The 108,368-nt window shown below is 64.0% G+C and carries 116 protein-coding genes and 1 tRNA gene (1 of these 117 running past the window's edge); 47 read left to right on the top strand and 70 right to left on the bottom strand.

Annotation, left to right across the window (positions count from 1 at the left end):
* Positions 1-477: 477 nt before the first annotated feature.
* Entirely contained in the window at positions 478-897 is a 420-nt protein-coding gene (locus AC13HB_RS11385; protein ID WP_482949880.1) for a VOC family protein, read from the bottom strand.
* A 118-nt stretch (positions 898-1,015) separates the two neighbouring features.
* Here AC13HB_RS11385 and hslU point away from each other — a divergent pair, with 118 nt between their 5' ends.
* The gene (hslU, locus tag AC13HB_RS11390; protein ID WP_482949881.1) at positions 1,016-2,323 is read left to right on the top strand and encodes an ATP-dependent protease ATPase subunit HslU; all 1,308 of its coding nucleotides are present in this window, start codon (positions 1,016-1,018) and stop codon (positions 2,321-2,323) included.
* A 27-nt stretch (positions 2,324-2,350) separates the two neighbouring features.
* Here the strand turns inward: hslU and AC13HB_RS11395 are convergent, their stop codons facing one another.
* From AC13HB_RS11395 to AC13HB_RS11405, 3 genes are all read right to left on the bottom strand, one after another.
* Complete coding sequence (locus AC13HB_RS11395; RefSeq protein ID WP_482949882.1) at positions 2,351-2,887, bottom strand: Smr/MutS family protein; 537 nt, start codon at positions 2,885-2,887, stop codon at positions 2,351-2,353.
* A gap of 67 nt (positions 2,888-2,954) precedes the next feature.
* Positions 2,955-4,211, bottom strand: coding sequence for a murein transglycosylase A (gene mltA, locus AC13HB_RS11400; RefSeq protein ID WP_482949883.1), 1,257 nt, complete (start codon positions 4,209-4,211; stop codon positions 2,955-2,957).
* Positions 4,195-4,821, bottom strand: a complete 627-nt coding sequence (locus tag AC13HB_RS11405; protein ID WP_482949884.1) for a Tim44/TimA family putative adaptor protein — start codon at positions 4,819-4,821, stop codon at positions 4,195-4,197. Before AC13HB_RS11405 ends, mltA begins: the two co-directional genes overlap by 17 nt.
* A 190-nt stretch (positions 4,822-5,011) precedes the next feature.
* On the opposite strand from AC13HB_RS11405, the gene secB reads away from it, so the two are divergent.
* Positions 5,012-5,533, top strand: coding sequence for a protein-export chaperone SecB (gene secB, locus AC13HB_RS11410; RefSeq protein ID WP_482949885.1), 522 nt, complete (start codon positions 5,012-5,014; stop codon positions 5,531-5,533).
* 11 nt (positions 5,534-5,544) lie between these two features.
* On the opposite strand, the gene dnaQ is transcribed toward secB, so the two are convergent.
* Genes dnaQ through AC13HB_RS11435 form a run of 5 tightly spaced genes read right to left on the bottom strand, consistent with a single transcriptional unit; the run spans position 5,545 to position 9,154 of the window.
* Positions 5,545-6,258, bottom strand: coding sequence for a DNA polymerase III subunit epsilon (gene dnaQ / locus AC13HB_RS11415; protein WP_482949886.1), 714 nt, complete (start codon positions 6,256-6,258; stop codon positions 5,545-5,547).
* A 16-nt stretch (positions 6,259-6,274) separates the two neighbouring features.
* Positions 6,275-6,883: a dephospho-CoA kinase gene (gene coaE / locus AC13HB_RS11420; protein WP_482949887.1), complete on the bottom strand. Its 609-nt coding sequence runs from the start codon at positions 6,881-6,883 to the stop codon at positions 6,275-6,277.
* On the bottom strand, positions 6,880-7,728 hold the full coding sequence (gene aroE, locus AC13HB_RS11425) for a shikimate dehydrogenase (RefSeq protein ID WP_482949888.1): 849 nt from the start codon (positions 7,726-7,728) through the stop codon (positions 6,880-6,882). Before aroE ends, coaE begins: the two co-directional genes overlap by 4 nt.
* Positions 7,725-8,315: a Maf family protein gene (locus AC13HB_RS11430; RefSeq protein ID WP_482949889.1), complete on the bottom strand. Its 591-nt coding sequence runs from the start codon at positions 8,313-8,315 to the stop codon at positions 7,725-7,727. Before AC13HB_RS11430 ends, aroE begins: the two co-directional genes overlap by 4 nt.
* Positions 8,312-9,154 (bottom strand): pyruvate, water dikinase regulatory protein, encoded by an 843-nt coding sequence (locus AC13HB_RS11435; RefSeq protein WP_482949890.1) that lies wholly within the window; start codon positions 9,152-9,154, stop codon positions 8,312-8,314. The genes AC13HB_RS11430 and AC13HB_RS11435 overlap by 4 nt, the downstream gene beginning before the upstream one ends.
* 445 nt (positions 9,155-9,599) lie before the next feature.
* Here AC13HB_RS11435 and hemE point away from each other — a divergent pair, with 445 nt between their 5' ends.
* From hemE to rho, 4 genes are all read left to right on the top strand, one after another.
* On the top strand, positions 9,600-10,637 hold the full coding sequence (gene hemE, locus AC13HB_RS11440; protein ID WP_482949891.1) for a uroporphyrinogen decarboxylase: 1,038 nt from the start codon (positions 9,600-9,602) through the stop codon (positions 10,635-10,637).
* A 15-nt stretch (positions 10,638-10,652) separates the two neighbouring features.
* The gene (hemH, locus tag AC13HB_RS11445; RefSeq protein WP_482949892.1) at positions 10,653-11,687 is read left to right on the top strand and encodes a ferrochelatase; all 1,035 of its coding nucleotides are present in this window, start codon (positions 10,653-10,655) and stop codon (positions 11,685-11,687) included.
* A gap of 13 nt (positions 11,688-11,700) precedes the next feature.
* Positions 11,701-12,156 carry a CopD family protein gene (locus AC13HB_RS11450; RefSeq protein WP_482949893.1) on the top strand — a complete coding sequence of 152 codons (456 nt, stop codon included), beginning with the start codon at positions 11,701-11,703 and terminating at the stop codon, positions 12,154-12,156.
* A 234-nt stretch (positions 12,157-12,390) separates the two neighbouring features.
* Complete coding sequence (rho, locus tag AC13HB_RS11455; protein ID WP_482949894.1) at positions 12,391-13,695, top strand: transcription termination factor Rho; 1,305 nt, start codon at positions 12,391-12,393, stop codon at positions 13,693-13,695.
* On the opposite strand, the gene AC13HB_RS11460 is transcribed toward rho, so the two are convergent.
* The 3 genes from AC13HB_RS11460 to AC13HB_RS11470 all read right to left on the bottom strand — a co-directional run bounded on the left by AC13HB_RS11460 (position 13,692) and on the right by AC13HB_RS11470 (position 15,261).
* The gene (locus AC13HB_RS11460; protein ID WP_482949895.1) at positions 13,692-14,591 is read right to left on the bottom strand and encodes a glycerophosphodiester phosphodiesterase family protein; all 900 of its coding nucleotides are present in this window, start codon (positions 14,589-14,591) and stop codon (positions 13,692-13,694) included. The genes rho and AC13HB_RS11460 overlap by 4 nt on opposite strands.
* Before the next feature lie 69 nt (positions 14,592-14,660).
* Positions 14,661-15,014, bottom strand: a complete 354-nt coding sequence (locus AC13HB_RS11465; RefSeq protein ID WP_482949896.1) for a hypothetical protein — start codon at positions 15,012-15,014, stop codon at positions 14,661-14,663.
* A 1-nt stretch (position 15,015) separates the two neighbouring features.
* The gene (locus AC13HB_RS11470) at positions 15,016-15,261 is read right to left on the bottom strand and encodes a hypothetical protein (RefSeq protein ID WP_482949897.1); all 246 of its coding nucleotides are present in this window, start codon (positions 15,259-15,261) and stop codon (positions 15,016-15,018) included.
* Between the two features lie 121 nt (positions 15,262-15,382).
* On the opposite strand from AC13HB_RS11470, the gene AC13HB_RS11475 reads away from it, so the two are divergent.
* Positions 15,383-16,015, top strand: a complete 633-nt coding sequence (locus tag AC13HB_RS11475; protein ID WP_482949898.1) for a glutathione S-transferase family protein — start codon at positions 15,383-15,385, stop codon at positions 16,013-16,015.
* On the opposite strand, the gene AC13HB_RS11480 is transcribed toward AC13HB_RS11475, so the two are convergent.
* On the bottom strand, positions 16,012-16,716 hold the full coding sequence (locus AC13HB_RS11480; RefSeq protein WP_482949899.1) for a dienelactone hydrolase family protein: 705 nt from the start codon (positions 16,714-16,716) through the stop codon (positions 16,012-16,014). The genes AC13HB_RS11475 and AC13HB_RS11480 overlap by 4 nt on opposite strands.
* A gap of 51 nt (positions 16,717-16,767) precedes the next feature.
* Here AC13HB_RS11480 and AC13HB_RS11485 point away from each other — a divergent pair, with 51 nt between their 5' ends.
* The 6 genes from AC13HB_RS11485 (at position 16,768) to AC13HB_RS11510 (ending at position 22,703) form a co-directional block, all read left to right on the top strand.
* Complete coding sequence (locus AC13HB_RS11485; RefSeq protein ID WP_482949900.1) at positions 16,768-17,016, top strand: DUF6489 family protein; 249 nt, start codon at positions 16,768-16,770, stop codon at positions 17,014-17,016.
* 4 nt (positions 17,017-17,020) lie between these two features.
* The gene (gene mnmE / locus AC13HB_RS11490) at positions 17,021-18,337 is read left to right on the top strand and encodes a tRNA uridine-5-carboxymethylaminomethyl(34) synthesis GTPase MnmE (protein ID WP_482949901.1); all 1,317 of its coding nucleotides are present in this window, start codon (positions 17,021-17,023) and stop codon (positions 18,335-18,337) included.
* Between the two features lie 137 nt (positions 18,338-18,474).
* Positions 18,475-20,334 (top strand): tRNA uridine-5-carboxymethylaminomethyl(34) synthesis enzyme MnmG, encoded by a 1,860-nt coding sequence (gene mnmG, locus AC13HB_RS11495; protein ID WP_482949902.1) that lies wholly within the window; start codon positions 18,475-18,477, stop codon positions 20,332-20,334.
* A complete protein-coding gene (gene rsmG / locus AC13HB_RS11500) occupies positions 20,334-20,957 on the top strand; it encodes a 16S rRNA (guanine(527)-N(7))-methyltransferase RsmG (RefSeq protein WP_482949903.1) in 624 nt (207 codons plus the stop codon). Before mnmG ends, rsmG begins: the two co-directional genes overlap by 1 nt.
* Positions 20,947-21,792, top strand: a complete 846-nt coding sequence (locus AC13HB_RS11505) for a ParA family protein (RefSeq protein ID WP_482949904.1) — start codon at positions 20,947-20,949, stop codon at positions 21,790-21,792. Before rsmG ends, AC13HB_RS11505 begins: the two co-directional genes overlap by 11 nt.
* Positions 21,789-22,703 carry a ParB/RepB/Spo0J family partition protein gene (locus AC13HB_RS11510; RefSeq protein ID WP_482949905.1) on the top strand — a complete coding sequence of 305 codons (915 nt, stop codon included), beginning with the start codon at positions 21,789-21,791 and terminating at the stop codon, positions 22,701-22,703. The genes AC13HB_RS11505 and AC13HB_RS11510 overlap by 4 nt, the downstream gene beginning before the upstream one ends.
* On the opposite strand, the gene holA is transcribed toward AC13HB_RS11510, so the two are convergent.
* From holA to AC13HB_RS11530, 4 genes are read right to left on the bottom strand one after another with little or no spacing between them, the layout of a single operon-like run.
* Complete coding sequence (gene holA / locus AC13HB_RS11515) at positions 22,704-23,759, bottom strand: DNA polymerase III subunit delta (RefSeq protein WP_482949906.1); 1,056 nt, start codon at positions 23,757-23,759, stop codon at positions 22,704-22,706. It abuts the gene before it with no gap.
* Positions 23,753-24,253 (bottom strand): LPS assembly lipoprotein LptE, encoded by a 501-nt coding sequence (lptE, locus tag AC13HB_RS11520; RefSeq protein WP_482949907.1) that lies wholly within the window; start codon positions 24,251-24,253, stop codon positions 23,753-23,755. The genes holA and lptE overlap by 7 nt, the downstream gene beginning before the upstream one ends.
* 4 nt (positions 24,254-24,257) lie before the next feature.
* A complete protein-coding gene (leuS, locus tag AC13HB_RS11525) occupies positions 24,258-26,855 on the bottom strand; it encodes a leucine--tRNA ligase (protein ID WP_482949908.1) in 2,598 nt (865 codons plus the stop codon).
* A gap of 45 nt (positions 26,856-26,900) precedes the next feature.
* Positions 26,901-27,401 (bottom strand): DUF3576 domain-containing protein, encoded by a 501-nt coding sequence (locus AC13HB_RS11530; protein ID WP_482949909.1) that lies wholly within the window; start codon positions 27,399-27,401, stop codon positions 26,901-26,903.
* A gap of 265 nt (positions 27,402-27,666) precedes the next feature.
* Between AC13HB_RS11530 and AC13HB_RS11535 the strand changes: the two genes are divergently transcribed.
* Together AC13HB_RS11535 and AC13HB_RS11540 are read left to right on the top strand one after the other, a co-directional pair.
* A complete protein-coding gene (locus AC13HB_RS11535; RefSeq protein ID WP_482949910.1) occupies positions 27,667-28,932 on the top strand; it encodes a porin in 1,266 nt (421 codons plus the stop codon).
* A 104-nt stretch (positions 28,933-29,036) separates the two neighbouring features.
* Positions 29,037-29,474 carry an NtrZ family periplasmic regulatory protein gene (locus AC13HB_RS11540; RefSeq protein ID WP_482949911.1) on the top strand — a complete coding sequence of 146 codons (438 nt, stop codon included), beginning with the start codon at positions 29,037-29,039 and terminating at the stop codon, positions 29,472-29,474.
* Here AC13HB_RS11540 and AC13HB_RS11545 read toward each other — a convergent pair.
* Positions 29,446-30,081, bottom strand: coding sequence for a thiamine phosphate synthase (locus AC13HB_RS11545; protein ID WP_482949912.1), 636 nt, complete (start codon positions 30,079-30,081; stop codon positions 29,446-29,448). The two genes, AC13HB_RS11540 and AC13HB_RS11545, sit on opposite strands and share 29 nt — an antisense overlap.
* Here AC13HB_RS11545 and AC13HB_RS11550 point away from each other — a divergent pair.
* Positions 30,080-30,757 (top strand): YggS family pyridoxal phosphate-dependent enzyme, encoded by a 678-nt coding sequence (locus tag AC13HB_RS11550; RefSeq protein WP_482949913.1) that lies wholly within the window; start codon positions 30,080-30,082, stop codon positions 30,755-30,757. The genes AC13HB_RS11545 and AC13HB_RS11550 overlap by 2 nt on opposite strands.
* Positions 30,758-30,765: 8 nt before the next feature.
* Here the strand turns inward: AC13HB_RS11550 and AC13HB_RS11555 are convergent, their stop codons facing one another.
* The gene (locus AC13HB_RS11555) at positions 30,766-31,266 is read right to left on the bottom strand and encodes a L,D-transpeptidase family protein (RefSeq protein ID WP_482949914.1); all 501 of its coding nucleotides are present in this window, start codon (positions 31,264-31,266) and stop codon (positions 30,766-30,768) included.
* 273 nt (positions 31,267-31,539) lie between these two features.
* Between AC13HB_RS11555 and AC13HB_RS11560 the strand changes: the two genes are divergently transcribed.
* Both AC13HB_RS11560 and AC13HB_RS11565 read left to right on the top strand, forming a co-directional pair.
* Positions 31,540-32,226: a response regulator transcription factor gene (locus tag AC13HB_RS11560; RefSeq protein WP_482949915.1), complete on the top strand. Its 687-nt coding sequence runs from the start codon at positions 31,540-31,542 to the stop codon at positions 32,224-32,226.
* Positions 32,227-32,245: 19 nt separating this feature from the next.
* The gene (locus AC13HB_RS11565) at positions 32,246-32,866 is read left to right on the top strand and encodes a DUF922 domain-containing protein (protein ID WP_482949916.1); all 621 of its coding nucleotides are present in this window, start codon (positions 32,246-32,248) and stop codon (positions 32,864-32,866) included.
* On the opposite strand, the gene xth is transcribed toward AC13HB_RS11565, so the two are convergent.
* From xth to AC13HB_RS11585, 4 genes are all read right to left on the bottom strand, one after another.
* Positions 32,863-33,672, bottom strand: coding sequence for an exodeoxyribonuclease III (xth, locus tag AC13HB_RS11570; protein WP_482949917.1), 810 nt, complete (start codon positions 33,670-33,672; stop codon positions 32,863-32,865). The genes AC13HB_RS11565 and xth overlap by 4 nt on opposite strands.
* 16 nt (positions 33,673-33,688) lie before the next feature.
* Entirely contained in the window at positions 33,689-34,297 is a 609-nt protein-coding gene (locus AC13HB_RS11575; RefSeq protein ID WP_482949918.1) for a hypothetical protein, read from the bottom strand.
* Positions 34,298-34,616: 319 nt separating this feature from the next.
* Positions 34,617-35,288 carry a LolA family protein gene (locus AC13HB_RS11580; RefSeq protein WP_482949919.1) on the bottom strand — a complete coding sequence of 224 codons (672 nt, stop codon included), beginning with the start codon at positions 35,286-35,288 and terminating at the stop codon, positions 34,617-34,619.
* A 72-nt stretch (positions 35,289-35,360) separates the two neighbouring features.
* A complete protein-coding gene (locus AC13HB_RS11585; protein WP_482949920.1) occupies positions 35,361-37,781 on the bottom strand; it encodes a DNA translocase FtsK in 2,421 nt (806 codons plus the stop codon).
* Between the two features lie 107 nt (positions 37,782-37,888).
* On the opposite strand from AC13HB_RS11585, the gene AC13HB_RS11590 reads away from it, so the two are divergent.
* Entirely contained in the window at positions 37,889-39,163 is a 1,275-nt protein-coding gene (locus tag AC13HB_RS11590; RefSeq protein ID WP_482949921.1) for a UbiH/UbiF/VisC/COQ6 family ubiquinone biosynthesis hydroxylase, read from the top strand.
* An 18-nt stretch (positions 39,164-39,181) separates the two neighbouring features.
* Here the strand turns inward: AC13HB_RS11590 and AC13HB_RS11595 are convergent, their stop codons facing one another.
* The 5 genes from AC13HB_RS11595 to AC13HB_RS11615 form a co-directional block, all read right to left on the bottom strand.
* On the bottom strand, positions 39,182-39,706 hold the full coding sequence (locus tag AC13HB_RS11595) for a DsrE family protein (protein ID WP_482949922.1): 525 nt from the start codon (positions 39,704-39,706) through the stop codon (positions 39,182-39,184).
* A gap of 78 nt (positions 39,707-39,784) precedes the next feature.
* Positions 39,785-40,087, bottom strand: coding sequence for a gamma-butyrobetaine hydroxylase family protein (locus AC13HB_RS11600; protein ID WP_482949923.1), 303 nt, complete (start codon positions 40,085-40,087; stop codon positions 39,785-39,787).
* Between the two features lie 2 nt (positions 40,088-40,089).
* Positions 40,090-40,287 (bottom strand): Trm112 family protein, encoded by a 198-nt coding sequence (locus AC13HB_RS11605; protein WP_482949924.1) that lies wholly within the window; start codon positions 40,285-40,287, stop codon positions 40,090-40,092.
* Between the two features lie 7 nt (positions 40,288-40,294).
* On the bottom strand, positions 40,295-41,209 hold the full coding sequence (gene trxA, locus AC13HB_RS11610) for a thioredoxin (RefSeq protein ID WP_482949925.1): 915 nt from the start codon (positions 41,207-41,209) through the stop codon (positions 40,295-40,297).
* Between the two features lie 61 nt (positions 41,210-41,270).
* Positions 41,271-41,792: a prolyl-tRNA synthetase associated domain-containing protein gene (locus tag AC13HB_RS11615; RefSeq protein WP_482949926.1), complete on the bottom strand. Its 522-nt coding sequence runs from the start codon at positions 41,790-41,792 to the stop codon at positions 41,271-41,273.
* A 121-nt stretch (positions 41,793-41,913) separates the two neighbouring features.
* Between AC13HB_RS11615 and AC13HB_RS11620 the strand changes: the two genes are divergently transcribed.
* Positions 41,914-41,988, top strand: a tRNA-Gly gene (locus AC13HB_RS11620).
* A 137-nt stretch (positions 41,989-42,125) separates the two neighbouring features.
* Here AC13HB_RS11620 and AC13HB_RS11625 read toward each other — a convergent pair.
* Together AC13HB_RS11625 and AC13HB_RS11630 are read right to left on the bottom strand one after the other, a co-directional pair.
* The gene (locus AC13HB_RS11625; RefSeq protein ID WP_482949927.1) at positions 42,126-42,512 is read right to left on the bottom strand and encodes a helix-turn-helix domain-containing protein; all 387 of its coding nucleotides are present in this window, start codon (positions 42,510-42,512) and stop codon (positions 42,126-42,128) included.
* Positions 42,513-42,519: 7 nt separating this feature from the next.
* Positions 42,520-43,506 (bottom strand): LysR family transcriptional regulator, encoded by a 987-nt coding sequence (locus AC13HB_RS11630; protein WP_482949928.1) that lies wholly within the window; start codon positions 43,504-43,506, stop codon positions 42,520-42,522.
* 81 nt (positions 43,507-43,587) lie between these two features.
* Here AC13HB_RS11630 and AC13HB_RS11635 point away from each other — a divergent pair, with 81 nt between their 5' ends.
* From AC13HB_RS11635 to AC13HB_RS11650, 4 genes are all read left to right on the top strand, one after another.
* Positions 43,588-44,226 (top strand): hypothetical protein, encoded by a 639-nt coding sequence (locus AC13HB_RS11635; protein ID WP_482949929.1) that lies wholly within the window; start codon positions 43,588-43,590, stop codon positions 44,224-44,226.
* 8 nt (positions 44,227-44,234) lie between these two features.
* A complete protein-coding gene (locus tag AC13HB_RS11640; RefSeq protein ID WP_482949930.1) occupies positions 44,235-44,825 on the top strand; it encodes a GNAT family N-acetyltransferase in 591 nt (196 codons plus the stop codon).
* Positions 44,822-45,373: an isochorismatase family protein gene (locus AC13HB_RS11645; protein ID WP_482949931.1), complete on the top strand. Its 552-nt coding sequence runs from the start codon at positions 44,822-44,824 to the stop codon at positions 45,371-45,373. Before AC13HB_RS11640 ends, AC13HB_RS11645 begins: the two co-directional genes overlap by 4 nt.
* 459 nt (positions 45,374-45,832) lie before the next feature.
* Positions 45,833-50,758 carry an NAD-glutamate dehydrogenase gene (locus tag AC13HB_RS11650; RefSeq protein ID WP_482949932.1) on the top strand — a complete coding sequence of 1,642 codons (4,926 nt, stop codon included), beginning with the start codon at positions 45,833-45,835 and terminating at the stop codon, positions 50,756-50,758.
* Here the strand turns inward: AC13HB_RS11650 and AC13HB_RS11655 are convergent.
* The 7 genes from AC13HB_RS11655 to htpX form a co-directional block, all read right to left on the bottom strand.
* A complete protein-coding gene (locus AC13HB_RS11655; protein ID WP_482949933.1) occupies positions 50,755-51,627 on the bottom strand; it encodes a dienelactone hydrolase family protein in 873 nt (290 codons plus the stop codon). The genes AC13HB_RS11650 and AC13HB_RS11655 overlap by 4 nt on opposite strands.
* A gap of 66 nt (positions 51,628-51,693) precedes the next feature.
* Positions 51,694-53,289, bottom strand: coding sequence for a bifunctional phosphoribosylaminoimidazolecarboxamide formyltransferase/IMP cyclohydrolase (purH, locus tag AC13HB_RS11660; RefSeq protein ID WP_482949934.1), 1,596 nt, complete (start codon positions 53,287-53,289; stop codon positions 51,694-51,696).
* Between the two features lie 61 nt (positions 53,290-53,350).
* The gene (locus AC13HB_RS11665; protein WP_482949935.1) at positions 53,351-55,252 is read right to left on the bottom strand and encodes a polysaccharide biosynthesis protein; all 1,902 of its coding nucleotides are present in this window, start codon (positions 55,250-55,252) and stop codon (positions 53,351-53,353) included.
* Positions 55,249-57,012, bottom strand: a complete 1,764-nt coding sequence (locus tag AC13HB_RS11670; RefSeq protein ID WP_482949936.1) for a heparinase II/III family protein — start codon at positions 57,010-57,012, stop codon at positions 55,249-55,251. The genes AC13HB_RS11665 and AC13HB_RS11670 overlap by 4 nt, the downstream gene beginning before the upstream one ends.
* A gap of 5 nt (positions 57,013-57,017) precedes the next feature.
* Positions 57,018-57,677 (bottom strand): ribulose-phosphate 3-epimerase, encoded by a 660-nt coding sequence (gene rpe / locus AC13HB_RS11675; RefSeq protein WP_482949937.1) that lies wholly within the window; start codon positions 57,675-57,677, stop codon positions 57,018-57,020.
* A 71-nt stretch (positions 57,678-57,748) separates the two neighbouring features.
* Positions 57,749-59,047 carry an RsmB/NOP family class I SAM-dependent RNA methyltransferase gene (locus tag AC13HB_RS11680; protein ID WP_482949938.1) on the bottom strand — a complete coding sequence of 433 codons (1,299 nt, stop codon included), beginning with the start codon at positions 59,045-59,047 and terminating at the stop codon, positions 57,749-57,751.
* A gap of 68 nt (positions 59,048-59,115) precedes the next feature.
* Complete coding sequence (gene htpX, locus AC13HB_RS11685; RefSeq protein ID WP_482949939.1) at positions 59,116-60,012, bottom strand: zinc metalloprotease HtpX; 897 nt, start codon at positions 60,010-60,012, stop codon at positions 59,116-59,118.
* 57 nt (positions 60,013-60,069) lie between these two features.
* On the opposite strand from htpX, the gene AC13HB_RS11690 reads away from it, so the two are divergent.
* Both AC13HB_RS11690 and AC13HB_RS11695 read left to right on the top strand, forming a co-directional pair.
* Positions 60,070-60,270: a DUF1674 domain-containing protein gene (locus AC13HB_RS11690; protein WP_482949940.1), complete on the top strand. Its 201-nt coding sequence runs from the start codon at positions 60,070-60,072 to the stop codon at positions 60,268-60,270.
* A 103-nt stretch (positions 60,271-60,373) separates the two neighbouring features.
* Complete coding sequence (locus tag AC13HB_RS11695) at positions 60,374-60,796, top strand: hypothetical protein (protein WP_482949941.1); 423 nt, start codon at positions 60,374-60,376, stop codon at positions 60,794-60,796.
* A gap of 22 nt (positions 60,797-60,818) precedes the next feature.
* On the opposite strand, the gene pyrF is transcribed toward AC13HB_RS11695, so the two are convergent.
* The 3 genes from pyrF to glsA all read right to left on the bottom strand — a co-directional run bounded on the left by pyrF (position 60,819) and on the right by glsA (position 63,729).
* On the bottom strand, positions 60,819-61,517 hold the full coding sequence (gene pyrF, locus AC13HB_RS11700) for an orotidine-5'-phosphate decarboxylase (RefSeq protein ID WP_482949942.1): 699 nt from the start codon (positions 61,515-61,517) through the stop codon (positions 60,819-60,821).
* 33 nt (positions 61,518-61,550) lie between these two features.
* Positions 61,551-62,384, bottom strand: a complete 834-nt coding sequence (locus AC13HB_RS11705) for an SDR family NAD(P)-dependent oxidoreductase (protein ID WP_482949943.1) — start codon at positions 62,382-62,384, stop codon at positions 61,551-61,553.
* Between the two features lie 76 nt (positions 62,385-62,460).
* The gene (glsA, locus tag AC13HB_RS11710) at positions 62,461-63,729 is read right to left on the bottom strand and encodes a glutaminase A (RefSeq protein WP_482949944.1); all 1,269 of its coding nucleotides are present in this window, start codon (positions 63,727-63,729) and stop codon (positions 62,461-62,463) included.
* Positions 63,730-63,863: 134 nt separating this feature from the next.
* On the opposite strand from glsA, the gene AC13HB_RS11715 reads away from it, so the two are divergent.
* The 4 genes from AC13HB_RS11715 (at position 63,864) to AC13HB_RS11730 (ending at position 67,589) form a co-directional block, all read left to right on the top strand.
* Positions 63,864-65,096: an argininosuccinate synthase gene (locus AC13HB_RS11715; RefSeq protein ID WP_482949945.1), complete on the top strand. Its 1,233-nt coding sequence runs from the start codon at positions 63,864-63,866 to the stop codon at positions 65,094-65,096.
* Positions 65,097-65,286: 190 nt separating this feature from the next.
* Entirely contained in the window at positions 65,287-66,429 is a 1,143-nt protein-coding gene (locus AC13HB_RS11720) for a sensor histidine kinase (RefSeq protein WP_482949946.1), read from the top strand.
* A 24-nt stretch (positions 66,430-66,453) separates the two neighbouring features.
* Positions 66,454-67,101 (top strand): histidine phosphatase family protein, encoded by a 648-nt coding sequence (locus tag AC13HB_RS11725; protein ID WP_482949947.1) that lies wholly within the window; start codon positions 66,454-66,456, stop codon positions 67,099-67,101.
* Positions 67,101-67,589 (top strand): low molecular weight protein-tyrosine-phosphatase, encoded by a 489-nt coding sequence (locus AC13HB_RS11730; RefSeq protein WP_482949948.1) that lies wholly within the window; start codon positions 67,101-67,103, stop codon positions 67,587-67,589. Before AC13HB_RS11725 ends, AC13HB_RS11730 begins: the two co-directional genes overlap by 1 nt.
* Here AC13HB_RS11730 and thpR read toward each other — a convergent pair.
* A complete protein-coding gene (thpR, locus tag AC13HB_RS11735) occupies positions 67,574-68,113 on the bottom strand; it encodes an RNA 2',3'-cyclic phosphodiesterase (protein WP_482949949.1) in 540 nt (179 codons plus the stop codon). The two genes, AC13HB_RS11730 and thpR, sit on opposite strands and share 16 nt — an antisense overlap.
* 182 nt (positions 68,114-68,295) lie before the next feature.
* On the opposite strand from thpR, the gene AC13HB_RS11740 reads away from it, so the two are divergent.
* Entirely contained in the window at positions 68,296-69,060 is a 765-nt protein-coding gene (locus AC13HB_RS11740; protein WP_482949950.1) for a Bax inhibitor-1/YccA family protein, read from the top strand.
* Positions 69,061-69,141: 81 nt separating this feature from the next.
* On the opposite strand, the gene AC13HB_RS11745 is transcribed toward AC13HB_RS11740, so the two are convergent.
* Positions 69,142-69,432: a DUF2794 domain-containing protein gene (locus AC13HB_RS11745; RefSeq protein ID WP_482950071.1), complete on the bottom strand. Its 291-nt coding sequence runs from the start codon at positions 69,430-69,432 to the stop codon at positions 69,142-69,144.
* 358 nt (positions 69,433-69,790) lie between these two features.
* On the opposite strand from AC13HB_RS11745, the gene AC13HB_RS11750 reads away from it, so the two are divergent.
* From AC13HB_RS11750 to AC13HB_RS11775, 6 genes are all read left to right on the top strand, one after another.
* The gene (locus tag AC13HB_RS11750) at positions 69,791-70,531 is read left to right on the top strand and encodes an ABC transporter ATP-binding protein (protein WP_482949951.1); all 741 of its coding nucleotides are present in this window, start codon (positions 69,791-69,793) and stop codon (positions 70,529-70,531) included.
* Positions 70,528-71,268, top strand: coding sequence for an ABC-2 transporter permease (locus AC13HB_RS11755; RefSeq protein WP_482949952.1), 741 nt, complete (start codon positions 70,528-70,530; stop codon positions 71,266-71,268). The genes AC13HB_RS11750 and AC13HB_RS11755 overlap by 4 nt, the downstream gene beginning before the upstream one ends.
* On the top strand, positions 71,265-73,109 hold the full coding sequence (locus AC13HB_RS11760) for a Gldg family protein (RefSeq protein ID WP_482949953.1): 1,845 nt from the start codon (positions 71,265-71,267) through the stop codon (positions 73,107-73,109). Before AC13HB_RS11755 ends, AC13HB_RS11760 begins: the two co-directional genes overlap by 4 nt.
* A complete protein-coding gene (locus AC13HB_RS11765) occupies positions 73,106-74,152 on the top strand; it encodes a DUF4340 domain-containing protein (RefSeq protein ID WP_482949954.1) in 1,047 nt (348 codons plus the stop codon). Before AC13HB_RS11760 ends, AC13HB_RS11765 begins: the two co-directional genes overlap by 4 nt.
* A complete protein-coding gene (locus AC13HB_RS11770; RefSeq protein ID WP_482949955.1) occupies positions 74,142-74,516 on the top strand; it encodes a VOC family protein in 375 nt (124 codons plus the stop codon). Before AC13HB_RS11765 ends, AC13HB_RS11770 begins: the two co-directional genes overlap by 11 nt.
* Positions 74,517-74,639: 123 nt before the next feature.
* On the top strand, positions 74,640-75,344 hold the full coding sequence (locus AC13HB_RS11775) for a DJ-1/PfpI family protein (protein WP_482949956.1): 705 nt from the start codon (positions 74,640-74,642) through the stop codon (positions 75,342-75,344).
* Between the two features lie 6 nt (positions 75,345-75,350).
* Here AC13HB_RS11775 and AC13HB_RS11780 read toward each other — a convergent pair whose 3' ends face one another.
* Positions 75,351-75,818, bottom strand: coding sequence for an MmcB family DNA repair protein (locus AC13HB_RS11780; RefSeq protein ID WP_482949957.1), 468 nt, complete (start codon positions 75,816-75,818; stop codon positions 75,351-75,353).
* Between the two features lie 67 nt (positions 75,819-75,885).
* Positions 75,886-77,919 (bottom strand): DUF3857 domain-containing transglutaminase family protein, encoded by a 2,034-nt coding sequence (locus AC13HB_RS11785; protein WP_482949958.1) that lies wholly within the window; start codon positions 77,917-77,919, stop codon positions 75,886-75,888.
* A gap of 109 nt (positions 77,920-78,028) precedes the next feature.
* On the opposite strand from AC13HB_RS11785, the gene AC13HB_RS11790 reads away from it, so the two are divergent.
* Positions 78,029-78,439 carry a metallopeptidase family protein gene (locus AC13HB_RS11790; RefSeq protein WP_482949959.1) on the top strand — a complete coding sequence of 137 codons (411 nt, stop codon included), beginning with the start codon at positions 78,029-78,031 and terminating at the stop codon, positions 78,437-78,439.
* Positions 78,440-78,446: 7 nt separating this feature from the next.
* Here AC13HB_RS11790 and AC13HB_RS11795 read toward each other — a convergent pair whose 3' ends face one another.
* The 14 genes from AC13HB_RS11795 to AC13HB_RS11860 form a co-directional block, all read right to left on the bottom strand.
* Positions 78,447-80,057, bottom strand: a complete 1,611-nt coding sequence (locus tag AC13HB_RS11795) for a tetratricopeptide repeat-containing sulfotransferase family protein (protein WP_482949960.1) — start codon at positions 80,055-80,057, stop codon at positions 78,447-78,449.
* A 32-nt stretch (positions 80,058-80,089) separates the two neighbouring features.
* A complete protein-coding gene (locus tag AC13HB_RS11800; RefSeq protein ID WP_482949961.1) occupies positions 80,090-80,794 on the bottom strand; it encodes an NAD-dependent deacylase in 705 nt (234 codons plus the stop codon).
* Between the two features lie 115 nt (positions 80,795-80,909).
* Positions 80,910-81,308 carry a 50S ribosomal protein L19 gene (gene rplS, locus AC13HB_RS11805; RefSeq protein ID WP_482949962.1) on the bottom strand — a complete coding sequence of 133 codons (399 nt, stop codon included), beginning with the start codon at positions 81,306-81,308 and terminating at the stop codon, positions 80,910-80,912.
* Positions 81,305-82,045, bottom strand: coding sequence for a tRNA (guanosine(37)-N1)-methyltransferase TrmD (trmD, locus tag AC13HB_RS11810; protein ID WP_482949963.1), 741 nt, complete (start codon positions 82,043-82,045; stop codon positions 81,305-81,307). Before trmD ends, rplS begins: the two co-directional genes overlap by 4 nt.
* Before the next feature lie 51 nt (positions 82,046-82,096).
* On the bottom strand, positions 82,097-82,669 hold the full coding sequence (locus AC13HB_RS11815) for an energy transducer TonB (protein WP_482949964.1): 573 nt from the start codon (positions 82,667-82,669) through the stop codon (positions 82,097-82,099).
* 62 nt (positions 82,670-82,731) lie between these two features.
* The gene (rimM, locus tag AC13HB_RS11820; RefSeq protein WP_482949965.1) at positions 82,732-83,277 is read right to left on the bottom strand and encodes a ribosome maturation factor RimM; all 546 of its coding nucleotides are present in this window, start codon (positions 83,275-83,277) and stop codon (positions 82,732-82,734) included.
* A 64-nt stretch (positions 83,278-83,341) separates the two neighbouring features.
* A complete protein-coding gene (gene rpsP, locus AC13HB_RS11825) occupies positions 83,342-83,800 on the bottom strand; it encodes a 30S ribosomal protein S16 (protein WP_482949966.1) in 459 nt (152 codons plus the stop codon).
* Between the two features lie 37 nt (positions 83,801-83,837).
* The gene (gene ffh, locus AC13HB_RS11830; protein WP_482949967.1) at positions 83,838-85,385 is read right to left on the bottom strand and encodes a signal recognition particle protein; all 1,548 of its coding nucleotides are present in this window, start codon (positions 85,383-85,385) and stop codon (positions 83,838-83,840) included.
* A gap of 322 nt (positions 85,386-85,707) precedes the next feature.
* A complete protein-coding gene (locus AC13HB_RS11835; RefSeq protein ID WP_482949968.1) occupies positions 85,708-85,917 on the bottom strand; it encodes a hypothetical protein in 210 nt (69 codons plus the stop codon).
* A gap of 186 nt (positions 85,918-86,103) precedes the next feature.
* Positions 86,104-86,415: a hypothetical protein gene (locus AC13HB_RS11840; RefSeq protein WP_482949969.1), complete on the bottom strand. Its 312-nt coding sequence runs from the start codon at positions 86,413-86,415 to the stop codon at positions 86,104-86,106.
* 132 nt (positions 86,416-86,547) lie between these two features.
* Positions 86,548-87,822, bottom strand: coding sequence for a dicarboxylate/amino acid:cation symporter (locus AC13HB_RS11845; RefSeq protein WP_482949970.1), 1,275 nt, complete (start codon positions 87,820-87,822; stop codon positions 86,548-86,550).
* A gap of 97 nt (positions 87,823-87,919) precedes the next feature.
* The gene (locus AC13HB_RS11850; protein WP_482949971.1) at positions 87,920-88,216 is read right to left on the bottom strand and encodes a hypothetical protein; all 297 of its coding nucleotides are present in this window, start codon (positions 88,214-88,216) and stop codon (positions 87,920-87,922) included.
* Positions 88,217-88,364: 148 nt separating this feature from the next.
* A complete protein-coding gene (gene ahpD, locus AC13HB_RS11855; protein WP_482949972.1) occupies positions 88,365-88,886 on the bottom strand; it encodes an alkylhydroperoxidase, AhpD family in 522 nt (173 codons plus the stop codon).
* A gap of 149 nt (positions 88,887-89,035) precedes the next feature.
* Positions 89,036-89,587, bottom strand: coding sequence for a peroxiredoxin (locus AC13HB_RS11860; RefSeq protein WP_482949973.1), 552 nt, complete (start codon positions 89,585-89,587; stop codon positions 89,036-89,038).
* A 124-nt stretch (positions 89,588-89,711) separates the two neighbouring features.
* Here AC13HB_RS11860 and AC13HB_RS11865 point away from each other — a divergent pair, with 124 nt between their 5' ends.
* Together AC13HB_RS11865 and AC13HB_RS11870 are read left to right on the top strand one after the other, a co-directional pair.
* Positions 89,712-90,662, top strand: coding sequence for a hydrogen peroxide-inducible genes activator (locus tag AC13HB_RS11865; protein ID WP_482949974.1), 951 nt, complete (start codon positions 89,712-89,714; stop codon positions 90,660-90,662).
* A gap of 94 nt (positions 90,663-90,756) precedes the next feature.
* Entirely contained in the window at positions 90,757-91,281 is a 525-nt protein-coding gene (locus AC13HB_RS11870; RefSeq protein ID WP_482949975.1) for a GbsR/MarR family transcriptional regulator, read from the top strand.
* Between the two features lie 37 nt (positions 91,282-91,318).
* Here the strand turns inward: AC13HB_RS11870 and arsC are convergent, their stop codons facing one another.
* Complete coding sequence (gene arsC, locus AC13HB_RS11875; RefSeq protein WP_482949976.1) at positions 91,319-91,672, bottom strand: arsenate reductase (glutaredoxin); 354 nt, start codon at positions 91,670-91,672, stop codon at positions 91,319-91,321.
* Positions 91,673-91,778: 106 nt separating this feature from the next.
* Entirely contained in the window at positions 91,779-92,627 is an 849-nt protein-coding gene (locus AC13HB_RS11880; RefSeq protein WP_482949977.1) for an HpcH/HpaI aldolase/citrate lyase family protein, read from the bottom strand.
* A gap of 50 nt (positions 92,628-92,677) precedes the next feature.
* On the opposite strand from AC13HB_RS11880, the gene AC13HB_RS11885 reads away from it, so the two are divergent.
* Together AC13HB_RS11885 and AC13HB_RS11890 are read left to right on the top strand one after the other, a co-directional pair.
* Positions 92,678-93,544, top strand: coding sequence for a PfkB family carbohydrate kinase (locus AC13HB_RS11885; RefSeq protein WP_482949978.1), 867 nt, complete (start codon positions 92,678-92,680; stop codon positions 93,542-93,544).
* A 49-nt stretch (positions 93,545-93,593) separates the two neighbouring features.
* Positions 93,594-94,736, top strand: coding sequence for a serine hydrolase domain-containing protein (locus tag AC13HB_RS11890; protein ID WP_482949979.1), 1,143 nt, complete (start codon positions 93,594-93,596; stop codon positions 94,734-94,736).
* 84 nt (positions 94,737-94,820) lie between these two features.
* On the opposite strand, the gene AC13HB_RS11895 is transcribed toward AC13HB_RS11890, so the two are convergent.
* The 6 genes from AC13HB_RS11895 to AC13HB_RS11920 form a co-directional block, all read right to left on the bottom strand.
* Positions 94,821-95,210, bottom strand: a complete 390-nt coding sequence (locus AC13HB_RS11895; RefSeq protein ID WP_482949980.1) for a DUF4870 family protein — start codon at positions 95,208-95,210, stop codon at positions 94,821-94,823.
* 110 nt (positions 95,211-95,320) lie between these two features.
* Positions 95,321-95,716 (bottom strand): hypothetical protein, encoded by a 396-nt coding sequence (locus AC13HB_RS11900; protein ID WP_482949981.1) that lies wholly within the window; start codon positions 95,714-95,716, stop codon positions 95,321-95,323.
* A gap of 56 nt (positions 95,717-95,772) precedes the next feature.
* Positions 95,773-96,741 (bottom strand): alpha/beta fold hydrolase, encoded by a 969-nt coding sequence (locus tag AC13HB_RS11905; protein WP_482949982.1) that lies wholly within the window; start codon positions 96,739-96,741, stop codon positions 95,773-95,775.
* 193 nt (positions 96,742-96,934) lie between these two features.
* Positions 96,935-97,846, bottom strand: coding sequence for an EamA family transporter RarD (gene rarD / locus AC13HB_RS11910; RefSeq protein ID WP_482949983.1), 912 nt, complete (start codon positions 97,844-97,846; stop codon positions 96,935-96,937).
* Between the two features lie 104 nt (positions 97,847-97,950).
* On the bottom strand, positions 97,951-98,970 hold the full coding sequence (locus tag AC13HB_RS11915; RefSeq protein WP_482949984.1) for an aspartate-semialdehyde dehydrogenase: 1,020 nt from the start codon (positions 98,968-98,970) through the stop codon (positions 97,951-97,953).
* Positions 98,971-99,089: 119 nt separating this feature from the next.
* Entirely contained in the window at positions 99,090-99,392 is a 303-nt protein-coding gene (locus tag AC13HB_RS11920; RefSeq protein ID WP_482949985.1) for a hypothetical protein, read from the bottom strand.
* A gap of 341 nt (positions 99,393-99,733) precedes the next feature.
* Between AC13HB_RS11920 and AC13HB_RS11925 the strand changes: the two genes are divergently transcribed.
* Positions 99,734-99,946, top strand: a complete 213-nt coding sequence (locus AC13HB_RS11925) for a cold-shock protein (RefSeq protein ID WP_482949986.1) — start codon at positions 99,734-99,736, stop codon at positions 99,944-99,946.
* Positions 99,947-100,021: 75 nt separating this feature from the next.
* On the opposite strand, the gene AC13HB_RS11930 is transcribed toward AC13HB_RS11925, so the two are convergent.
* Positions 100,022-101,026, bottom strand: a complete 1,005-nt coding sequence (locus tag AC13HB_RS11930) for a glycerophosphodiester phosphodiesterase family protein (RefSeq protein WP_482949987.1) — start codon at positions 101,024-101,026, stop codon at positions 100,022-100,024.
* A 63-nt stretch (positions 101,027-101,089) separates the two neighbouring features.
* Between AC13HB_RS11930 and AC13HB_RS11935 the strand changes: the two genes are divergently transcribed.
* The gene (locus AC13HB_RS11935; protein ID WP_482949988.1) at positions 101,090-101,632 is read left to right on the top strand and encodes a hypothetical protein; all 543 of its coding nucleotides are present in this window, start codon (positions 101,090-101,092) and stop codon (positions 101,630-101,632) included.
* Positions 101,633-101,635: 3 nt separating this feature from the next.
* Here the strand turns inward: AC13HB_RS11935 and AC13HB_RS11940 are convergent, their stop codons facing one another.
* Positions 101,636-101,872, bottom strand: coding sequence for a hypothetical protein (locus AC13HB_RS11940; RefSeq protein ID WP_482949989.1), 237 nt, complete (start codon positions 101,870-101,872; stop codon positions 101,636-101,638).
* 83 nt (positions 101,873-101,955) lie between these two features.
* Between AC13HB_RS11940 and AC13HB_RS11945 the strand changes: the two genes are divergently transcribed.
* Positions 101,956-103,875: a cation:proton antiporter gene (locus tag AC13HB_RS11945; protein WP_482949990.1), complete on the top strand. Its 1,920-nt coding sequence runs from the start codon at positions 101,956-101,958 to the stop codon at positions 103,873-103,875.
* Here AC13HB_RS11945 and AC13HB_RS11950 read toward each other — a convergent pair.
* Positions 103,866-104,057 (bottom strand): hypothetical protein, encoded by a 192-nt coding sequence (locus AC13HB_RS11950; protein WP_482949991.1) that lies wholly within the window; start codon positions 104,055-104,057, stop codon positions 103,866-103,868. The genes AC13HB_RS11945 and AC13HB_RS11950 overlap by 10 nt on opposite strands.
* A 130-nt stretch (positions 104,058-104,187) precedes the next feature.
* Here AC13HB_RS11950 and AC13HB_RS11955 point away from each other — a divergent pair, with 130 nt between their 5' ends.
* Both AC13HB_RS11955 and AC13HB_RS11960 read left to right on the top strand, forming a co-directional pair.
* A complete protein-coding gene (locus AC13HB_RS11955; RefSeq protein WP_482949992.1) occupies positions 104,188-106,209 on the top strand; it encodes a transglycosylase domain-containing protein in 2,022 nt (673 codons plus the stop codon).
* A gap of 107 nt (positions 106,210-106,316) precedes the next feature.
* The gene (locus AC13HB_RS11960; RefSeq protein ID WP_482949993.1) at positions 106,317-107,912 is read left to right on the top strand and encodes a hypothetical protein; all 1,596 of its coding nucleotides are present in this window, start codon (positions 106,317-106,319) and stop codon (positions 107,910-107,912) included.
* 31 nt (positions 107,913-107,943) lie between these two features.
* Here the strand turns inward: AC13HB_RS11960 and AC13HB_RS11965 are convergent, their stop codons facing one another.
* Positions 107,944-108,368, bottom strand: the 3' end of a protein-coding gene (locus AC13HB_RS11965; RefSeq protein WP_482949994.1) for a polyhydroxyalkanoate depolymerase. It continues 847 nt past the right edge of the window; only the last 425 of its 1,272 coding nucleotides appear in the window; the start codon falls outside the window, past its right edge; it ends in the stop codon at positions 107,944-107,946.

A 108,368-nucleotide genomic window follows, 5' to 3' on the forward strand; every position in this document is an offset into this window, starting at 1 on the left:
GGGGGTGTGGGGAGTACGGAGCCTGCCCGTCCCTGCTGACTGACCAAAGCAGGGCCCGGTGGTGGCCATCGGTAAGGAGAGGCAGCAAAAGCGCTGACTGTCTGTCCAGACCGGTTTCGAGAGGGAGCCCGTGAGGGCTCCAGTAAATCTCCGTGTGCAGGATGTCCCTGATGTCACTCACACTTACACATACCCACCGGCATCAGCCGGCATCCTGCACCCCTCATACCGCCAGGCCGCAAGGTCGTGGCGCCAGACGCATTTCGTCCTCCCCCTCCGGGGGAGGTGCCCCGCAGGGGCGGAGGGGGATGGTCCAGGACGAGGCGCCGAACCGCGACCGCGCGCCAGGCGGTCAGCCCGCCCTATCGGAGGCGTCCGCAAAGCGGACTGCCGTGAGATCGAACAGAGTTCCCCCTTCGACCCGATGCTGCGCATCGGCCCACTTCCCCCGCGAGCGGGGGAAGACGAAAGAGACGTCTACCTCGCGAAGATCTGAGCCTCGTCCCGGAAGGTTTTGAATTCCAGCGCATTGCCGGCCGGGTCGCGGACGAAGAAGGTGCCCTGCTCGCCCGGCTGTCCCTCGAAGCGCACATAGGGCTCGATGATGAATTCGGTGCCGGCCGCCTTGAGGCGTTCGGCCAGGGCTTCCCAGTCGGACCAGTCCAGCAGTAGGCCGAAATGGCGGACGGGGACCTGCTTTCCGTCGACCGCACCGGCCTTCACGGCCTGGCACTCCTGCGGCGCTAGATGGGCGACGATCTGGTGCTCATGGAAATCGAAATCGACCCAGTTCTCGGTGGATCGGCCTTCGGCGCAGCCGATCAGATCGCCGTAGAAACGGCGCGCCGCAGCCAGATCGTCGACGGGAAAGGCGAGGTGAAAACGGGGTCGGGCCATGGCGAATGTCTCTGCTCTTCGGGCTGGGACTGAAACAATGACGGGTCCGGGGCTGGTCTTGCCCCCTCACCCTGCTTACATCATGGCCCGTTGCAATCAATCCGGCCCGACAATTCCCATGACAGACTTCTCTCCGCGCGAAACCGTCTCCGAGCTCGACCGCTTCATCGTCGGGCAATCCGACGCCAAGAAGGCGGTCGCCATCGCCCTGCGCAATCGCTGGCGCCGGCGTCAGCTGGACGATGCGCTCGCCGATGAGGTCACGCCGAAAAATATCCTCATGATCGGACCGACCGGCGTCGGCAAGACCGAGATATCGCGCCGCCTGGCCAAGCTGGCGGGCGCGCCCTTCATCAAGATCGAGGCGACGAAATTCACCGAGGTCGGTTATGTCGGCCGCGATGTCGACCAGATCGCCCGCGACCTGGTGGAAGTCGCCATCAATATCGTGCGTGAGAAAAAGCGCGAGGACGTGAAAGCCAAGGCCCACGCCGAAGCCGAGAACCGGGTGCTCGAAGCCCTGGTCGGACCGGGTGCCAGCGAGGCCACGCGGGACAGTTTCCGCAAACGCCTGCGCGCCGGCGAGCTGGACGACAAGGATGTCGAGATCCAGATGGCAGAGACCGGCTCGCCCATGCAGATGCTGGATATTCCCGGCATGCCTTCGGGCGGCGCGGGTGTGATCAATCTCGGCGATATCTTCGGCAAGGGCTTCGGACAAAAGACCAAGACCGTCCGCATGAAGGTGAAGGACGCCTATGAGCCGCTGATCACCGAAGAAGCCGACAAGCTGCTCGACGATGCGCAGATCACGCAGGACGCGATCAAGCTGGCCGAGAATGAGGGCATCGTTTTCCTCGACGAGATCGACAAGATCGCCGCCCGCTCCGATGCGCGCGGCGCCGATGTCAGTCGCGAAGGCGTCCAGCGCGACCTGTTGCCGCTGATCGAAGGCACGACCGTCGCCACCAAGCATGGCGCGGTGAAGACCGACCATATTCTCTTTATCGCTTCGGGTGCCTTCCACGTGGCCAAACCCTCGGACATGCTGCCGGAGCTCCAGGGCCGCCTGCCGATCCGCGTCGAGCTCTCGGCTCTGACCGAAGCGGATTTCAAGCGAATCCTGACCGAGCCGGAAGCCAATCTGATCCGCCAGTACACCGAGCTCATGGCCACGGAAGGCGTCACTCTGACCTTTACGGACGATGCGGTCGACTCACTCGCCAAGCTGGCGGCCGACGTCAATTCGACGGTGGAGAATATCGGCGCCCGCCGCCTGCAGACGGTGATGGAAAAGCTGGTGGAGGAGATTTCCTACACGGCCTCGGACCGCTCCGGCGAAACCGTCACCATCGACGAGGCCTATGTCGCCGAACATGTCGGCGAGCTTGCGAAGAATGCGGATCTGTCGAAGTTCATTCTCTGACCGGGTTTCGGGCCGGCACCCGGCCCGTCAGGTCTTCGGCCTCACCCGCAGCGTCACATAGAACGCCCCGCTCCCGCCATGCCGGGCATGGGCCGCCGCATATCCCGACACCAGCGGCTTGAATTCCGGCATGCCCAGCCATTCGCCCAGCTTGCGGCGCAGCACGCCGGGCTCATCGGGATATTCCCAGGGCTGAGCCTCGCGTTCGCGGGCCTTCAGGCCCTTGCCGGTAATGACCAGAACCGTCCGGTAGCCCGAGGCATGCGCCATCGACAGGAAGTGGCGGAGCGAGGAGAGCGCCTGGTCCTGGGTCAGGCCGTGCAGGTCGATCCGGGCATCGATCTCGACCCGCCCGCGCCGGACGCGTTTCTCGGCGCTGCGATCGTGAGGCGTCGGAATGTGATGATGGTGCGGTGGCTTCACGCCGTGCGGCCTGGAGGGGCGCACGGGTGCGGAAGAGGATTTCAGCTTCGCCTTGCCTGATGCCGGCGGCTCCGTCTCGGCGGGAGATGACGGATCGTCGGCCTCCAGGGCACGTCGGCGGTCCTCTGACAGCGGTGTCACCGAACGGGCAACTTTTCGCCAGAGCGCCTTTTCCTCCGGCCGGATGGTCCGCTTGCCCTTCACCGGATCAGGCCGGCTGGGTATCGGCGAAGAGACGCGCCACCACGGTGTGCGGAAGCAACAGGGTCCATTCCGCCTGGGCCCGCGTCGTCCCGGCGCGGCGCTCGGCCGTTTCGCCCCACCCCCAGAAAAAGTCCCCGCGCAGTGGCCCGTTGATCGCGCCACCGGAATCCTGGGCAATGACCAGACCGTACCAGCCCGCCAGGTCGGGCAGGTCGGCCTCCAGCCAGACCGGCACGCCATGGGCATGCTGCCGGGTATCGATGGCGATCGACGCCATCGGCGTAAGCGCCACGCCGGACGAGCCCCGCGGCCCCAGCGAAGGGTCGGTCAGGCTTTCGCTGGCAAAAAATACGTAGCGCGGATTGACCGAGAAAAGCTCAGCCGTTGCCTCGGGTCCGTTTTCGTTGAGCCAGCGCTCGATACCGGCCTTCGACGCGGCATGCGGCTCAAGCTCGCCACGGCGGATCAGTTCGCGGCCGATGGAATGATAGGGTTGTCCGTTATGGGCCGCAAAGGCAGCGCGCTCCTGGCTGCCATCGGGAAAGACGAGCCGGCCGGAGCCCTGGATCTGCAGGAAGAAGACGTCGATCGGCCGGCCCCAGGCAAAGACCTCGCCCGCATCGGCCGCCTCGATCGCGGCGCGGTCCTTGTAGTGCACGAGCCGCCCGTCCCGCACCTCGCCGACGATACGCCGGCCGGCAAGATCGTCCTCGAACAGGCCGAGATCGACCGTGACGAGATCGTCCGGACGCCGGCGCAGGGGTTGGGTGAAGCCGTCACCCGGGGTTTCCCGCACCTCGACGAAGGGTTCGTAATACCCGGTCAGCAGGCCGCTCACCTGGCTCTCGCCCGTGTCCGGATCGACCGCCAGGGCGCGGACCGGCGAGAAGACAGCCTCGAAGCTGGCTCGCAGCACATCGGGTTCGGCCTGCAGATCGGTCATCGCGGCGGCCGTGCACGCCGCCCGCCATTCACCGACCCGGCCAGCCCAGGCGGCCTGCGGATTGAGGAATTCGTCATCACCGCGGCTGTCGAGCCGGGCACAGCTACGCCGGAAGGCGGCAAGCGCGTCGCGGGGGTCGGCATCGGCCCAGCCTTCCATCGCTGCCCACTCGGTGGGCAGGAAATCCAGCGTATCGGGGACAGAAACCGGCGTCTCCGGTTCAGTCGGAGGCTCTTCCGGAGCCTCGCCGGGCTTCTGGCATCCGGCCAGCGTCAGCCCGGCCCCGAAAACGAGCGCCAGGCTAAGCCGTCGCCACACGGGTCAGGACCCAGTTCGGATTGTCGGTATCGGTGCGGCGCTCGAAGACCCAGTTCTCGCTGACCGTCGCCAGGCGGCCGAAATCACCGGCGGTTACCTTGCCGTCCGCATCCGTCGTCTCGGTCGCGATCTCCGCTATGAAATGGACGGTGACGCGAGCGGTCTCGTCCTCCAGTGCAGCGTCGGCGATTTCAGCCTTCTTGATACGCTCGATTTCGGTGCGCGTCGTCTCGCCGCGAGCCTCGCGCTCGTCGATCGCCTTGGCGTAACGGGCGTAGACCCTGTCTCCAAGAAGGCTGGACAAGGCGTCCTTATTGCCGCTCGCGAACCCGTCGACGATCATCGCATAGGCCTTGCGGGCCCCGTCGAGGAATTGTTCTGGCGCAAATGTGGTGTCGACCCGTGCGATCGCCTCCAGACCGGCCGCGGCGGGCCCTTCAAAAGCCGGACGCAGATGGGCTCCCGGCGCATCGCCGGCCAGCTGTTCCTTGAGATCGCTGGAAGCGGGCGCCTCCATATGGCCCTCGCTGCGTCCCAGCGCGTTGAACAGGCGCACCGCGAAGAAAATCGCGATGGCGCCGAATAGGACTGTGGTGAGAAGTTCGAACATCTCGCTCCGCCATTGAAACGGGATTGTCGCCGTTTGATCTAGATATAGGCCCTATTGGCGGCCACGTCAGCCTCTGCACTGTGGTCCTGCAAGCTTGCCGGGCCGCACCGTGCGTGTTAACGGGCGCGCTTCACAGTTTCGAGCCTTTCCAGGCTGTTTGTTTTAGAGATCACCCATCCCGGGGAAATTCATGACCGACGCACCGTCCACGCCCGCCGATTCCGCGACCCCGCAGCAGCCTGCCCTGCGCGTTCTCGCTCAATACGTCAAAGATCTGTCTTTCGAGAATCCGGGCGCGCCCGACACACTGCGTCCGGGACAGCCGGCTCCGGGCATCGATCTGTCGATCGATGTTCAGGCCCGCACGATGGGCGAGGACACCTATGAAGTGATCCTCACCATCAATGCCAAAGCGGCACGCGATGACGAAAACATCGTCTTCATCGCCGAGCTGACCTATGGCGGTCTGTTCCAGCTGGCCGGCGTCAGCGAGAAGGATCGCGAGCCCTTCCTGCTGATCGAGTGTCCGCGCCTTCTTTTCCCGTATGCCCGCCGCGTCCTCGCTGATGCGACCCGCGACGGCAATTTCCCGCCGCTCATGGTCGACCCGGTCGATTTCGCGAACCTCTACCGCCAGCAGATGGCCAAGCGCGCCGCTGCGGCAACCGGTTCGGAAACCAACGGCAATGGCGATCCCGCCGCAGCCAACTAGGACGACAGGGGTCAGGCCTTTTCGGCTTCGGCCCAGTAGCTTTCAAGCTTCTTCCAGAGCGCGTCTTCGCCCATTTCGTCGATAAAGGCGGCATGGGCGGCGCGCTCTTCGTCCGTCTGGCGTCCGCTCAGAACCTGCGGACGCGGCGGTCGCGCGGGAAACTCGACCTTGCCGCCGACAGTCTCGCCTTGACCAGACAGGTCGAGCTTGTGGGTACGTCCGCCCGTCAGCTCCAGATAGACCTCGGCAAGCAGATAGGCGTCAATCAGCGCCCCGTGCTTGTCCCGTGTCTCGAGGGAAATGTCGAAGCGCTTGCAGAGCGCGTCGAGCGACACGTAGGACCCGGGAAATTTCGCACGGGCGATACGCGCCGTGTCCTTGAACCGGTCTTCCGGATAGATCGGATGACCCAGCCGGGCCATCTCCATATTGATGAAGCCCCGGTCGAAGGGCGCATTGTGGGCGACCATCACGGAATCGCCCACGAAGCTGATGAAGTCGTCGGCGATTTCCTCGAAAAGCGGCTTGTCCGCCAGGAACTCCGTGGTCAGGCCCGTGATTTCGACCACTTCCTTGGGAATGGGGCGCTGCGGATTGACGTAGGCATGGAAGGTCTTGCCCGTCGGGATGCAGTCGATCACCTCGACGCAGCCGAGTTCGGTCACCCGATCGCCCGTATTGGGATCGAGGCCGGTCGTTTCCGTATCGAAGACGATTTCGCGCATTATCTCGCCCCGGACATCAGCTTTCGCTCCGCTGCGCCGAACCCGTCAGCGCTTCGATGATTTTCTCGACCTGTTTGCGAGCATCCTCAAGTCCCCCGGACGTCTCGATCGTGTAATCGGCCCGGGCGATCTTCAGATGATCGTCAAGCTGGCGAGCGATGATCGCATCCAGCTTGTCCTCGGTCATGCCCGGGCGTTTGAGGACGCGCGCGCGGCGTACATCGTGCGGAGCGTGAACCACGATTACGGCATCGACCGCATCATGCCCGCCGGTCTCGAAGAGGAGCGGAATGTCCAGAATGGCGAAGGGCTTTCCGGAGGCTCGGGCCGTTTCGAGGAATCCGTGCCGGGCTTCGGCAACGAGCGGATGGACGATCGCCTCCAGGCGCTCGAACCCGGCCGGATCTTCCTTCAGCGCGGCACTGAGGCGATCGCGATCGATGCCGCCTTCATGCACCACACCCGGAAATGCGGCGCCGACGGCGTCGACCGCCCCGCCTCCCGGCGCATAAAGCGCATGCACGCAGGCATCGGAGTCGAAAACCGGAATCCCCGCTTCCCGGAACAGGTCCGCTGTCGCCGATTTTCCCATGCCGATGGAACCGGTGAGGCCGACGATTTTCATGACCTGCCCCCCAACGCATCCAGCAGAACCGGGCGCACGGGGGGATCGTGTGGCGCGTCGCATCCGAAGAAGGCCGCAAAACTCGGCCGGGCCTGACCGATGAGCATGTCGAGACCGTCAATGGCTTGCAGGCCCGCCTCCTCCGCTCCACGCAGAAAACCGGTGCGAAGCGGGACGTAAACACTGTCGAACGCGATCGCTCCCTTGCGCGCGGCAGACCAATCCAGCTCGAGCTCGGACCCGCCTTTCAGGCCCAGCGAGGTTGCATTGACGACCAGGTCCGCCCGGGCCAACGCCTCGTCGCGGTCCTGCCAGTCGATGATTTCGGCTTCGGGGGCGATTTCGTCCGCGATCGCATCGGCTCGGCTGCGCGTGCGGTTGGACAGCAAGATCGTCGCACAACCGGATGTCAGCAGGGCGTGTACCAGCGCCCGCGCTGCGCCACCCGCGCCCAGGACAAGCGCTATCGCGTTTCCATAGTCGGGTTCGGCGGGCTCGAGGGCGGCCAGAAAACCATCCGCATCCGTGTTGTCGGCGTGGATTTCACCACCTCGGAATGTCAGGAGGTTCGCTGCGCCGATCGCCAGTGCGGCCGGAGTTGCCTTGTCCGCGAGAGCCAGCGCCGCTTCCTTGTGTGGCAATGTCACATTGAGCCCGGATACACTAGGGCTTTTCGCCAAACCGCGAACGAAATCGGAAAAATCGGTCGGGGCGACCGGGAAGGGCAGATAGGCAGCATCGAGGCCGGATGCCGCGATCCAGTGCGACATCATGAGGGGAGACAGCGAGTGGGCGACCGGGTCACCGGTCACGCCCGCCAGCCGCGTCTGGCCCGTAATCCTCATGACGCGATAACGCCGCGCGATCTCAACTCCGCCAGAACCGGCAGGAGAGGCAGACCGAGAATGGCGTAATAATCGCCGTCCACGCGTTCGAAAAGCTGAGCGCCCAGGCCTTCATAGGCATAGGCTCCGACGCTGGCGGTCAGCGCATCACCGGCACGCGCAATATAGTCGTCCAGGAATTCATCGGAAAAATCGCGCACATGGATTGCCGAGCTGGCCCGGTGCGTCCAGACCGTTTCACCGCCCTGAGCCAGAGCCAGTCCGGCGTGCAAGTGGTGAGGACGTCCACGCATTGCCGTAAGGCGTTCGCGAGCAAGATCGGCTCGCGGCAGCTTGTCCAGCAACTGGCCCTCCAGCTCCATGGTCTGGTCGGCGCCGAGGACAAGCGCATCCGGCACCCGACGCGAAACATCGAGGGCTTTTTCCTGCCCCAGGCAAAGCGCCATATCCGAAGGAGACAATTCGCTTCGTTCGGCCTTGATCGCGGCCTCGTCCACATCCGGCCGGATTACATCGAAGGGAACGCCGGCGCCTTCCAGAACGAGGCGCCGGATCTGACTGCCAGAGGCCAGGACAAATCGGGTCATTGGTCAGTATTACGCTTTTCGTTCAGCAGGTTGATAATCTTGGCGGCCGTCTCCTCGATCGAACGCCGCGTCACGTCGATGGTCGGCCATTTATGTTTGGCATAAAGCCGCTTGGCGTAGACGATTTCCTCACGTACCGCAAAATCGTCGATATAGTCGGTGTCCCGCTCTTCATGCAGACTGAGAAGGCGATTTCGCCGGATCTGGACGATCCGCTCCGGCGATGCGGTCAGACCGACTACCAGAGGCTTTTTCAGATTGAAGATCGCCTCCGGCAGGGGCACATCCTTGACCAGCGGGATATTCGCGGCCCTGAAACCGCGATGGGCGAGATAGATGCTGGTCGGTGTCTTGGATGTCCGGCTGACGCCAAGCAGTACAATATCGGCGCCTTCGAAGTCCTCGCCCTGGCCGTCATCATGCGTCATGGCGTAATTCATCGCGTCGATGCGGTGATAATATTCTGCGTCGAGGGAACGCTGAGCACCGGCCCGGCTCGCCGCCGGTCGCCCGAGATAGGAACTGAGCGTGGCCAACATGGGATCGAGAATGGCGATCGCGGGTACGCCAAGTTCAGCACAGCGTGTTTCGAGCTCGCGCCGCAGTTCCGTATTGACGATCGTGTACATGACGACGCCGGGATAGGCGGCAACCTCGTCAAGAACGCGGTCGAGCTGGCGGGACGAGCGCACCAGGGCATAAAGGTGTTCGAGCGGGCTGGTTCCCTCGAACTGGGCGACAGAGGCCCGCATGACTTCCATCAGGGTCTCGCCGGTCGAATCCGACACCATGTGGATATGAAAGCAGGTGCCGAAGGGCGATTGAGCTGACTGGGTCATGGATCCACTGGTCCCGATGCGCGTTTAGGAATTGTTAACAAGTTGGGCGAGTTTTCCCTAGGCTCGCATCCGGTTGCTTTTCCGTGTGGGTATTACCGGGTGTTACTCCGTGGAACTACCCACACTGTCCACACCCTGACAGCCTGTTGAAAACTGCGTGGGCAAGAATTTCAGCATGTCGCTTGACCAAAGGCTTTTCAACGTTGAATTCACATCGGGAATTCCCGGTAATTTGCTGATTCAAATTTGCTAACTGAATTTCTGCCGGGTCGTTCAAATCTCGGTTGTTGAGACCTTTCCTGAGGACAGAAAAAACCGGAAAAGGCTGATAAGCGGAGTCACTCACAGCTTCCACGGCACAACAAACATCCATCAATTCAATTATCCTGATTAGGAATGAAAAGGACACGTTGAATGATCGAGCGTAGACGCCTAATCAGACGTCATGACACGAAACGCTCAGAAACCGCTTCTCGCGGTGCTCGCCGGTGAGGCGCGCACACCGCCTCCCGTCTGGCTGATGCGCCAGGCTGGCCGTTATCTTTCCGAGTATCGGGAGGTCCGAGCCAGGGCGAAGAATTTCATCGATTTCTGCTTCTCTCCGGATCTGGCCGCAGAAGTGACACTTCAGCCGATCCGGCGGTTCGGCTTCGATGCAGCGATCATGTTCGCAGACATTCTGCTCATCCCGATCGCTCTGGGGCGGAAGGTCTGGTTCGTTGCAGGCGAAGGGCCCAGACTGGAACCCTTCGACCCGGTGAACTTCGAACAGCTCGAGCGGGGCAAAGTGGATGAGATTCTCTCCCCGATCGGAGAAACCCTTCGTCTCGTAAAGCCCGAACTTCCCGATGAAACGACGCTGATCGGGTTTGCTGGTTCGCCCTGGACCGTTGCGACCTACATGATCGAAGGCGGCGGGTCGAAAGACCGGTTCTCGGCGCGTGTCGCGGCCTGGCAGAACCCCGAAGCCTTCGACGGGATGATGGACCGCATCGCCGATGCGACCGCGGAATATCTCGTCATGCAAGCCAATGCTGGGGCGGAAGTTCTCAAGCTTTTCGACAGCTGGGCGGAAGGGCTTCCCGAGCCTCTGTTCGAGCGCGTGATCATCCGCCCGACGCGACGGATCGTCGATGCGGTACGCGCTGCGGGCGTTACCGTACCGATCATCGGTTTTCCGCGCGGAGCCGGCACCCTGTATCCGCGCTATGCGCGCGAAACCGGGATTACGGCGATCGCGCTCGATACATCGGTCGATCCGGACTGGGCCCAATCCGTGCTTCCCGAAGGCATGCCGGTCCAGGGGCATCTCGATCCGGCCGCACTCCGTGCGGGCGGCGCAGCGCTCGACGGCGAAGTGGATCGCCTGCTGGATAGTTGGTCGGGCCGGCCCCATATCTTCAATCTCGGTCACGGCATCACGCCGGATGTACCGGTCGCTCACGTGGAGCAATTACTGGCGCGGATCCGAAACGGACGCTGATACGGGGAAGGCCTGGTGGCGAAAGACAGCCGGAAGATCGCAATTGTCCTGTTCAATCTGGGCGGACCTGACGGTCCTTCCGCTGTCAGACCCTTTTTGAGAAATCTGTTTCGGGACCCGGCGATTATCCAGGCTCCGGGCCTGATACGCGAGGGACTGGCGCTGATGATCTCGACGCTGAGAGCCAAGTCCGCGCGCGAGAACTACGCCAAGATGGGCGGCGGATCGCCGCTCCTGCCGGAAACGCTCAAACAGGCGGACGCCTTGTCGGCGGCGCTCGGCGGCCTTCTGCCGGAGGACGAAATCCGGATCTGGCCAGCCATGCGCTATTGGCATCCCTTCACCGAGGACGTCGCCGAGGAGGTAAAAGCCTGGGGACCCGACGAGACCCTGCTGCTTCCGCTCTATCCGCAGTTTTCCACGACGACGACGGGCTCGTCGCTGAAAGCTTGGCGTGATGCCGATGGTCCCGAGACGCGAACGATCTGCTGTTATCCGACCGAAGCGGCCTTTGTGGACAGCCATGCCGCGCTGATCCGGAAGACCTGGGAAAAAGCTGGCCGCCCTGAGAATATGCGTCTGCTTTTTTCGGCTCACGGCCTTCCCAAGAAGATCGTCGAGGCGGGCGATCCCTATCAATGGCAGGTTGAACAGACTGCAGCGGCGGTCGCCAAGCAGCTGCCTGAACTGCCGGACTGGCAGATTTGCTATCAGAGCCGGGTCGGGCCGCTCGAATGGATAGGCCCGTCTACGGAAGCCGCCATCGAGCAGGCCGCTGTGGACGGGCGTAATATCCTGCTCACGCCGATCGCCTTCGTATCGGAGCACATCGAGACCCTGGTGGAGCTGGATGAGGAATATGCGGAGCTGGCCGAGGAAAATGGCGTGGACACCTATGTGCGGGTGCCGGCTCTGGGCGAAGATCCCATTTTCATTGAATCTCTAGCCGGGATCGTGAAGTCTGCGCTCGCCCGGGAGGCGGGCGTCGCTCCGGATTGCGGCGCGCGTATATGTCCGGTCGAACGTACCGCCTGTCCTTGTCGTACCTGAAAGCCCTGTCCCGATGATCCTTGCCGCCTATGACTGGCTTCGTGCCCTTCACATCCTGTCCGTGATCGCCTGGATGGCGGGTCTTCTCTATCTGCCGCGGCTCTATGTCTATCACTGCGGCGCCGAGCCGGGCGGGGAACTGGACCGGACGCTGAAGCTGCAGGAACGGCGTTTGCTAAAAATCATCATGAATCCGGCCATGATCGCGGCCTGGATTTTCGGCCTGCTCCTGGTCTGGTCCAATGCGGAACGCGCCGGCGGCTGGTCGATCTTCCTGAATTGGGCCTGGATCGCGAAATTTGTACTGATTTCGGCCATGACGGGTATCCATCATGTCTATGCGGCGCGCTTCAAGCGGTTCGAGACAGATACCAATGACTGGCCGGACCGCCGTTACCGGATCTACAATGAAATCCCCTTTGCGCTGGCCATCCTCATCGTGTTGATCGCGACCGTCGCCCTGAAATAGCCCGGCATGACTGGGTGAACGGGCGGAGACGCTTGACGGGCCGGATCGGTCATGGCAAGCCTTTGATGACTCCTGTACGGATCCCTTCCTTTCGAGACGCTGGACGCGTGGACCGCCGCTGCGCCCGTCTATTCCTCTTTCTTCGGGTTGTAGCTTCAAAGCGGCACCCGGCTTGCTAGACCGAGCTTGTTCCCGTCCGGAATCCGGCTCACTTGTCTGAATGATTGACCCAACATGACCGACGAAAACAAAACGCCTGCTCTGCTTGAAGGCCTCCAGCGCATGACGCTGCAGGATCTCAAGGAGAAAAAACCGACCGAACTCCTCGAATTCGCCGAAGCGCTCGAGATCGAGAATGCCTCTTCACTGCGCAAGCAGGGCATGATGTTCGCCATCCTCAAGGCCCTGGCGGAGCAGGATGTTGAAATTCACGGCGGTGGCGTTCTCGAAGTTCTTCAGGACGGGTTCGGTTTCCTGCGCTCGCCGGAATCCAATTACCTGGCGGGTCCGGACGATATCTATGTTTCGCCCACTCAGATCCGGAAATTCGGTTTGCGGACGGGCGATACGGTCGAAGGCGAAATCCGCAGCCCGCGCGATGGCGAACGCTATTTCGCACTGCTGAAAGTCTCGACGATCAATTTCCAGGAACCGGAAGCCGCGCGCCACAAGGTTCATTTCGACAATCTGACACCGCTCTATCCCGAGAGCCGTTTCGTGATGGAGTCGATCGATCCGACGGTGAAGGACCGGTCCGGCCGGGTAATCGACATCGTGGCCCCGCTCGGCAAGGGCCAGCGCGGTCTGATCGTCGCACCGCCGCGCACGGGTAAGACCGTTCTCCTGCAGAACATCGCGCATGCGATCGAAAGCAATCACCCGGATTGTTATCTGATGGTTCTGCTGATCGATGAACGCCCGGAAGAAGTCACCGACATGCAGCGTACGGTGAAGGGCGAGGTGATTTCCTCGACCTTCGATGAACCGGCGACGCGTCACGTCCAGGTTGCCGAGATGGTGATCGAGAAGGCCAAGCGCCTTGTCGAGCACGGTCGCGACGTGGTCATCCTGCTGGACTCGATCACGCGTCTCGGTCGTGCCTACAACACCGTGGTACCGAGTTCGGGCAAGGTGCTGACCGGTGGTGTCGATGCGAACGCACTGCAACGTCCCAAGCGCTTCTTCGGTGCGGCGCGGAATATCGAGCATGGCGGCTCGCTGACCATCATCGCCACGGCCCTGATCGATACGGGCAGCCGTATGGACGAGGTCATCTTCGAAGAGTTCAAGGGCACGGGTAACTCGGAAATCGTGCTCGACCGGAAGGTCGCCGACAAGCGCGTCTTCCCGGCGATCGATATCCTCAAATCGGGGACCCGGAAGGAAGAACTTCTGGTCGACCGCGCCCAGCTCCAGAAAATGTATGTCCTGCGTCGCATCCTGAACCCGATGGGCGCCCAGGACGCAATCGAGTTCCTGCTCGACAAACTGCGTCAGACCAAGACGAATGACGAGTTCTTCGACTCGATGAATACCTAGTCGCGGCAGGCGGCGATATGAGCGTTGAGGGCTTCCGGACCGCCCAGCGCTCGTGAGGCCGTTTCGACCAGATCGACCGACAGGATTTCGATATCCGCATCATCGGCCTCGCCATAAATGGCGGGGCCGTTGTGTTCCAGGCGGAACAATCCGGCCGATGTCGGCAGGTCTAGCGCCTCGAGACGATCGTCGGCTGCCGGATCGACCGGCTGCGTACCCAACCAGACATAAACGGCTTCCAGATTGACGCCGGCAGCGGCCAGGGCGTCGATCTCATCCGGGACAGACAGCAGGATGCCGGGATCCTCGGCATGAATGGCGGCAGCCTGTTCCACCGTATAGGCGATAACCACGCTGTGATCGCGAAGGCCGAGACGGTGTATGTCGCTGACTATGCGTGCGGGCGTGACCGATTTCAGATCGAGATGGAGCGTTAGACCGGTCTGCCGGGCCAGGGCGGCGGCCTGATCGAGGCTTGGAATGGTGTCGGGGGTTGTTCGTCCGTCCGGATCGAGAAGGCGAAGCTCTCTGAGATCGGTCCAGGTCAGCGAGGCTATAGGTCCGGTACCGGTCGTGGTGCGTTCGAGCGTGTCGTCATGAAGCAGGAAAAGCGTTCCGTCTGCGGCTTCGCGGATATCGACTTCCGCGTAAAGAAAGCCGAGACCGGACAGTCGCCCGAGGCCCGAGAGTGAGTTTTCCGCATATCCGGGCGCTGGCCCGCCGCGATGAGCGGCGAGCATGGACACATCGTTTTCCCGAAAGCAGGCAAGTTCCTCCACAGCGCCAGACAGGTCGATTGCCGTCGCTGCTTCAAAGGCGGGGGAACAGGCGGTTATGGCCAGCACACTCGCGAGAAGCGTGAAATTCGAGATGTTTGAACGGAAAGATAGGATCATGGCGATGTTGTCCGGGATCAGCTCGGCTGGTGTCTAACAGGGTTCGATAACGTTCCGGCGACGTCATCGTCACCCGGCGGCGTCTGGTTCCGTACAGATCCGGTCCGGCATGAGGAAAATGGTGCGGCTCTTCGGGTCGGAAAGGCGGTCGCTGGAGTAAAAGGCTTTCAGGGCATCCCTGTCCGGTGTTTGCCCGTCAGCGATCAGGGACAGGAAGGCCAGGGTTTTCGTGAGCGACAGTTTTTCAGGAACGTCGGCTTTTCGGGTGATGGCAGCGAGCCCCTGCATGTAAAGATGGACGGCTTGGAGAAACTCGTATCGGTCCAGCAGCATGCGGGCGATGTCGATATGGGCCGCATGATCGAAGCTGGCGGCTTCGGTGCGGCCCTGCAGGAAGGCGTCGAGGCCAGGCATCTGTGTCATCTCACTTTTCCTGTAGCGTGTGGCTGTCCGCTGCAGTGAGATCAAGTCCGTAGACGGTCCTGAGCTGGTCGATCTTGGTGATCGTATCCGCGTCGAACGGCTTTTTCCCCTCGAAGGCATGCCAGACGATCCCTTCGAGGAGATCGCCCAGACTCAGATCGAGGTATTCCGCAAGTGCTTTCAGAGTCTTGAGGGTTCTCACCTCGATGCGTACGCCGGTTTGGGTTCGGGAAATAGTATTGGTCATTCTGTTATTTTGGTACCAAAATAACATGTTTTCAATACCGGATAGTCTTCATGCGGTAGGAAAGGCTTTTCGGGAGACCTGATTCGGGCTTCGATCCCCGCATCTGGATCTGGAGATACTCATGGCTGAACAGACGACGCTGACGCTTTATCACGCGCCTAGCACGCGATCGGTGCGTGTGCGGTGGCTGCTCGAGGAAATGGGGCTGGACTACACGCTCATACCCGTCCAGTTCGACAAGCGTCCGGCCGGTGACGAGGCCTATGCGCAAATTCACCCGCTACGCAAAGTGCCTGCGCTGACGGATGGTGATGAGCGGATTTTCGAGTCGATCGCTATTATGCAGTACGTCATGGGCCGGTATGGACCGACCGAGCTCGACGTCAAACCGGACGAGTCCGACTACGGCACCTATCTTCAATGGCTGCATTTCGGCGAAGCCGGCATGATGTTGCCGGTTTCCCTGCTGCTTGCTCATACCGTCCTTCTGCCTGAAAAGGCGCGGAGTGAGAGCATTGCTAAATCCGCCAAGCAGGATGTCGACAAATTGCTCGATATGCTCGGATCGACAGGTCTGGAGCGGCGGGAGTATCTCGCCGCTGACCGGTTTACGGCCGCAGATGTGTCGGTAGGGTACATGCTCTATCTGCTCAAGCTGATCGGTCAGCTCGGGGATGCGCCCGATACGGTCAAAGCCTATTTCAGACATCTGACAGGCCGCGCGGGCTGGAAGACGGCAAGCGCCCGGGACTAGGTTTCGGCCAGATGTTTGCGGAAAAAGGCCAGCGTCCGGTCATTGGCTGACCGGGCGCTGTCCGCGCTGAAGTGGGCACCTTCCGGACGGGCGAAAGCGTGGTCGTCGTCCGGATAATCGTGGATGGTGACGCGCGGGTGGGCGTCGAGCCCGGCGTGGATCTTTGCCTGGGCTTCCGGCGGTACGAACTGGTCCTTGCCGGCGACGTGCAGCAGAACCGGCGTTTTTATATTGGCAGCTTCGTCGAGTAGGTCGTCCAGACCCACGCCATAATATCCGACGCTGGCATCGCTCTGTGTGCGACAGGCGGTCATGAAGGCAAGCCGGCCGCCCAGACAATAGCCGACCGCGCCGACCTTGCCATTACAACCCACTTGGCCGCGCATCCAGTCGATCGAGGCCTTGATGTCCTCGATCCCCGCATCCTGGTCGAAGGCCTGCATGAGTTCGAAGGCCCGTTTCCATTCGGCTTGCGACTTGTCCGTAAGTTGTACATCCGGTTCGAGCCGCCAGAAAAGATCCGGAGCGACAGCGAAGAAACCTTCCTCAGCCAGCCATTCGCAGGCGGCGCGCACGACAGCGTTGACGCCGAAGACTTCCTGGAGCACGACGACGCCTGGACCGCGGCCCGATTTCGGCGTCGTGTAATAGGCCGAGAACTCCCCGGCCGGGCCCTGGATTCGGATGTCTTGACCGGCCATGTCATGCTCCTGTTCATTGCTCGGATACCGGCAACATCCTGTGAGGCGCCCATGAAGGTCAATATCGATATCGAATGCACGCCGGAGGAGGCCCGCACCTTTCTCGGCCTGCCTGATGTCACGGCTCTCAACGAGCGCCTGACCGAGGAGATGGTCAAGCGGATGGAGGCCAATATGGACAGCCTCGATCCGGAAACCCTGATGCAGCAGTGGACCAGTTTCGGGGGCCAGATGACCAATCAGTTCATGGATCTGATGCGTCAGGCGTCCGGCACGCCAGGCTCGGACCGGAGCAAGTAGCATCGTGCAGACCAGCGTCTACGCCCTGTCGACACCGCCCGGCCGATCCGGCGTGGCGATCATACGACTGTCGGGTCCCTCCAGTGGAGGTATTCTCGATGCGCTGGCCGGGCTGCCGCGGCCCGAGCCGAGGGTCGCGGCCCTGAGAGCCTTGCGGGACAGCAAGGGCGGGGTCATCGACCGGGCGCTGGTGCTCTGGTTCGAAGGTCCGAACAGTTTCACTGGCGAGGACTGCGCCGAGTTTCACGTGCATGGCGGTCCGGCCGTCATCGAAGCGACGCTGGCAGCGCTGGACGAGGCGGGCGCCTTGCCGGCCGAAGCGGGCGAGTTCACGCGCCGGGCTTTCGAGAACGACAAGATCGATCTGACGGAGGCCGAGGGTCTGGCCGACCTGATCGAGGCGGAAACAGCTGGTCAGCGCGAGCAGGCCCTGTCCCAGATGTCGGGCGCCTTGCGGTCACTCTATGAAGGCTGGCGAGAGGATCTGATCCGGGCGATGGCTTCCATCGAGGGCGAAATCGATTTTCCCGACGAGGCGGATGTCCCGGACGCGCTCTCGCACCAGGCCTGGGAACCGCTTACGAAGCTTGTCCAGTCCATGGAGGAGCATCTCGACGACGGACGCCGGGGCGAGCGCATCCGGACGGGCTTCTCCATTGCGCTGATTGGCGCTCCGAATGCCGGAAAATCCAGCCTGCTCAACAGGCTGGCGCGCCGTGAGGCTGCGATCGTCACTGATATTCCGGGCACGACGCGGGACGTGGTCGAGGTCCGTGTCGTGATGAGCGGGTTTCCTGTGGTCATTTCGGATACTGCCGGGATCCGTGAAGCCGTGGATGCGATCGAAGCGGAGGGCGTCCGAAGGGCGCTTGACCGTGCCGAGCACGCTGATCTTCGTATCGGGGTGGTGGATGCGCGATCCGAGGAGGAGCTCCTGGATTTGCAGGGACGCCTCGAACCCCACGATCTGCTTGTACTCAATAAGCTGGATCTGGCGCCCGACAGGACGCGGGACGGCGCCTATCGCTTGAGTGCGAAATCGGGCGAGGGCGTGGATGCTCTGGAGGCCAGGATCGAGGATATCGTGCGCGATCGCCTGAGTGCGCGTGAAATGCCGGCGCTAAGCCGGGCGCGTCATCGCAAGGCGGTAGAGACGGCGCGCGAGGCCTTGCTCCGCTGCCGTGACAATCTCGCGGACGCGCCCGAACTATCCGGAGAGGACGCACGCCTGGCCGTGCGGGCTCTGGAAAGCCTGACGGGACGAGTGGATGTCGAAGACGTGCTGGACCGTGTCTTCAGCCAGTTCTGCATCGGCAAATAAAATACCGCGCTGTTTCACGTGAAACATTGACCATGCCGGTCCGCTGACCCTCGACAGCGAAGCGTGGGAGCTTTATGTAACCCGACCCTTTGTGAGAGCGCCGACCGAGCCTGCGGCGCACGGCAGGAATCGAAACCATGAAGTCCTGGGATGTCATCGTCATCGGCGGCGGCCATGCCGGCTGCGAAGCAGCGGCGGCTTCTGCGCGTCTGGGCGCCGCTACCCTTCTGCTCACGCACAAGCTCGAAACCATCGGCGAGATGTCCTGCAATCCGGCGATCGGTGGCCTCGGCAAGGGACATCTCGTCCGCGAGGTGGATGCGCTGGACGGCGTGATGGGCCGGGTGGCGGACGCTTCTGGCATCCAATTCCGGCTTCTCAACCGGTCGAAAGGCCCGGCGGTTCGCGGCCCGCGGACACAGTCCGATCGTGCGCTTTACAAAGCCGCGATGCAGGCCGATTTGGCCGGCACACCCAATCTCGAGATCCGCTCTGCAGCGGTTGAAGACCTGATTTTCGATGGCCGGACCTGTGTCGGCGTGATCGATGGTGCCGGCGTGGCCTATGCCGCGCCGTCCGTGGTTCTGACGACGGGCACCTTCCTGCGTGGGATGATCCATAAAGGGGAGGAGCGTATCCCGGCCGGACGAGCGGGCGAAGCGCCGGCGATCGGTCTGGCCGACACTCTCTATGGTCTCGACCTGCGCATGGGCCGGTTGAAGACCGGGACGCCTGCGCGGCTGCGGAAGTCCTCGATCGACTGGGGAAGTCTGGAACAACAGGCCGCCGATGCGGAGCCTGTGCCCTTCTCATTTCTCACCGATCGGATCGAGGTCCCCCAGATCACTTGTGCGATCAGCCGAACCACGGAGCGCACTCACGCCATCATCCAGAAGAATATCGAGCAATCGGCCGTTTATAGCGGTGCGATCTCCGGGCGTGGGCCGCGCTATTGTCCGTCCATCGAGGACAAGGTCGTGCGCTTTGCTGACCGGACCAGCCACCAGGTCTTTCTGGAGCCCGAGGGTCTCGACGACGATACGGTTTATCCGAACGGGATTTCGACCTCGCTGCCTGATGATGTCCAGGTCGCCTTCCTTCGGACCATGCCGGGGCTCGCCGATGTCGAGGTGAAGCGCTACGGCTACGCCATCGAATATGATTACGTCGACCCACGTGAGCTCGATGCGCGGCTGCAGTTGCGCTCCGTGCCGGGCCTCTGGCTGGCCGGCCAGGTCAACGGGACTACGGGATATGAGGAAGCCGCAGCCCAGGGCGTGATGGCCGGCTTCAATGCCGCACTGTCAGCGCAGGGCCGAGAGCCTTTCGTGCTCAGCCGGTCCGAAGCCTATATCGGTGTGATGATCGACGATCTCATTACGCGCGGCGTGAGCGAGCCCTATCGCATGTTCACCTCACGGGCCGAGTATCGTCTGACCCTGCGCGCCGACAACGCCGATCAGCGTCTGACGCCGAAGGCTATGGCAATCGGCGCCGTTTCGGATGCGCGGCAAGATCGTTTCACTTGGAAGGCCGACGCGCTTGAGCACGCCCGTGGCCTCGTCAACGGCTTCAGCCTGACTCCCAACGAGGCACGCAAACATGGATTGACCGTGAATTCTGACGGCAAGCGCCGCACGGTGAGCGAGCTGCTCGCTTATCCTGATATCGCATGGGCCGATATCGCCCCGATCTGGCCGGAACTTGCCGAACTTGACGGGCGCATCGCCGAACAGATCGAGATCGAAGCCCTTTACTCCGGCTATCTCGAGCGTCAGGAGGCTGACATTCTCGCTTTCCGTCGTGACGAAGCCGTACAGCTACCCCGCGATCTGGATTATCGGTCTGTTGGCGGTCTGTCGAATGAGGCGCGCGAAAAACTCGAAACGGCGCGTCCGGAAACGCTCGGCCAGGCTGCGCGGATCGAGGGCGTCACACCGGGTGCTCTGACAGCGGTCCTGGCTCATGTGAAGCGCCGCAATAAAGAGGCGAGTTAGTGACCCGCGAGGAATTTGCCGAACGGACCGGTGTTTCACGTGAAACACTCGAGGCCTTCGACCGGTGGCGTTCGCTCCTGGTGGAGACCAACGCCCACACCAATCTGGTCGGACGCTCGACCCTGGAGCATTTCTGGGAGCGGCATGCGCTGGATAGTTTTCAGCTCATGGAGCATCTGCCGGCAGGCGTGACGCGTATCGCGGATCTGGGTGCCGGAGCGGGCTTTCCGGGCATAGCCCTGGCTTTGGGCTTCCGCGATCAGGGACGCGATGTTCCTGTCGTCATGGTCGATTCCGTCGGCAAGAAGGTCGCGTTTCTCAGCAAGGTGATTGCGGAGCTGGGACTCAACGCTGAAGCGCGATCCGTACGGGTCGAGACGCTCGACCCTGCAGAAGGCTTCGATCTCGTGACCGCCCGGGCCTTCGCTCCGTTGAATAAATTATTGGGATATGCCGCGCCGCTGTTGAAAAACGGGGCTCAGGGCCTGTTCTTCAAGGGTCAGCGCTATCAGGATGAATTGACCGAGGCTCGTAAACACTGGACATTCGATAGCGAAGTCATTCCAAGCCTCACAAGTGAGGGTGTCATCCTGCGCATCAACGAGGTCGAGCGTGTCCGATAAGCAAGAGCGCCCCAGAGCGCCCCGCGTCATAGCGATCGCGAACCAGAAGGGCGGTGTCGGCAAGACGACCACGGCCATCAATCTCGGAACGGCCCTCGCGGCCATCAAGCAGAAGGTCGCTATTATCGACCTCGACCCCCAGGGCAATGCCTCCACAGGTCTCGGCGTGCCCCCATCCCAGCGTCAGATGACCTCCTATGACGTCCTTGTGGAGGGCGACCCCCTGACATCGGCGCTGGTCCCGACCGTGGTTCCGGGTCTCTCCATCGTCCCCTCGGACGTTCTGTTGTCCGGCGCCGAACTCGAACTGGCCGACGATCAGCGCCGATCCTATCGCCTGAAACGCGCGGTAGATCAGAGCATTCGTGCTCTGGCGGAGAAGGATGACCATCTCGATTACATCCTGATCGATTGTCCGCCCTCGCTGAACGTCCTTACCGTCAACGCCCTGACAGCCGCTGACGCGATCCTCGTTCCGTTGCAGTGCGAATTCTTCGCGCTTGAAGGCCTGACCCAGCTCATCAAGACGGTCGAGAGGGTTCGTGGACACCTGAACACGCATCTGGATATCCAGGGCGTGGTTCTGACCATGTATGACAGCCGCAATAATCTCTCCGCGGAAGTCGCAGCGGACGTGCGGGCGCATTTTGGCGACAAGGTCTACAAGACGATGATCCCGCGGAATGTGCGCGTGTCAGAAGCGCCGTCGGTCGGAAAGCCGGTTCTGCTTTACGATCTCAGCTGTACCGGATCCCAGGCCTATATCGGCCTGGCCAAGGAAATCGTCCAACAGGAAAGAAAGCGCCGCCGCGCTGAACAGGGTGAAGTCGCATGAGTCCGTCCGAGAAGAACCGCCGCCTGGGTCGCGGCCTGTCTGCCCTGCTGGGTGAAACCGAGGGGGAGAATTACGAGGCCCCGGAAGGCGGCGACGGCCCGCGCAACAGCCGGGACGGCGTGAAAACCCTGCCCATCGAGCAGATCCGCCCCAATCCGGACCAGCCCCGCAAGACGATGACCGAGTCGGAGCTGGATGCGCTGGCGGATTCGATCGCAGACAAGGGTATTGTTCAGCCTATTCTCGTTCGTCCGCTTACCGGTGATGATGCGCAGTACGAAATCGTGGCTGGCGAACGCCGCTGGCGCGCCGCACAGCGCGCCCGGCTGCACGAAGTGCCCGCTCTGATCCGTGAGCTCACAGATCGCGAAACTCTGGAAATCGGCATCGTCGAGAATGTCCAGCGGTCGGATCTGAACCCGGTGGAAGAGGCCCAAGCCTACAAGCAGTTGATCGACCGTTTCGGTCACACCCAGGATGATGTCGCCCAGGCTGTTTCGAAAAGCCGAAGCCATGTCGCCAACATGGTCCGCCTGCTGGCTTTGCCGGCCGGGGTACTGGAATTCCTTGCCGATGGCCGCATTTCCGCCGGTCACGCGCGTGCGATCGCGACGGCGCCGGACCCGGTGAAGCTGGCCGAGGAGATCGTCGCACGCGGCCTGTCCGTGCGTGAGGCGGAACGTCTTGCCCGAGCGGCCCAGACCGGCGAGGCGCCCGAGAAAAAAGCGGCCCAGAAGGCCGACAAGGATGCCGATACGCGGGCCTTGGAGGCCGATATCGCGTCGCGCCTGGGGCTCAATGTGGATATCCGGCACGGGGCCAAAGGCGGTGAGATTCGCGTCCAGTATACGACGCTCGAGCAGCTGGACGATGTTTGCCGCCGCCTCAGCGGCAATGCCACGGCAGGCTGATCAGCGTGCGACCTGCGCCGCACCGCGCGCCAGCCGGAGCAGAAGGTCGCCGACAAGCGCTTCGGCCGGGCTCCCCGACCGTTTGACCTGACGCTCCGCATCGAAAGCCAGCTGCCGGGCGTGCTCCAGACGACGGCCCTTCCAGAGCGTCAGCTGCCGCTTGAATGCGGCTGCCTGGGGGCCGTATCGAGGCGCACCGGACCGGGCCATTGCGCCTTCATCTCCGCCGGCAGCCTGGACGCTACCGATCTGGTCGAGGCGCCGCTGCAGGGTTCTCAATATGGCAACCGCACTGCCGCCCGCACTCATCGCGCGGCCATAGGCATTGTCCGCAAGCCGGCTCTCTCCGAGGAGGGCATGGGCGAGAATGACGTCCATCTGCGCATCGCCTTCACCGGCCGCGATGGCCTCGATGTCCTCGAGCGTAACCATGTCATCGCCGTCCGGACGCTGGGAGCGGAGTCCCTTGTAGAGGATCAGCTTCTCGATCTCGCCGCGGGCCAGCGCCCGGTCACCTTCGAGCCGCGGCAGCCAGGCATTGCGCGCTTCGGGTGCAATCGAGAGCCCCTCAGCCTTTAATTGGTCTTCGCAGAGGGTTTCGAGCGATTGAGAATTGTCGGCGTAACACGCTATAGCCATTGCGTTTTTGGCCGGTTCAAACGATTTTCGAAGCTTCCCTCGCGGCGTTAAATCGCCGGACTCGACCAACAGCACGGTTTGCGGCGCGAGAGAGCCGCTCTCGATCTCGGAAATCAGCTCGACGATCGGCCCGTTCCCGGTCTCGCCGGAAAGCCGGACCCGGACGAGACGCTGCCCTCCGGTGAGCGACATGGCGACGATCGAGTCCGCGAGCGCCGCCGGATCGGACTTGAGGTCGTCTTCGGTGAGTTGGGTGAGAGCGAAGGGGTCGTCCGGATCCTCGAGGATCGCGGAAGCCAGCGCATTGGCGCGTTCGTGGGCGAGGCCCCGGTCGGGGCCGTAAATGAGGTAAGCCTTGATATTGGGATCCGGACGGCGGACCCGGGAGTCGGCGTCGCGTGGCGATACCTTTACCACGTATCTGCGTCCTGCATCGCGCGGGCGAGTTCGGCCGTCAGGCGTTCGGCAGCCTGGTCCGCAGCCCGGGCCTGGGCGTCTTGCTCGGCCGTCACGGACGCATAGACCGAGTCCGCGACATCATAAGAGGCCAGGGCGGCGATGCTTCCTTGCAAGACAGGTGAAGAATCGCCGTCCCGGAAAAGCTCGTACTGGACATCCAGATTGATCGCATAGCGCCGCACAACGGCATCAGCACCAACACCAAGGCCGATAGAGTCCAGGTCCGTCCGCGTGCGTAGCGTGTATGGACCGTCGGCGTGCCGCGCGCCCATGCGGTCCAGCAGCGCCTCCTGGAGCAGGAAATCGACGCGCTCCTCGCCGGTCTCGACGCGGATATCAGAAAGCCCGGCAGCGATGCCGCCATTGCCGTACATGGGCGAGAAGCCGCAGCCCGTTGCCGTCAGGCCGACGGTGAGGGCCAGGCTGGCAATGACGGAGCGGCGTGAGCGCATGAATCTAACCTGCGACGATATTGACGATACGATCGGGTACCACGATCACCTTGCGGACTGTAAGCCCTTCCAGCGAGCGCGCCACCCCGTCATTTTCCAGAGCCAGCGTTTTCACCGCCTCTTCGTCGGAGCCCTTGGCAATCTCGATCTCGCCGCGGCGCTTGCCATTCACCTGGACGGGCATGGTCACCGTGTCGTCCACGAGCAGGGCCGGATCGGCGTCCGGCCAGGGCGCGTCGATGACGAGACCTTCGCCACCCAGATGGGCCCAGCATTCTTCCGCCAAGTGCGGAATGAAGGGCGCGATCATGCGGGTCAGGATACCCAGGGCTTCGGCCTTCGCGGCAATGCCGGACGCGTCAGCGGGTTCGAACTTTCGCACGGCATTGACCAGGTCGTGAACCTGCGCCACCGCTGAATTGAAACGGAATCCCTCAATTGAATCCGTGACGGATTTCAGTGCCTTGTGGGCAGCCTTGCGAATATCCAGAGCCGCGCCCTCGGCCTCCGAGGCGATTGTCAGCGGACCCGGTGCACCCTCGGGCAGAGAGGTCACGGTAGTCCAGAGGCGCTGGATGAAGCGCCAGACGCCTTCGACACCGCTGTCCGTGTATTCGACGTCGCGTTCCGGCGGCGAGTCCGACAGCACGAACCAGCGAGCGGCATCGGCGCCATAGCTCTCGATGAAAGCATCCAGGTCGACGACATTCTTCTTCGACTTGGACATTTTCTCGATCGAACCGACGCTGACCGGCGCACCCGTCGCGATCTCTACGGTCTTTCCGTCCCGACGTTCGACATCATCGGGCGAAAGCCATTTTCCGTCGGCCGACTTGTAGGTCTCGTGCGTGACCATGCCCTGGGTAAACAGACCCTCAAAAGGCTCGCCGCCCGGAAGGTTCATCAGGCCGCAATCATTGAGGGCCCGCGTGAAGAAGCGCGCATAGAGCAGGTGCAGGATCGCGTGCTCGATACCGCCGACATACTGGTCGACCGGCATCCAGTGTTCCGCATCCTTTGCGAGGAAAGGCGTGGTCTCGTCCCAGGGTGAGGTGAAACGCAGGAAATACCAGGACGAACAGACGAAGGTGTCCAGCGTATCGGTCTCGCGCGTGGCGTCCTTGCCGCACTCGGGACAGCTCGTGTGCTTCCAGGTCGGATGGCGTTCGAGCGGATTGCTGGGATGGTCGAAGGTGACGTCTTCGGGCAACACGACCGGAAGCTGGTCTTCGGGAACCGGGACCGCGCCGCAATCGTCGCAGTGAACGACCGGGATCGGACAACCCCAATAGCGCTGGCGCGAGACGAGCCAGTCGCGGAGACGATAGCTGGTGGCGCCCGTCCCGAGTTTGCGGGCTTCGAGCTCAGAGATGGCGCGTTCGATCGCGTCCGTGGTGGAAAGCCCGTCCAGGAAGCGGGAATTATAGATCGTGCCATGGCCCGTATAGGCCTCGTCCTCGATCGTGTGCGTCGCCGCGTCCGTGTCCGGCGGCAGGACGACCGGATTGACCGGGAGATTGTATTTGCGGGCGAAATCGAGGTCGCGCTGATCACCGGCCGGCGAGCCGAAAATGGCCCCGGTGCCGTAGGAGGACAGCACGAAATTTGCGCTCCAGACCGGCAATTCCCATGAATCGTCAAAGGGGTGCTTGACGGTAATCCCGAGGTCGACACCCCGTTTAGGCGCCGTCTCGATCTCTTCTTCCGTCGTCCCCATCCGGGCGCACTCATGGGTGAAGCGATCGATCTCCGGATCGTCTTCCGCAAGGGCTCGGACGATGGGATGGTCCGGGGCGAGCGCGAGGAAACTGGCGCCGAAGAGCGTGTCGGGGCGGGTCGTGAAGACGTCGATCGTCTTGCCGAACCGGTTCGCCAGGGCGGGGTCGGAAAGCGGGAAATTCACTTCCGCCCCGCGCGAGCGGCCGATCCAGTTGGCCTGCATGGTGCGGACTTTTTCAGGCCATCGCTCGAGCGTATCCAGCCCGTCGGTCAGCACATCGGCATAATCGGTGATCTTGAAGAACCACTGGTCCAGCTCGCGCTGTACGACGAGAGCGCCGGAGCGCCAGCCGCGCCCGTCTATCACCTGCTCGTTGGCGAGAACGGTCTGGTCGACCGGGTCCCAGTTGACCTTTGCGGTCTTGCGATAGGCCAGCCCCTTCTCCAGCAGTTTGACGAAGATCGCCTGCTGGTGACGGTAATAGGCCGGGTCGCAGGTCGCGATCTCGCGGCTCCAGTCCAGCGCAAGGCCGAGACGCTGAAGCTGGGCGCGCATGACCTCGATATTGTCATAGGTCCATGCGCCGGGATGTACGCCGCGATCGCGCGCCGCATTCTCGGCCGGCAGGCCGAAGGCGTCCCAGCCCATCGGATGGAGCACATCGAAGCCGCGGGCGCGCTTGTAGCGCGCCACCACGTCGCCCATCGTGTAGTTGCGGGAGTGTCCGACATGGATCCGGCCCGAAGGATACGGAAACATTTCAAGGACAAAGTACTTAGGCTTGGAAGCCCCGTCTTCCGGGCCGGCGGCACGGAATGCATCACGCTCCGCCCAGACCGACTGCCACTTCGGTTCGGCCTCGCGGGGATTGTATCGGCTCATGGTCATGACTCGTGGCGAGAACCCGGCGTCCGGGCAGCTTCGGGCCTAGTCTTCAAGCTGGGCAATACGAAGCTGGCGGGCGCGGGTCAGGATCGCGTTTTCGATTTCGTAGGCGGTGTCGCTGCCGGTTTCCGCATCGATCCAGCCGCCCGTCTCGTCACGCACCTGGCGGAAGACATTGACCGCAAGCGCGTCGGCACGCAGGCGCGTGTCGAGGATGTAGACGGTGAGCTTGAAGCGTTCCGTCGTCATCTGCGGGTTCGCGTACCAGTCGGTGATGATCACGCCACCGAAGGGGTCGACCTCGGAGAGCGGCATGAAGCTGATCGTGTCGAGGCTGGCGCGCCAGAGATAGCTGTTGACGCCGATGCCTTCGACTTCGACGTCCGAATTGCCGCCACCGAGCGGATTGGGCAGGGACGGCAGACGCAGGCCGGAACGGGAATCGCTGGCGCTGTCCGCAGCGTCGGCCCCCCGGGATGCGCAGGCAGGCAGGGCGAGGATGGCGGCAGAGAGGATGGCTCCGAGGATCCGACGGTCGGACATGTGCCGATACTCCTTCGATACAGACGGCGAATACGCGCTGAAATGGTGCTGATGCGAAAGCACAGCATATTTTGAAGTGCTTGTATAACACGCAATATCAGACAAGCCAGCGCCGAAAGGCACCCTTTTAAAGCGTGGCACGAAGGCAACAGCTGACAGTTAACACTCGTGTCCGCATGGGCTCATGCTTGACCGGAAGAGCGCGGTAACCTCCTGTAAGGTGCGACGTCCGGGGGGACGGGGCCGATCGGCGGGACCGCGAGTCATGATGCGGACAAAAAGCGCGATACTTTTCGCAGCTCTGTCCGGAGCACTTGCGGGCCCGCCGGCAACGTTCTGGGGGCAGGCCAGCGCCCAGGACGCTTATTTCACCGAAGACAATGCGAGCGGCGTGTTCACACCGCGTATCGATGCGGGTGTTGTTCTGCGTGATGCGGACGCCGGTGACACGCTTCTCTTCGATCTCGATGCCGAGCTCGAATACGAGACTTTCAGTCATGCCGGACGCCGTTGGGGCTGGGTCCTGGGCGGCCGGATCGAGCGCGACACGGCGCGCCGCGGCTGGGGTGGGCTGGCGGGAGATTGTCCTGCCGGGGCAGCCGATTGTGCGAGTGTGGAGGCCGGGGGCGCCCCGGCACCGGTCACCGGCCCTGTATCGGGTTTCTACACAGCGGGGCCGGCGGACCGGGATCAGACCCGCGCCGTGCTCGATGCCGCCTATCTCTACACCGATACGGGGTGGGGCGAATTGCGCCTCGGCTACGGTCCCGGTGCAGCCAATCTCGATACAGAGGGGGGGCCGACCGCCTTCCGGCTCAGCCGGGCGGATGGCGGCCGGATCAATACGAGCGAGCTGACCGGCGCCCGCACGCGAAACCTGACGTCCGGCCACGATCCCAAGATCGTCTTTCAATCGATCGCGCTGGGTCAGGAAACCAGTGTCGGGACACTTGAGGGGGCGTTCTCCTATACGCCGTCGGTGCGCGTTTGCGGAGTGGATTTATGCGCTCGCGAATATGGTGCCGCCGGCCGTCTGACACCGCTCGCGGACGATGTGGTGGAGGTCTCGCTTCGCTACGCGCTGCGCCGCGGCTCGCATGAATGGGCCGTCAGCGCCGGCTTGGCCGAAAGCCGCGACGCGACGGGCCGGCCGGATTTCGAGGGCATCACGACCCTGGATGCCGGCCTCTCCTGGCGCCATGGCGACTGGCGCGCCGGTGCGCGCTGGTTGCGCTCGGACAACGGGATCGCTGCCGGCGACCGGGATTACGAGGCATGGTCGGCGTCCGGGGGTTACGAGACGGGGCCCTGGCTCTGGACCGTCGAATACGCGGCGTTCAGCGACGATCTCGTCCATGTCGACGGACAGACCTGGCAGGCGAGCGGTTCGCGCCTGGTGGGTGAGCGGTGGCTGATCGGCGCGGGAGTCCAGGCCTCCGAGCGCCGCGAGCCTCTCTTGCTGGGTGGCGTTCGGACCGTCGCGGAGCGGGACCGGACGACAGGCTTCGTCGAACTCGGCTGGCAGTTTTGACAAATCGGCAACAGCTGACGGGATTCTGAAGCCGCCGCCGCAGATTCTCCTTGGGGCGCTCCGGCCTGTTGCGGTACAAATGTCCTGCTGAGGGAGATTTATCAATGGACCGGCGCCGCCATCCGATTGATTTCATTGGCAAGATGATGACGGGGGCCGTTCTGGCCGCCGCCCTAGTCGTGTGCGCGTCTCCGGCCTTTGCCCAGGATGCTGCCGTGACCGAGTCCGAGGCCGATACGCCTTGGTACGAGGCCTTCACTCTGTCCATGGACGAAGCCGTCCATCCGGAACTCGGCGAACCGACGACCTTTACGCTCGAGTCCTCCGGTGGCCGCTGGGGCATCACGCTCGGCTTCGACGAAGAGACCGATACCCGCTTCCAGCGCGAAGATGTCAGCGCCGGCGCTTACGTCAATCTCGGTAGCCGCATCCGCCTTGGCGGTCAGGTCCGGATTGCCACGCCTGAAAGCGAATATTTCGACTGGATGGAGACCGAGGAGCGCCAGCCCGAGGTCAAGTTCGAGTCCGCTCTGCGCTTCTGATCGCGTCGATCACTGCCAATCCCGACCATCCCAGACCGGCAAGCCGTGCGCCCGAGCGCGCATCGACCCCTCCGAGGGCATAGACCGGCATATCCGTGCTGCGCACGGCGGCGCTTGCGGCAAACAGGCCTTTTGCCCGGCCTGCACTGGGACTCCGGCTGGGAAATACCGGCGACAGAAGAGCGGCATCCATGCCCGCAGACCGGGCCCGGCGGAGTGCGCGTCCACCATGGGCCGCCACCGTGAACAGCCGGCGGTCGCCCCGCGCCCGCCGGCGGGCGGCTTCCGCCAGCCTTGCCTCCGGCCAGTGTATTCCGTGCGCGCCGCAATCTTCGGCAAGCGCCATATCGGCAGAGACGAAAAGAAAAAGTCCGCGGTCATCGGCGATTTCCGCGAGGGCGGCCGCCGTCGAAAACCGGTCCGTGGCCCCGAAATGGCGGTAGACCAGACCGGTACCCGGCGCGAGCCCGGCCGCGAGGCCGAGCGGGTCCGGCGTCCGGCCCGGATCGGTCAGAACGAGAAGCGGGGGCAGATGCAGTATCGTCCGGTCGCGATTCCGCTCCGCCAGACTTGCCATCCGGCGAGCCGCGTCATAAGGCGGCGTCATGTCTGATCTCTCCGATATAGCCACCAACCGAACCCGCCTTCTCCGCGATATCGAGCACGCCGCCCGCGAAGCCGGGCGCGATCCGAGTGATATCAGATTGGTTGCCGTGTCAAAGCGCCAGCCTGATGCACGCATCGATGCGGCCCTCGCAGCAGGCCAGCGCGTTTTCGGCGAAAACCGGGTACAGGAAGCGCAGGCGCATTGGCGTGACCGGCGCGACCGCTACCCCGATCTGGAATTGCGGCTGATCGGTCCGCTGCAGACGAACAAGGCTGCCGAGGCCGTCGCCCTGTTCGACGTGATCGAGACGCTGGACCGGGAAAAGCTGGCCAGAAGCCTGCGCAAGGCGATGGATGAGCAGGGGTGTAGCCCCCGGCTATACGTCCAGGTCAATACCGGGGAAGAAGACCAGAAAGCCGGTGTGCTGCCGGCCGAGCTTCCCGCTTTCGTCGAGCGGATGCGCTCCGAATATGAATTCCAGATCGCGGGCCTGATGTGTATTCCGCCTGTCGTGGAACCCGCCGGCCTTCATTTCGCACTGCTGGCCAGGCTGGCCCGGGACAGCGGTATCGAAGCCCTCTCGATGGGCATGAGCGAGGATTATGCGACGGCGATCGGTCTCGGTGCGACGTCCGTGCGTGTGGGGACAGGCTTTTTCGGTCCACGAGAGAGCTGACCGGCCCGTCAGCTTATGACGATATGATCCCCCGGCCGGATCTGTGCGAGCAGGCTTCGGACATCATCCGGGTCAAGTGCGATGCAGCCGAGCGTCGGCTCGTAATCGCCGCGCTTGCAGTGCAGGAAGATCGCAGATCCCATCCCGGCCACCGGCGGATCGTCATTATGGCCCAGGACGAGGATGATGTCGTAGAGCCCGTCTTCGCGCCACATTGCCTCGTGGGAAGCGGTATAGGGGCGCCGCACCGGGCGATTGTAAGCCGGGTCCGCCGGGTCGTCGCACCAGCCGTCATCCTCGCGCAGAGCCCTGACGGGCAAGGCCGTGACCGGGGGCTCGACACGGTCTGGGCGATAGAGGACACGCCTGACCGGCCAGCTGCCCAGGGGCGTAGCCCCGTCGCCCTCACGCTTGTCTGACGCGCTCGTGATGCCGCCTTTTCCCAGTGCAGCGCGTACGGTCCGGCCGTTCAGCTGGAACTTCCCGTCCTGGCTAACCTGCCAATCCATGTCCCTGTCCTGTAACGATGCTGGCGACCGGAGCGGTAACTGGTGGTCGGCGAGGGACGCCTTTATCGTGCGAAAAGCACACAGGCGTCCACTGCGCCTCCCCCACCACGGATGGGTGTCCGGCAGGCGGACTCGTGGGATAAGAAGCAAAATCGGGACCAGAATCAGAATGTTGCATGGCTATGGAATGGCTCTTGCGCTGCAGGAAATGCCCGGCAATCATTGCCGGCCGGCAAAATTTGCCTTGCTGGCCAAATGGGGCATGATCACGATATGAGCGTTCAGAAATCGATATTGATCGTCGACGACGACGAAGATCTTCGCGAAGCGCTGATCGAGCAATTTGCCCTCCACCAGGAGTTCCGGACCCTGTCCGCCGAAACCGCCGGTGGCGGCATGCAGGTCGCACGCGACGAGCGGGCCGATCTCATCCTGCTGGATGTGGACCTGCCGGATATGGATGGTCGTGAAGCCTGCCGCCTCATGCGCAAGAACGGGATCACTGCGCCCGTCGTCATGCTGACAGCCCAGGATACCGATGCCGATCAGATCCTCGGGTTGGAATCCGGCGCCAACGACTATGTGACCAAGCCGTTCAAATTCTCGGTTCTCCTCGCCCGCGTCCGCGCACATCTGCGCAGCCATGAGCAAAGCGAGGATGCCGTCTTCCAGGTCGGCCCCTACGAATTCCGGCCGGCCATGAAACTGCTCCTGACGGCAGACGAGAAGAAGGTCCGGCTGACGGAAAAGGAAACCAATATCCTCAAATACCTTTACCGGGCTGGCGGCAAGCCGGTGCCGCGCGACGAGCTTCTGCACGAGGTCTGGGGTTATAATCCGGCTGTCACCACGCATACGCTGGAGACCCATATCTACCGGCTCCGCCAGAAGATCGAGCCGGAGCCGGCACATGCGCGGCTTCTTGTGACGGAGAGTGGCGGATATCGTCTGCAGACCTGACAGATAGCGGAGACCCGGCGTGATACCGATTTATGCGGGCATTCTGACCGGGCTGACCGGCATCCTCACGGCGGCGCAGCCGTCGGGTATTCCAGAAGCTCCGGACCTTCCTGAACGGCCCGGCATCATCGTGATCGTCGGGGTCGACAGCTATTCCGTGGACGGGCGACGTTTTCGCCACGCGGTCGAAGCGATCGAGGCGGCTCGCCCCTATTCGCCGCCCAGCGAAACGCAGTTCGGGATCAATTACGGCTATGGAGCGGCCGAGGTCGAGGCCGGTTGCCTTGCGACCGGGCTTGAACTGACGGTAACGCTCGATCAGGTCTATCCGCGCTGGTCCGGCTATGGCGAGGCCAGTGGCATGTCCCAGCGCCGCTGGGACGAACTCTTGCAGCAGCGCCGGGATCACGAGACCGGCCATGCACGCCTTGCGGTGCACGCAGCCGAACTGATCCACGCAGACCTGGGCGATCTTGGAGTACAGCCTGATTGCGACCAGCTCCAGAGCCGTGTCGACGGGGCACTGCGCGCGGCGTTGAGCCGCCTGAACCGCTGGCAAAACCGGTATGACAGCGCCACGGGCAATGGCGACAGGCAGTCAGGTTTCGATATCGACGATTATATCGCCTCGCTCGACTAACCCATTCTGAGAACGACCGGAGCATGGTCGGACGGCTTTTCCCAGCCGCGCACATCTTCCCAGATCCGGAACGCGTCTCGCCCGCCCTCAAGCGCACGGTCGCGGGCCGCCGGAGCCGCCCAGATATGGTCCAGACGCCGGCCACGATTGGCCTTGCGCCAGTCGCGGGCGCGGTAGCTCCACCAGGAATAGACCTTCTCGTCCATCGGGATAAGTTCACGTGCAATGTCCGAGAAGTTTCCGGCCAGACGGATGCGCTCAAGCGCGTCGGTCTCGACCGGCGTGTGGCTGATCACCTTTAGCAGCTGTTTGTGCGACCAGACGTCGTTTTCATAGGGCGCGATATTGAAATCGCCGACCAGGACCAGCGGGGCGTTATCGGCGGCCCGTTGTTTGAAATAGGTTTCGATGCGGTCGAGGAATTCCAGCTTGTGGGCGAAGCGCGGATTGATGGCCGGGTCGGGCTCGTCCCCACCGGCCGGAATGTAGAAATTATGAAGTTCGAGCCCTTCCACGCCGACGCGCTGATGACGCGCTTCGGCCCGGGGGCAAAGATCCTCGTCGCCGAGATCCTCGAGCGGGTATTTCGACGCGATAGCGACCCCGTGCATGCCTTTCTGGCCGCGAACGTGGAAATGCCGGAAGCCCATTTCGCGGAAGGCGTCTTCCGGGAATTGCTCGTTCTGACATTTGATTTCCTGGAGGCAGAGCACGTCGGGATCTGCCTGGCGTACCCATTCCGCGACCATGGGCGCGCGCAGTCGTACGGAATTGATGTTCCAGCTTGCCAGAGTCAAAGCCGTCATGATCGAAACCTTCGTCTTACAGGATGTTGTAGGTTGAGCCGGCCAGGCCGACGGGCCAGCGGCCACGCGCGAAAAGGCGCCAGCGAGCGAGGAAAGGATGTGGCGGATCGTCGCCTTCCGCCTCGGCGAGGATTACCAGCGCGGCACCGTTCGCCGCCTGGGCGAGGGCGCCCGCTGCGGCGTGAACCAGCTCCATGTCCTCGACATCACCCATAGCGGCCGCATCCTCGACCGCGTCGCGGGCGGAATCGCCGGTGCGTTGGGCGATCATGGTCATGGCCGCTTGCACGGCTTCTTCGTCGAGACGCTCAAGCACACGGCTGACAAGACCTGTCCGGAGCATTTCCTCGGCTTCCCAGCTCATCGGATCCCGGTCGAGCGTCTCCGCCGCGCCGGCGGCTTCATCCCAGTCCTGCAGCAGGGCCGGTTCGGCGTCGGGGAAGCCAAGACCATCCAGATAGGCGTGCGCGAGATGCTTTTCCCGGTCGTCCAGGGGCTCCCCCAGTCGCGAGAACCAGGTGTTCGCGTTCAGGCTCTCGGCGAAGGCCTTGGCCTTGTAGAGAAGCGGGATTTCCTCGAGCAGACGGGGAATGTCCGCGTTTTCGGGATCATCTTCGAATTGCATGCGCAGATATGTAACGACCCCGGCCGGGAGTGGACAGGGGTAAAGCGTGTTGTGCACTGCTTATGGGGTATTGATGCGGGGCCAGAAAGCAAATGCGCCCGATCTCGAGGGGGAGGAGATCGGGCGCACAGCCATGCGCTTGTCTTTTCCAGCGCAGCGCCGGGAGGGGATCAATCCGGCGCGACCGAGATGGGATCCGCAAGCGGGGGGACGACGCCGATCCAGTTCGTCTCAGTCAGCGTTACAATAACGCCACAGCTGCCGGCTTTTGACAAATAAAAAATGAGAAAGGGTTTGCGTGTGGCGGATTTGTCGCACCCTATCGGCGGCCGCGTCGCGAGTCGCGACGGTCTTCCGGCTCAGGAATCACGAAATTGCGCGGATTGACCCGAATTCCGGTTTCCATGTCGGCGAGGGACACGCGAGTCACTTCGCCGAGGGCGTCCGTCACGAACCATTCCCGCAACTCGTAATTCGGTTCCGCGAACACGAACATGATCCGTCCCTGCACGTCCTCGTCCGGGTCTTCCAGCGTGACGTAGAGGAAACCGAATTCACTTTCCACCGATACGATATTCGCATCCGCGGCAAGATCGATTTCCGGTTTCAATATCCACCAGAGTGGCGTCGATCGCAGCGGCACGCGATCCACGGTTTCCAGTGCGGTGTCCTGTATGGCGATTGTCGTACCGTCCGCGATGACGCGGATCGGGCTGGGATCGTCATAGTCGAAGCGCAGCCGTCCGGGGCGTGCGATAACCAGATGACCGCGGGCCAGAGAACCGTCCGGCGCCACCTGGTTGAAGCGCGCACGCAGTGTCTCGATAGAGTTGAGATAGAGATTGACTCCGTCGAGCGCGGCCTCGGCATCGAAAGCCTCCGTCGCCGGCGCGACTGCGGCGGCCTCCGCCGGAGCAGGCTCGTCTGTTGACGCCTGGGGGAGGGTTTCGGTGGCCTGAAAAAGGGCCAGGGACAGAACGAGTGAAATCATGATCGCAAGCTCGCAGGCCAATGCGGCACGAGCAAGGCCGCAATGTTCATCCTGACATCAGAAATCCGCGTTTCAGGCTACGTCGTGCTCGGGCAGGAATATCTCGCGGCGGCCGGCATGGTCGGCGGGGCCGATCATGCCCTCCTCCTCGAGGCGCTCGATCAGCGTTGCCGCGCGGTTATAACCGATCTGCAGACGACGCTGGATATAGGAAGTGGAGGCCTTCCGGTCGCGCGCTACCAGGGCCACGGCCTGATCGAAGAGCGCATCGCCCGAGCCTTCGCCGTCCATGCCGGGAATTCCGTCTTCGTCGTCATCGCCACCGGCTGTGACCGCCTCGAGATATTCCGGCGCGCCCTGCTTCTTCAGGAAGGCGGCGACGTCCTCGACCTCCCTGTCGGAGACGAAGGGGCCGTGCAGACGCCGCAGACGGCCGCCCGAGGCCATGTAGAGCAGGTCGCCCATGCCGAGGAGCTGTTCGGCGCCCTGCTCGCCGAGAATGGTGCGGCTGTCGATCTTCGAGGTCACGGAATAGGAGATACGGGTCGGGAAATTGGCCTTGATCGTACCCGTGATGACGTCGACAGACGGCCTCTGGGTCGCGGTCACGAGGTGGATGCCGGCGGCACGGGCCATCTGGGCGAGACGCTGGACTGCAGCTTCGATTTCCTTGCCGGCGACCATCATCAGGTCGGCCATCTCGTCGATCACGATGACGATATAGGGCATGCGTTCGGCGGCGATCGTCTCGGTCTCGAAGATCGGCTCGCCGCTCTCCTTGTCGTAACCGGTCTGAACTGTGCGAGAGAGCGCTTCGCCGGTTTCGAGCGCTTCGGCGACGCGCTCGTTGAAGCCGGCTACATTGCGCACGCCGACCTTGGACATGCGCAGATAGCGGCTTTCCATCTCCCGGACAGCCCATTTCAGGGCCACGACCGCTTTTTTTGGATCGGTTACGACCGGGGTCAGAAGGTGCGGGATGCCGTCATAGACCGAAAGTTCGAGCATTTTCGGGTCGATCATGATCATCCGGCAGTCTTCCGGCGGTAGCCGGTAGAGCAGAGAGAGGATCATGGCGTTGATGCCGACCGACTTACCAGAGCCGGTGGTACCCGCTATCAGGAGGTGCGGCATGCGCGCCAGGTCCGCGACGAAGGGTTCGCCGCCGATCGTTTCGCCGAGCGCGAAGGGAAGCTCCGCCTTGGCGTCCTCGAAGGCCTTGGAGTTGAACAGGGCACGCAGGAAGACGGTCTCGCGCTTGGGGTTGGGCAGTTCGATCCCGATCGCATTGCGCCCGGGCACGACGGCGACACGGGCCGCCATCGTGCTCATCGAGCGGGCGATGTCGTCGGCCAGATTGATGACGCGCGAGGACTTCACGCCCGGCGCAGGTTCGAATTCGTAGAGTGTGACGACCGGTCCAGGCCGGACCTGGACGATCTCGCCCTTTACCCCGAAATCCGACAGCACGCCCTGGAGCAGTTCCGCATTCTGGCGCAGGGCCATCTCGTCTACGGCATCATTGCGGACGTCCGGCTTGGCCAGAAGGTCGAGGCGCGGCAGTTTGAAGCCTTCCGACCGGGCGAAGGGAAGCGCGCCCTGGGCTTCGCGGGCAGCACGGTCCGATTCCCTGGCCTTGCGGGCCGCCGCGACCTTCACCGCATTGGATGCGGAAGCTGCCGCGGCAGCCTCGTCCGGATCGATCCGGGTCGGCGTGTCCGCATCGGCGGCACGCATGGCACGGCGCAGCACCGGTTCCTCGCGTTCGAGCGGCGCTGAGGCCGGGTCGTCATCCTCGCGGCCGCCACCGAACAGGTGGGCCAGAGCAGGACCGCGTTCTCGCAGCGCATCGAACCAGACCCGAAGCGTCGCCCATGCGAGGCCAGCCGCATCCACGGCCGCGGTCAGATCGCGAGAGCGCAGGCCGAAAGTGAAAAATATCCCGACCACGCAGACGGCAAGTGCGAAGGCGGCGGCCATGCCATTCGGGGCCGGAAGGTCGAATTGCGCCGGAAGGCTGGCGAGCAGGCCGAGCGACACATCGCCAATGACGCCGCCCAGCCCGCTCCCGAAGGGCCAGGCCTGCGGCAGGGGCAAGGCGCTCGCAGCGGTCGCGAAACCGGCCGTGGCGAGAATGGCGAACAGCCAACGCAGGCCGGCGACCGATGGCGGACGCTGGCGCGGTGTACGCCAGACCAGAATACCGCCCCAGATCAGCAGCGCTATCGCCGGTCCGCCGGCTGCCCAGCCGGCCGTTTGCAGCAGGAGGTCGCTCGCGGTCGCTCCCGGGCGTCCCATCCAGTTCCGGACCGCCCCGTCGGCCGCGACGTTCCAGCTGGGGTCCAGCACGTGATGCGACAACAATGCCGCCAGCAGGAAGCCGCCGCCGAGCAGCATGGCGCTCCCGAACATCAGGTCGAACAGGCGCAGGCGCCATTGCGGCTTGGCGCGTTGGACAGACTTGGGCTTGGCGGACTTGGTCTTGCGGGTCATGACACTGTCCTAACCCTGTAAGGGTTCCCGGATGGTAAAGAGACGTTAACGGACCTGCGGCGCGTTGACCGCTTCCATCATCGCGCAAACCGCCTATTCTCCGCGCCATGACGCAGAAAACCCTTTTCGACGGCGATGTGGTGATCGCGGGTGGCGGTCTCGCCGGCCTGACGCTGGCGCTCGCCATGGATCAGGCTGGTCTGAGCGTGGCCGTGGTGGACATTCTCCCCATCGACGATCAGCTGGCTCCGGAATTCGACGGCCGCGCCTCCGCGCTGGCCTATACCTCCTGGCGCATGTTCGAGGCGCTGGGAGTTGCGGATCATCTCCGCGAGTACGCGCAGCGGATCGAGCATATTCTGGTCTGCGACGGTCGGCCCTATGGCGAGCTCAAGCCAGGTGGTCCGGGTCCCCACAGCCTGCATTTCGACCGCCGCGAGATCTCGCCGGAGGATGATGGTGAGCCGCTGGGCTGGATGGCGGAAAACCGCTATTCGCGCATGGCGCTCGGCAAGACCTTGAAAGCGCGACCGGCAATCCAGCTCTTCGCTCCGGCGCGGGCGACCGGTTACGAACACCGTACCGGCGGCATCGACCTGCTACTGGAAGGGGGCGATCGTCTTCGCGGCAAGCTTCTGGTCGCTTGCGACGGCAAGTTTTCGCGCATCCGCTCGCAGGCGAAGGTCCGCACCGCTGGCTGGTCCTACGGCCAGAAGGGTCTGGTGACCACGGTGCAGCATGCCGAGCCGCACAATGGCGTGGCCTATGAATATTTCCTGCCTTCAGGTCCGTTCGCCATCCTGCCACTTACTGACAATCGTTCCTCGCTCGTCTGGACCGAGCCGGACGATGTGGCCGATGCCCTGAAAGCTGCGCCCGATGCCGTGTTCCAGGAAGAGCTGGAAAACCGGTTCGGCGATTTTCTCGGGGATGTGCGCCCCGTCGGCCCGCGTTTCGCCTATCCGCTGGGGTTGAAATTCTCCGAGCGATTCCATGAAGACCGGATCGCCTTCGTCGGCGATGCCGCGCGCGGCATTCACCCGTTGGCAGGTCAGGGTTTCAATCTGGGCATCCGGGATGCGGCCGCCCTGGCCGAAGTCTGCGGCGATGCCAAGCGGGTCGGTCTCGATGTCGGCGCCGTTACGACGCTGCAGCGCTATGCCGATTGGCGCAAATTTGATAGCGCCACACTCGCGGCCGGGACGGATTTCTTCAATCGCCTGTTTTCCAACGACATCGAGCCGATCCGGCAGATCCGCGGCCTCGGCCTGTCCCTGGTCAACAGGATCGGTCCGGCGCGGCGTTTTTTCATGCGTCAGGCCGGAGGCGAGACGGGCGATCCGCCGCGACTTCTCAAAGGCGACAGGCTCGACGCAGCTTGAGCAGCGTCTTGTGTCCGCCTAGAACGGGTTGACCGAATAGCCCTCGGCATGGAGCAGGGCATGGGCGGTCATGGCCGACAGCGCCATATCGACTCCGGGCAGTAGGTCCTCCGCCCCGACATCGTACCAGGCGGCGCTCTGCCCGCAGACATAGATCCGCACGCCATGGGCGGTCAGGGCCTCGACCAGTGCCGCATTGGCTTCGGCGCGCACGGTGGTGACATCGGACACGGCCTGACCGTGTACAACGACCGCCAGGTGGATGTTCTCTACGGGTACTCCATTGGCAGCATGCATATTGATGAAGCGTGCAGCGCTGGACAAAGTCCGGTTCAGCTCGCCGTCAGCGGCGCCGGACGACGCGTCGAAGGCGTGGCGCAGCACCACCCCGTCCGGAATCTCCATCTCGATGTCCACATCGGCGATATCGCCGAATTCCGGGATAACGGGACCCGGATGGAAGTCGTCAGGACCAGCGAAAACGGGGGCGGCGAATATCAGGCTCGCGGAAGCGAAAGCAAAGAGGGAGGCGGTTCGCAACATGGCCAACTCCTGTGACAGACCTGGTGCGAGGCTAGAAAATTTCCTCACGCTTGTCGCGCTTTCTCTCCGGGCCCCGGGTCAGGCCGCGCTCTCGCCCAGGGCGTAGAGATAGTCCCAGGTGAAGATGCCCGAATCGTGCCCGTCATCGAAGACGAGGCGCACGGCATAGCGCCCGACCGGTTCGGCCGCGGTGACGAGTACGTTTTCCTTGCCCGTCACGGTTTTCTTCTGACCGGGGCCATGACCCTGGACTTCAGCGCTTGGGCTTTCCACCCGGAGTGTCTCGAAGGGGATATCGAATTGCTGTCCGTCGTCGAAAGCGACATGGAGGGCGCGGTCCGACTTGGAAAAGCGCAATTCATTGGGCCAGGGGCGGCTCACGCTCAGCTCTCCAGCTTGCGGGCTTCGTCCGGCAGCATGACCGGAATGCCGTCGCGGATCGGGTAGGCGAGGCCTGCGCTTTCCGAAATCAGCTCGCCGGCGGCCTTGTCATAGGTCAGCGGGCCCCGCGTGACCGGGCAAACCAGTATTTCCAGAAGTTTGGGATCGATTTCGCGCTCGGCGCGCTTGGTATCGCTCATATCGGCCTCAGGAGAACAGGATGGAAGAGAGGCGGCGGCGGCCGTCCTTGGAAACATCGCTCATCGGGCCGGCGGCCTCGAACACCTTGAGCAGGAGCGTACGCGCGGCCTGATCGTTCCACTCGCGATCGAGCGCGGTAATGGCGATGAGCTGGTCGACGGCACCCTTGTGATCGCCGCTGGCCACAAGGGCTTCGGCGAGATCATAACGTGACTGCAGGTCGGACGGATCCGCATCGATCTTCTGGCGCAGGACAGCCGTCTCGGAATCGTCGGCCGGCTTCCCGGTGGCAAGCTCGAGCGCCGCCCGTGCGCCGTCGATCGCGGGGTCGTCCGCACGGTCGGCCGGCACCTGGTCGAGGATCTGCTGCGCCTTTTCGATGTCGCCATTCTTGAGCCAGACGCGCGCCAGGCCGGCGATCGCACCGGGATGACCCTTGTCGGACTGGAGTACGGCAGCGAAATCCTGCGATGCACCACCGAGATCGCCGGTCTCAAGCGCCGCCAGGCCGCGATCGACCATCGCCTTGAGCTCGGCTTCGCCTGGCCCCTTGCCGGTGATGCGGTTGATGAATTCCTTGATCTGGCTTTCCGGGAGGGCTCCCATGAAGCCGTCCACAGGCTGGCCGTCCTTGAAGGCGAACACGGCCGGTATCGACTGCACGCGTAGTTGCTGAGCAATGCCGGGGTTCTCGTCGATGTTGACCTTGACCAGCCGCACGTCTCCGCCGGCCTCGCGAACGGCTTTTTCGATGACCGGACCGAGCTGGCGGCAGGGACCGCACCAGGGGGCCCAGAAATCGACGATGACCGGCACTTCGCGGGAGGGCTCGACGACGTCCGCCATGAAAGCCTGGTCGCTGGAATCCTTTACGAGTTCCGGCGAGGATGCGGCATTGTCGCTATCGGTGAACATGGTCATGGCGATGTCCTTGTTTTCGTCTGGTCTCTAGGTGGACGCCCTTGGGCTGCGATGCAAGCCGTCACTGCGTCGCATCGTCCGCATCCAGCAGCTTTGAGAAGTCGAATATCTCGGCCTCATGTCCGGTATGCCGGGCGAACCGCACCAGATCGTCTGCCCTGATGGCGGTCGTCGCGTCGTTGGAGAGCGGGTGGAAGTTGACCAGATCGTGCGCCATCAGCGCCTGGTCGAGAATGAAACGGACGCGATGCTCAGTGTCATTGATCAGCGCGAAAGCCGTTACCGAACCGGGCCGGACGCCGAGCGTTTCGTACAAGATGTCTTCCTTGCCGAAGGAAAGTCGGCCGCATCCAAGATGCCTGTGCAGGCGATTGATCCGGATCAGCGTCTCGCCAAGCGCCGAAACCAGGATAATGCTCCCTTTCTTGTCGGTCAGAAAGAGGTTCTTCGTGTGCCCGCCCGGGAGTTCGGCCTTGATGGACTGGCCCTCCTCGACCGTGAAAACGGGCGGGTGATCATGCGTCCTGTAATCGATTCCGAGTGCATCGAAGCAGGAATAGAGCTGGTTTCGCGTCGCTGGCATGCCCCTTTTGAAGCCCGCTGTGCATCCATGTGCAAGAGGACGGAATCAGGTGCTTGCAATTCGGCGGCGATTGCGCGATATACCCCGCTCCCCGGCGGGGCTTGTCCCCCGCAAATCATGAGCGGGCGTAGCTCAGGGGTAGAGCGTCACCTTGCCAAGGTGAATGTCGTGAGTTCGAATCTCATCGCCCGCTCCATTCTCTCTCTCCATTCCAGCATCCGGTCTCGCGGCGTGAGCACACTGTTTGCCCTCATGTCGAGCCGCGTTACGCGCAAAACAAAACGGGCCGCCCGGAGGGCAGCCCGTTCTTCAACCGATGAGGTTTGAATCCGGTCAGTCGGCCAGGGAGCGCAGCAGGTCGATGACCCGGCGGCGCACGGTCTGATCCTTGATCCCGGAAAACGCCGAGGCGAGCGCAAGCCCGTCCGGGCTGGCGATGAAATCGTAGAGCGTGTCGGAGTCATTGCCCTTCAGCTCCGAAGAGCCGTCTTCCTCGAGGCCCTCGAAGAAATAGGCGACCGGCACTTCCATGACCTTGGCCACATGGAAGAGACGGCTGGCACCGATTCGGTTCGTGCCGCGCTCGTACTTCTGGACTTGCTGAAAGGTCACGCCAAGCTTTTCGCCGAGTTCGGACTGGCTCATGTCCATAAGGCTGCGGCGAAGGCGCAGACGAGCCCCCACATGCTGGTCGATACTCGTTGGGCCCCTAGCGCTCATGTCGTCCTCATGTCTTCGGTTTGATTACTTCGATGTCGCAGAATTCACTCGGGTGATAGAATTCCTCGCGGAACCATGGGTTGCTTCTACGCTCGAATAGGCCGGCAATCCAGTCGCCAGCACATTTCACTCTTCCAATACCTTGTCCGCCCGGTAAATATTTCAACCAGAACTTGATGTCCTGATGGAAGTCATAATCGAGCACGACAAGCTCATCAGCATACAAGGCAGCGAGATAGGTTGGTGCCATCGCGATACCGCCACCATGGCGGATCGCCTCAAACAACACCGAACTCATGTCTGTACGGAACGAATATTTAATGAGGGAATCGGTGGCTTCGGCGGCCTGCCCCCAGATTGCGAGTGAGCGGTCATACTGCTCAAGCGTCAGAAACCTGAGGTTCAAGACGTCCGCGATGGACTTCGGCACCCCGTATGTCGTGATGAAGTCCCGGGAAGCAACCGGCATGTAGTGAAGCGTGCCGAGCTGGACCGCGTAGGTATCCATCGCCTTGTCTTCAACGAAGGTCACTTCCAGAGCCGGGGCATTCTCTCCTCCGAAACCTGACTCGTCCCGGATCAGCCGCAGATCGATCTCGGGATTGACGCGCATGAATTCCGGGACGTGCCGGGCGACCCAATACGTGCCCAGCCCGTCCGGCAGGCGAAGCGTGACCTGGCCGGTCAGCGCGCGGTCCTGACCGGCGACGCGGTTTTCGATCTGCTGAGCCGAGCGCTGCATGGTGATGACGAAGTCGAGCGTCGTCTCGCCGGCGGGGGTGAGCAGGATGCCGTCGGCGCGGCGCTCGATCAGCTGGCTTCCCAGGCGGCTCTCCAGTTGCCGCATGCGTTTGCTGACCGTCGACTGCTGGCAGCCGAGCGCCGCCGCCGCGGCGCTCATCGAGCCGGTCGTCGCGACGGCGTGAAAGATCTGGAGATCGTCCCAGTCGAACACATTGCGCCGAAGGTCGATGGTTGGTTTCAGACTATCCACTATTCCAACTTTGACGAAGCCGCATCTTTCGCGCGGTGTTAACGATTAGGTAACCATATTTACCCTGGAGGGCGACGCGTCATGTCGACACTCGAAGCACACCTTAATCGAGACGAGGCAGCCGTACAATTTCCGCTTGAGCGGTTGGACAGGGCCTTTGGTTCCTTGGACTTCGAGCCTGTCCGGCTCGACCAGATCGAGGAGTTTCATGCCCTGGCGGACGAATTGATCGATGGCGAGATCGCCAGTGCCGAGGATATTGCACGCGTCCAGGCCTGGACGCAGCGATCGCTCCACATGCGTCGATGGAATGGCCGCCCTGACGGTTTCGTTGCGTCCATACCGTTAACGGAATCCGGGGTGGAAGCCCTTTTCGACGGTGAATTCGGCTTCGACAATGCGAAGCGTGAATGGGTCTGCGGGCTCGACGAGAAGGCCGCTGCCCTGCTTTCCTGGGGCCTGGCCGGTCGCGATCCGCATGCGCAGGCAGCCGCTTTGCGGGCATTGCTTGTGGGATGGCGAGGCTTTTACTCGGATGTCCACGTCTATGCGCGGGCCCGTACGGTAGAGGGCAAGGCATTGATGAGAAAGCTGGGTTTTGACGTCTGCGCCTACCCTGACGGCGAGAACCCGCTCTTCCGTAGTAATGGATTTCCCAAGAGGATCGGCGATATGTTGCTGAAAAGAACTGTGCTTTCGGAATGGGAGCTTGCTTCATGAAATCCGTGATGGCTGATAGTCTGAAAGTGACGGTCGCCAGGACGCTCGACGAGGTCGTCATGGCGATGACCCTGCGCGGGGTGATCTATCTGGGCGAACAAATGGCGCCCTATCACGAGGAATATGACGGCAATGACCTGGTCGGCGCGTCTCATCTGGTCTGCTGGAAGGCGAAGGAGCCGGTTGGTGTCCTGCGACTTCGCTGGTTCGCCGGCTTCGCGAAGGTCGAGCGTGCCGCGGTGCTCAAGCCTTATCGGCGTGACGGCGTGATGCGCCTGCTGATGCAGGAGGCTCTGCGCTATGCGGCTCGCCGCGGATATCGCAAAGTGCTTGGCCATGCCCAGCTGAACCGCGTAAAATACTGGCGTTCGCACGGGTTCCGCGTACGCTCCAATCGCGAACCGTTCGGTTTCTCCGATTATGAATACGTGGAGATCGAACGGGATCTCGTCCCGCCCGCCAACGCAATCGGGCTCGACACGGATCCAATGGTCATCATTCGCCCGGACGGCGAATGGGACAGGCCCGGACCGTTCGACCTGTCGCTTGAGCGAATGGTTGAAGAAGAGAAGAAGAAAGAAGCCGAGGAAGCCGCATGAATTCTGTCGTCCCCTGCCTGATCTTGCTGGATTGTCAGAGTGATCAGGTCGAAGGGCCGGATGGACGGATCGATGCCGAGAATGCGGCTGTTATCAGTCGGATCGGGCAGCTCCTGCACCATGCCCGAAACGCCGGATGGAAAGTCTGCCATTCCCAATATGTCGGGGACGGACCTAAATCGGCCCGCTCGCCGATCTCCTCGTTGCGTCCGACGGCGAAGGAACCGGTTTTCCTGCGCCGGGGCCTTTCAGCCTTCTCCGACCCCTTCCTCCACCAGGTTCTGGCACGCAATACCGGCGGCCCTTGTCTTCTGGTCGGCTTCTCGGCGCCCTTCTCCATACTTGCGACGGTGTTCGACGGTGCGTCGCGGGACCAGACGATGACGGTCGTGGCTGACGCTGTCGGTTCCCGGCCGGTCGAGCCGCGGAACGTGACCGATACGCGCCGCATGGCGTTCGACCTGATCGGCCGGATCTCCCCGCTCATGTCCTGGGACCAGCTCCACTCGGACTGGAAGGTCGACGCGGGAGCGGAACCGGTTCGCTGATAGCGGCTGCCAAGTCTCCGTTATGACGGCACGATCGGGCGGTGCGGCGCTCTGCCGCAGGCAGGCCGGACATTATTACCGATTTTTGATGGCGCCAGCCTCTTGGATTCCCGGCGCGCGACCCTAAATCTGCAGCATGACGCAAGGCGTGCCGGCACCCTCCCCCCTCGTCCGGCATGCAATTGATGCGTCATTGCAGATCAGGCCTCAAAAGAGCGTCCCCCCAGCCTGCCATTGAGGTCTGCCAGGCACCGCCGGGATCCCCTGTCCCTTCCCGGCGGTGCCGCTATCTCCCCATGGCGTGGCGTCGATGGCCTCAGGCGGCCGCAGGCTTCGGTTGCGGTGTCGATCTGAAAACGAATGGCACGTTTGCGTTTTCAACGGTGTAGATGTCTTGCACGGCACGCAAACAGGTCTAGGCTCAAAGCATAAAAACACCAGACCACAGGGAGCGCCACCATGGGGGCGGTCGTCGGAGTCGCGCACGCTTATTCCCGCGCAGAGTTCATGGAAGCCGCGCGCTCGCGCTGGCAAGAGCTTTTCGGCAATGAATGCGGCGAGACAGGGAATTCTTTCTTCTCGCAAATCTATGATGATGCCTTGGCAGAGGACCTCGAGCGGGTCGGAGCGGCGGATCTTGCCGCGCTGAGCGTCGATTTCTGGTCTTTCGGGGCATCGCGGCCCGGCGACGACATCCTCGTCCGAATGCGTTCGGCAACCCGTGCCGACGGCAGTGAACTGCCGCGCGACGTTCTCGAGATCATCGGCCGGGACCGGCCCTTCATCGTCGATTCCGTGATGGCCGAGATCGGCTCCCAGGGTCACGACATCACCGCGATGTTTCACCCGATCGTCCAGGTTCGCCGGGACGCCGGAGGAGCACGGGTCGACGAAGGCGGGCGCTGCCTGCCCGAATCGATGATCCAGGTTCATCTTCCACCGCTGGACGAGCTCTCCCGCCGGACCCTGATCGACGCCGTTACTGCGACGCTCGATGACGTTCGCGTCGCCGTTGAGGACTGGTCGGACATGCGCGCCCAGATGGACGAGGCGATCGAGCATCTCGGCCAGGCGCGCACGCATGCGTCGAGCGAGGAAATCGCGGAATCCCTCGAATTCCTGCGCTGGCTGCGCGACGATCATTTCGCCTTTCTCGGCTGCCGCATCTATGATTTCGAAGTGGCGGGCGACGGTTCCATGGCCTCGCGCCAGCCGCAGGTGCGGCCGGACAGCGGTCGCGGCGTGCTGCGCGATCCCGAGCGGCACGTTCTGCGCAAGGGCTCGGAACCGGCTGTTCTCACCCCGGCCATCGAGACCTTCCTGCGCGAGCCGAGCCCGATCATCGTGGCCAAGGCGAACATGAAGTCTCGCGTCCACCGTCGCGTGTACATGGATTATATCGGCGTGAAGCGCTATCGCGAGGACGGCGCCGTCATCGGCGAGATGCGCTTCGTCGGCCTCTTCACGGCTGAAGCCTACGATCAAAGCGCCAGCGCCGTTCCGCTGATCCGCCGCAAGGTCCGTCGCGTCCTCGAGCGCGCGGGCAAGACGCCCGGCACGCACAATGCCAAGAAGCTGCGCAATACGGTCGAGAACTATCCGCGCGACGAGCTGTTTCAGACGGATGAGGACGATCTGCTGGAGATCTGCCTCGGCGTGCTCCATCTGCACGACCGGCCGCGCACCAAGCTCTTCATCCGCCGCGACCAGTTCGACCGTTTCGTCTCCGCCCTGCTGTTCGTCCCGCGCGATAGGTATAATTCGAAGGTGCGCGAACAGGCCGGCGAGCTGATCCGCGATGCGTTCGGGGGTCGTCTGTCGGCCTTCTATCCGCAATTCGGCGACAGTCCACTCGCCCGGGTCCACTATATTATCGGCCTCAATCCCTTCGATCACCCGGAGCCCGACGTTCCCGATCTCGAGCGCCGGGTGGCGCGTCTCGCGCGCACCTGGGAAGATGATCTCGAGACCCATATCCGCCGCAATGCGCCGGAGGAAATCCGCCTGCGCATGCCGGCCTATCAGGATGCTTTCAAGGCCGGGTATCGCGAGCTCTACGATCCTGAAGAAGCGCTGGCCGACGTTCTCAAGCTGGAATCCCTCGACTCATCGGACAAGGTCGCCGTGCGCGTATATCGCGAGCCCGACGACAGCCCGATCGAGCTGCGGCTGAAAATCTACCGCGTAGGCAAACCGGTTTCCTTGTCCCGTGTCATGCCCGTACTGGAGAATCTCGGTCTCTACGTCGTCCAGGAGACGGGCTTCCCCGTCGACCGGCGCGGCGCATCCGGCGAGCCGGCCGATAGGGCCTATGTCCACGATTTCGAGATGAAATCGGACGCGCTCGAGGAGTGCTCCCTGGAAGAGGTCGCGCCGATTCTGGAGGACGCGCTGCTCGCCATGGCCGAGAGGCGCGCCGAGGATGACGGTTTCAACCAGCTCATCGTGAAGATAGGCGTGACCTGGCGCGAAGCCGCCTTCCTGCGCACCTGCGCCCGCTATCGCCAGCAGACGGGCCTCGACCCGTCGCAGGCGATCCAGGAAGAAGCGCTGGCCGCCTATCCGGACATCGCCAAGGGCCTGCTGGAACTGGCGCGCGTCAAGTTCGATCCGGATTACACCGACGACCAGAAAGCCCGCTCCGATGCAGTCTGGGATGTCAGCGGGCGTCTGCGCAAGGCGCTCGACGATGTCGCCAGCCTCGACCATGACCGCGCCCTGCGGCGTATCTTCCACCTGATCGAAGCGACGCTGCGCACGAATTTCTACCAGACCGGTACGGACGGCAAACTGAAGCCGCGCATTTCGATCAAGATTGCCAGCGAGCTGCTGGAGGAATTGCCGCTTCCCAAGCCCTATCGTGAGATTTTCGTCTGGGCCCCGGACGTCGAGGGCGTCCATATCCGTTTCGGTCCTGTCGCCCGGGGCGGCCTGCGCTGGTCGGATCGCCGCGATGATTTCCGCACCGAAGTTCTGGGCCTCGTGAAGGCCCAGCAGGTCAAGAATGCGGTCATCGTGCCGGTCGGCTCCAAGGGTGGTTTCTATCCCAAAGCCCTGCCGCGCAATGGCAGCCGCGACGAAGTCTTCGAGGCTGGCCGCGAGGCCTACAAGACCTTTATTCGCGGTCTCCTCGACCTGACGGACAATATCGTCGACGATGCGGTCGTCGCGCCGGAGAACACGATCTGCTGGGACGAGGACGACCCCTATCTGGTGGTGGCTGCCGACAAGGGAACCGCGACCTTTTCCGATACCGCCAACGGCCTTGCCACCAGCGAGTTCGATTTCTGGCTCGGCGACGCATTCGCCTCGGGTGGTTCGGCCGGCTACGACCACAAGAAGATGGGCATTACGGCCCGCGGCGCCTGGGAGTCGGTCAAGCGTCACTTCCGCGAAATGGGCAAGGATATCCAGTCGGAGCCTTTCACCGCGATCGGCGTCGGCGACATGTCGGGCGATGTTTTCGGCAATGGCATGCTGCTCTCGCGGCATACCCGCCTCGTCGCCGCCTTCGACCATCGGGACATCTTCATTGATCCCGATCCGGGCGATCCCGAAACAATGTGGCAGGAGCGCAAGCGCCTTTTCGACCAGACCCGCTCGTCCTGGCAGGACTACGACACCTCTCTCATCTCGAAGGGCGGCGGCGTGTTCTCACGGAGCAACAAGGCGATCACCCTGACTGACGAGATCAAGGCGCTGACCGGTCTCGACCGCAATTCCGTAAGTCCGCAAGAGCTGATCGCGGCCCTGCTCAAGGTCGATGTCGAACTGCTCTGGTTCGGCGGTATCGGCACTTATGTGAAGGCAACGCACGAGCAGCATTGGGAAGTCGGCGACAAGACCAATGACGGTCTGCGTGTCAATGCGGACGAGGTTCAGGCCAGGGTCATCGGCGAAGGCGCCAATCTGGGCTTCACCCAGGCGGCCCGTATCGAGTATGCGCGCCATGGCGGCCGGGCCAATGCCGACTTCATCGACAATTCGGCCGGCGTCGACAGCTCGGACCATGAGGTCAATATCAAGATCCTGCTCAATGCGATGCTGCGCTCCGGTGAGATGGGCCGGGACGATCGCGACACCTTGCTGGAATCGATGACCGACGATGTCGCGCGCCATGTCCTGCGCCACAATTACGACCAGACGCTCGCGCTCAGCCTGAGCGAACAGTCCGCGCTCGCGGATCTCGACGCCCATGAACGATTCATGGCTCGGCTCGAAGAGCTCGGCCAGCTGGACCGCGAAGTCGAAGGCCTTCCCTCGGTCGAGGTCGTGCGTAATCTCAAGGCTCGCGGACAGGGCCTGACCCGGCCGGAGCTGGCTGTTCTCATCTCCTATGCGAAGATCACGCTGTTCGACCAGCTGGTCGCCTCGGAAGTCCCCGATGATCCGCATTTCAAGTCGATGCTGACCAATTATTTCCCCGAAGCGCTCCACCGCTTCTCGGATGCGATGGACGGTCACCGGCTGAAGCGCGAGATCATCGCTACGGTACTCGCCAACGAGATGATCAATCTGGGCGGTCCGACCTTCATCCACCGTGCGATCGATTCCACCACGGCCTCCGTGCCTGCTATCGCGCGGGCTTTCGAAGCGGGCCGCTCCATATTCGGCTTTGCCGAGCTGACGGAAGCGATCAACGCGCTCGACAACCAGGCACCTGCCTCGGTACAGGCCAAGCTTCACGAGGAAATCATCCGCCTGCTCCGCCGTCAGACCTACTGGCTGGCCCGGCGAGGCCGTAATAATGCTGCCGTTCGGGATGAGACGATCACGTCGGTGATCGAATCCTATCGTCCCGGCGTGCAGGAATTGCGGGGCATGGCGCACGAGATCATTTCCGAGCATGAGCGCCGGGGCGTGAAGAAGCGAGCCCAGGCCTTCGTGTCGGCGGGAGCGCCGGCCGAGCTGGCCCGCATGGTCGCCGAGCTGCGCCCGCTGACAGCGTCGACGGATGTGATCGACATGGCCAATGATTTCGGCTGGCCGCTTGCCTCCACGGCCTATGTCTACCATGCCGTCGGTGCGCGATTCCGCTTCGACCGCCTGCGCGGTCTGGGCGGCGAGGTTTCCTCGGAGCTTCACTGGGACCGCCTGGCTGTGCGGCGTCTGATGGAAGATTTCTACGCCAGCCAGCAGGCCTTCACGACATCGGCCATGCGCTTCGCCCAGGAAGCGGGCGGTTCGCTCGCCGCCGGGGTGGAAGATCCCTCGCGGGACTGGGCGGACAATCTCGTCGAGGCCTGGAATACGGTCAATGAGGAAGAGGCCGGCCGGGTCGACTCCGTTCAGAAACAGCTGGACCAGTCCGGTGGCTGGACGCTCTCGAAACTGGCGATCGCCTCGACACAGCTCGGCGAGATGGCCGGTATCGTCCAGCCCTAGCGGGCGGCGAGTTCGCGCTCGAGAATCTCCACGATGCGGGCGCGCGCCCTGGCTGCCGCGTCCGCATCGTATTCCATGCGCGGATCCGGTGGCTGGTTGGGCTCGTCGAAGGCATGGGTCACGTCCGGCCATGTCTCGGCCTCAACAGAAAACCCGTTGGCGATCATGCGTTCGAACAGTCGCGAGCAGGCGCCCGGCGGCGCCACGATGTCTCGTCCAGCAAGAATGACGTGCAGCGGGATGTCCGGCATGGCACGTCCGTCGGTCCGGACGGGGAACCCGCAATAGGGATAGACGGCGACCGCCGCCCGCACGCCGGGCAGCTCCGTCATGCCGCCGGGTATGTTTTCGAGCGAGGCTGGCGCCAAACCCTCTCCGGCATAGCCCAGTGCGTCCAGAACGCTCCAGCCGCCATGACTCCAGCCGATGATGGCCAGCCGTTCGCTATCGATACGCGGATCACGCCGGGCCAGTGCGATGGCGGCGGTGATATCGGCGGCGCGTTCCTGGCCGAGAAGGCGTTGCGCGGTGCAGACCTGGGTCATGGCTTCGAAACGGCCAATGCCTCTCGGTGTGTTGGAATCGACCGTGATGACGGCGAAACCGGCTTCTCGGAGGGCTGCGCCGTAATCGGCCTGCACCTGCCGCAGGCCGCCGCAGCCATGGAATAGCAGGGCCGCGGGGACAGGCCCCTCTGCCGACGCGGGATAGCGGACCGCGCTATGCGCTTCGATCAGCGCGATTTGCGCGTCGAGTGTTCGCGTGGGAACGCTCAACCCGGTGAGATTGCCCACTGCACAAGCCGCCAGACCCGTGCCGGCAAGCCCGGCCGCAGCGATGAGGGTTCGTATCCAGCGTTTCAGCGTCATGGCGACAACCTGACGCCCAACGCACTGATCCGTCAACGTTAAACGGATTTACACGCAGCCGATGACCTAGTGGCGGAAGTGGCGCATGCCGGTGAAGACCATGGCGATGCCGGCCTCGTTGGCGGCCTGGATGACCTCTTCGTCGCGGATCGAGCCGCCCGGCTGGATAACCGCGGTCGCCCCGGCTTCCGACGCGGCGTGCAGGCCGTCGGCGAAGGGGAAGAAGGCGTCGGAGGCGCAGACCGAACCCTGGGTGCGCGGCTCGTCCCACTTGTTCTCTGCTGCTGTCGCCTCGGCTTTGCGAACGGCGAGGCGGGCCGCTTCCAGACGGCTCGTCTGCCCCATGCCGATCCCGGCGGTGGACCCGTTGCGGGCATAGACGATGGCGTTCGATTTCACGTGTTTGACGACTTTCCAGGCAAACATGAGATCGGCCAGTTCGGCTTCGGTCGGCGCGCGCTCCGTCACCGTCTTCAGATCGCCGGGTGCGATCATGCCCGTATCGCGCTCCTGGGTCAGGAGTCCGCCTGCGACCGTCTTGGTCAGCCAGCCGGTCTGCTGCGGATCCGGCATGCCGCCGGTCAGCAGGACGCGCAGATTGGCTTTGCCGGAGAGGACTGCCAGAGCATCCTCGTCCGCATCCGGCGCAATCACGACCTCGGTGAAGATTTTCACCAGCTCGTTGGCCGTATCGGCATCGAGCGCCCGGTTCATGGCGACAATGCCGCCGAAGGCCGAGATCGGGTCGGCCGAGAAGGCTTTCTCATAGGCTGCGGAAAGATCGTCGTGGACAGCAACGCCGCAGGGGTTCGCGTGCTTGACGATGACCACGGCAGCCTTGTCAGTGGCATCGAACTCGCCGGCCAGCTCGAAGGCGGCATCGGCGTCGGCCAGATTGTTGTAACTCAACGCCTTGCCCTGAATCTGGCGCGCCGTGGCGATTCCGGCCCGGTTCTCGGAGGTGGCGTAGAAGGCGGCTTTCTGGTGCGGGTTTTCGCCATAGCGAAGGGATTGCGCCAGCGCGCCGCCGAAGGCGCGGTAGGCCGGAGCCGGCTCATCGAGAACGTCCGCGAACCAGTTGGAGATCGCCGCGTCATAGGCCGCCGTTCGGGCATAGGCCTTGGCGGCGAGACGGGTGCGCAGATCGAGTGTCGAGGCGCCTTCATTCGCATCCATGTCCGCAAGGACGGCATCGACATCCTCGCCATCGACGCAGACGGCGACCCAGGCATGGTTCTTGGCCGCAGCGCGGATCATGGCGGGCCCGCCGATATCGATATTCTCGATGCAGCTGGCATTGTCGGCGCCCTTCGCAACCGTCTCCTCGAACGGATAGAGATTGACGTAGAGCAGGTCGATATTCGGGATGCCGTGTCCGGACATGGACTCCCGGTCGTCGGAACGGTCGCGGCGGCCGAGCAGTCCGCCATGGACACGGGGGTGAAGCGTCTTCAGGCGCCCATCCATCATTTCGGGAAATTCGGTGACCTCGGAGACGTCCTTCGCAGGAATGCCGGCATCGTTCAGAGCCCGGAGCGTTCCGCCCGTGGACAGAATTTCCACGCCGGCATCCGCCAGCTTGCGGCCGCGGTCGACCAGTCCGGTTTTGTCGGACACGGAAATGAGGGCGCGCCGGATCGGTGCAAGATCGTGATCGGACATGGGCAGGGCTCCATTCATTCAGCTCGGCATCCGCGGCGAGTAATCAGGCTCCGCGAGCAAGTCAATCGGCATGCGCGAGCGGGCGCAGCGCGCACAGCGCGCCGAGGGCCGCAATTGCAGCATCCCGGTCACGCTCGTCCACGGCCGCGAAGACTTTCGCCAGCGCCTGGTCGATGGCGACCGGGTCGATTTCGGGACCGTTGATGGACCAGACCCCGTCCACCGAAGTCTGTTCCGTGCGTTCGAAGTCGTGAACCAGGGCTTCGTGGCGCTTCTCGCCCGGGCGCATCCCGATGACCTTCACAGCGCCGGGGGCGTCGGGGTCGCGGCCGCGCAGGCGAAGAAGCTGGCGGGCAAGGCGCAGGATGGAGACGGGCTCGCCCATGTCGAGGACATAAAGCGCTCCGTTCAGTGCCGGATCGGCGGCCGTCTGCGCCGCCGCGGACAGGACGAGGCCGGAGGCCTCCTCCACTGTCATGAAATAGCGCGTGGCGTCCGGGTCCGTGACGGTGACCGGCTGGCCGCTCTCGATCTGACGTTCGAACAGCGGCACGACGGAACCGGTCGAGCCGAGAACATTGCCGAAGCGCACGACGCAGATGCGCGTCGCGCTGCCCCGCGCCGCCGACGCGCGCGCATAGAGTTCAGCCGCCCGCTTGGTGGCACCCATGACATTGCCAGCATCGACCGCCTTGTCCGTCGAAATCAGGGCGACGACATCGGTCCCGCAGGTCTGGGCAATTTCGATCGTGTTGGCGGTGCCGACGATGTTGGTCCGCACGGCTTCGGCCGGGTTGAGCTCGCTCATCGGAACATGTTTCAGCGCTGCGGCATGCAAGACGACGTCAGGACGTTCGGTCTCGAATACGTCGCGCAGGCGGTCGCGATCGCGGACATCGCCCAGCACGGAGCGCCAGGGTGTGGCTGGTATGCGGTTCGTGAATTCGAGGTCGATCTCGTAGAGATTGGCTTCCGAGGCGTCGTAGAAAATCAGCTTTTCGGGCTCCAGCTCCGCGGCGAGCCGCGCGAGCTGTGAGCCGATTGTTCCGCCTGCGCCGGTAATCAACACCCGCTTGCCAGCGATCAGCGGCCGCGCCGGATCCAGTTGCGGCGGGCGCGGGGGGCGGTTCAGCAGGTCCGCCGCTTCTATCGGCGAAAAGGCCCCCGGTCCTTCTCCGGGCCGCGAACGTGAGAGTTTCGCTCCGGTCCGGGCTGCGATTCGCACCAGTTCATTGACAACCTGGACACCTGTGGCGTCGCCAGCCAGCACGATACGCGGCATCTCCTTTTCCGACGTTGAGAGGCGCTTGATTGCGGCTGGCAGGGCATGCATGCCACCCAGAACGGGTACGCCCCGAATGGCGTGCCCGGTGAGGGTGGAGCGCGGCTCGATCAGGCCCTTGGGTCGCAAGGGTGCCGATCCATTCCGACGTTCCAGTTCGCGCAGGGCTTCGTCGAGTTCCTCGGCCGAGCCGACGAGGATCGCTGCCGGCTTGGACCGGTCCTCGATGCGAAACACGCCGCGCAGGCCCTGGGTCCGCAATACGGCGACGCCGAGGCGGGGGACCAGGAGGAGAAAGATCAGGATGGGGATGTCGATCAGGATGCTGGTCCGGGGAAAACCGTCCAGCCGATTGATCAGGAACAGGATGGGCAGAAAGATCAGATTGGCGACCACCGCCGCGCGTACGATGCGTGCTGCATCGTTCAGCGCGGTGTAACGCCACAGCCCGCGATGCAGACCTTCCAGGGGAAACACCAGTGCACAGGCGAAGGTGAACACCACTACGGACTGCAGGATGATGAGTTCCGGCGGATCGGTCGGCTCGAAACGATATCGCAGCCGTACGGCCGCCCACATGGAGATTGCGCCGGCCGCGAGGTCGAACAGGGCCACAGCAATCATGGATAGCCTGTTGCGGGTCGAAGCCGTTTCCGGCGCGTTAGGCCGCGGTGTGCTCATGCGGTTTCCCCCCCGGCGCCGCCTATGCGCCCGAGGCGCTGAAAAGCCCATCTTACCCGATTGGGCGGTCTGTCACCGGCCCCGAAAGGCTCGGCCTCTCCCTGTATCACAATCTGCGTCGCCCGTTGAGGTGGTGCACCAGCAGCGAGATAGACCGACCGCTCCAGCCGGATCGGGCCGCCATCCGTTCTGAAGCGCCAACCATCGCCGTTCGGCTGTACCAGAAGGGCGCTCATCGAGTCGCGTGACAGAGAGGCGCGGATATCCGGGTGGAGATGGAAGCGGATCGCGAAGGGCCATCTCACATCGACATCGTCTGGCGGTCCGGCGGCAACCGGTCTGAACAAGGCGTCCTCGCCGCGCAGATCGCCCCCGTCGGCCGCCAGAAAGACACGGCGGCGATGCAGGAGACCGTAGAGATCACGATAGCCGTCATGAATGCCTTCCAGCCAGACACCCATCTCTTCCTCGTTACGACGAGCCGTCACCGATCCCGGTTCCGTCGCGAGGCGGGGACCGAGCAGGTCGCGCCTCCAGCCAGGCGCGAAGAGACGGGCGGACGAGGTTTCGTCGAGGGTCAGCGTCGAATGCGCCGCCGTCGCGCGGACCGCCTCGCGCCAGCTTGAGGGTTGATCGTCATGCCAGCCGCAATTGACCACGAGCCGGCCGCCGCTGGTGCACAGTTCAAAAGCGAGCGCGCTGGCATGCGCGTCCGTCGAGAGCGGACCGCGTGGCGCCTTGCCGACGTCGAGCAGGATGGTGGCGCCGCCGGCCTCGGCTCTCTGAAAGCCGGTATGAGGCGCAAAGCCGAAGGGCTTGGCTTTGGTGTCGTCGCGTTCGAGGACGGTTTCCAGGGCGCCGTGATCGCATTGGCCGCCGCCATGGAAGCTGGCAAGGCCTCCATCGGACATGCGGAAGAAGCGCGTCATCGGGGCGAGCCGGTCTACCGCGCGTCCGATTTCCGAGGGCAATTCAGCGCCGACAGCACTGGAGGCGTCACGCACGGTGATCAGGTCGATCAGGGCTTCCGCACAGGCACGCGGGGAGCGCGAGACATGCCCGCCATCCGGCAGGATCTGTCGCTGGACTTCCTGCGCGAGGGCCGCGATCCCGGCCTTTTGCAAGCGCGATTGGCGCGGCAGACAGAGCCCGGTCAGGGTGAGCGCCGCCGCGCAGCGCAGCCGGACGGTTCCGTCATGCGCCAGCGGCATGGAGCGCTGGACATAGCGGGCCTGCCGCAGGAGGGCCCGCAAACGGCCCGCCCGCCCCCGCTTGTCGTCATCGCTTCCGAACAGTGCATCGCCGCAGCGCAGCCAGTTCATCATGCGGGCCGAGAGAATGTCGTGGGACCAGGCGAAGCTGTTCCAGCGTCCGAATTGCCGGATCCATTCGTCGACCAGTTCGCGCGAGATGTCCGCGGCATCGGCGCTGTCGGCGGCGAGGCTGTCGCGCAGCCAGTCGAAACCGTGAAGACGCCGGGCGAATGCCCGGGTGGGGGCCAGTTCCGTCCAGATTCCCGTCGGCTCCGGTGCACCCAGATTTTCGCCGGCGAGCTGGAAGCGGCCGGCCATGATCGCATCACCCCGGGCAGCGTCGGGGGCGTAGACATCGTCCGGGATGGTCGCCAGTTCGCCGGGCGTCAGCGCCAGCGGGCGCATGCCTGGCACGATTCCCATGGCATTGATGGTGGAGGACGCTTCGCGCCGCGCCGCGGTGACCATTGCGGCGGCATAGTCGGACAGACGCACCGCTCTAACCATGGCGCTCAGCCCCGCAGGGCTGCGATATTGTCGCGATAGGCGTCCGGACCGCCCTTGAAGACGGCGGAACCCGCGACGAGGGCCGCAGCGCCTGCATCGATACAGGCTCTGGCAGTCGCCGGGTTCACCCCGCCATCCACCTCGATAACGGTATCGAGGCCGCGGGCTACGACCCGCTCGCGAAGGTATTCGATCTTGCGCAGCTGATCGTCGATGAAGCTTTGGCCGCCGAACCCGGGATTGACGCTCATGACCAGAACGAGGTCGAGCTGGTCGAGGACATAGTCGATCGTGTCGGGGTGCGTGGACGGGTTGAGCGCGGCGCCGGCCTTCACGCCCGCCTTGCGGATGGCCTGGACGGTTCTGTGAAAATGCGGCCCGGCTTCCGGATGGGCGGTAATGATGTCCGCTCCGGCTTCGACGAATTCGTCGATATAGGGGTCGACGGGCGTGATCATGAGGTGCACGTCGAACGGCTTCTTCGAGTGCGGGCGAAGCGCTTTCACCACGCCCGGTCCGATCGTGATGTTCGGCACATAATGACCGTCCATGACATCGACATGGATCCAGTCGGCGCCGGCTGTGTCGATCGCGCGGACCTCCTCGCCGAGCTTGGCGAAATCGGCCGAGAGGATGGACGGCGAAATGATCACGGATGAAGCCATGCGTTTTCCGATAACAGTGCGCCTGTAACAGCGCAAGCGGACGCGCCCGCCAGTGGGTGAAATCTGTTGATTCAGCCTTGCTTCTGGAAGCGCGCGATGAAGAAACCGTCAATGCCGCCGAGGCCCGACCACATGGCGGGCGTCAGACGCAGCCAGCCTTGCTGGCTCAGGCCGCGATCCATTTCCGGGCATTCTTCGGACCGGATCGGCACTGTCTTCAGCTCGCGGTGGGCTTTGAGCAGGTCGGCGGCGAATTCCTCACCCTCTTCCGGCTGCAGCGAGCAGGTGCAGACGACCAGGCGTCCGCCCGGCTTCAACATACGGACGGCAGAGCCGGCGAGCTCTCGCTGAAGTTTGGCCAGCTTGCCGATGTCCGAGGGGCGCTTGATGACGGTTGCCTCGGGGTGGCGGCGCAAGGTGCCGGTGGCCGTGCAGGGGGCATCGAGAAGGACGGCGTCGGGGCGTTCGGCGGGCTTGAAGCGGCGGCCATCCGCGATCTCGATCTCGGCGCTCAGGCCGGTCCTCGACAGGTTTTCATGCAGGCGTTTCAACCGGGCCTCCGACGTGTCGACCGCCGTGACCCGGGCGCCGCGTGCCGCCAGCTGCAGCGTCTTGCCGCCCGGTGCTGCGCACATGTCGATCACGCTTTCGCCGGGCTGCGCGCCCAGAAGCATGGCCGGCATGCTGGCGGCAGCATCCTGCGCCCACCAGGCACCTTCACGGAAGCCGGCAAGCGCCCGCACATCGCCGACGCTGTTCAGGCGCAGCGATCCGTTCGCCAGGACCCGGGCGTCGAGAGCCTCAGCCCACTTGTCTCTTTCCGCCGGGTTTTTCAGCGTCAGGTCGAGCGGCGGCGTAGCCATCATGGCATTGACGATGCCGCTGAGCCCGCCCGGGCCGTAGGCGGCCCGCCAGCTTTCGCGCAGCCAGTCCGGGAGATTGTCGCGGGGCACGGTGCCCTTGAGCACCTCGCGGCCCTCCCGGTCCACTTTGCGCAGAACCGCATTGATCAGTCCCTTCAGACGATGGGAGTCCTGCCGCTCCGCCGCCAGTGACACCGCAGACGAGACGACAGCGTGTGCCGGGCTGTCCAGCCAGAGCATTTGTGCGGCACCGGTGACCAGGATCGCCTGGGCGCCGTCTGACGTTTCCGACAGCGGCCTGGAGAGGAACTTGTCGAGCACGGTCCGGGTCTGCCCGAGCCGGCGGAAGGTCACGGCCGCAATGGCGCGGGCGAAAGCGCGGTCCCGGACGCTCATCTCCGCGAAGCCGGGTGCGTGATCGAGCGCCGTCTCGAGCATACGCTTCTGCTTGATAACGGCCGTAAAGGCGTGGGCCGCGGCACGGCGCGGTGCGAGTCCGTCTGTCATGGCGAGCCAGCTAGCACGGCCGGGCGACATGGTCTAATGCGCGTCGCCGTCCGGCCGTGTTGCGAGCGTCAGCCCCAGGGGCCGCGCGCCGACCAGGGGCCGGGCTGAACGTGCGCCGCTGCCCCGGCCATTCGCCGCAGCGCCGCAATCCGGTTGGCCGTATCCGGGTGGGTGGAGAAGAGATTGTCCATATTCCGCCCGTTCAACGGATTGATGATGAACATGTGGGCCGTGGCCGGATTGCGCTCGGCTTCCGGATTGAGGGTGCGACGCGCATTACGCTCGATTTTCTCGAGCGCGCTGGCCAGGGCCATGGGCTTGCCCATGATCTCGGCGCCCACCCGGTCCGCTTCGTACTCGCGGGCCCGGCTGATGGCGCTCTGGACCAGCATCGCGGCCATGGGCGCAAAGATCATCAGCGCGATGCTCGCCAGCAGACCGCCGCGATTATTGCCGCCGAAGAAAAGCGCGAAATTCGCCAGCATGCCGATCGCGCCGGCCAGCGTGGCAGTAATCGTCATGGTCAGCGTGTCGCGGTTCATCACATGAGCCAGCTCATGCGCCATCACGCCCTGGACCTCTTCGCGGTCGAGCCGCATCAGGAGGCCGGTCGTCGCCGCGACGGCCGCATGGGACGGGTCCCGGCCGGTTGCGAAGGCATTGGCCTGGTCGGTTTCGATGACGAAGACGCGCGGCACCGGCATGCCGGCGCGCCGCGCCAGCATTTCGACGTCCGCGGCATACTGGCGGAGGCGCGGATCGGCCACGTCAGGCCCGATCTCGCGGGCATTGTGCATGCGCAGGACCATGTCCGCGGAATTCCACCAGGCAAACAGATTCATCACGCCGGCCACGATCAGGGCGATCATGGCGCCGGCCGTGCCACCGATCAGATAGCCCACACCCATGAAGAGGGCCGTCATGCCGGCCAGCAGCAGGAAAGTGCGAAGCGTATTGGCAGTCATGTGCGTAGTCTCATCCTCTGTCTTGGCGCGTGCGCCCGTCCGGCCTATCTAGATGGTATGAGCGATGCAGACGAACAAGACGCCGAACCGCCGAAAAAGACGCTGAGCCCGGAGGCACAGCGCGCCCTGGCGGAAGCGGCTGCCCGGCGCGAGGCAGCACAAGCCGAGGCACAGCCCGTCGAACTGGGCGGCCGCAAAGGTCCCGAACCGACGCGCTTCGGCGATTGGGAAAAGAAGGGCATTATCTGCGACTTCTGAAGGCTGTGGCGCTGTCAGGAATGCCAGGCGAGCGCGGCGGTCAGGTTTCGCCTCTCACGGGCGCGGCCTTATCCGGACGCTGTTACCGGTCTATTGTGCCGGAATGAGACATCTATCCGTCATAGCCGGTCTGGCCCTGGCCGTCTTTGCGAGCGGACTGGCCGCAGCCCAGGACGCCCCGGATCGTGACTGTACCCTCTCGGATATCGATGCTGCCCTGTCTGGCTCCTATTCGGGGCCGGGGTGCCGGTTCACGATCGAACCGTCGCCAGGTATGACGCCGGAAGGACGCCCGGTCGTTTTACCCGACAGCTTCTTCCGTGGACCGGGCGCGGGCGGCGTCGAGCGCCAGGCCGGGCCCGTCTTCCTTTATCGCGGTATGATACTGGTCTCGTCTGCGGGCGGAGTCCGCGTGGCGACCTTACCGGTCTCCGGCGGCATGATCCGGTATCAGGACGGCGTCGGCGCAAGCGTGCCGGTGACGGCGCCCGTGATCGCTCCGCGACGGGCCTATCCGGGCCGCTGAGAACGATCCGCGAGAGCCGCCATCAGGCCGGCACGGATCCCATTTCGGCGATGATATCGCGCGCCGCTGCGGCCGGATCGTCGGCCGCATTGATCGGACGGCCGATCACGAGGTGCGTCGAGCCGTCGGCCAGTGCGGCCGCGGGCGTGGCGACGCGCTTCTGGTCGCCCGCAGCGGTACCGGCAGGCCGGATACCCGGCGTTACGATCAGGAAGCCGCTTCCGAAGCGCTCGCGGATTTCGGCGGCCTCGTGCGCACTGGCGACAATCCCGTCCATGCCGGCGTCAAGCGCCTGTTCCACCCGGCGCAGGACAAGGTCCCGGGCGCCGTGGGCATAGCCCATCTCCGCCAGCATCTCGTCGTCGTAACAGGTCATCACGGTCACGCCGAGCAGGCGCAGCCCGCTCGTCTCGCGCCCGGCTACCGCAGCCTTCATGACCGCCGGTTCGGCGTGCACCGTAAGCAGATCCGCACCGCATCCGGCCAGATTGCGGGTGGCTTTTTCGACCGTGGCCGGGATGTCGTGGAGCTTGAAGTCCAGAAAGACCTGTTTGCCCGCCTGCTTGAGGCGGTCGGACAGCGCCATCCCGCCGACGGGAAAGAGCTGGAGACCGATCTTGTAGAAACTGACAGCATCGCCAACGGACTCGACAATGGCCCAGGCGTCTTCGGTTGTCGGCTTGTCCAGCGCGACAATCAGGCGGGGATCTGCGTGTGACATGACGGCGCTTTTACGCGCGGTCGGGGCGACAGATCAAGCGTCGGCGGAACCGCCTTCGCTCGCCGGCCTTTCGCCCTGCCGGACCTTGGCCGAATTGCGCTCCATCATCCACAGCGAGACCGGGCCGGGCAGAACCTGGTTGAGACCGGTGAGGAATTTGTACCAGAGGCCGGGCACGCAGACCGCGCGATTGGCCTGCACCGCCTCATATCCTGCGCGCGCGACCTCATCGGCGGTCTTCCACCAGTATTTGGGAAGTTTGGACACCATGGAGCGGGTCTCGTTCACGTCGTGGAATTCGGAATAGGTGAAACCGGGGCACAGCGCCGTCGCGTGGATATTGTAGGCCTTGCCTTCCAGATGGAGCGACTGGCTGAATTTCACCAGCGCCGATTTGACCGCTGCGTAGAGCGTATGACCCTTGGCTCCGGGCATGAGGGCAGAGACCGAGGACACATTCAGGATGCGGCCATAGCCCCGTGCCTGCATGCCCGGCATGACGCGATGCACCAGTTCGGCATAGCTCGTCAGCATGAGCTGGATGAAGCGGGCCTGATCGCTCCACTCGGTCTGGGTATAGGTGCCCGGCAGGCCGAAACCGGCATTATTTACGAGCGCGTCCACATTCCGCCCTGCCTTCTCGATCCCGGCGAGGATTGCTTCGGGAGCGGCCGGGTCCGCCAGGTCGGCCGTGATGACCAGGCTGTCCACGCCGAAATGGGTATGAAGCTCTTCCGCCAGTTCATCGAGGCGTTCCTTGCGGCGCGCGACGAGGGCGAGGTCCCAGCCATTGGCGGCGAATTCGCGGGCGAGGGCACGGCCGATGCCGGAAGAGGCGCCGGTGACGAGGGCAAGGCGTCGGGTCATGGTCGAGCTCCTGAACGATCCTGACAGCAAGGTGATGATGCCCGGCGAGAATGTCCAGCATCCTGAAATTCAAGCTTCAATCGGTCGCGACTCCGGCAAAGACATGGAAGGGGAAGGCTTCCACGAGGCGCTGCGAAAAGGCCACGCCGCGCACCGAATTGCCTTGCCTGTCGAGGCGCGGACTCCACAGTCCGACCCCGGCAATACCCGGTATGACCAGCATCAGCCCGCCGGAAACGCCGGACTTTGCAGGCAGGCCGACCGTGAACGCGTATTCGCCGGAATAGTCGTACATGCCGCAGGTCAGCATCAGGGAGAGCGTGTTTCGCACGATGGCGGAATCGATGATGCGGTGGCCGGTAAGCGGACAGACGCCGCCATTGGCCAGCATTGCGGCGACGACGCTCAGCGCGTCGCAGTCGAGGGTCAGCGAACAGGTCCGGAAATACAGATCGAGCGCCTCGCTTGTGTCAGTACCCTCGGGAAAGGCGTCGTGTTCATCCATCAGTTTGACGAGCTGGAGATTGCGCGACGCGGTCTCGCGCTCGGACCGGTAGACGGCTTCGTCGAAGCCGCAGGCTTCCCCGCCCGCGGCCGAGGCGACGAAGCGGCGCACGAGGTCGAGACGCCTGTCCGGTGGCTGGCCCGGGCGGATCATGGCGGCGCACATGATGGCGCCCGCATTGATCATCGGATTGTGCGGCCGGTCGTCCGGATCCAGTGCGAGCTCGTTGAAGCGTCGGCCCGACGGTTCGCGCCCGACATGGCGATGCACGAAACTGTCGCCGTTGAGCGCCATCGCCAGAGCGTAGTTCAGCGGCTTCACGACCGACTGGAGGCAAAAAGGTGTGGCGGAATCGCCGAGTGCCAGCCGCTGCCCGTCGATACTGCAGACCGAGAGCCCGAAGGCATCCGGTGTCTGGCGGGCCAGTTCGGGGATGTAGTCCGCCACCGACCCGGACCGGATTTCCGAGACATAGGCGAAGATATTACTCAGCCGGGCGGTGAAATAGCCGAACCGTTCGATCGCCAGCCCCTCAACGAGGGCGCGATGCACGAGGGCGGCGCTGTCGGCGGACATGACCGGGGCGAGCGTGTCGGGCGAGAGTGGCGTCGAGGCCTGGTCGAGAACGGGTCTGAGCGCGGCCAGCCGGGGCATTGCGAGATCGATCCCGGCGGCTTGCAGCCGGTTCGCAAGATCGCCTGTGGTCCGGCAGTCTTCTCCTGCGGCCGTCTCGCACAAAAGCTCGAGCCGGGCGAGCGTGGCGCCCCGGTCGCTATCGTGCTCGAAGCGCGCGCGGCGCGCGGCGAAGCCGGAAAGGTTCTCGCTGGACGGTCCGCTCATGCCGGCAGGATGGCCATGAATTTCCCGATGTCCACTCTTGCAGGTGTGGCATGCGCGAATTCATGGACTTCGCCTCTTGCGCGAGGACCGGGCTGGCGCTACGCGCTTTGGCGCAAGAAGAAGGAAGTCCGCCCATGTCCGCCAGCAAACCCGTCAAGAAGGTCGTCCTCGCCTATTCCGGGGGTCTCGATACGTCTGTCATCCTGAAATGGCTGCAGGACCACTACGATGCGGAGGTGGTCACATTCACCGCCGACCTTGGCCAGGGTGAAGAACTCGAACCGGCCCGCAAGAAAGCCGAGGCCGCAGGCGTGTCGGAAATCTTCATCGAGGACCTGCGCGAGGAATTCGTGCGGGATTACGTCTATCCGATGGTGAGGGCGAATGCCGTTTATGAAGGGCTCTACCTGCTTGGCACCTCGATCGCGCGGCCGCTGATCGCCAAGCGCCTCGTCGAGATCGCGCATGCGACGGGCGCCGACGCCGTCGCTCACGGCGCGACCGGCAAGGGGAATGATCAGGTCCGGTTCGAGCTTGGCGTCTATGCGCTGGATCCGGATCTGCGGGTCATCGCGCCCTGGCGCGAATGGGACCTGAACTCACGTACCAAGCTGATTTCCTACGCCGAGGCCAACGGCATTCACGTCTCCATGGACAAGCGTGGCGAGGCGCCGTTCTCGGTGGACGCCAATCTCTGGCACACCTCGTCAGAGGGCAAGATACTCGAGGACCCGGCCGAGGAAGCGTCCGAGATCGTCTTCCAGCGTACTGTTGCCCCGGAAGAGGCGCCGGACCAGCCGGAATACATTACGCTGGGTTTCGAGCGCGGCGACGCATCCGCGCTGAATGGCGAGGCCATGAGCCCTGCCACCCTCCTGACAGAGCTCAATGCGCTGGGGCGCAAGCACGGCATCGGCCGCCTCGACCTGGTGGAAAACCGGTTCGTCGGCATGAAATCGCGCGGCATCTACGAGACGCCGGGCGGAACCATTCTCATGGCAGGTCACCGCGGAATCGAGCAGATCACGCTCGACCGCGGCGCGGCTCATCTCAAGGACGAGCTCATGCCGCGCTATGCCAAGCTTCTCTATGAAGGCTTCTGGTTCTCGCCGGAGCGTGAAATGCTTCAGGCCGCCATCGACAAAAGTCAGGAGCATGTCAGTGGGGAGGTTCGCCTGAAACTCTACAAGGGGTCGGTCAATGTGGTGGGCCGTTCGTCCGAACATTCGCTGTATTCTCTGGAGCACGTGACCTTCGAAGAAGACGAGGTCTACGACCAGAAGGACGCCGAAGGCTTCATTCGTCTCAACGCCTTGCGCCTGCAGCTGATGGCCCGTCGCAAGCGACGTCTCGGTCGCAACGACTGACCGGACGGGCGTCATTCGAACCTGAATGTGCGCTCATGAAAAATTCATTTCCCCGCCCGAGCCTTTACTTGGCAAGGGAAGCGGTCACACTGCGCGGCTTCAGGTTGCAGGGGTCTAGGGGGCGCTTGCAATTCGGGGTGGGGTTGGCTGGCAGTCTTGTGCCGGCTTTGCGAGGGGAAGAGCGGCAGGAATGCAATCAATCCTGTTAAGCAGTTTCCTGGACATCTTCTACGCGACGCTTTCGATCGTCGCGATTTTGGTGTTGTCGCGCTATGCGAACCATCCCGGACTCATCAGTGCCCGTCACGGTATCATCGTCCTCATCTTCGGGCTGTCGGTCTGGACCCTCTATCACGGCTTCCATGCCTGCGTCCTGATCGTCGGTCCATTCTTCCAGCCCGAACAGGTGGTCTCGCAGTGGGGCGCGATGCTGGACGAGCGCTATCGCTGGGCCTTCGAGGCCATCACGTCTTTCGCGCTCCTCTACGGTTTCGTTGCGGTGGTGCGGCGCATGGGCACCCTGCTGGATGGTCTGCAGGAATCCTCTCGGCGCCTCGAGGTCGAACGCGACAGCCGCCGGTTGATGGAAAGCGAGCTCAAGATCGAGGCGGAGGTGGAGCGCGCCTCACGCCGCTCGAAAAGCGAGTTCATTCACGGCCTCAGTCACGAGATGCGGACGCCGCTCAACGGAATCCTCGGCCTTGCCGGTTTGCTGTCCAATACGGATCTCGACGCCGACCAGCGCAAGCTTCTCTCCACGCTGGAGCAGTCGGCGCAGGCCATGCTGTCCAAGCTCAATGACGTGCTCGACCTGTCCCGGCTTGAAAATGGCCGGGTGGAGTTGCGCAGCGCCGTTTTCCGCCCGGCCGAGCTGGCGACAAGCGTGATCGCCCTGTTCGAACCGCTGGCGCGCGACAAGGGTCTGCAGATCGGGCTCGATCTGGGGGCGAATGCGGAAACCGAAGTGCTTGGCGACCCGGTCCGTATCAAGCAGGTTCTCGCCAATCTCGTCTCGAACGCCGTTAAATACACGCCGGAAGGCAGCGTCCGGGTGGCTGCGCGTCTGGTCGAGGGCGGGCAGCAGGACAAGCTTTTCCTGGAATTCGTCGTAACCGATACCGGGGTCGGCATGTCTCCGGAACAGGTCGCGTCCCTGGAGTCGCGTGACGCGCAGCCCATCACCGGTGAGGCCGGTCTCGGCATCTCGATCTGCCATCGCGTGCTCGACCTGATGGAAGGCGAGATCGGCATAGAAAGCCGTCTGGGCGAAGGTACGATGATCACCACCCGGATGCGCGTTCGGCACGAGCCGGGCGCGTCCGAATCCGGCTGACCCGCAATCGCAAGGCAGACAATCATGACAGAAACACGGCTTCTTCGCGGCCTCGCCGCCGCGGCGCTGGGCGGCCTCGCAGCCTGCGCCCCCCAGGGCTTCGATCGTCCCGGCCTCATCGCAGGGGCGTCGGAGGACGATGCCGATGCGCTGCGGTCGGCTGACCGCCATATCCTCGTCGTGCGTCATGCCAGGAAGATCGCTCCCGACTGCAATGCCATGGATTGCCAGCTCAGTCTGCGCGGCGATGCCATGGTCGAGCGCCTCGGCGGCCTGATCGGTGGGCCGGTCGACTTCGCCTTCTCCAGTGCCGCCTGCCGCACGCAATTGACCGCGGAAGCGGGCCGGATTCCGGTCGTCCCGCACCAGGCAGTTGATGAGCTGGCAGCCGGATGCGCCAAAGGCGAGACGGTGAGCCGCCGCCGCTCGGAGGCCTTCGCCGAGGCACGGTTGTCGGATTCGCGCTGGGGCCTCGTGGCCGAGCATTCCAATACGAGCTGTCTGTGGATCGAAGAGTTCGCGGGCCCGTCAGGGGCCGCCGAAGCCGGCTGCGTCGAGGGGCGCCTGCCTGACGGCGCCTATGGCGACATCTACTGGCTCTACCGCATCGACGGGGCCTGGCAGGTCTCCGTGCTGCCGGGCGCCTTCGACATCGACGCCGACGCGCCCTGATGCGGCTGCTCTTCGTCTGCACTGGGAATATCTGCCGTTCGCCCACGGCGGATGCAGTCGCGCGCCAGCGGCTCCAGTTGGCGGGGCTGGACTGGATCGTCGATTCGGCCGGAACGGGCGGCTGGCATGCCGGCGAAGCGCCCGACACGCGGGCTGTCGAGGCGGCGGCGCGACGAGCCATAGACATGAGCGGTCTGAGGGCACGCGAACTGACCGGCGATGATTTCCGGCGTTTCGACCATCTCGTCGCCATGGATGCCGGGCATCTGCGCCACATGAAGCGGCTTCGACCCGGAGGGGCAGGCGTTGGAGCGGGCGGCCGCATATCGCGCTTGCTCGACTGGACGGACACCCATACGGGCCAGGACGTCCCGGACCCGTATTACGGGGGCGAGGAGGGTTTCGATCATGTCCTGGACCTGGTCGAGGCCGGCATCGACAGCCTCATCGCGGCCTTGCGCGAGGGGCGGTCTCAGCCGAGCGGATAATCCGCGACCGCCTCGTAGATGTTCGCATCGCCGCGCGTCAGCCAGCTGGTAAAGAGCGAGAAATGCGTGACGCGCCAGGGATCGGTCGCGAAGCCGCCCGTGCGTTCGGCAAAGCGCGTCACTTTCTCGATCGGCGTGCCGTTCAGATAGGCAAGCGTCATGTGCGGTATGAAACTGCGAGTCTCGGGTTCGAGTCCGGCTCTGCGGGCGGCGCGTTCGCAGCGCGACTGCAGCTCGCCGAGTGCGTCAGGCGCCTCCACGCCCAGCCAGAGTGCGCGCGGGTCCCTTTTGCCGAACCAGCCACTGCCGGCGAGCTTCAGGTCGAAGGGCGGAAGCTGGATACTGGCCAGCTCGGCATCGAGGTCCTCGGCGACCGTCTCGGGAATCTCCCCGAAGAAGCGCAGCGTGATGTGAAAATTCTCGACCGGCCGCCAGCGCGCGCCCGGTACGCCCTTTTGCAGGCGGCGGATTTCCGGGCCGAACGCCTCGGGGACGGGGATGGCGGCGAACAGGCGCAGGCTCATGGCGGATCCGATGGGCTGACGAAAGGTCAGACCTAGGTCGATTTTCCCCGCGCTGGCAAATCATCCGGGCCGCGAGGGGGGACGCGAAGCCTTGCCGTCCCTCCTTGCCTTTCCGGGCCAGTGTAACGATATTGTGGGACAAAGCGCCCGACCGGGCGCGGCAAGCATGGAAGACGTAACCTATGAATGATTTTTCCCGCTCCTACTCCAACGCACCCGCGATGGACATGTCGACGGATGCCGGGCTGCGCCAGTTCATGCTCGGCGTTTACAACAAGATGGGTCTCGGCCTGCTGATCTCGGCGGCGCTCGCATTCCTTACAACGAGCGTTCCGCCTGTAACCAGCCTGCTCTATGAGGTTCAGGTCGTGGCGACCCCAGAAGGCCCGGCAAGGTACGTCGGAAGGACCGGACTCGGTACTCTGATAGCGTTCTCACCGCTTATCATCTTGTTCGGTTCGATGTTCTTTATGCGCTCGCCGTCGAAGTCGGGCGCCAACCTGCTGTATTGGTCGGTCGTTAGCCTGATCGGTGCCGGCCTCGGAATTTGGGGTCTGCAGTACACGGGGCAAAGTGTCGCCCAGGTCTTTATGATCACGGCCGCAGCGTTCGCTGGCATGAGCCTGTTTGGCTATACGACGAAGCGAAATCTCACGGGCCTTGGGTCGTTCCTGATCATGGGAGTGATCGGTCTCTTCGTCGCCCTCATTGTGAATATGTTCCTTCAGTCCGGCGTGCTGATGATGGCGATTTCAGCTATCGGTGTCCTTATTTTTGCAGGTCTGACGGCCTATGATACGCAACGGCTGAAGCTTACGTATTACCAGTTGGGTGGCGACAAAACGGCGATGTCCGTAGCGACGTCGTACGGTGCGCTTTCGCTGTACATCAACTTCATCAATATGTTCCAATTCCTGATGATGTTGCTGGGTGGGCGTCAGGAATAAGCGAACGGTTCACACCGGACAGACAAAACCCCGGAGGTCCGCCTCCGGGGTTTTTCTTTGCCTGTGCCATATGGGCGCGAGCTATTCGACGATGTTGAAGCGCTTCTTGTCGAAGACCTTGAGGGCCTGGGCGAGATCGTGTCCGCGCTTGAGGATCTGGCCGTCCATGCCGACGATCTTGTACTGGCCCTGGCGGTGTGCGTCGGCCGGCGTCTTGATGACGCTGTACATGGGGACTTCGCTGTGGCGCCGGAAGATGGAGAAGACGGCCTGGTCTCTCAGCCCGTCGATCGCGTAATCCTTCCAATCGCCCTGCGCGACGAAGCGGCCGTAAACCCGAAGTATCGTGTCGAGTTCGCGCCGGTCCCACATGACCGTCTGCGGAGCCCGTCTCGCGGACTGGGGGCCTGACTGCACGCCAATTCTCCCGTCGGTTGAAACGCTACGAACAGCTTACAAACATTTCACGCGCCGCCGCAAAGTCGCCACATTTCGGGCGCTTTGCCGCCACACGCCAAAGCCACCGTCATCCGCGTCGGCCGGTCGCGTCAACGCTTCAATACCTGGTTTTAGACAGCCCCCCCAGCCCCCCGGGTTATGGAGCTGCGAACCGGTCGGCACCCAACTTCCCAATATCAAACGGAAACTTTCGACCTCGTCCGCGCTTGCCTCTGGCCAAGCCGTGTCGGGCGCGCTAACGCTATGCGGGTCCGATTGCGAGCACTCCCCCATGCTGGTTGCCGACCATCTGATCAAGGAATTCGGGTCCCGTCGCGCGGTTGACGATGTCAGCTTCACGCTGGAGCGGGGCGAGGTGCTGGGCTTTCTCGGGCCGAACGGCGCGGGGAAGACGACCACGATGCGCATGCTCGCCGGCGGGCTGGAGCCGGATGGCGGCCGGGCGAGTATCGCCGGCCATGATTGCGTCGCCGACCGCCTCGAGGCGCAGGCCCGTCTCGGCTATCTGCCCGAGGGTGCCCCTGCCTATCCAGCCATGACGCCGCGCGGTTTCGTCGCCTTCGGGCTCCGCGCCCGCGGTTTTCGCGGCGAAACCCTGAAGCGCGCGCGCGACAAGGCGCTCGAGCGCGCCAATCTGGGCGCCGCGGCCGATCAGCCGATCGGCACGCTTTCCAAGGGATACAAGCGCCGCGCAGCCCTGGCCGCTGCCATCGCGCACGATCCGGCCGTGCTGATCCTCGATGAGCCGACGGACGGGCTGGACCCGAACCAGAAGGATGGCGTGCGCGCCCTGATCCGGGACATGGCGCCGGACAAGGCGATCATCATTTCCACCCATATCCTCGAAGAGGTCCCGGCCGTCTGCAGCCGTGCCATCGTGATCGCGGAGGGACGCCTTCTGTTCGACGGAACGCCCCGCGATCTGGTGGAGCAGGCCGATGACGGATCGCTGGAGGGAGCTTTTCGTGCGCTGACGACCGGCGGGCGTGCGAACCGGGAGAGTGCTGCGTGACCGGACTGCTCGCCGTTTATCGCAGGGAGCTGGCAGCCTATTTCCAGACCCCGCTCGCCTATGTCTTCCTCGCAGCCTTCGCCCTGGCGGCGCCGGCCTTCGCCTTCCATATCGGCCGCTTCTTCGACACCAACCGCGCCGATCTCGCGCCCTTCTTCGACTATCTGCCCTGGCTCCTGGTCATCCTTATGCCCGCGCTCGCCATGCGCGCCTGGGCGGAAGAACGCGATCGAGGCACGCTGGAATTCCTGATGGCGCTGCCTATACCGCTCTGGGCTGCGGCGGGCGGAAAATACCTCGCGGCCTGGACGATGGCAGCGGCCGCGCTGGCCCTGACCCTGCCGATTTGGATTGCGGTCAATTATCTCGGTGAACCGGACAATGCCGCCATCGCCACCGGCTATCTCGGGACATGGCTCCTCGCAGGCGCCTATCTCGCAGTTGGCCAGGCGGTCTCGGCCACCACCGCCAATCAGGTGATCGCCTTCGTGCTCGGAACGCTCTTGTCCTTCCTGCTGACGGCGGCCGGTCTGCCGCTGGTGCTGTCCGTTCTGGGCGAGAATGCCCCGGCGACCGTCTCCGAATTCGTCGCCGGCCTGAGCGCGCTCGACCATTACAACGCCTTCCGTCACGGTGTGATCGGGCTTGCCGATCTCATCTACTTCATCGGCATCATCATCGTCTCGCTGAGCATTGCCGGCGTGCTCGTCGCCGAGCGCCGGGGAGGCGGCCGATGAAGCGCTCCCTCTACATGCCGCTGATGCTGCTCAGCCTCGTCGTGCTTTTCCTCGCCGGCAATCAGCTCGCCGGCCAGGCCCTTGGCAGCTGGCGCCTGGACCTTACCCAGAATTCGCTCTACCGGCTGTCGCCAGGCTCGCAACAGGTGATCGACCGGCTTTCCGAGCCGGTGGAATGGCATTTCTATTTTTCGCGCGCTGAGGCGGCCCAGTATCCCGCCATACGAGCCTATGCGACCCGGGTGCGCGAACTGCTCCAGGCCTATGCCGACGAGTCCGGTGGCCGTATCCGGCTGATCGAGACCGATCCGGCGCCTTTTTCCGCCGATGAGGACGAAGCGCTGGCATCCGGCCTTTCGCCCATGCCGACCGAAACCGGCGAACAGCTCTTCTTCGGCCTGGTCGCGCGCAATTCGGTCGACGACCAAGCGGTCATCCCGGTTTTCCGCGAGGATGCGGAGACCCGCCTGGAATACGATCTCACGCGCCTGATCGTGGATATCGAGCGCCCGCGCCGCCCCCGCCTCGCCATCCTGACAAGTCTTGCCATTTCTCCGGAAGACGGTGCCCCGAACCACTTCATAGCCGAGCTGAATGCGGCTTATGACCTGATCTGGCTGGAGCCGGACTTCGAAACCATCCCGGATGCCGAGGCCCTGCTCGTCTATCACCCCGGCGATCTTACGGACGGACAGCTCTATCTGATCGACCAGTATGCGATGCGCCATGGCCGGGTGCTCGCCTTCCTCGATCCGCTCGCCCACGTCGCGCTGCGTGCGGGCCCGGACGGCTTGCCGCCCCTGAATGCCACGCGCGCGTCCGGTCTCGGTCCGCTGCTGGCGCGCTGGGGGGTGGCCTATGATCCGCAGACCGTGGCCATGGACCGGTCGCTCGGCCTGCCGGTGGAGATCGTCGAGAGCGACGGCCGGACGCGCCGCCGCGCCTATCCGCTCTGGTTCGCGATCGGCCCAGCACAGATCAATCAGACCGACCTCGCCACAGCCACGCTCGATCTCGGCCTCAATTTCGGTTCCCCCGGCGCCCTCGACGTGATCGGCCTTCCCGGAATCGAGGCGACAGCCCTGATGGCGACGAGCCCCGAGGGTGCACGCCTGGATGCAGACATCGCCGCGGGAGCGCCGGGTCCGGATGCGCTTTTGCGCGATTACCAGCCCGACTCCGACCCGCTCATCCTGGGCCTGCGCATCCACGGTATCGTCGAGACAGCTTTCCCGGACGGTCCGCCGGCGGGCGAGGTTCTGTTCAATCCGGCGGATCATCTGGCTGTTGCCCCGGCCCCGGTCGACATCACGCTTGTCGCCGATGCCGACTGGCTCGACGACACCTATTACGTCCGCCGCGATCCGGTCGTCGGCGATACGCTCGTGGCCGACAATCTGTCCCTGGCCATGAATCTGATCGACATGGCCGCCGGCGACCCGGCGCTTGTCACCTTGCGGTCACGCGCACCATCCCTGCGACCGATGACGCGGGTCGAGGCGCTGCGTTCCGAGGCTGAAACCCGCTATGTCGAAATCCAGACCCGGCTGGAAGCCGAGATCGCGTCGGCGCGAAGCCGGCTGGAAACCCTGCAGGGGACCGGCCAATCCTCCGCGCTCCTGACCGGGTCGGACACGTCCGATCGCGAAGAGGCGGCCCGGTTGCGCCGCGTCATCGCAGACCGGCGCGCGCAGCTGCGCGCTGTCGAACGCGATTTCCGCCGCGATATCGACGCGCTCAATGCGAGTCTTCAATTCTGGACCATCGGCGTGCCGCCGACCCTGATCGTGCTGATCGGGATCGCCGGTGCGATCGTTCGCCGCCGCAGGAGGCGTGCATGAGCCGGCCCATGAACACGGCCCGCCGGCGCCAGCTGACCCTCGTCGCCGGTGCTGCGTTTATCATGCTGGTGCTGGCGCTCGGCGCGAGCTGGCAGGACGCCCGCCGCAACTGGCAGCCCGCCGTCGAAGGCCCGGTCCTGCCGGACTGGCCGCAGGCGGTCGCCTCGGCACAGAGTATCGAGATCGACAGCGCGGAGGACCATTTCACCCTGCAGCGAACGGAAACGGGTTGGGTGATGCCCGAGCGGGACGGCCATCCGGTCCGGTCCGCCCGGCTTGCCGAGCTCGACGCCTTCCTGTCGGGCCTCGAATATGCGGGCGCCCGCACCACCGACCCCGACAAGCATGCCCGTCTCGGCCTGGCGGCCGACGGGGCTGAGGGAGTCGGAACACGTGTGACGGTGCGCGATCTCGACGGCGCGGTGACGGCAGACATCATACTGGGCGATATGCGCCAGGGCCGGGCCTATGTGCGCTTCCCGCAACGCAATCGAAGCTGGGCGGCGCGCCCGGGTGAAACGGCGTCGGAGCGACCGGCCATCGAAACCGCGCAGGACTGGCTGGACCTGGACTTCCTTGCGCTGGGCAGCAATGAGATCGCCCGGGCCGACATCGCCCCGGAGCAAGGTCCCGCCTATCGCCTTGAACGCGCCGCCCGCTCGACCCGCAATTTCGCGCTTCGCCAGCCTGCGGGCTGGCGCCCGATCACGGCGGCCGCGGGCAATGGCCCGGCCAGCGTTCTGTCCCGGGTCCGCTTTCGCGACGTCCGGCGTGCCGACCGCATCGCGGGTGAGGTAATCGCACGGCACACTGCCCAGACCTTCACCGGTCTGCAGGTGACGCTCGAAATTATCGCCCTGGGAGAGACCCGCTGGGCCCGCCTCGAGGCATCGGCGCTGACCGACGACGCGCAGGCGGAAGCGGCGGCGATCAATGCGGCTGCTGAGGGTTGGGCCTTTCTGCTTTCCGATCTGACGCTGGACCGGCTTGTCCGCCCGCTCGACCAGATCGCGGACCCGGTCGGAGGGGATGATGCGCCTTAACCAGATTACCATCCCGGTGAGTGACATCGCGCGCTCCAGGACCTTCTATACCAGGCTCGGCTTCCGTCTCCTGGTCGACAGTCCGCACTATTGCCGTTTCCTGGCGCCGGAGGGGGATACGACCTTCTCGCTCCACCTGGAGAGCGGGCCGATCCATCCCGGCACTGTGATTTATCTGGAAGACGAGGATGTGGATGCGCGGGTGCGGGAATTGGAGGCGAACGGCTTCGTCTTCCGCGATGCGCCCGAGGACCAGGGATGGCTATGGCGCGAGGCGGTGCTGACCGACCCCGATGGCCATCCGATCAAGATCTATCATGCCGGAAAGAACCGGATCGACCCGCCCTGGCGCGTGTCCGACTAGGGGATTTGGCAGGATTTGCCGGTCTTCCGTCCTTTTGCCGGAAGCCGGAAAACCTAAGCTGGATGCGCATTGCAGGGGCCGGGAAATCCGCAGACCCCGCTCATCTCGCTGAAGGACATGCGCATGACTGCCATTACGCCAGGACCGGTCCGGAATATCGGTTTTCTGCTCTTTGACGACATCACGCAGCTGGATTTTACCGGCCCGCTCCAGGTGCTCTCGCGCCTGCCCGGCGCGCAGACCCATCTCGTCGCCCGTACCCTCGAACCAGTCCGGACCGATTGCGGCCCGTTCATCCTGCCGACCATGACGCTGGATGCGTGCCCGCCGCTCGATCTGATCTGCGTGCCGGGTGGTTTCGGTGTGGATGCTGCCATGCAGGATGAGAGCGTCCAGGCCTTTCTGCGAAGCCGCGCACCGGATGCGGCCTATGTAACGTCGGTCTGTACCGGGGCTTTCGTGCTCGGCGCTGCCGGCTTGCTGGAGGGGCGTCGCGCCACGACGCATTGGCGTTATCACGATGTGCTGTCGCGCTTCGGCGCCGAGCCGGTCAAGGCGCGGGTCGTGCGTGACGGCAATCTGTTTACGGGCGGCGGCGTGACTGCCGGGATCGATTTTGCCCTGACCATTGTCAAGGAACTGGCAGGCGATGCGGTTGCAGCATCGATACAGCTGGGTCTCGAATATGATCCGCAGCCGCCGCTTGATGCGGGATCTCCGGATCGTGTGCCGGCCCCCGTGAGGAAGGCTGTCGAGGACCGGTTTGCGCCGCGTGTCGAGGCGTTCATGAAAATCGTCGATCGGGTCGTGGGCGAGCCCGCTGCCTGAGCGGCCTTAATCGCGGGGCTCGTCCTCGTCTCCAACCCGCATGAGCCGGTCGGCAGCGGCCCGGGCGAAACGCAAGGTGATCGCCTTGCGGCGCGCCGGTGCGAGCGCGAGCACCGGGCTCTCGCGCACAATGGCGCCGCCGAACCCGTCGGCGATGATCAGACCTGTCTCCTCGGGAATGAGATCGTGCGGAAAGCGCTGGGAAACCGCGAAGTAGAGCCGGTCGCAATAGTCGGAATACTCCATCCATTTATTGTCGGCCCGGAAATCGGCGATGCCGGATTTCACCTCGACGATGGATATCTCGCCCTTGCGTCCGATCGCGGCCAGGTCGGCCCGCCGGCCGTCGGGCAGCCGGAATTCCGGGATGGCGGAAAAGCCCATCTGCCAGAGCAGCCGCGCCGCCCCGCGCATGAGCGCATGGGCGTCGTCGATATCCGGATTGGCGGCGGATGCGACGTCCTGAAGGTTCATGCTCCCAGCATGTTCCATATTTGTTCGCGCGACAAGGTGCCGGAGGCTGCCAGCTGTTCGCGTCCCGTCAGGGCGCGCGCTTCTCGCCTTTCAGCGAGACTTCAGGAATGGCCATGGCTTCCGGCCCGACCATGTCGAAGCTGTAGTAGGACGAGTTGAGCATGTCTTCGTGCTCGCGCAGAACCTCGGCCGCGGTATCGGCCGGGACGGCGCGTGTCCGGCTCTGCGTCTCGTAGTGCATGCGGTAGCGTCCGCCGACATGGACGGTGAAGTGGTGATAGCGGAAGGCCGCATTCTCGATCACCACGTTCTCGTTATTGAGATCCCAGCCCGCGCCGCCATCGGTCAGGATGATGTCCACCGTGTGCTGGCGGCGGCTCGGATGGCTCACGGCGAGCGGCGTGTCGCGCTGGATCTGCGCATTCGACTCGACCAGTGACGGGATGGCGTGGGCGCGGTAGCCGAAGCTGTAGAAACCGGGCTGGTCGCCGGCCTCGTACGGATTGGCCAGTTCGAGCCGTTCCGTGATCACGATACGGTTGGCGTCCATATCGTCCTCGATGGCCAGCGGTTCGAGGAATTGCGCTTCACCGAAGAAGCCGTTGTAGAAATCGAGATAGTTGCGGCGAATTCCCGATCGCCCGTTCTCGGCGATGAGATAACGCATATAGTCGGCATTGGCGCGCGTGAAGGTGGTGACCACATCCAGATAGGCCGGTTCGTGCTGGCCGCCGGAAATATCGAGCTGTTCCTCGATGACGACGGTGGGCTCGGTCGGATGCGGTTCGGTGCGCATGCGTTCCACGCCGTTGCCTTCGCCGTCAAGCACCAGCGCATAGCCGTAATCGGGTTCGACGAGGGTCTCCAGCGTTCCGCCCTGGTGCGATTGCGTGGGGTCGAGCCAGAAAGTCTCGCCGTTTCGGGTCAGCCGGACGATGACATGGTCGAAGGCGCCGGGTGAGGGTTCGAGATCGGGCAGCCCGAAACCGGTGGAGAGACTGACCAGGGCGGCATCCGCCTCGAAGCCGAGCGCCCGCGCCAGCTCCATCAGCAGCACCGTCTTGGCCTTGCAGTCGCCATAGCGCACATCCAGCGTGTCCGCCGGCGCGGCCGGCAGGTAGGACCCTTCGCCATAGGTCAGGGCGAGATAGCGGATATCGTTCTGGACGAAGCGAAGTGCTTCGATGAGCTGGGCTTCGGCACGGCTATGGCGGCCGGCAATCTCCGCCGCGAGCGCCTGTACGGAATCGTCCATTTCGAAATCGAAGAGCGGGCGCGCCCATTCGGCCACCTCGTTCCAGTCCGCATAGCTGGAAATCCGCAGCGAGGCGAATTGCTCCAGCTCCAGCGGAGCGCCGGCTTCCGCATCGACGGCTGCGCGCGGGGCCGGCTCGAGAATGAAACTTTCCGTATTGCGCGAAACCCGGCGCTCCACATCGGCATCGCCGCCGGCGACGTCCCAGTGCTGTACCGTGCCGCGCGCCCAGTGGGAGCGGATCGACCGGCGCTCCACCGGAAGGCTCCAATTGAGGCTGAAGCGGCGGAAATCATGGTCCGTGAAGACGGGATTGTCGCCGACGATGGAATAGGCGATGTCGACGATATCGCCGCGGCGTACATCGTCCATGCGCAGCATCGCCGTCGCTTCGCCATTCAGCATCTGTCGGTCGCGGCTGGTCTCGCGGCGGGCGAACTCGATCAGGCTGCGATCCTTCCGGTCCTCGGTGACGCCGTCCCGGGTCAGCCGGACATGATGGAAGACGAGGCTGTGATAGGCCGGGTCGAAATTGACTTCGAGGCTGGCGATGGCATCGACGCCGGACGCGTTGATCGCCTCGCGCACCTGCCGGTAATAGGAGACGGGCTCCTCGCCGCGGCTGTCGTGCTGGTCGTCCACGAGCAGGTAGCGAACGCCGCCATAGGGTTCGTGGATCGCTTCGTCCGGATCGGCCGGCTCGATTTCGACCACGAAGTCCGGCGCCGGACTGAAGACCGCTTCCGTAGGCATCTCGGCCGCACGATCGGAAAGCTGGCCAGAGGCCACCCCTCCGAACAGCAGACATGCCAGGACACCGATAATGGACACAACGCTACGTAACATGACTTCCCCCGAAACCCCTGCGTGCAGATTAGGCTGAGCCCTGACCTGTGCAAACCGCCTCCTTGCAGCCAGACTGGGCCTTCCTGGAAGATTGTTGTGAGTTTGCGACATGAGCGGCGACCCTATCGCCCGGATCCTGCCCCCCACGCTCGAGCAGTTCGAAAGGCTGGCCGAGGCGGCCTGGCATGACCTGCCGGACAGCTTTCGGAAGCTGTGCGGGCGCGTGGAGATTTTCGTGGCCGATTTCGCCGATGAGGAGACCTTGCAGGCCCTCGGAATGGAAGACCCGTTCGAGCTGACGGGCGTCTATATCGGTGTGGACCTGTCGCAGAAATCCGTATCCGACCCGTCTCCGGAACCGGACCGGGTTTTCCTGTTCCGGCGGCCGATCCTGGATGAATGGGCCGATCACGGGAATGTGCCGCTGGGCGAACTCGTGACGCATGTCCTGGTGCATGAGATCGGCCATCATTTCGGCCTGTCGGACGATGACATGCACGCGATCGAGGATCGGGCCTGAGGGCGCTCTATTCGCCGGTATAGCCCCAGCGCTCGACCCAGGGTGCGAGAACGGGAAGGACCGGCGTCATCGCATCTTCGTATTTGCGCCAGAGCCCGACCGAGCGGTCGTGGATCGGTTGCGTCACCTGCGGCCCGGACGGGGTCGAGATCGTTTCGGGAAGATGATCGCGGTACTGCGCCATGCGGTCCTGCCAGGACAAGCCGATACTTTCGAGGGCCACGGAAACCGTTTTCGGCATATCGCCGACGAGCGATTCATACCGGATATCGCAGATCGGGCTGTCGGGGACGAGCCGCAGTCCGGCTTCGCCGGCCGACATTGCCGCGTCATAGAGCGCCGCGGTGTCTTCCAGCGTAAAGGTGTGCACCATCGAGGCGTTCAGCTCGAACAATTGCTTGTAGGCGGAGAGCACGGCATCGCGTGGATCCCGTACGGCCCGGATGACCCTTGCGCCCGGGAAAACCTGTCCGAGTACGCCCAGCCAGGGCAGGTTGAGCGGTAGCTTGTCGATAAAAACACCCTCCGCTGCGGCACCGATCTCGTCGGCGCGCTTCCAGTAGGCCGCACGCAGATCCTCCGCGTGCTCCGGGAGCGTCGCCATGAAGCGTCGGAGGCTCTCTTCGCTGTCGCCCGCACTCGCGATGATCGGTTGCGTGAGGAGGGCCTCGTCGCTGACCCGGATATCCGGATGCGAGCCCAGGATTTGTTCGAGCAGCGTCGTCCCGGATCGGGGAAAGCCGACCAGAAAGACCGGCGTGCGTATTGCGGCCCCGGTGCTCGTGCTGGCGGGCTCGAGCGTCGGGTAGGCTTTCCCGAGGCGCTGGAAGCTCTTCAGACCGTTGAGATCGTCCCGAAATTGACCGGTCGGGGCCAGATGATCGCGCAGCGCGCCATACCCGGTCTGCCAGGCCGACATGGCCGCCTCATAGGCCCCGAGTGCCTCGTGCGCAAAGCCGCGGTGGCGCCAGACGGGGGCGTCTATGCCCGGATGCGCCCGGCCCGCATCGAAATGCTGATCGATGACGGCCAGTGCGGCCTCCGGCCGGTCCGCGGCGAGTTCGGCGGCGGCCAGCGCTGAGATCCCTGCGGGCGCTCCGGATTCATGATGGAGCAGGAGCTCGCCATAGCGCCGTGCGGCCTCCCAGTCGCGCATGGCTTCGCTGATCCAGGCCAGGTCGCGCAGACACGCCAAATGGTCCGGCATGATGCGATGCGCGGCTTCATAGGCCGTCCGGGCAGCAGCCAGATCACCCGCCTTGCGTTCCATTGCGGCGCGGAAATAGACCGCCTCGAAAGAATCCGGGAAAGCCCTGGCGAGTGCCTCGTAACGGCTTCGGGCCGTCGCATAGTCTTCCAGATCGGTCAGCACCTGGGCTGCGGCCAGTTCGAAGGGAAATTGCCCGGGAGCGACGCCGCAAGCCTGCTCAACATACAGGAGCGCGCCAGCGGGGTCTCGCAGAGCCCGGCGGCAAATGCCTTTCAGATACAGTCCGTTCGGGTCTTTCGGCAAAGCGGCGAGGATCGAATTTGCGACCGCCTCGGCATCCTCGAAGCGATGCTCGCGATAGGCTGTAAAGCCGGACTGGGCATGGTTGTAAGCGTCTTGGGGTGTCATGTGATCGGTTCGCTCGGCGCTCGACGTCGGTATCAGGGGCACAAAGTGGAGACCCATTCGGGCACAGTTTCGCTGGCGGGACCACACAGATGTGCATCGAACCCGTCGGTCGTGTCAGTCGTCTCCAGATTGATCTCCGTGAGGCGTGCGCCGGCGCGTCTGGCGATATCGGCGAAACCGGCGGCCGGGTAGACGGTTCCCGACGTTCCGATCGCGGCGAACTCGGTGCAGGTTTCCAGGCTTGCCAGGATGAGCTCCATACCGAGCGGAATTTCGCCGAACCAGACGATGTACGGCCTCAGTCCGCCGCGCGCGCCGCAGCGCGGGCAGACGATATCGACAGACAGGTCCGGCAGGCTGTCTTCGACCGCATGACAATGCAGGCAGCGCATCTTCGCCAGTTCGCCATGCATGTGAACCAGGCGTTCCGAGCCAGCGCGTTCGTGCAGGTCGTCGACATTCTGGGTTACCAGCAGGAATTCCCCGCCGCGGGCCAGCCAGTCCCTTTCCAGCCGGGCGAGCGCTTCGTGAGCGGCATGGGGGCGGGCATTCGCGAGCCCGGCCCGGCGCGCATTATAGAAGGCATGAACCTGATCGGGCTGTGCTGCGAAGGCTTCCGGCGTGGCCAGCTCCCGCCAGTCGAATTTCGACCAGAGGCCGTCCGTATCGCGGAAGGTTCCAAGGCCGCTCTCGGCGGAAATACCGGCACCGGTGAGTATGACGAGGGATCCGGGCATGATGTCGACCTAACCCGTTCGCGGCCGCCCGCAAAGCCCGCCCCCGTTATGCCGGGCATGAAAAAACCCCGCCGGGATGCGGCGGGGTTCTTCAATTCGCGCAGTGCGACAGGGACTAGCCCTTTTTCTTCGGCTCACGCTTTTCGATGCCGCGGCCGGTGACGCGCTCGGCGATACGGGCCGACTTGCCGCGACGGTCGCGCAGATAGTACAGCTTCGCGCGGCGGACCTTGCCCTTACGCTTGATCTCGATCTGCTCGACATTCGGCGAGTAGACCGGGAAAACGCGCTCAACACCTTCGCCGAAGGAAATCTTGCGGACGGTGTAGCTCTCGTTCAGGCCTTCGCCAGAACGCGCGATGCACACGCCTTCGAAGACCTGGATACGCTCACGGTCGCCTTCCTTGATGCGAACATGGACGCGCAGGGTGTCGCCGGCGCTGAAATCCGGGATGGTCTTCTCGCCCAGGACGCGGGCGGCTTCTTCTTTTTCAAGCTGCTCGATCATGTTCATCGTGCATTCTCCTTGCGAGCCTTGTGCCTCGTCCAGAGGTCCGGGCGACGCGCCTTCGTAATCTCTTCTGCCTGCTCCCGGCGCCAGGCCTCGATCTGGCCATGGTGCCCCGACAGCAGGACCTCCGGGATCTCCCGACCCTCGAACACGCGCGGTCGCGTGTAGTGAGGATATTCGAGGAGATCACCCTCGAAACTCTCATCTTCGGTCGACATCGGGTCGCCCAGCACGCCGGGGAGAAGTCTCACACAGGCCTCGATGAGCACCTGGGCTGCGGCTTCGCCACCGGCCAGCACGGCATCGCCGACACTGACCTCTTCCATTTCGCGGCTTTCGATCACCCTCTGGTCGAGGCCTTCGAAGCGTCCGCAAAACACGACAACGCCCGGACCGGCCGCCCACTCCCGTACCCGGGCCTGTGAGAGCGGTCTTCCGCGCGGCGTCAAATAGATCAACGGCCGTTTCTCGCCTTGCCAGCGGGACTGCACCGTATCAATCGCCTCCGTGGAAACATCCGGCCTGAGCACCATACCAGCGCCTCCGCCGGCCGGGGTGTCGTCCACGGAGCGGTGCTTATGACGGGAAAAATCCCGGATGTCCACAGTTTCTAGCGCCCACAACCCACGATTCGCAGCTGTCCCGATCAGCGATACGCCGAGCGGTCCCGGAAAGGCATCCGGGAAGAGCGTCAGGGCCGTTGCGGTCCAGGGAATATCGGTGGCGGGCGCGTCAGTCATGGCGCGCGGGTTTAGCAGGGATGGGGGTGGGGGGCTAGCTCGGCTTTCGCGTCAGCAGGGCGCATCCTCGACATCATCCCGTGTGGCGCCGTCACGGATCGCGAACACGAAGCAGGTCGCCTCCTCGGTCTGAGTAGGCCAAGGCTCGTAGCGCCAGCGCTCATAAGCTTCCAGTGCCTCGCGCTCGAAGCTGTTTCCGCCAAAATACTCACCCGTTTCGCGCCGTCGCGAGGTGGCGCATTCCGCCTCGATTTCCAGCGGGCGGCCATCTGGCGCAATCTGGCCGGCTACACGGCAGACGCCGGCAAGGCGACGCTCAAGCCCGCTTGTCGGGTAGCGGGCAACCGAGTGGCGATAGAAGGTTCGGTTCCGTGTCCATGCGCCGTCGACATAATAGAAAACAAGTTCGCGTTCGTGCGGCAGATGGCGTGAGAGGAGGTTGTCGGAAAGTTCGGACAGGAATTGTGTGGCGGCACTGGTGAGCGCGCCGCTGTCGGGCGCGTCCTCCGGGCATTCGGCGAGATGCCGGCGGTTCCAGTCTTCGTCGCGATCGATCCGGATCTGGCAGTGTGCAATAGCGGAGGGCTCCCCAAACACGGCGAGACCAATCAGAATTCCGATCATTGTGTTCCCCTTCCTCGCAACCATGGCATGCAAATCTGCGTGCCGGCAAGATGGGGCTGAGCCTACTCGCCCGCCTCTTCCTCGGCTTTGCTGCCCACTTCTTCCGGCGGATCGATCGTGATCACGCCGTCGGTGACGGAGACATGCGGGACGAAGTCGCGGGTGAAGGGGAGCATCCAGCTGCCCTTGCGGTCCGGGGTGCCGGAGATTTCCAGGAGGTCGCCGGAGCCGAAATCATGGATCGCCTTGAGCGTACCCATGGGCGAACCGTCGAGGCCCTGGACGGGCAGGCCGATCAAGTCGGCATGGTAGAATTCGTCTTCCTCCAGCCCGGGCAGGGCCGAGCGGGGGATATAGAGCTTGGTGCCGCGCCGGGCCTGGGCCTGTTCGCGGGTCATGGGCTCGGTAAAGCGGACGATGAAGCCGTCCTTGACCGGGCGCCAGGTTTTCGGCGTCAGCAGGGTCTGGCCGTTCTCGTCGAGAAAGGGCCCGTAGGCGAAGGCGGCGGCCGGCTCGCCGGCAAAGCTCTTCACCTTGCACTCGCCCTTTACGCCATGCGCGCCGGCAATGGCGGCAATGAAGACGAGATCGTCGGCGGTATCGGTCATGCGGGCAGCCTTGTGCGCCGAGAGAAAAGAGGCGGGCGCCAGGGCCCGCCTCGATTCGACAGTCCTATTCGGACTTTTCTTCTTCGGCAGCAGCCTCTTCAGCCGGGGCTTCCTCGGCCGGAGCTTCTTCGGCGGCCGGAGCTTCGGCTTCGGCCTTGGCTTCAGCTTCAGCAGCCTTCTTGGCTTCTTCCTTCTCGGCGCGCTCGGCGGCGAGCTCCTTGGCTTTCTGGCCCGGCTCGGCCTTCTGCGGGTTGTTGCCGCGCTCCCACTTCCAGGCGTCGGCTTCGATCTCGTGGATGAAGCGGCCGACACGGTCGCTCGGCTTGGCGCCCTTGGCGATCCAGGCCTTCGCCTTTTCCATGTCGATCTGGACGCGCTCGGAGCCCTTCGGGAGCATCGGGTTGTACGAACCGATCTTCTCGATGAAGCGGCCGTCGCGCGGCGAACGGCTGTCGGCGACGACGATGCGGTAGTAGGGACGCTTCTTGGCGCCACCACGGGCGAGACGGATTTTCAGAGACATCGGGTATTTCCTTCAGTTTGGTCTTTGAATAACGCGATTACTTTTTCGGCAGGCCGCGGGGCAGGCCGTCGGGACCAAGCCCGCCGCCCAGGCCCGGAAGGCTGCCGGAATTGCTGGAACCGGAACTGCCGAGGCCGGGGAGCTGGCCGCCGCCGGGCGCCTTGCCGCCCAGCAGGTCCTGCGTCGCCTGGCCCATATCGGCCGGATTCATGCCGGGCATGCCGCCGGGGGGCATACCGCCCATCCCGCCCATCATGCCGGCCAGGCCGCCACGGCCCTTCTTGTTCATCTTCTTCATCATGTCCGCCATCTGGCGGTGCATCTTCAGGAGCTTGTTCACATCGGCCACGGTGACGCCGGAACCGGCCGCAATCCGCTTCTTGCGCGAGGCCTTGAGGATTTCCGGCTTGGCGCGCTCCTGCTTCGTCATGGACTGGATGATGGCTTCCTGACGGGTCAGCATCTTGTCGTCCATGCCGGCGGCAGCCATCTGGGATTTCGCCGCCTTGTTCATGCCCGGCAGCATGCCCATGATCCCGCCGAGGCCGCCCATCTTCTTGAGCTGGCCGAACTGTTCGCGCAGGTCGTCGAGATCGAACTTGCCCTTGGCCATCTTCTTGGCCATGCGGGCGGCTTTTTCCTGGTCGACGTCCTGGGCGGCTTTCTCGACGAGCGAGACGATGTCGCCGCGGCCGAGAATGCGGCCGGCCAGGCGCGTGGCGTCGAAGGCGTCGAGCCCGTCCGGCTTTTCCGACACGCCGAGAAACTTGATCGGCAGGCCGGTGACGTGGCGCATGGAAAGCGCCGCACCGCCGCGGCCGTCGCCGTCCATCCGGGTCAGGACGAGACCGGTGAGCGGCAGGCGTTCATTGAAGCGCTTGGCGGTCTCCACCGCGTCCTGGCCGGTCAGCGCGTCGGCGACCAGCAGGGTCTCGTGCGGACGGGTCGCGTCGGAGATGGCCTTTGCCTCGGCCATCATGTCCTCGTCGATCGAGGTGCGGCCGGCGGTGTCGAGGATGACGACGTCGAAGCCCTGCAGCTTGCCCGAGGTCATGGCGCGCTTGGCGATGTCCACGGCGCGCTGGTTCGGCACGATGGGCAGGAAGGCGACGTCGATCTGGCCCGCCAGCTGCTGCAGCTGCTCCATCGCGGCCGGACGGCGGGTGTCGAGCGAGGCCAGCAGGACCTTCTTCTTGTGAATTTCCTGGATGCGCTTGGCGAGCTTGGCCGAGGTCGTCGTCTTGCCCGAGCCCTGCAGGCCGGCCATCAGGATGGCGATCGGCGGTTCGCCTTCCAGAGAGAGCCCGACCGGCTCGCCGTCGCCGCCAAGCAGTTCGACCAGCGCGTCATGGACGATCTTGACGACCTGCTGGCCCGGAGCCACGGCGCGGATCACGTCTTCGCCGACGGCGCGCTCGCGGATCTTCGAGACGGCGTCCTTGACGACCGGCAGGGCGACATCGGCCTCGAGCAGCGCCACGCGGATTTCCCGCAGGGCCGCATCGACGTCTTTTTCCGACAGCACACCGCGGCCGGTGAGCTTGTCGAATACGCCGCCAAGTCGTTCTGTCAGTGCGTCGAACATGCGTTCGTCTTCCTCGTCATTCCTTTTGCCGCGCGCCGTTGGCCGGAGCGCAGACCCATCAGGCAAAGCAATTCAGCCCCGCTGAGCGAAACCTTCGCCGAGCAGGGTTCTCGCCGACCTCCCCCGTCAGTTGGGACGGATGTGCCGGTAAGACAAGCTTTCACGCTTGCATGATGAAGGCGGGCGTTTACGCGCGGTGTGGAAAAGAGTCAAGCGCAGTGAGGCGAACGATCGCTTGACGGGGGCTCATCGGGCGCTCACCCGGGGGTGGCCGGACCCGGCCGTTCGTGCGGCGGCCGGGTCCTTCGCCAGCGCTTCGGGGCTATTCGCCCGAAGCGTCGTAAGTGACCTGTACGGTGTCGGCAACGACGGTCGGGACTGGATCGTGGTGAGCCGAACTGAAGGTCAGGGTGGGTCCGCTGGGCCGGGACGAGAGCAGCGCACCATAAGCCGAGGCGAACAGCAGGATCACGGTCAGCCAGAGAATGGCTGTCTTGGCGAGCACGCGCAGTCCGCTTGCTGAATGAGACATCCTTTTCCTCCCTTGGCTGCGGTCGTTGAACGAATGTCCGTTGACGAACAGATGTCCGTTGACCGGGCGTCGGACCGTGGCGATTCCCGCCTTTGTCTTGACCGTCGATTCAGCGCTGTTCCGCTTAACGAAAACTTACTCGGGCCGGTTCAATGCGTTTGATCCTTAATGCGGAATAAATTCGCTTCAAATTGTGGCTTTCTCGCGCAACCGGTCGAACAGGCGCCGACCGCGAATGACGAACCACAGTGCCGTCCATACATTTCCGAGCACGAAGACGGGTGTGATCCAGAACACGCCGGGGAGGATTTTCCGCTCGGTCGCCGCAATCACGACGGCGCAGAGAATGAAACCGAAATAGAGGTCGAACAGGGTCACCACGCCCCAGGGGTCGCTCGTCAGCCAGGTGCCCGCGGAAGAGAAATCCCCGGCCCTGACCGCGTGGAATATGAGGGCGGTCAGGACCAGGGCAGGGGTGAGAAGAAGGAGGCGTTTCATGGAGGGCGGTCACCTCCTCTTCGTCAGGGACATAACCGCCTACGCCCGGCGCGCCGGGCCGGATCACTTCCTTGCGAAAAAAAGAAAGGCCCGCCGAAGCGAGCCTTTCGGTTTTCCGTATGAGGTGCCGGTCTAGATCGTTGCCGGCGTCCTGAAGGTTTCCTCGTCGAGTTCGCCTTCCCATTTGGCGACGGCGGTCGCGACGGCGGCGTCGCCGGTCACGTTCACGGCCGTACGGGCCATGTCCATGATGCGGTCCACCGGCAGGATGAAGCCGACGATGATGGCCGTGTGCTCCGGCGTCACGCCGAAGGTCTCCAGCACGATGGCCAGCAGGAAGAGCGAGGCGGACGGAATGCCGGCCGCGCCGATCGAGACGATGGCCGCCGTGAAGGCGATCATCACGTAATTGACCAGGGTCAGCTCGTAGCCGAATGCCTGGGCGGTGAAGAGCGCGAGGATGCCGAGATAGAGCGCCGTGCCGTCCATATTGATGGTGGAGCCCAGTGGCAGGACGGAACCGGCGACTGACTTCTTGACGCCGAGATTGTCCGAGGCGGCCGTGATCGTCACCGGCAGCGTGGCCGAGGACGAGGCTGTCGAATAGGCGACGGCGATGGCGTCGGTCATGCCGCGGAAGAAACGGACCACCGGCAGATTCAGAATGACTCGGATCAGCAGGCCGTAAGTGATCACGGCGTGGACGAAGAGGCCCACATAGACGGCCACGATCAGGGTCAGGATGGACTGCAGCGCTTCCAGGCCCTGGCTGACGGCGGTGTAGGAGACCAGCGCGAAGACGCCGAAAGGCGCGACTTCCATTACGTAATGGGTGATCTTCAGGATGACGTCGGACGCCGAGTTGAAGAGATCGCCCATCGGCTTGCCCGCCTTGCCGGTGGCGATGATGCCGACACCGACGAGGAGCGAGAAGAAGATGATCGCCAGCACGTCGCCGTCGGCTAGGGCTGCGACCGGATTGTCCGGAACGATCGCGATCAGACGCTCGGCGAGCGAGGGCGCTTCACGTGAGACTGCGACGGCCTCGACGCCGCCCAGATCGGCACCTACGCCGGGACGCATGATCGTACCGAAGGTCAGCCCGATCACATTGGCGAAAATCGTGGTGACGAAATAGAGCGCGAAGGTCTTGAGGCCGAGCGAGCCCAGCTTGGCCGGATTGCCCATGGCGATGACGCCCGCGACCAGGGTCGAGAAAATGAGCGGGACGATCATCATTCGGATCAGGTTGATGAAGAGCAGTCCGACTGGCCGGATATACTGGTCGATAAAGGCCGTCGCGGCCTCCTGGCCCATGATCCCGGACAGCGCGAAGCCGAACAGGACACCCAGTACCAGAGCACCCAGAACACGCTGCCAGAGTTTGATTCCGAACCACCACTTCATGACGGACCCCTCTCCCCGATCTGCCGTTTTCGGCAGGCGTCATTGATGCCCGCACACTAGTGCGTGTCGGGGCCGGGTCAATCTCGGGGGTGAGAGGCTAGCGGCGCTTCGGCGTGTAGAGCGCCTTGCGGACGACGCAGGGCAGGGTCAGCACGAGGCCGGCGACGCCGCCCAGCATCATGAAGGCCGGCAGCGTGCCCGGAGCGAGCACCAGTCCGGTGAAAGCGATCACAGCGCTGATCAGAACGGGCCGGAGGACCGACGCCCAGCTGACATCGGCGAAGTGCTGCGCCCGGTTCATCGTGTCACGTGAAAACCAGGTGCGGCCGCCACGCGAGTCGTGGTCGGTCCGTGTTGCCCGCCTGGGTAGCGGGTCGAGCGTATGATCTATCATCGACATACGCTCATTATACGGAACTTCTAGTTCAGCGCAACCGGTTGTGGAAAGCTGCCTAGAGGTTCCGTATTTCAATGAGTTCGAGGCGCGAGCCGGGCATTTCGTAAATTAACGAAACCTGTGAAAGTCGACCTGCTACCTCAATTCAGGCCTCAGCCATCATCACATGGGCCACCGCATTGACGGTCGCCGCGATGCGAACGGCCGTTTGTATCTGCGCCGTGGTGAGTCCGTGCTTGCGCAGTTCGGCTTCGTGGCTGTCGATGCACAGGCCGCAGCCATTGATGGCGGACACGGCGAGGGACCAGAGCTCGAAATCGGCCTTGTCGACGCCCGGATTGGCCAGTGTGTTCATGCGCAGCTTGGCCGGCAGCGTGCCGTATTCCTTGTTCTTCGAGAGATGCAGGAAGCGATAATAGACATTGTTCATGCCCATGATCGCCGAGGCGGCCTTCGCGGCATTGAGTGCTTCCGGGCTGAGCTGGGCCTGCGCATCTTCCAGGATGGCGTCATAGGTCGTCTTGTCGCCGGCCGCATGGGCGACAGCGAGGAAAGTGCCCCATTTCTTCTGGTCGTCGAGTTCGGTTTCGCGCGCCAGGGAAGACAGGTTCAGCTTGAGGTCCTTGGCGTAGTCGGGCAGCTGGCTCTTGAGCGTGTCGATGCTCATCGGGGAGGCTCCTTTCCTGTATGCGATTGATTCGCAATTCTTGGTTCGGGCAATAAAATGCCCCGGAGCCATGTGCGTCACACATCCGAGGGACGGCTCCGGGGCACTGACGGTCGGCTGGAGGGACGAGCCGTCAGACAGGGACTTGCTTAGGCCGCGATCGTGTCGCCGCCGACCGCGCGGTTGCACGGGCAGAGTTCGTCCGTCTGCAGGGCGTCGAGGACGCGCAGCGTGTCTTCCGGGTTGCGGCCGACATTGAGATTGGTCGCATAGACGTGCTGGATCGTACCCTCATCGTCGACGATGTAGGTGTAGCGGTAGGCCACGCCTTCCGGGGAACGGATGCCCAGGCTGTCGACCAGCGAGCCGGTCGTGTCGGCGAACTGCCAGTGACCCAGCTTGTCCAGGTCCGGATGCTCGCGGCGCCAGGCCAGCTTGCAGAACTCGTTGTCGGTGGAGCCGGTCATGACGATGGCGTCGCGATCGGCGAACTCTTCGGCGAGGTTGTCGAAGGCGACGATCTCGGTCGGGCAGACGAAGGTGAAGTCCTTCGGGTAGAAGACGATGACCTTCCACTTGCCGTCAAAGCTGTCCTGCGTGATCGGCTCGAAGGCCGACTCGCCATTCTCTTCGTGCGCGTTGAAACCCGGCTTGACGCCAACGACTTCGAAATCCGGCAGCTTGTCGCCGATACCCAGCATGTAACTCTCCATTTTTGTGGGGGCGAACCCGGGGGCCGCCCTGATGATGACGGCGGTATGGCGCCGTCGAAAAAATAAATCCAATGGATTGTTTTTAGTGAAGCCATAGGTATTATCAATACCCATGGCACAGCTTCCCACACTCCGACAATTGCAGTTCCTGATCGCCCTTGCCGAGCACGGAAGTTTCTCTCGCGCGGCGGAGGCGGTTTTTGTGACCCAGCCCACGCTTTCGGCTGCGATCAAGGAACTCGAGACCAACCTGGGTACAATCCTCGTGGAACGCGGTGCGCGCGGTGCGGCGCTTACACCGGCAGGCGACACGGTGCTCGAGCGGGCGCGCCGGGTCATGACCGAGGCCGAGGATCTCGTTATCGCAGCGCAGGCCGCCGGCGAACCGCTCGCCGGGCCTTTCAAGCTGGGCGTCATTCCGACGATCGCGCCCTTCCTGCTGCCTCGCGTGCTTCCGGCCCTGCGCGACGCCTATCCCGATCTGGAGCTTTTCCTGCGCGAGGACCTGACCAATCGTCTCTATGACGCATTGCGCGACCGCCGCATCGATGCGGCTCTGGTCGCCCTGCCCTATGAGGCGCCGATGATCGAGACGACGCCGATCTGGTCCGACGAGTTTCTCTTCGCCTGTACGTCCGACCACGCCCTGGCGGAGAAGTCTCGTCTCACCCCGGGCGATCTGACCGGAGAACCCCTGCTTCTGCTCGAGGACGGACACTGTCTGCGCGACCATGCCCTGGCGGCCTGCTCCATGGGCAGTGCCCGCTCCGACTTCGCGGCGACCAGTCTTCACACGCTTGTTCAGATGGTGAAGTCGGGCCTGGGCGCGACGCTCTTGCCCCGTATGGCGGTCGAGGCAGGCCTTGTCGATCGCATGGGTCTTGTCGTGCGTCCTTTCGATCCGCCGGTCGCCGGTCGTGAAATCGGCGTCGCCTGGCGGAAAGGGTCGGCGCGTGCGGACGAGGCGATCCAGCTGGGCAAGGCGATCCGGGAGAGCCTTGAAGCATCCGATCTCGCCGTCGACGGAATGTCCGGCCTTCCGCAGAATGCCCGCAGCGCGTGATCGACCGGCTGCAAGCAGTGCGGCGCGCCGTCACATGGCATTCCGCTCGAATACGGATATTTCTGTAGGCACAGAAATTACAGAAAGCGATCCGATGAAACTCTCCGGTCCCATGCAGCGTTTCGTCCTCCATTGGGGAGAAATGGGCGCGCGCTGGGGCGTCAATCGCTCCATTGCGCAGATTCACGCCCTGCTCTATCTCGCCGAGGATCCGCTCCACGCCGAGGAAATCACGGAAACGCTCCACATCGCCCGCTCGAACGTGTCCAACTCCCTGAAGGAGCTGCAGACGCTGGGGCTGGTGAAGCGCGAGCACGTCATGGGCGACCGGCGCGATCACTTCACCGCGTCGCACGAACCCTGGGACATGCTCATGGCCATCGCCGAGGCCCGCAAGCAGCGCGAGATCGATCCCACGATCGAAATCCTGCGCGAATGTGCGGCCGACGCGAAGGCGGACCCGGACACGCCGGCCCTCGTCACCGAACGGCTCGAGCGGATGGAGAGCTTCGTCACCAACCTGACCGACTGGTACGGTCAGGTTCGCAAAATCCCCCAGAAGACGCTCGTGAAACTGATGAATCTCGGCGCCCGCGTGGCGAAATTCGTGGGGGGCTAGCGCGCGCAGCGTTTCCGGAAGGGTCCGGTCACAATGATCAGAAAAGCTCCAACACCTGTTCCGGCGGCCGGCCGATCATGGCGGTGTCGCCGTGGATCACGACGGGGCGCTCGATCAGCTTGGGGTGCTGCGACATCGCTTCGAAAAGCGCCTCCTCGTCCTCGATCGCCTTCAGGCCGAGCTCGCGATAGATCGCCTCGTTCTTGCGCAGCCATTCATGCGCGGAGGTGAAGCCGAGCTTCTTCATCACGGCCTTGAGTTCGGCCACGCTCGGGAGGTCTTCCATGTAGTTCCGCACCTCCAGTTCGCCGCCGCGGGCCTCGAGCAGGGCCAGGGTCTGACGGGATTTGGAACAGCGCGGATTGTGCCAGATGGTCGTCGTGTCGCTCATTTTTCTTCCTTCAACTGGCTTCATGAAAGCGGGTCTTCTACCGCAAACTCAAGTTTCAGACTGCATTTCATCTGTGTTTGATTCTGCCCGAGGGTGCACCGGAGGCCTAGCCGTCATTGTCTCCGCCGGCCGAGAGCAGGGCCCGCGCGGCCTCGAGATGTAGCCGCTCGACCATGTTTCCATCGAGCGAAATCACACCCTTGCCGGCATTATCCGGATCCGCGAAAGCCGCGACGATACGGGCTGCCTGTTCCAGCTCGGCCGGGGTCGGACCGAAATACAGGTGGGCCAGATCGACCTGACCGGGATGGATGAGGGATTTGCCGTCGAAGCCGAGCGTCCGGCCCTGTTCGGCTTCGGCCCGGAAGCCCTTCGGGTCGCGAAACTGGTTGTAGACCCCGTCCAGCGCATAGAGCCCGTTCGCCCTGGCGGCGCAGACGATCTGCGCCAGATGCCCGACCAGGGCAAGCCGGTTGCCGGCGGTCGTGCATCTCAGCTCCTTGCAGAGATCATTCGTGCCGGCGATGAGGCCGCTCAGACCGGTCCCGGTCGCGCTGGCTATGCTGGCGATATTCAGGATCGAGCGCGGCGTCTCGACCATCGCCCAGATGGGCGTCGAGGCGCCATGCGCGTTGAGCGCGGCGCGAGCGGCGTGAAGATCGCCGACCTGGTCGATCTTGGGCAGCACGATCGCATCGGCCCGGCTGGCGACGCGCATATCGCCGTCATTCCATTCCGTGTCACGACCGTTCACGCGAACGGCACGGATCGCGCCCGACACATCCCAGCTCTCCAGCGCTTCCTCGACCCGCTCGCGCGCCTCCTCCTTTTCGTCGGGACCGACGGCGTCCTCGAGGTCGAGAATGAGAAGATCAGCGCCGACATGGGCGGCTTTCTCGATCGCCCTCGGTTTGGAAGCGGGAACGAAGAGTGCGGAACGGATGAGGCGTCGCATCGGTGCGATGGTCCATGAGGTCTTGGGATCGAAGGGAAAACCGATATAGCATGAAATACATGCCGCTGGCCCTTATCCTTTCCAGTCACGTTGCCGCCTCTTCGGTCGGAGGCGGAGCGGGCGAGCGCGTGCTCCATACCGGCAGGATCGACACGATGCTGGTGCCGACCGTGCTGTACGGGCGCCACCCCGGCTGGGGCGATCCGGGAGGCGGGACGGTCGAGCAGGACATGTTCGAATCCGTCCTCTCCGGTATTGCCGATCAGGGGCTTCTGGACATCGTCGATGTTGTCCTGACGGGCTATTTCGCCGATGTCGGACAGGTCTTCGATACGGCATCCGTGATCGATGTGGTTCGCAAGGGCAGCCGGGTCCAGAAAGGCCGTCGTGCTTTCGCCCGGGAACCCATGGTCGTGGTCGACCCCATCATGGGAGACTCGCCCGGCGGTCTTTATGTGCCGGCCCCGATCGCGGCGGCGATCAAGGACCAGCTGATTTCCCGGGCGGACCTGGTTACGCCGAATGCGTTCGAGCTGGGCCATATCACAGGCCGCCAGCTAACCGATCTGGCCTCGATGGTCCGCGCAGCGAGATCGATGGACCGCCCGGTTCTGGTCTCTTCCCTGCCGCGTCACGGCAGGATCGGCGTCCTGTATGCCGATAGCGAGGAAGCCTGGCTGGTCACGCACGAGCGTCTGCCCAAGGCCCCGAACGGGACCGGAGACGTCCTGACGGCAGCCTTCGTGCGCGCGCTCGTCGAGGGTGCCGGGCCGAAGGCGGCGCTCGAATATGCGGTTGCCGTAACGGTGAGCCTCGTCATGAGGGCCAATGAGTGGCACTCGACCGAACTGCCTGTCGTGGCGGGCAGACCGGTTTTCGACGAGCCGCTCGTGCGCTTCGAAGCCGAAGCGGTCTAGCCGCAGGGCGTGGCTTGTTGCGCTGCTGCATTCGCGCTAGCCAGACGGCATGACCGATACCCGAACTCCTGCCATTCACGGCCATGTCGCGCCCGGCTTCGAGCCGGTCCGCGATGCCTTTCTGTCCAACTGGACCGATTATGACGAGCTCGGCGCAGGCTTCGCGCTGCGCCTCGGCGACGAAATCGTCGTCGACCTTCATGGCGGCTGGGCGGACAAGGCCAGAACCCGCGACTGGCAAGCCGATACGCTGATCCCGGTCTACTCGACCGGCAAGGCGATCGCGGCGCTGGTCGTGGCGCGCCTCGTCGATCAGGGAAAGCTCGATTACGACACGCCCGTCGCCCGCTACTGGCCGGAATTCGCGGCCGAGGGCAAAGGCGCGGTGACCGTGGCCCAGGCGCTGTCCCACCAGGCCGGCCTGTCGGGCATCGCCGAGGAAATGGATCCGGGCGACTGGTTCGATGCGGACCTCATCGAGGACCGGCTCGCGCGCCAGGCGCCGCTCTGGGAGCCGGGCACGGGCTCGGGCTATCACCCCGTCACCTTCGGCTTTATCGTCGATGCTCTTGCGCGGCGCACAGACGGCCGAACGGTCGGGGCCATCCTCCGAGAGGATATCTGCGGGCCGCACGACATCGATTTCCATATCGGCCTGGACGAAAGCGAGCATGCGCGTACCGCCGAACACGCCATGCCCAAACAGGTGCCGCAGCTGGGCGAGCCCAACCGCATGCGCGAGCTGGCCTTCCTCAAGCCCTGGTCCTCGCCGGGCCGCCGCGGCGCCACCGAATGGCGCAGGGCGGAATTCCCGGCGGCCAATGCGCATTCGACCGCCCGCGCTCTGGTCCGCCTGATGAGCGTCTATGCCGACAAGGGCCGGCTCGAAGGCGAGCCCTTTATCTCGGAGGCGACATTGGCAGAGCTCGTCAAGGAACGCGTGCGCGGCGAGGACAAGGTCCTGCCCTTCGAGCTGTCCTGGGGGGCCGGCGTGATGCGCAATACGACGCCGGGCTTTTACGGTCCGACACCGGAGGCCGTGGGGCATTCCGGATGGGGCGGGTCCTGCGCCTTCGCCGATCCGGTAAAGGGGCTGTCGGGTGCCTATGTCATGAATCGCCAGCAGCACCACCTCGCCGGCGATCCGCGCCCCGTGCGGATCATCGAGGCGGTGTACCGGTGTCTCGGCTGAAGCAATGTCTCATGAAAACGGCACCGCAGCGATTGCCGCGGTGCCGATGTGTCATTGTCTGCAGAATGCGGACCGAGCCGGAGCCTACAATCCCCAGCCGGCCGGTTTGACGGTTTCTCCGCGTGACAGGGCCTGCATGCCCTTCACGACCTGGATGATGTACCAGATCAGCGCCCAGAGCAGGACGAGAATACCGATCAGGACAAAGGTCAGCAGCGTACCGACCACCACATAGGCCAGGCCTTTCCAGAAAATGTGGATCTGGTTGACATAGTGGCTCTTGAGCCAGTCCGGGGCCTTGTCCTTGGCCAGGTAGGCCATGATCACGCCGACGAGGCCGGTAATGCCGACCACCAGGCTGAGCAGGTAAAGAATGTAGATCAGATTGGCATTGCCGCGATCGTCCGGATTGACGGACACGGTCGTGCCGCTTTCGCGCGCTCCGCCCTCGGGCGGCTGTTCATCGACTGGCATGGTCTTCCCTCCAAAAGCAGCCCGCAGATGCAGGCCGTTCTCCTCTCGGGTGAAAGAAAATCGCGCTTTGCAACCGGAAGCAAGTTTTTCGACCCGCTGCGGTGCCGGCGCTATTTGTCGGCGATCCAGCGATAGGCCGCTTCGCGCGTCTCGAAAACGCCGATCGCCGTCATCCAGCCGGCCCGTGTCATCGCTTCCCAGAGGCTGGGAATGGTGCGCTTGAGATCGTCCGAACAGACCAGCGCGGTTCGCGGTGAGTGTCCCTTGCGGTTTTCCGCGTTCCAGACGCGCATGAAATCCTTGTGCTGGACCAGATTGTCGGCCGTGAAGTCTTCCAGCGTCGCATCCGGCCGGATCTCGATGATTATGTCGAAATCATTCTGCCAGCCAGGCACATCGGGCAGGCGGCGGATCGCGTTCTGCATGTCGGCAACGGTTGAGTCCTCGCGCAGTTCCAGCGTGGCGATCTTGCGGCCCGGATTTATGCGCCAGTCCAGCTCGGTCATGCCCCGCCCTTCAGGCCTCAGCTTTCGAATCGTTTCCAGTCAATCTAGGCATTTTCCTATTCCGCGTCAGCCGGAAAGCGGCGCTGCAGCCATTCGAGCATGTGAGCATTGAGCTGTTCGGGCTCCTCCCACATCGTCCAGTGTCCGCAGCCCTCGATGACGGCGAATTCGGAATCCTTGCACAGGGCGGGCATCCAGCCGGCGAGCTTGGGCGGCAGCATGAAGTCGCATTCGGCCGACACCATGAGGCAGGGCATGGCGAGGCGGTGGTCCACGCCGCCCATGCGCTCCCAGTTCGCATCGAAATTCCGGTAGAGATTGATGCCGCCCGCAAAGCCCGATTTGCGATAGGCGTCAGCATAGATCTTGCGATCTTCGGGCGGGACGACGATCCGCTCATCGGGGCGGCCCTTGAAGCTTTCGAAAAGGCGCGGAATATGGGTGATGTCGGGAAAACGGCTTTCCAGTTCGCTCGCCTTGGGCGGCCGGCCGAACATGAAGGCGAAGAAATCGTCCTCGCGGCCTTCGAAGACCTTTTCGGCAAGGCCCGGTTCCTGGAAGCGCAGGATGTAATGCTCGTCGCCGCCGACCTCGCGGAAGTAATGCGTCGGCGGTTCGGCGCCGCGGGGCAGGTGAGGCGTATTGACCCCGATCACGCCGGCCACATGGGATTTCGCCAGCATGGCGGCGTGCCAGGTTATGATCCCGCCCCAGTCGTGTCCGACCCAGACGGCGCTCTCATGCCCGAGTGCATCGAGCAGGCCTGTCAGGTCGGCGATCAGCGTGTCCATGACATAGTCGGACACGGCTTCCGGCCGGTCCGACCCGCCGAAACCGCGAAGGTCGGGTGCGATCACGCGATAGCCTGCCGCGGCCAGCACACCGATCTGGTTCTTCCAGGAATAAGCCAGCTCCGGCCAGCCATGCACCAGGAGGAGGGGCTGGCCGTCTTCCGGTCCGGCGATATGGACGGAGAGGGTGATGCCGTTGGTCTGGATGGACCGGGCGGGCGGAAACTCGGACATGCGGGTGACCTTTCGACCCGAAACGTTTTCGGGATCAATCCATTATTGTCTTGCCGAGACTTCAGATCAGGGCCGGGGAGAGGTCAAGGGTGTAACCGCGGTGCGGCGGCTTTGCCGCCCTTGACCTCTCCCCGGCCCTGATCCCTCCTGCTTTCAAGACATCTACAGGTAACTGCGCGCCCGGCGCGCCGTCTTAACGGGCCTCTCCGGGTGCGGCAGCGCGTACCTTGTCGCGACGGAACTGGCTCCAGGTAAAAGTCGCCACGCCGCCCCAGATCAGCACGAAGGTGACCATGTGGCCCGTGGTGAAGGCCTCTCCGCCGAGCACGCCGATGAAGAATTGCAGGGTCGGCGCGGTGAACTGCATCACGCCCATGGTCGAAAGCCGCAGCCCGCGTGCGCCGATGATGTAGAGCAGGAGCGGGACCACGGTCACCACGCCGGCGGCCATGAGGAGAAGGGCCTGGCGCAGACTTTCCGTGAAATGCCCGTGTCCGCTGGCTTGCAGCCAGATCAGGCCGATGATGGCGAAGGGCAGGAGGAAGCTGGTTTCCCAGAACAGCCCGACCCGACCGTCCGCCGTGACGACCTTGCGGAGATAGCCGTAGCAGGTGAAGGAAACCGCGAGCAGGAGCGAGATCCACGGGACTTCGCCGACCGTGATGATCTGGTTCATCACCCCCAGCGCCGCCAGGAAGATCGCTGCTATACGCCAGGGACCGAGCGGTTCGCGCAGCACCACGACACCGACCGCGACCGAAAGCAGCGGGTTGATGTAATAGCCCAGCGAAGCCTGCAGGACGTGGCCGGAATTCACCGCGTAGATGAAACCCCACCAGTTGACCGAGATGAGCGCGGCGGTGATCACCAGGGTGATCAGGGTGCGCGTATCCTTCAGTGCGCCAAGCACGCTGCCGAGCTTGCCGGTGACGAGAAGCGAGCCGGCGAGCAGCGGCACGGCCCACACCACGCGGTGCAGGATGATTTCCAGGGCGCTGGCGAAATCGAGCAGCTGGAAGAAGAGCGGCGAAAGCCCCCAGATCAGATAGGCGCTCAGTCCGATCGCCGTGGAGCGGCGGATAATGGCAGACGGGTCGCTGGACATGCGGGCTCCGGACGACGGTTTCAGTCCATCGCACATAAGCAGCCCGGGTGTCGATGACGACCCGCTATTTGTGCTGATCTGCCATGCGTCGATGGGGGGGTGGCCTAGCTGGTCTTCAGGATGCCCTTGTTGAGCAGTCCTTCGGCAATCTGCACGGCGTTCAGGGCGGCACCCTTGCGCAGATTGTCGGAAACGACCCAGAGCGCCAGACCGTTTTCGACGGTCGGGTCCTCGCGGACGCGCGAGACGAAGGTGGCGAATTCGCCGACGCTCTCGACCGGCGTGACGTAGCCCTCGTCCTCGTGCTTGTCGATCACCATCAGGCCCGGGCTCTCGCGCAGCAGGTCGCGCGCCTCGTCGGCCGAAAGCGGGTTCTCGAGCTCGAGATGGGTGGCGATGGAATGGCCCACGAAGACCGGAACGCGGACGCAGGTCGCGAACAGCTTGACCTTCGGGTCGAGGATTTTCTTGGTCTCGACCACCATCTTCCATTCTTCCTTGGTCGAACCGTCTTCCATGAAGACGTCGATATGCGGAATGACGTTGAAGGCGATCTGCTTGGTGAAGGCGTCCGGCTCGATCGGGTCGTTGACGTAAATGCCCTTGGTTTGCGTCCAGAGCTCGTCCATGGCGGCCTGTCCGGCGCCGGAAACGGCCTGGTAGGTGGCGCAATTCACGCGCTTGATGCCCACGCGGTCATGGATGGGCTTGAGTGCGACCATGAGCTGGATGGTCGAGCAGTTCGGATTGGCGACGATGCCCTTCCTGATCCCGTCGAGCGCATCGAGATTGACCTCGGGCACGACGAGCGGAACCTCCGGATCCATGCGCCAGGCCGAGGAATTGTCGACCACGATGGCACCCGCCTTGGCGATTTTCGGCGACCATTCCTTCGACACGTCGCCGCCTGCGGACATGAGCACGAGGTCGACTTTCGAGAAGTCGAAGCTCTCGGCGTTCTGGCATTTCAGCGTCTTGTCGCCATAGGAGAGTTCCACGCCCATGGATTTGCGGCTCGCCAGGGCGAAAACTTCGTCCGCCGGAAAGAGACGCTCCGCGAGAATGGTCAGCATTTCCTTGCCGACCGCACCCGTAGCGCCGAACACCGCAATCTTCACACCCATGACCAAGTCCTTCCGTCTGGCTTACCCGTTGATCCTTGCCGACGCCTAGCCCCATAGCCCCCGCTATGCCGCGTGGCTAGGGGGCAGATCAGACGGGCCGGCGGAATCCGTGCCCGGGCTCAGCGCCGCTGCATGCGAAGCCAGATCCGCCAGGCCAAGAAACCGACCAGCAGGATGACGATCAGTTCCAGCGCGTTGATGCCCAGGAAGAGCGGCGTGATCAGCCGCTGGAGTACGCCCCAGCGACCGTCGTAAATGGTCTCGCCCTGGCGCGCGAAACCGATATAGACGGCCACGAAGACGATGAGCGCAGCGCCGAAACCGGCCAGACGGATCATGCCGGCCGGGTTGAAGCCGCGATCGGTCTTGCGCGATTGTTCGCGATGGCGCTGGGTACGGTCGAGAAAACGGCGTCTGGGCATGGCCGGAAACTCGGTTGGAAGCCGCGCCAGGTCAAGCGTCCCGCTCCGCATCCGTCAATTTTCTCGATCGCCTTTGCGGCTTCGTAACGACGCCGTAAGAGTTTCATTTGATTTGTCGCCTGATCCATGCGCATAACAGCCCGGACGGGCGGCCCAAGGAGGCCGGACGGAATACTGATCGCCTACCGATGCCTGGCACATGTCTATGCATGTAATGGTACCATCGGACCCTTAGACTTCAGCCTTCCCCGACTTTCCACGTCCGTTACGGCGCCAGGACGCTTGCGCCGTCACTTTCTTATGCCCGGACGCGGGGCATGCATTCAGGGAAGGTTCCCACCATGGCCACAGGTACGGTCAAATTCTTCAACCAAAGCAAAGGCTTTGGCTTTATCACCCCGGACGAGGGCGGCAATGACGTGTTCGTGCACATCTCTGCTGTCCAGGCTTCTGGCCTTCCGGGGCTCAGCGACGGCCAGAAGGTTTCTTTCGAAACCGAACCGGATCGTCGCGGTAAGGGTCCGAAGGCGGTCGACCTTCAGCTCGCCGACTAAGGCGGTCTGAAACCGACACAGGAAGACGGCGTGGACGAAAGTCCGCGCCGTCTTTTTTTGTGCCTGTGCTCCGGTTTATTCGTCGGCCATCGACTCGCGGACAGCAAAGGCAGTGGCTGGGAAATCGGTGAAGACGCCATCGGCCCCGATCCGGAAGACGGCCTGCAGCTCCGCCGTGATGTCCATATCGTCCGAGACCGGCTGGTCGTCGCGGAAGGTCCAAGGGTGGACTTCAAGCCCGCGCGCGTGCGCCGCCTCGATAAAGCCCGTCGACGCGCCGCGCGCGTCCATGACCAGACTCTTGGCGGGGCCGACGCCGTCGGCGAAGGCGGCGGCATCGTCGAGCGAGACCGTCGGCTGGAGCGGGTCCGCAAACGGGTCGAGTTCCTGTAACGGGAAGACGAGCATAAGCAGCGGCGTCTCGACTTCGTCGTTCAGTCGCCGCAGGAAATCCGGCTCGAAGCACTGGATGGCTGTCGGCGCGTCGGCCCCGTCCAGTCCGCGTGCCCGCAGGATGCGGACAAGTTCCGGCAGCGGGTCGAGGTCGACCGAAGCGAGATAGGCCGGCGCCTTCACCTCCGGTTCGGTGCGGATGCCCGCCTCGGCGGCGAGATCGAGCACCTCCTCGAAAGTGGGGATGAGAAACCGGCCGTTGAAGTCCTGGGAGCGGTCCGGCCAGGGCTGGACGGCGCGCAGGGTGCGGATTTCGGCGAGCGTGAAATCCTCCACCCACCAGTCGTCGCGGCCGTCAATCACGCGCCGGCGGTCGGCGAACTCCGGATGTGCGGCAATATCGGTGGATGTCGAGAGGTAGTGGTCATGGCGCACGACCAGATGACCGTCGGACGTCATGACGAGGTCCGGTTCGATCACGTCGGCACCCTGTGCGATCGCGAGACGGTAGGCTTCGAGCGTGTGTTCGGGGCGCTCGCCGCTCGCGCCGCGATGGGCAATGACCAGAGGGGCGTCGCCGTCGAGCGTATTCCAGGCGTCGGAAGCATTGCCGGGCGCAGGATTGCAGCCCGACATGGCCAGGAGGGCGCCTCCTGCCAGCATGATTGTCATCGTCGAGCTGCGCATGATTCCCCTCCCGCTGCGGCGCGTGGCAGACTAGCCGCGCGAGCACCGCAAGGGGAGTGACAAATGAGCGACACGACGCGTTTCGGCAGTCTGGCGTCGGCGGCGGAGCGGTATGGCAAGCTCAGCCTCGAAAACTACGCCATCATCCGCAATGTGGCCGAGAACATCTCCGTCGGCTTCTGCCGCTTTCTCGGTGCGCCGGGCGGTGTCTGCGTCTTCCTGGTACCGCCGGAGGGGGCCTGGACACCCCAGCCGCACGGCAGCGGGGCCTTCTCGGTTTCCGGCACCGGCTTTCTGCCGCTGGGGCCGATCGCCTTCGGTCTGGCGGTGAAGGTCTCGACGACCGGCGAGTGGGTCCGGCTCGTCGTCACCTGCGCGAAGAAGGGTCAGCATGTGGAAGTCTCGATCCGCAATGGCAGTACGTTCGATCTGCCGCTACCGCTCGAGGAGGCCGACCTGGAAGAATTGTTCGGCCGATTGCACGGGCATCTCGTCAAATGGTTCGACGACCAGAGCGAGACCTATGAGCATGGCGACTATGGCGGCCGGTCGATCGGTTTCGACCTCGTCCACAGTCCGGACGGTGCCGGTGAGGACGCGCCCTGAGCGTCAGCTGCCCAGCAGCGAGAACGGCAGTCCCAGCAGGCCGCTCCCCATCAGGCCCGCACCGCCGGCGAGGCTCAGACCGAGCCCCGTGACCATGCGGTGGCGCAGGGCGAAACCGCCGACGATCCGCCCGGCCTGGAAGACATTGCCGGCTCCGAACAGTGCGACGGGTCCGCCGATCCCCATGGCGATGAGGAAGGAGACGAGTGCGAGTTGTGTTTCCGGGGTAAATCCGTCCATCTTGGCCTCCCTTGTGCCGGTCGCACCTGCTTCATGCTTGTGCGGGCGGTGCGAAATCGGAAACGCTTGAACATGTGAGGCCCATGATAGACGCCCCCGCTGACCTCACCCTGACCATCGCAGTCATCGCCGGTTCAGGTGTGGCGGCTCAATGGCTTGCCTGGCGACTGCGCTGGCCGTCCATCGTGCTGATGATGGGGGCCGGCCTGCTGCTGGGCCCGATCGCGGCGCTGGCCCTGGGAGCCCCGCTTCTGAGCCCGGCCGAAAGCTTCGGCGGCTATCTGCGCCCGATGATCGCCCTGGCGGTCGCGGTCATCCTGTTCGATGGCGGTATTTCCCTGAATTTCCGGGAACTTCGCGACGCATCGACCCCGGTGCGGCGGATGGTCCTTCTGGGTTTTCCGCTGGGCTGGGGACTGGCGACCATCGCCCTGCACTATGTCGCGGGGCTGGCCTGGGACATCGCTGCCATGATCGGCGCTCTCCTGACGACCACCGGTCCGACTGTCGTCCTGCCGCTGCTGCGCCAGGCCAAGCTGCCCGGCCGTATCGCCTCGGTGCTGAAGTGGGAGGGGATCGTCAACGATCCGATCGGTGCGCTGGCGGCCGTATTCGTCTTCGAGGCGATCCGGCAAACCGCCATGGGGCATGACTGGCTTGGTGCTGCCGGTGCGTTGACGCTGGGCGCACTCATCGGTGCGGCCCTGGGCTTCGCTTTCGGCTACGGCCTGTCGCGGGCCTTCCGGCGCGGCTGGGTGCCCGAGCCGATGAAGGCCCCGCTCGTACTGGCTGCGGTGCTGGTCTGTTTCGCGGTTGCCGACGCCCTGGCCAGCGAGACCGGGCTGGTCGCCGTGACCATGTTCGGACTCGTCGTGGCCAATTCGCGTCTGGCCTCGATTGAGGAGATGCGGCGTTTCAAGGAAGGCATCGCCGCCATCCTCGTGGCGAGCGTTTTCGTCGTCCTCGCCGCCGATCTGGCCCCCTCGGATTTTGCCGCCCTGGGCTGGCCGCACCTCGCCTTCATCCTGGTCTTCATGCTGGTGGTCAGGCCCCTCTCCGTGGTGCTGGCGACGCTGGGGTCGGGGCTCGATGCGAGAGAGACCGGGTTCATCGGCCTGATCGGACCGCGCGGCGTGGTCGCCGCGGCGGCGGCGGGTCACCTCGCGGTCGGTCTGATCGATGTCGGGCGGGCCGATGCGGAAATCCTCGCGCCGCTGGTTTTCGCGACCATTTTCGCGAGCGTGTTCGGATGCGGGTTCGCGGTCGCGCCGCTGGCCCGACTTCTCAAGCTCTCGCAAACGGGCCCGGAAAGGCTTCTCCTGGTCGGCGCCAATCCCTGGAGCCTCGGCCTCGCCGATGCGCTCAAGACGGCGGAAATTCCGGTCACCGTGGCGGATACGAGCTGGCGGCGCCTCCGGGCGGCACGCCTGGCCGGGCACGAGGTCTATTACGGCGAGGTTCTGTCCGAGACGGCGGACTGGCGGCTGGAGCCGGCCCGCTTTGCGTCACTGCTCGCGGCCTCACCGAACGATGCCTATAACGCGCTGGTCTGTGTGGATTATGCGCCCGAGCTGGGCCGGAGCCGGGTTTTCCAGCTCTCCGGGTACGAAGCGCCCCGGGGCGAGGAGGACGGCGAGGCGAAGGACCGCTCCGATGAGGATCCGCGCGCGATCGCCTATACGGCGCGCGGCCGGACCCTGATCCGGCGCGGCCGCGGCTATGACGGCCTTGCGCGCGACTGGTGGAAGGGCTGGCGCTTTCGTGTCACGCGGCTGACCGAGGCCTACACGCTCGAGCGGCTCCTCGAGGATCTTGGAACGGACGGGGAATTGATCCTCGCGCGGCAGCCTAACGGCACGATCGCCCTGCTCGGGCCGGGCCGCGAGCCGCCGCGCACGGCCGAAACCGTGCTGATCAGTTTCGCGCCGGAAGCGGCTACACTGCAACTCGATGCGGACAAGGCGCCTGATTCAGCCGATCGGGAGGCCGGCGCTCAATCGTAGCGGGGTTCGCCCGACGAGGGCTGGGAACTGCCCGGGCTGGCGCCGCCGCAATAAGGCCAGTTGTCGGCATTGGGATCGCCGTCGGGGCAGACCGCATCGCGGCCTTCATAGATGACGCATCCGGACAGGCTGACAGCGCCCAGAAGCGCTGCAAGAACAAGAATTGAACGCTTTACCGTCATGATTGGGTCCTTCTTCGCCGGCATGGTGGAATCTGGCCGGGGCAAGCGCAAGTCCGATCTGCGCGTCTTCATGGGGAATTAACCCTGCTCCGCACACATGAAACGACGTGTTTCTATGCAAGGACGAGGAATGGCCCGCCGGCCCTCAAAGCGCACGGTAGAGCGCCGCACCACGGCAGCCCGCAAGTCGCGATCGGCCACGACGCGGCGGCGCCGGCCTGCGCGAAAGCGTGGCGGTTTCCCCTGGCTGCGCAGTGCCGCAGTGGTGCTGGTCCTGATCGGGCTGGCCGCCGGCGGCTGGCTCGTCTCCATCGCCCGCGACCTGCCCGATACCTCCGGACTGGCGGCGATCGAGCGGTCCGCGACCATAACCTTCCTCGATCATGACGGACGGGTGATTGCCCGCCGCGGTTCGGCGCACGGGCATGATGTATCGATCGACGACATCCCGCCCTATCTCGTCGATGCCGTGCTCGCGGTGGAGGATCGCCGCTTCTACAGTCATCCCGGTGTCGATGTGATCGGTCTGGGCCGCGCCATGCTCGCCAATGTCCGCGCCGGGCGGGTCGTGCAGGGCGGCTCCACCTTGACCCAGCAGCTGGCCAAGAACCTCTTCCTGTCGCCGGACCGCACCCTGCGCCGGAAGGTGCAGGAAATGATGCTGGCCTTCTGGCTGGAGAGCCGCTTCACCAAGGACGAGATCCTCGAGCTTTATCTCAACCGGGTCTATTTCGGCAGCGGGTCCTGGGGCGTCGAGGCGGCGTCCATGCGCTATTTCTCCAAACCGACCAGCGATCTCAGCCTGGGCGAGGCGGCCCTGCTGGCCGGTCTGCTCAAGGCGCCCTCGCGTTACAGCCCGGCCAATGACACGCAGCGTGCCGCGGCCCGCGCCACGGTCGTGCTCGATCTGATGCACCAGACCGGCCGCATCACCGAGGCCGAGCGCATCGCCGCTGCGCAAACCCCGATCCGGGTTTCGCGCGGAGCCTCCAGCCAGGGCGCGCAGTATTTTATCGACTGGGTCTTCCAGCAGGTGCGCGAGGTGGCAGGTCCGTCGCATGGCGATCTGGTCGTGCACACCACGCTCGATGTTGATGCCCAGCGCGCGGCCGAACAGGCGCTCGCCAGCGTGCTCGACGATAACGACACCGCGGCCGGCGCGGATGAGGGCGCGGTCGTTGCCCTGGCGCATGACGGTGCCGTGCGGGCCCTCGTGGGCGGTCGCAGCTATGCCCATTCGCAGTTCAATCGTGCGGTGTTCGCGCAGCGGCAGCCCGGCTCCGCCTTCAAGCCCTTCGTCTATGCCTCGGCCTTCGAGGCCGGCCTCTCGCCCTGGGATATCCGCAATGACGCGCCGGTGCGCGTCGGCGACTGGACGCCGCAGAATTACAATGACGAATATCGCGGCGAGATGAGCCTGCGCGAGGCTTTCATCCGCTCCTCCAATTCGGTTGCCGTGCAGATTGCCGAGGAAACCGGCCGGGCCCATGTCGCCCGCCTGGCACAACGGCTGGGTATCGAGAGCGATCTGCGTATCGACCGCTCCCTCGCGCTCGGTGCCTATGAGGTCACGCCGCTCGAACTGGCGTCTGCCTATGTCCCCTTTGCGAACGGCGGATACCGCGCCCCGGCCTGGGGCGTGCGCCGGATCGAGACCGGGACGGGCGAGGTCCTGTTCGAGGCGGACACGCCCGATCCGGCCCTCGTTCTGGACCAGCGCACCTATGGCCGTATCCATGATCTCCTGGTGACCAATGTGCGCGAGGGGACCGGCCGCCGGGCGGCCGTGCCCGGGCTGGAGACCGGCGGCAAGACGGGCACGACCAACGATTTCCGCGATGCCTGGTTCGCCGGTTTCTCGGGCGATCTGGTGGCTGTGGTCTGGACCGGCAATGACGACAATGCGCCGACGGAGCGTGCGACAGGCGGCGGTCCGCCGGCACGGGTTTTCGGCGCCTTCCTGCGAGCTGCACCCCGCAGCGGGCTTGGCGTCGACCTACCGGTCGCGCGTCTGGCCGAACCGGTGGCGCCGGCGCCCCGGCCGGTCGCGGAGGCTGTGACTGCCGCCGAACCGGCCGAGAGCGAACCGGCGACCGAGCGCGATGACCCGATCGGCGCGTTCCTGTCCGGCCTGGGCGGTAACGAACGCTAGACAATCCCCCCTTCTAAACCGCAGGTTTCACACAATTGCCTCACCGGAAATGCTAGCTTCCCGGGCGAGGGCCTGTTGAAGTGACAATTCCGAAAGAGGGGATACCGATGAAGACCAATTTGCTGCTGGCCGCCGCGACGGCAAGCCTCGCCTGCGTCATGCTTCCCGCGGGCAGTGTCCTTGCACAGAGCCGCGCCGCGGCAGATGCCGCCATGGAACGCATGGGACTCGTCGGCGACGGCAATGACGTCGTCCGGTTCGAGCGCAGCGAGTTCGATCGCGGCCGTTATATCCTGCATGATGTCGTGTTTACCGATCTGGAGACCGGGACCGACGAGGCGACCGGCGATGTCACAGAGGATCTGCGCGCCGAACGGCTGATCTTCGAGGCACCACGGCTTTCCGGTAGCGGCGATGTCCTGCTCGACGGTCTCGTAATCGAGGGGCTCAGCGCCGTCTCGGACGATAGCGGTACGGTATTCGGGCTCGACCATTTCGAGGTCGATGGACCGAACGCCCTGATGGCCGCGGACCTTGGCCGCGTCTTCGCGGGTGAAGTCGACGAGGATTACGAGCCCGACTGGAATCTCTACGAGTTCGACGCCTTCCGCTTCGAGGGTCTGACCGGTCAGTCCACGGCGGGCGAAAAGGGCGGCGAGAGTTTCGATCTCGCGCTCGACCAGTTCGTCATCGAGAATTACAGCCGCGTCGAACTCGGCCGCATGGCCCTGCTCGGCATGCGTCTGAACGGCCAGTCTCCCGAAGGCCCGGTTCGTTTCAATCTCGACGAGATGTCGGTCATCGGTTTCAAGACCGAAGCCTATGCCGAAATGTTCGATGCGATCGCTGCGGGTGCCGATGAAAGCGCCATTACGGACGCCTATTACGACAGCGCCTTCTCCGCCGGTATCGACGTATTCGACCGGTTCGCGGTTCGTGGTGTCGACCTGGCTGCGGCGGGCATGGAGTTCACGCTCGGCAATATGGTCGGCGAGATCGAGCAGCGCGGTTCCCGCTACATTTCCACGGCCAGCCTCGACTCGGCCCGTTTCATGCCCGATGCGAGCCAACCGGAGGGCGCGGAAGTCGCTTCGGCCATCGGCCTGCTGGGCTATGAGGATATCGAGCTGAGCATGGAGGCCAACTCCATCTATGACGAGGATACCGGGCGTTACTGGACGACGGGCGAGAACTATCTCCAGATCCGAGACGGTCTGCGGATCGAGTTCGCCCAGGATCTGGGCGGATACGACGAATACTTCGCGGCCCTGCCCGCCGCGGGCGAGGCCATGCGGGACGCCGAGGAGAAGGATGACGAGGAGGCGACCCTCCAGGCGTCGCTGGACCTGATGGGGCCGATCGTCCTGCACAATCTCACTGTGCGGCTGGTCGATCTGTCCCTGCTCGAGCGAGCTCTCACTGCCGGTGCGACGGCCCAGGGCGTGACGGTCGACGACATGCGCGCGCAGGCCGCAGCCATGGTTACGCTGGGCACGGTCGGTGCGCCGCCTGAAGTGCCGCGCCCGCTGCTCATGCAGGTGTCCAATGCGCTGGTGACCTTCATCAATCAGGGCGGGTCGATGACGATCGACATGACGCCGCCCGTCCCGCTCTCCGTCGCGGACATCGCGGCGCAGATCGAGGCAGGCAGCTTCGATTACGACGCGCTGGGGCTGACGGTCACGAACGACACGGACGAATAGGCGTCCGGGCTTTCGGCGCGCTGCGCCGGGCTCAGTCCCGGTTGCGGCGCGCCAGTGCCTCGGCGCCCTGTTCGCGCATGAAGGCTTTCATTTTCGGAGCGATTTCCGAGCGGAAACGGCTGCCATTGAAGACGCCGTAATGGCCGACCTTGGGCTGGATCCAGTCCATCTGGAGGTCGTCGGGCAGGGCGCTGCAGAGCGTGTGCGCCGCCTGGGTCTGGCCGATGCCGGAAATATCGTCATTTTCGCCCTCGACCGTGAGCAGGGCCGTATCGACGATGCGGGACGGATCGACGAGGCGCCCGTCATGCTCCTGAATGCCGCGCGGCAGCTTGTGCTCCTGGAAGACGTCGGTAATCGTCTGCAGGTAGAACTCCTCGGACAGGTCCATCACGGCGAGATATTCGTCGTAGAAGGTGCGGTGCTTCTCGGCGCTGTCGCCATCGCCCTCGACGA

This window comes from Maricaulis sp. B-26, assembly GCF_056857855.1.

What these genes read in the sequence shown, in the direction of transcription:
- ahpD (WP_482949972.1), bottom strand. Translation starts at nt 88,886, where the DNA reads ATGAGCATCGACACGCTCAAGAGCCAGCTGCCCGACTACGCCAAGGAC.
- AC13HB_RS11605 (WP_482949924.1), bottom strand. Translation starts at nt 40,287, where the DNA reads ATGAGCGATACCAAGCGCGCCGAGCGCGAAATCGATCCCAAACTTCTG.
- mnmG (WP_482949902.1), top strand. Translation starts at nt 18,475, where the DNA reads ATGAAGTCCTGGGATGTCATCGTCATCGGCGGCGGCCATGCCGGCTGC.
- AC13HB_RS11850 (WP_482949971.1), bottom strand. Translation starts at nt 88,216, where the DNA reads ATGATAGATCATACGCTCGACCCGCTACCCAGGCGGGCAACACGGACC.
- AC13HB_RS11510 (WP_482949905.1), top strand. Translation starts at nt 21,789, where the DNA reads ATGAGTCCGTCCGAGAAGAACCGCCGCCTGGGTCGCGGCCTGTCTGCC.
- AC13HB_RS11635 (WP_482949929.1), top strand. Translation starts at nt 43,588, where the DNA reads ATGTCGACACTCGAAGCACACCTTAATCGAGACGAGGCAGCCGTACAA.
- AC13HB_RS11695 (WP_482949941.1), top strand. Translation starts at nt 60,374, where the DNA reads ATGAGACATCTATCCGTCATAGCCGGTCTGGCCCTGGCCGTCTTTGCG.
- AC13HB_RS11950 (WP_482949991.1), bottom strand. Translation starts at nt 104,057, where the DNA reads ATGACGGTAAAGCGTTCAATTCTTGTTCTTGCAGCGCTTCTGGGCGCT.
- AC13HB_RS11845 (WP_482949970.1), bottom strand. Translation starts at nt 87,822, where the DNA reads ATGAAGTGGTGGTTCGGAATCAAACTCTGGCAGCGTGTTCTGGGTGCT.
- AC13HB_RS11435 (WP_482949890.1), bottom strand. Translation starts at nt 9,154, where the DNA reads ATGACCCAGTCAGCTCAATCGCCCTTCGGCACCTGCTTTCATATCCAC.
- AC13HB_RS11920 (WP_482949985.1), bottom strand. Translation starts at nt 99,392, where the DNA reads ATGCCCAGACGCCGTTTTCTCGACCGTACCCAGCGCCATCGCGAACAA.
- AC13HB_RS11815 (WP_482949964.1), bottom strand. Translation starts at nt 82,669, where the DNA reads ATGATCGGAATTCTGATTGGTCTCGCCGTGTTTGGGGAGCCCTCCGCT.
- AC13HB_RS11535 (WP_482949910.1), top strand. Translation starts at nt 27,667, where the DNA reads ATGATGCGGACAAAAAGCGCGATACTTTTCGCAGCTCTGTCCGGAGCA.
- AC13HB_RS11670 (WP_482949936.1), bottom strand. Translation starts at nt 57,012, where the DNA reads ATGGTTAGAGCGGTGCGTCTGTCCGACTATGCCGCCGCAATGGTCACC.
- aroE (WP_482949888.1), bottom strand. Translation starts at nt 7,728, where the DNA reads ATGAGGATTACGGGCCAGACGCGGCTGGCGGGCGTGACCGGTGACCCG.
- pyrF (WP_482949942.1), bottom strand. Translation starts at nt 61,517, where the DNA reads ATGTCACACGCAGATCCCCGCCTGATTGTCGCGCTGGACAAGCCGACA.
- AC13HB_RS11750 (WP_482949951.1), top strand. Translation starts at nt 69,791, where the DNA reads ATGCTGGTTGCCGACCATCTGATCAAGGAATTCGGGTCCCGTCGCGCG.
- AC13HB_RS11945 (WP_482949990.1), top strand. Translation starts at nt 101,956, where the DNA reads ATGATAGACGCCCCCGCTGACCTCACCCTGACCATCGCAGTCATCGCC.
- AC13HB_RS11935 (WP_482949988.1), top strand. Translation starts at nt 101,090, where the DNA reads ATGAGCGACACGACGCGTTTCGGCAGTCTGGCGTCGGCGGCGGAGCGG.
- rho (WP_482949894.1), top strand. Translation starts at nt 12,391, where the DNA reads ATGACCGACGAAAACAAAACGCCTGCTCTGCTTGAAGGCCTCCAGCGC.
- AC13HB_RS11615 (WP_482949926.1), bottom strand. Translation starts at nt 41,792, where the DNA reads ATGCCAGCGACGCGAAACCAGCTCTATTCCTGCTTCGATGCACTCGGA.
- AC13HB_RS11405 (WP_482949884.1), bottom strand. Translation starts at nt 4,821, where the DNA reads ATGTTCGAACTTCTCACCACAGTCCTATTCGGCGCCATCGCGATTTTC.
- AC13HB_RS11385 (WP_482949880.1), bottom strand. Translation starts at nt 897, where the DNA reads ATGGCCCGACCCCGTTTTCACCTCGCCTTTCCCGTCGACGATCTGGCT.
- glsA (WP_482949944.1), bottom strand. Translation starts at nt 63,729, where the DNA reads ATGAGCGGACCGTCCAGCGAGAACCTTTCCGGCTTCGCCGCGCGCCGC.
- AC13HB_RS11650 (WP_482949932.1), top strand. Translation starts at nt 45,833, where the DNA reads ATGGGGGCGGTCGTCGGAGTCGCGCACGCTTATTCCCGCGCAGAGTTC.
- AC13HB_RS11870 (WP_482949975.1), top strand. Translation starts at nt 90,757, where the DNA reads ATGAAACTCTCCGGTCCCATGCAGCGTTTCGTCCTCCATTGGGGAGAA.
- AC13HB_RS11680 (WP_482949938.1), bottom strand. Translation starts at nt 59,047, where the DNA reads ATGACAGACGGACTCGCACCGCGCCGTGCCGCGGCCCACGCCTTTACG.
- rimM (WP_482949965.1), bottom strand. Translation starts at nt 83,277, where the DNA reads ATGACCGATACCGCCGACGATCTCGTCTTCATTGCCGCCATTGCCGGC.
- AC13HB_RS11715 (WP_482949945.1), top strand. Translation starts at nt 63,864, where the DNA reads ATGTCCGCCAGCAAACCCGTCAAGAAGGTCGTCCTCGCCTATTCCGGG.
- rplS (WP_482949962.1), bottom strand. Translation starts at nt 81,308, where the DNA reads ATGAACATGATCGAGCAGCTTGAAAAAGAAGAAGCCGCCCGCGTCCTG.
- AC13HB_RS11895 (WP_482949980.1), bottom strand. Translation starts at nt 95,210, where the DNA reads ATGCCAGTCGATGAACAGCCGCCCGAGGGCGGAGCGCGCGAAAGCGGC.
- AC13HB_RS11530 (WP_482949909.1), bottom strand. Translation starts at nt 27,401, where the DNA reads ATGTCCGACCGTCGGATCCTCGGAGCCATCCTCTCTGCCGCCATCCTC.
- AC13HB_RS11625 (WP_482949927.1), bottom strand. Translation starts at nt 42,512, where the DNA reads ATGAGCGCTAGGGGCCCAACGAGTATCGACCAGCATGTGGGGGCTCGT.
- AC13HB_RS11905 (WP_482949982.1), bottom strand. Translation starts at nt 96,741, where the DNA reads ATGTCCGAGTTTCCGCCCGCCCGGTCCATCCAGACCAACGGCATCACC.
- AC13HB_RS11590 (WP_482949921.1), top strand. Translation starts at nt 37,889, where the DNA reads ATGACGCAGAAAACCCTTTTCGACGGCGATGTGGTGATCGCGGGTGGC.
- AC13HB_RS11885 (WP_482949978.1), top strand. Translation starts at nt 92,678, where the DNA reads ATGAAATACATGCCGCTGGCCCTTATCCTTTCCAGTCACGTTGCCGCC.
- AC13HB_RS11860 (WP_482949973.1), bottom strand. Translation starts at nt 89,587, where the DNA reads ATGCTGGGTATCGGCGACAAGCTGCCGGATTTCGAAGTCGTTGGCGTC.
- AC13HB_RS11865 (WP_482949974.1), top strand. Translation starts at nt 89,712, where the DNA reads ATGGCACAGCTTCCCACACTCCGACAATTGCAGTTCCTGATCGCCCTT.
- AC13HB_RS11720 (WP_482949946.1), top strand. Translation starts at nt 65,287, where the DNA reads ATGCAATCAATCCTGTTAAGCAGTTTCCTGGACATCTTCTACGCGACG.
- AC13HB_RS11940 (WP_482949989.1), bottom strand. Translation starts at nt 101,872, where the DNA reads ATGGACGGATTTACCCCGGAAACACAACTCGCACTCGTCTCCTTCCTC.
- AC13HB_RS11475 (WP_482949898.1), top strand. Translation starts at nt 15,383, where the DNA reads ATGGCTGAACAGACGACGCTGACGCTTTATCACGCGCCTAGCACGCGA.
- AC13HB_RS11485 (WP_482949900.1), top strand. Translation starts at nt 16,768, where the DNA reads ATGAAGGTCAATATCGATATCGAATGCACGCCGGAGGAGGCCCGCACC.
- AC13HB_RS11925 (WP_482949986.1), top strand. Translation starts at nt 99,734, where the DNA reads ATGGCCACAGGTACGGTCAAATTCTTCAACCAAAGCAAAGGCTTTGGC.
- AC13HB_RS11480 (WP_482949899.1), bottom strand. Translation starts at nt 16,716, where the DNA reads ATGGCCGGTCAAGACATCCGAATCCAGGGCCCGGCCGGGGAGTTCTCG.
- lptE (WP_482949907.1), bottom strand. Translation starts at nt 24,253, where the DNA reads ATGCGCTCACGCCGCTCCGTCATTGCCAGCCTGGCCCTCACCGTCGGC.
- AC13HB_RS11430 (WP_482949889.1), bottom strand. Translation starts at nt 8,315, where the DNA reads ATGACCCGATTTGTCCTGGCCTCTGGCAGTCAGATCCGGCGCCTCGTT.
- rpsP (WP_482949966.1), bottom strand. Translation starts at nt 83,800, where the DNA reads ATGTCTCTGAAAATCCGTCTCGCCCGTGGTGGCGCCAAGAAGCGTCCC.
- coaE (WP_482949887.1), bottom strand. Translation starts at nt 6,883, where the DNA reads ATGAAAATCGTCGGCCTCACCGGTTCCATCGGCATGGGAAAATCGGCG.
- dnaQ (WP_482949886.1), bottom strand. Translation starts at nt 6,258, where the DNA reads ATGCGCGAAATCGTCTTCGATACGGAAACGACCGGCCTCGATCCCAAT.
- AC13HB_RS11770 (WP_482949955.1), top strand. Translation starts at nt 74,142, where the DNA reads ATGCGCCTTAACCAGATTACCATCCCGGTGAGTGACATCGCGCGCTCC.
- AC13HB_RS11835 (WP_482949968.1), bottom strand. Translation starts at nt 85,917, where the DNA reads ATGTCTCATTCAGCAAGCGGACTGCGCGTGCTCGCCAAGACAGCCATT.
- AC13HB_RS11560 (WP_482949915.1), top strand. Translation starts at nt 31,540, where the DNA reads ATGAGCGTTCAGAAATCGATATTGATCGTCGACGACGACGAAGATCTT.
- AC13HB_RS11585 (WP_482949920.1), bottom strand. Translation starts at nt 37,781, where the DNA reads ATGACCCGCAAGACCAAGTCCGCCAAGCCCAAGTCTGTCCAACGCGCC.
- AC13HB_RS11725 (WP_482949947.1), top strand. Translation starts at nt 66,454, where the DNA reads ATGACAGAAACACGGCTTCTTCGCGGCCTCGCCGCCGCGGCGCTGGGC.
- secB (WP_482949885.1), top strand. Translation starts at nt 5,012, where the DNA reads ATGACCGACGCACCGTCCACGCCCGCCGATTCCGCGACCCCGCAGCAG.
- AC13HB_RS11785 (WP_482949958.1), bottom strand. Translation starts at nt 77,919, where the DNA reads ATGTTACGTAGCGTTGTGTCCATTATCGGTGTCCTGGCATGTCTGCTG.
- AC13HB_RS11880 (WP_482949977.1), bottom strand. Translation starts at nt 92,627, where the DNA reads ATGCGACGCCTCATCCGTTCCGCACTCTTCGTTCCCGCTTCCAAACCG.
- xth (WP_482949917.1), bottom strand. Translation starts at nt 33,672, where the DNA reads ATGACGGCTTTGACTCTGGCAAGCTGGAACATCAATTCCGTACGACTG.
- AC13HB_RS11665 (WP_482949935.1), bottom strand. Translation starts at nt 55,252, where the DNA reads ATGAGCACACCGCGGCCTAACGCGCCGGAAACGGCTTCGACCCGCAAC.
- leuS (WP_482949908.1), bottom strand. Translation starts at nt 26,855, where the DNA reads ATGAGCCGATACAATCCCCGCGAGGCCGAACCGAAGTGGCAGTCGGTC.
- AC13HB_RS11640 (WP_482949930.1), top strand. Translation starts at nt 44,235, where the DNA reads ATGGCTGATAGTCTGAAAGTGACGGTCGCCAGGACGCTCGACGAGGTC.
- AC13HB_RS11555 (WP_482949914.1), bottom strand. Translation starts at nt 31,266, where the DNA reads ATGGATTGGCAGGTTAGCCAGGACGGGAAGTTCCAGCTGAACGGCCGG.
- AC13HB_RS11540 (WP_482949911.1), top strand. Translation starts at nt 29,037, where the DNA reads ATGGACCGGCGCCGCCATCCGATTGATTTCATTGGCAAGATGATGACG.
- AC13HB_RS11795 (WP_482949960.1), bottom strand. Translation starts at nt 80,057, where the DNA reads ATGACACCCCAAGACGCTTACAACCATGCCCAGTCCGGCTTTACAGCC.
- AC13HB_RS11730 (WP_482949948.1), top strand. Translation starts at nt 67,101, where the DNA reads ATGCGGCTGCTCTTCGTCTGCACTGGGAATATCTGCCGTTCGCCCACG.
- AC13HB_RS11900 (WP_482949981.1), bottom strand. Translation starts at nt 95,716, where the DNA reads ATGACCGAGCTGGACTGGCGCATAAATCCGGGCCGCAAGATCGCCACG.
- hemE (WP_482949891.1), top strand. Translation starts at nt 9,600, where the DNA reads ATGACACGAAACGCTCAGAAACCGCTTCTCGCGGTGCTCGCCGGTGAG.
- AC13HB_RS11930 (WP_482949987.1), bottom strand. Translation starts at nt 101,026, where the DNA reads ATGCGCAGCTCGACGATGACAATCATGCTGGCAGGAGGCGCCCTCCTG.
- AC13HB_RS11450 (WP_482949893.1), top strand. Translation starts at nt 11,701, where the DNA reads ATGATCCTTGCCGCCTATGACTGGCTTCGTGCCCTTCACATCCTGTCC.
- AC13HB_RS11745 (WP_482950071.1), bottom strand. Translation starts at nt 69,432, where the DNA reads ATGTGGGACCGGCGCGAACTCGACACGATACTTCGGGTTTACGGCCGC.
- AC13HB_RS11655 (WP_482949933.1), bottom strand. Translation starts at nt 51,627, where the DNA reads ATGACGCTGAAACGCTGGATACGAACCCTCATCGCTGCGGCCGGGCTT.
- AC13HB_RS11690 (WP_482949940.1), top strand. Translation starts at nt 60,070, where the DNA reads ATGAGCGATGCAGACGAACAAGACGCCGAACCGCCGAAAAAGACGCTG.
- AC13HB_RS11955 (WP_482949992.1), top strand. Translation starts at nt 104,188, where the DNA reads ATGGCCCGCCGGCCCTCAAAGCGCACGGTAGAGCGCCGCACCACGGCA.
- AC13HB_RS11580 (WP_482949919.1), bottom strand. Translation starts at nt 35,288, where the DNA reads ATGATTTCACTCGTTCTGTCCCTGGCCCTTTTTCAGGCCACCGAAACC.
- htpX (WP_482949939.1), bottom strand. Translation starts at nt 60,012, where the DNA reads ATGACTGCCAATACGCTTCGCACTTTCCTGCTGCTGGCCGGCATGACG.
- AC13HB_RS11915 (WP_482949984.1), bottom strand. Translation starts at nt 98,970, where the DNA reads ATGGGTGTGAAGATTGCGGTGTTCGGCGCTACGGGTGCGGTCGGCAAG.
- AC13HB_RS11465 (WP_482949896.1), bottom strand. Translation starts at nt 15,014, where the DNA reads ATGACACAGATGCCTGGCCTCGACGCCTTCCTGCAGGGCCGCACCGAA.
- AC13HB_RS11765 (WP_482949954.1), top strand. Translation starts at nt 73,106, where the DNA reads ATGAGCCGGCCCATGAACACGGCCCGCCGGCGCCAGCTGACCCTCGTC.
- AC13HB_RS11550 (WP_482949913.1), top strand. Translation starts at nt 30,080, where the DNA reads ATGTCTGATCTCTCCGATATAGCCACCAACCGAACCCGCCTTCTCCGC.
- AC13HB_RS11890 (WP_482949979.1), top strand. Translation starts at nt 93,594, where the DNA reads ATGACCGATACCCGAACTCCTGCCATTCACGGCCATGTCGCGCCCGGC.
- AC13HB_RS11740 (WP_482949950.1), top strand. Translation starts at nt 68,296, where the DNA reads ATGAATGATTTTTCCCGCTCCTACTCCAACGCACCCGCGATGGACATG.
- AC13HB_RS11840 (WP_482949969.1), bottom strand. Translation starts at nt 86,415, where the DNA reads ATGAAACGCCTCCTTCTTCTCACCCCTGCCCTGGTCCTGACCGCCCTC.
- AC13HB_RS11545 (WP_482949912.1), bottom strand. Translation starts at nt 30,081, where the DNA reads ATGACGCCGCCTTATGACGCGGCTCGCCGGATGGCAAGTCTGGCGGAG.
- rarD (WP_482949983.1), bottom strand. Translation starts at nt 97,846, where the DNA reads ATGTCCAGCGACCCGTCTGCCATTATCCGCCGCTCCACGGCGATCGGA.
- ffh (WP_482949967.1), bottom strand. Translation starts at nt 85,385, where the DNA reads ATGTTCGACGCACTGACAGAACGACTTGGCGGCGTATTCGACAAGCTC.
- hslU (WP_482949881.1), top strand. Translation starts at nt 1,016, where the DNA reads ATGACAGACTTCTCTCCGCGCGAAACCGTCTCCGAGCTCGACCGCTTC.
- thpR (WP_482949949.1), bottom strand. Translation starts at nt 68,113, where the DNA reads ATGAGCCTGCGCCTGTTCGCCGCCATCCCCGTCCCCGAGGCGTTCGGC.
- AC13HB_RS11705 (WP_482949943.1), bottom strand. Translation starts at nt 62,384, where the DNA reads ATGACCCGACGCCTTGCCCTCGTCACCGGCGCCTCTTCCGGCATCGGC.
- AC13HB_RS11960 (WP_482949993.1), top strand. Translation starts at nt 106,317, where the DNA reads ATGAAGACCAATTTGCTGCTGGCCGCCGCGACGGCAAGCCTCGCCTGC.
- rpe (WP_482949937.1), bottom strand. Translation starts at nt 57,677, where the DNA reads ATGGCTTCATCCGTGATCATTTCGCCGTCCATCCTCTCGGCCGATTTC.
- AC13HB_RS11460 (WP_482949895.1), bottom strand. Translation starts at nt 14,591, where the DNA reads ATGATCCTATCTTTCCGTTCAAACATCTCGAATTTCACGCTTCTCGCG.
- trmD (WP_482949963.1), bottom strand. Translation starts at nt 82,045, where the DNA reads ATGACTGACGCGCCCGCCACCGATATTCCCTGGACCGCAACGGCCCTG.
- AC13HB_RS11760 (WP_482949953.1), top strand. Translation starts at nt 71,265, where the DNA reads ATGAAGCGCTCCCTCTACATGCCGCTGATGCTGCTCAGCCTCGTCGTG.
- trxA (WP_482949925.1), bottom strand. Translation starts at nt 41,209, where the DNA reads ATGACCATGTTCACCGATAGCGACAATGCCGCATCCTCGCCGGAACTC.
- AC13HB_RS11790 (WP_482949959.1), top strand. Translation starts at nt 78,029, where the DNA reads ATGAGCGGCGACCCTATCGCCCGGATCCTGCCCCCCACGCTCGAGCAG.
- AC13HB_RS11575 (WP_482949918.1), bottom strand. Translation starts at nt 34,297, where the DNA reads ATGCAATTCGAAGATGATCCCGAAAACGCGGACATTCCCCGTCTGCTC.
- AC13HB_RS11775 (WP_482949956.1), top strand. Translation starts at nt 74,640, where the DNA reads ATGACTGCCATTACGCCAGGACCGGTCCGGAATATCGGTTTTCTGCTC.
- AC13HB_RS11470 (WP_482949897.1), bottom strand. Translation starts at nt 15,261, where the DNA reads ATGACCAATACTATTTCCCGAACCCAAACCGGCGTACGCATCGAGGTG.
- AC13HB_RS11800 (WP_482949961.1), bottom strand. Translation starts at nt 80,794, where the DNA reads ATGCCCGGATCCCTCGTCATACTCACCGGTGCCGGTATTTCCGCCGAG.
- arsC (WP_482949976.1), bottom strand. Translation starts at nt 91,672, where the DNA reads ATGAGCGACACGACGACCATCTGGCACAATCCGCGCTGTTCCAAATCC.
- AC13HB_RS11595 (WP_482949922.1), bottom strand. Translation starts at nt 39,706, where the DNA reads ATGTTGCGAACCGCCTCCCTCTTTGCTTTCGCTTCCGCGAGCCTGATA.
- AC13HB_RS11645 (WP_482949931.1), top strand. Translation starts at nt 44,822, where the DNA reads ATGAATTCTGTCGTCCCCTGCCTGATCTTGCTGGATTGTCAGAGTGAT.
- purH (WP_482949934.1), bottom strand. Translation starts at nt 53,289, where the DNA reads ATGTCCGATCACGATCTTGCACCGATCCGGCGCGCCCTCATTTCCGTG.
- AC13HB_RS11780 (WP_482949957.1), bottom strand. Translation starts at nt 75,818, where the DNA reads ATGAACCTTCAGGACGTCGCATCCGCCGCCAATCCGGATATCGACGAC.